At 62.6% G+C, this 113398-nt stretch carries 114 protein-coding genes and 3 pseudogenes (2 of these 117 running past the window's edge); 57 read left to right on the top strand and 60 right to left on the bottom strand.

The window, feature by feature from the left end; genetic code table 11:
* The 5 genes from EN824_RS09700 to EN824_RS35155 form a co-directional block, all read right to left on the bottom strand.
* A protein-coding gene (locus EN824_RS09700) for an ABC-F family ATP-binding cassette domain-containing protein (protein WP_135932187.1) crosses the window boundary here: on the bottom strand, positions 1 to 1219 show its 5' portion. 659 nt of this gene lie to the left of the window's left edge; only the first 1219 of its 1878 coding nucleotides appear in the window; its start codon is at positions 1217 to 1219; its stop codon lies off the left edge, out of view.
* Between the two features lie 136 nt (positions 1220 to 1355).
* A complete protein-coding gene (locus EN824_RS09695) occupies positions 1356 to 1808 on the bottom strand; it encodes a MucR family transcriptional regulator (RefSeq protein ID WP_127871458.1) in 453 nt (150 codons plus the stop codon).
* Between the two features lie 160 nt (positions 1809 to 1968).
* Positions 1969 to 2172 (bottom strand): hypothetical protein, encoded by a 204-nt coding sequence (locus EN824_RS09690; protein ID WP_127871457.1) that lies wholly within the window; start codon positions 2170 to 2172, stop codon positions 1969 to 1971.
* Positions 2165 to 3091: a DMT family transporter gene (locus EN824_RS09685; RefSeq protein WP_135915352.1), complete on the bottom strand. Its 927-nt coding sequence runs from the start codon at positions 3089 to 3091 to the stop codon at positions 2165 to 2167. The genes EN824_RS09690 and EN824_RS09685 overlap by 8 nt, the downstream gene beginning before the upstream one ends.
* A 45-nt stretch (positions 3092 to 3136) precedes the next feature.
* Positions 3137 to 3970 carry a hypothetical protein gene (locus EN824_RS35155; RefSeq protein WP_189522150.1) on the bottom strand — a complete coding sequence of 278 codons (834 nt, stop codon included), beginning with the start codon at positions 3968 to 3970 and terminating at the stop codon, positions 3137 to 3139.
* A 112-nt stretch (positions 3971 to 4082) separates the two neighbouring features.
* Between EN824_RS35155 and EN824_RS09670 the strand changes: the two genes are divergently transcribed.
* Both EN824_RS09670 and EN824_RS09665 read left to right on the top strand, forming a co-directional pair.
* Entirely contained in the window at positions 4083 to 5042 is a 960-nt protein-coding gene (locus tag EN824_RS09670) for a LysR substrate-binding domain-containing protein (RefSeq protein ID WP_127279521.1), read from the top strand.
* A 95-nt stretch (positions 5043 to 5137) separates the two neighbouring features.
* Entirely contained in the window at positions 5138 to 5701 is a 564-nt protein-coding gene (locus tag EN824_RS09665; RefSeq protein WP_245512023.1) for a GNAT family protein, read from the top strand.
* A gap of 46 nt (positions 5702 to 5747) precedes the next feature.
* On the opposite strand, the gene EN824_RS09660 is transcribed toward EN824_RS09665, so the two are convergent.
* Complete coding sequence (locus EN824_RS09660; RefSeq protein WP_127279523.1) at positions 5748 to 6260, bottom strand: DinB family protein; 513 nt, start codon at positions 6258 to 6260, stop codon at positions 5748 to 5750.
* A 66-nt stretch (positions 6261 to 6326) separates the two neighbouring features.
* Here EN824_RS09660 and EN824_RS09655 point away from each other — a divergent pair, with 66 nt between their 5' ends.
* On the top strand, positions 6327 to 7019 hold the full coding sequence (locus EN824_RS09655; RefSeq protein ID WP_127279524.1) for a glutathione S-transferase family protein: 693 nt from the start codon (positions 6327 to 6329) through the stop codon (positions 7017 to 7019).
* Positions 7020 to 7096: 77 nt separating this feature from the next.
* On the opposite strand, the gene EN824_RS09650 is transcribed toward EN824_RS09655, so the two are convergent.
* A complete protein-coding gene (locus EN824_RS09650) occupies positions 7097 to 7345 on the bottom strand; it encodes a DUF2934 domain-containing protein (protein ID WP_127871455.1) in 249 nt (82 codons plus the stop codon).
* Between the two features lie 280 nt (positions 7346 to 7625).
* On the opposite strand from EN824_RS09650, the gene ndk reads away from it, so the two are divergent.
* The gene (gene ndk, locus EN824_RS09645) at positions 7626 to 8048 is read left to right on the top strand and encodes a nucleoside-diphosphate kinase (protein ID WP_127279526.1); all 423 of its coding nucleotides are present in this window, start codon (positions 7626 to 7628) and stop codon (positions 8046 to 8048) included.
* 63 nt (positions 8049 to 8111) lie between these two features.
* Here ndk and EN824_RS09640 read toward each other — a convergent pair whose 3' ends face one another.
* The 5 genes from EN824_RS09640 to uvrC all read right to left on the bottom strand — a co-directional run bounded on the left by EN824_RS09640 (position 8112) and on the right by uvrC (position 12478).
* The gene (locus EN824_RS09640) at positions 8112 to 8876 is read right to left on the bottom strand and encodes a YbaY family lipoprotein (RefSeq protein WP_135932186.1); all 765 of its coding nucleotides are present in this window, start codon (positions 8874 to 8876) and stop codon (positions 8112 to 8114) included.
* Between the two features lie 77 nt (positions 8877 to 8953).
* Positions 8954 to 9436: a molybdenum cofactor biosynthesis protein MoaE gene (locus tag EN824_RS09635; protein WP_127281087.1), complete on the bottom strand. Its 483-nt coding sequence runs from the start codon at positions 9434 to 9436 to the stop codon at positions 8954 to 8956.
* Between the two features lie 4 nt (positions 9437 to 9440).
* Positions 9441 to 9698 (bottom strand): molybdopterin converting factor subunit 1, encoded by a 258-nt coding sequence (gene moaD, locus EN824_RS09630; protein ID WP_127281088.1) that lies wholly within the window; start codon positions 9696 to 9698, stop codon positions 9441 to 9443.
* A 1-nt stretch (position 9699) separates the two neighbouring features.
* On the bottom strand, positions 9700 to 10296 hold the full coding sequence (gene pgsA, locus EN824_RS09625; RefSeq protein WP_010915213.1) for a CDP-diacylglycerol--glycerol-3-phosphate 3-phosphatidyltransferase: 597 nt from the start codon (positions 10294 to 10296) through the stop codon (positions 9700 to 9702).
* A gap of 97 nt (positions 10297 to 10393) precedes the next feature.
* Positions 10394 to 12478 (bottom strand): excinuclease ABC subunit UvrC, encoded by a 2085-nt coding sequence (gene uvrC / locus EN824_RS09620; RefSeq protein ID WP_135932185.1) that lies wholly within the window; start codon positions 12476 to 12478, stop codon positions 10394 to 10396.
* Positions 12479 to 12895: 417 nt separating this feature from the next.
* Between uvrC and EN824_RS09615 the strand changes: the two genes are divergently transcribed.
* A complete protein-coding gene (locus EN824_RS09615; RefSeq protein ID WP_135932184.1) occupies positions 12896 to 13420 on the top strand; it encodes a hypothetical protein in 525 nt (174 codons plus the stop codon).
* 363 nt (positions 13421 to 13783) lie between these two features.
* Here EN824_RS09615 and EN824_RS09610 read toward each other — a convergent pair whose 3' ends face one another.
* Positions 13784 to 14548: an SDR family oxidoreductase gene (locus EN824_RS09610; protein WP_135863803.1), complete on the bottom strand. Its 765-nt coding sequence runs from the start codon at positions 14546 to 14548 to the stop codon at positions 13784 to 13786.
* Between the two features lie 412 nt (positions 14549 to 14960).
* On the opposite strand from EN824_RS09610, the gene EN824_RS09605 reads away from it, so the two are divergent.
* On the top strand, positions 14961 to 15617 hold the full coding sequence (locus EN824_RS09605; protein WP_127280635.1) for an outer membrane protein: 657 nt from the start codon (positions 14961 to 14963) through the stop codon (positions 15615 to 15617).
* A 65-nt stretch (positions 15618 to 15682) separates the two neighbouring features.
* Here the strand turns inward: EN824_RS09605 and EN824_RS09600 are convergent, their stop codons facing one another.
* On the bottom strand, positions 15683 to 16279 hold the full coding sequence (locus EN824_RS09600; RefSeq protein WP_127280634.1) for a glutathione S-transferase: 597 nt from the start codon (positions 16277 to 16279) through the stop codon (positions 15683 to 15685).
* A gap of 433 nt (positions 16280 to 16712) precedes the next feature.
* A complete protein-coding gene (locus EN824_RS09595) occupies positions 16713 to 17123 on the bottom strand; it encodes a hypothetical protein (RefSeq protein WP_189343621.1) in 411 nt (136 codons plus the stop codon).
* 640 nt (positions 17124 to 17763) lie between these two features.
* On the opposite strand from EN824_RS09595, the gene EN824_RS09590 reads away from it, so the two are divergent.
* Positions 17764 to 18072: a transcriptional regulator gene (locus EN824_RS09590; RefSeq protein ID WP_127280633.1), complete on the top strand. Its 309-nt coding sequence runs from the start codon at positions 17764 to 17766 to the stop codon at positions 18070 to 18072.
* Here the strand turns inward: EN824_RS09590 and EN824_RS36640 are convergent.
* From EN824_RS36640 to EN824_RS09560, 6 genes and pseudogenes are all read right to left on the bottom strand, one after another.
* A pseudogene (locus EN824_RS36640) lies at positions 18038 to 18424 on the bottom strand (LysE family transporter); the annotation flags it as partial. The gene EN824_RS09590 and the pseudogene EN824_RS36640 sit on opposite strands and share 35 nt — an antisense overlap.
* A 160-nt stretch (positions 18425 to 18584) precedes the next feature.
* Positions 18585 to 18986: pseudogene (locus tag EN824_RS09580) on the bottom strand (EamA family transporter); the annotation flags it as partial.
* Between the two features lie 34 nt (positions 18987 to 19020).
* Positions 19021 to 19473, bottom strand: coding sequence for a hypothetical protein (locus EN824_RS09575; RefSeq protein WP_127871448.1), 453 nt, complete (start codon positions 19471 to 19473; stop codon positions 19021 to 19023).
* 186 nt (positions 19474 to 19659) lie between these two features.
* Entirely contained in the window at positions 19660 to 20526 is an 867-nt protein-coding gene (locus tag EN824_RS09570; protein WP_127279838.1) for a 23S rRNA (adenine(2030)-N(6))-methyltransferase RlmJ, read from the bottom strand.
* Entirely contained in the window at positions 20523 to 21131 is a 609-nt protein-coding gene (locus tag EN824_RS09565) for a hypothetical protein (RefSeq protein WP_127279837.1), read from the bottom strand. Before EN824_RS09565 ends, EN824_RS09570 begins: the two co-directional genes overlap by 4 nt.
* Before the next feature lie 19 nt (positions 21132 to 21150).
* Complete coding sequence (locus EN824_RS09560; protein WP_127279836.1) at positions 21151 to 21828, bottom strand: TetR/AcrR family transcriptional regulator; 678 nt, start codon at positions 21826 to 21828, stop codon at positions 21151 to 21153.
* A gap of 86 nt (positions 21829 to 21914) precedes the next feature.
* Here EN824_RS09560 and EN824_RS09555 point away from each other — a divergent pair, with 86 nt between their 5' ends.
* A complete protein-coding gene (locus EN824_RS09555) occupies positions 21915 to 22382 on the top strand; it encodes a carboxymuconolactone decarboxylase family protein (RefSeq protein ID WP_127279835.1) in 468 nt (155 codons plus the stop codon).
* 769 nt (positions 22383 to 23151) lie between these two features.
* Here the strand turns inward: EN824_RS09555 and EN824_RS09550 are convergent.
* Positions 23152 to 23376 carry a hypothetical protein gene (locus EN824_RS09550; RefSeq protein WP_127279834.1) on the bottom strand — a complete coding sequence of 75 codons (225 nt, stop codon included), beginning with the start codon at positions 23374 to 23376 and terminating at the stop codon, positions 23152 to 23154.
* Positions 23377 to 23441: 65 nt separating this feature from the next.
* Between EN824_RS09550 and EN824_RS09545 the strand changes: the two genes are divergently transcribed.
* Both EN824_RS09545 and galE read left to right on the top strand, forming a co-directional pair.
* Positions 23442 to 24491 carry a UDP-glucuronic acid decarboxylase family protein gene (locus EN824_RS09545; RefSeq protein ID WP_127279833.1) on the top strand — a complete coding sequence of 350 codons (1050 nt, stop codon included), beginning with the start codon at positions 23442 to 23444 and terminating at the stop codon, positions 24489 to 24491.
* Positions 24488 to 25513: a UDP-glucose 4-epimerase GalE gene (galE, locus tag EN824_RS09540; RefSeq protein WP_127871446.1), complete on the top strand. Its 1026-nt coding sequence runs from the start codon at positions 24488 to 24490 to the stop codon at positions 25511 to 25513. The genes EN824_RS09545 and galE overlap by 4 nt, the downstream gene beginning before the upstream one ends.
* 808 nt (positions 25514 to 26321) lie before the next feature.
* Here galE and EN824_RS09530 read toward each other — a convergent pair.
* Positions 26322 to 26930 (bottom strand): DUF995 domain-containing protein, encoded by a 609-nt coding sequence (locus EN824_RS09530; protein ID WP_189343620.1) that lies wholly within the window; start codon positions 26928 to 26930, stop codon positions 26322 to 26324.
* Positions 26931 to 27124: 194 nt separating this feature from the next.
* Here EN824_RS09530 and EN824_RS09525 point away from each other — a divergent pair, with 194 nt between their 5' ends.
* The 3 genes from EN824_RS09525 (at position 27125) to EN824_RS09515 (ending at position 30910) form a co-directional block, all read left to right on the top strand.
* Positions 27125 to 28750, top strand: coding sequence for a glycosyltransferase family 39 protein (locus EN824_RS09525; RefSeq protein WP_127280528.1), 1626 nt, complete (start codon positions 27125 to 27127; stop codon positions 28748 to 28750).
* A gap of 184 nt (positions 28751 to 28934) precedes the next feature.
* The gene (locus EN824_RS09520) at positions 28935 to 29861 is read left to right on the top strand and encodes a lysylphosphatidylglycerol synthase domain-containing protein (protein ID WP_135863801.1); all 927 of its coding nucleotides are present in this window, start codon (positions 28935 to 28937) and stop codon (positions 29859 to 29861) included.
* Between the two features lie 44 nt (positions 29862 to 29905).
* Positions 29906 to 30910 (top strand): glycosyltransferase family 2 protein, encoded by a 1005-nt coding sequence (locus EN824_RS09515; RefSeq protein WP_210212407.1) that lies wholly within the window; start codon positions 29906 to 29908, stop codon positions 30908 to 30910.
* 350 nt (positions 30911 to 31260) lie between these two features.
* Here EN824_RS09515 and EN824_RS35895 read toward each other — a convergent pair whose 3' ends face one another.
* Complete coding sequence (locus tag EN824_RS35895) at positions 31261 to 31521, bottom strand: hypothetical protein (RefSeq protein WP_245464269.1); 261 nt, start codon at positions 31519 to 31521, stop codon at positions 31261 to 31263.
* A gap of 430 nt (positions 31522 to 31951) precedes the next feature.
* The gene (locus EN824_RS09505; protein ID WP_127276084.1) at positions 31952 to 33832 is read right to left on the bottom strand and encodes a cellulose synthase catalytic subunit; all 1881 of its coding nucleotides are present in this window, start codon (positions 33830 to 33832) and stop codon (positions 31952 to 31954) included.
* Positions 33833 to 34451: 619 nt separating this feature from the next.
* Between EN824_RS09505 and EN824_RS09500 the strand changes: the two genes are divergently transcribed.
* Both EN824_RS09500 and EN824_RS09495 read left to right on the top strand, forming a co-directional pair.
* A complete protein-coding gene (locus EN824_RS09500; protein WP_127276083.1) occupies positions 34452 to 35375 on the top strand; it encodes a glycoside hydrolase family 26 protein in 924 nt (307 codons plus the stop codon).
* A gap of 132 nt (positions 35376 to 35507) precedes the next feature.
* On the top strand, positions 35508 to 36026 hold the full coding sequence (locus EN824_RS09495; RefSeq protein WP_135863798.1) for a DUF995 domain-containing protein: 519 nt from the start codon (positions 35508 to 35510) through the stop codon (positions 36024 to 36026).
* Between the two features lie 149 nt (positions 36027 to 36175).
* Here EN824_RS09495 and EN824_RS09490 read toward each other — a convergent pair whose 3' ends face one another.
* Both EN824_RS09490 and EN824_RS09485 read right to left on the bottom strand, forming a co-directional pair.
* Positions 36176 to 36625, bottom strand: coding sequence for a DNA polymerase III subunit chi (locus EN824_RS09490; RefSeq protein WP_127276081.1), 450 nt, complete (start codon positions 36623 to 36625; stop codon positions 36176 to 36178).
* 9 nt (positions 36626 to 36634) lie between these two features.
* Positions 36635 to 38158, bottom strand: coding sequence for a leucyl aminopeptidase (locus EN824_RS09485; RefSeq protein ID WP_127276080.1), 1524 nt, complete (start codon positions 38156 to 38158; stop codon positions 36635 to 36637).
* A gap of 364 nt (positions 38159 to 38522) precedes the next feature.
* On the opposite strand from EN824_RS09485, the gene lptF reads away from it, so the two are divergent.
* The 6 genes from lptF to rsmA all read left to right on the top strand — a co-directional run bounded on the left by lptF (position 38523) and on the right by rsmA (position 46161).
* Positions 38523 to 39725: an LPS export ABC transporter permease LptF gene (gene lptF, locus EN824_RS09480; protein ID WP_135932183.1), complete on the top strand. Its 1203-nt coding sequence runs from the start codon at positions 38523 to 38525 to the stop codon at positions 39723 to 39725.
* Positions 39722 to 40807 (top strand): LPS export ABC transporter permease LptG, encoded by a 1086-nt coding sequence (gene lptG / locus EN824_RS09475; protein ID WP_189343640.1) that lies wholly within the window; start codon positions 39722 to 39724, stop codon positions 40805 to 40807. Before lptF ends, lptG begins: the two co-directional genes overlap by 4 nt.
* Entirely contained in the window at positions 40807 to 43251 is a 2445-nt protein-coding gene (locus tag EN824_RS09470) for an LPS-assembly protein LptD (RefSeq protein ID WP_189343619.1), read from the top strand. The genes lptG and EN824_RS09470 overlap by 1 nt, the downstream gene beginning before the upstream one ends.
* A gap of 88 nt (positions 43252 to 43339) precedes the next feature.
* Positions 43340 to 44272 carry a peptidylprolyl isomerase gene (locus EN824_RS09465; protein ID WP_167531199.1) on the top strand — a complete coding sequence of 311 codons (933 nt, stop codon included), beginning with the start codon at positions 43340 to 43342 and terminating at the stop codon, positions 44270 to 44272.
* A gap of 13 nt (positions 44273 to 44285) precedes the next feature.
* On the top strand, positions 44286 to 45302 hold the full coding sequence (gene pdxA / locus EN824_RS09460; RefSeq protein ID WP_189522149.1) for a 4-hydroxythreonine-4-phosphate dehydrogenase PdxA: 1017 nt from the start codon (positions 44286 to 44288) through the stop codon (positions 45300 to 45302).
* A gap of 25 nt (positions 45303 to 45327) precedes the next feature.
* Positions 45328 to 46161 (top strand): 16S rRNA (adenine(1518)-N(6)/adenine(1519)-N(6))-dimethyltransferase RsmA, encoded by an 834-nt coding sequence (gene rsmA, locus EN824_RS09455; protein WP_127276074.1) that lies wholly within the window; start codon positions 45328 to 45330, stop codon positions 46159 to 46161.
* 138 nt (positions 46162 to 46299) lie between these two features.
* On the opposite strand, the gene gmk is transcribed toward rsmA, so the two are convergent.
* The 7 genes from gmk to fabD all read right to left on the bottom strand — a co-directional run bounded on the left by gmk (position 46300) and on the right by fabD (position 52874).
* Positions 46300 to 46956 carry a guanylate kinase gene (gmk, locus tag EN824_RS09450; RefSeq protein WP_027053294.1) on the bottom strand — a complete coding sequence of 219 codons (657 nt, stop codon included), beginning with the start codon at positions 46954 to 46956 and terminating at the stop codon, positions 46300 to 46302.
* A 21-nt stretch (positions 46957 to 46977) separates the two neighbouring features.
* Complete coding sequence (locus EN824_RS09445) at positions 46978 to 47868, bottom strand: YicC/YloC family endoribonuclease (protein WP_127276073.1); 891 nt, start codon at positions 47866 to 47868, stop codon at positions 46978 to 46980.
* A 155-nt stretch (positions 47869 to 48023) separates the two neighbouring features.
* Complete coding sequence (gene mltG / locus EN824_RS09440; protein ID WP_127871435.1) at positions 48024 to 49292, bottom strand: endolytic transglycosylase MltG; 1269 nt, start codon at positions 49290 to 49292, stop codon at positions 48024 to 48026.
* Between the two features lie 99 nt (positions 49293 to 49391).
* Positions 49392 to 50654 (bottom strand): beta-ketoacyl-ACP synthase II, encoded by a 1263-nt coding sequence (fabF, locus tag EN824_RS09435; RefSeq protein WP_127871434.1) that lies wholly within the window; start codon positions 50652 to 50654, stop codon positions 49392 to 49394.
* A 34-nt stretch (positions 50655 to 50688) separates the two neighbouring features.
* Positions 50689 to 50925 carry an acyl carrier protein gene (locus EN824_RS09430; RefSeq protein ID WP_006203723.1) on the bottom strand — a complete coding sequence of 79 codons (237 nt, stop codon included), beginning with the start codon at positions 50923 to 50925 and terminating at the stop codon, positions 50689 to 50691.
* 212 nt (positions 50926 to 51137) lie between these two features.
* On the bottom strand, positions 51138 to 51875 hold the full coding sequence (gene fabG, locus EN824_RS09425) for a 3-oxoacyl-[acyl-carrier-protein] reductase (protein WP_127280775.1): 738 nt from the start codon (positions 51873 to 51875) through the stop codon (positions 51138 to 51140).
* Between the two features lie 57 nt (positions 51876 to 51932).
* Positions 51933 to 52874: an ACP S-malonyltransferase gene (gene fabD / locus EN824_RS09420; protein ID WP_127280774.1), complete on the bottom strand. Its 942-nt coding sequence runs from the start codon at positions 52872 to 52874 to the stop codon at positions 51933 to 51935.
* A gap of 244 nt (positions 52875 to 53118) precedes the next feature.
* Here fabD and EN824_RS09415 point away from each other — a divergent pair, with 244 nt between their 5' ends.
* The gene (locus EN824_RS09415) at positions 53119 to 55080 is read left to right on the top strand and encodes an LTA synthase family protein (RefSeq protein ID WP_127871431.1); all 1962 of its coding nucleotides are present in this window, start codon (positions 53119 to 53121) and stop codon (positions 55078 to 55080) included.
* A 45-nt stretch (positions 55081 to 55125) separates the two neighbouring features.
* On the opposite strand, the gene EN824_RS09410 is transcribed toward EN824_RS09415, so the two are convergent.
* The gene (locus EN824_RS09410) at positions 55126 to 56766 is read right to left on the bottom strand and encodes a pilus assembly protein (RefSeq protein WP_127280759.1); all 1641 of its coding nucleotides are present in this window, start codon (positions 56764 to 56766) and stop codon (positions 55126 to 55128) included.
* Between the two features lie 464 nt (positions 56767 to 57230).
* Here EN824_RS09410 and rpsF point away from each other — a divergent pair, with 464 nt between their 5' ends.
* From rpsF to EN824_RS09345, 13 genes are all read left to right on the top strand, one after another.
* On the top strand, positions 57231 to 57719 hold the full coding sequence (gene rpsF / locus EN824_RS09405) for a 30S ribosomal protein S6 (RefSeq protein WP_027144123.1): 489 nt from the start codon (positions 57231 to 57233) through the stop codon (positions 57717 to 57719).
* A complete protein-coding gene (gene rpsR, locus EN824_RS09400; RefSeq protein WP_006203718.1) occupies positions 57719 to 57967 on the top strand; it encodes a 30S ribosomal protein S18 in 249 nt (82 codons plus the stop codon). Before rpsF ends, rpsR begins: the two co-directional genes overlap by 1 nt.
* 215 nt (positions 57968 to 58182) lie before the next feature.
* A complete protein-coding gene (gene rplI / locus EN824_RS09395) occupies positions 58183 to 58767 on the top strand; it encodes a 50S ribosomal protein L9 (protein ID WP_127871428.1) in 585 nt (194 codons plus the stop codon).
* Positions 58768 to 58919: 152 nt separating this feature from the next.
* Positions 58920 to 60212 carry a cyclopropane-fatty-acyl-phospholipid synthase family protein gene (locus EN824_RS09390; RefSeq protein WP_127280225.1) on the top strand — a complete coding sequence of 431 codons (1293 nt, stop codon included), beginning with the start codon at positions 58920 to 58922 and terminating at the stop codon, positions 60210 to 60212.
* Between the two features lie 89 nt (positions 60213 to 60301).
* Positions 60302 to 60625 (top strand): YnfA family protein, encoded by a 324-nt coding sequence (locus tag EN824_RS09385; RefSeq protein WP_127280224.1) that lies wholly within the window; start codon positions 60302 to 60304, stop codon positions 60623 to 60625.
* Between the two features lies 1 nt (position 60626).
* The gene (locus tag EN824_RS09380; protein ID WP_127871427.1) at positions 60627 to 61598 is read left to right on the top strand and encodes a small ribosomal subunit Rsm22 family protein; all 972 of its coding nucleotides are present in this window, start codon (positions 60627 to 60629) and stop codon (positions 61596 to 61598) included.
* Positions 61599 to 61836: 238 nt separating this feature from the next.
* The gene (locus EN824_RS09375) at positions 61837 to 63327 is read left to right on the top strand and encodes a replicative DNA helicase (protein WP_127871426.1); all 1491 of its coding nucleotides are present in this window, start codon (positions 61837 to 61839) and stop codon (positions 63325 to 63327) included.
* Positions 63328 to 63419: 92 nt separating this feature from the next.
* A complete protein-coding gene (gene radA / locus EN824_RS09370; RefSeq protein WP_127871425.1) occupies positions 63420 to 64823 on the top strand; it encodes a DNA repair protein RadA in 1404 nt (467 codons plus the stop codon).
* Between the two features lie 44 nt (positions 64824 to 64867).
* Positions 64868 to 65527: a CvpA family protein gene (locus EN824_RS09365; RefSeq protein WP_127278760.1), complete on the top strand. Its 660-nt coding sequence runs from the start codon at positions 64868 to 64870 to the stop codon at positions 65525 to 65527.
* A 104-nt stretch (positions 65528 to 65631) separates the two neighbouring features.
* A complete protein-coding gene (gene purF / locus EN824_RS09360; protein WP_127278759.1) occupies positions 65632 to 67101 on the top strand; it encodes an amidophosphoribosyltransferase in 1470 nt (489 codons plus the stop codon).
* 148 nt (positions 67102 to 67249) lie between these two features.
* Positions 67250 to 67990: an SDR family NAD(P)-dependent oxidoreductase gene (locus tag EN824_RS09355; RefSeq protein WP_135932181.1), complete on the top strand. Its 741-nt coding sequence runs from the start codon at positions 67250 to 67252 to the stop codon at positions 67988 to 67990.
* 78 nt (positions 67991 to 68068) lie between these two features.
* Complete coding sequence (locus EN824_RS09350) at positions 68069 to 68707, top strand: hypothetical protein (protein WP_135883326.1); 639 nt, start codon at positions 68069 to 68071, stop codon at positions 68705 to 68707.
* Positions 68708 to 68876: 169 nt separating this feature from the next.
* Positions 68877 to 69095: a hypothetical protein gene (locus tag EN824_RS09345; protein WP_127278756.1), complete on the top strand. Its 219-nt coding sequence runs from the start codon at positions 68877 to 68879 to the stop codon at positions 69093 to 69095.
* 167 nt (positions 69096 to 69262) lie between these two features.
* On the opposite strand, the gene EN824_RS09340 is transcribed toward EN824_RS09345, so the two are convergent.
* On the bottom strand, positions 69263 to 69769 hold the full coding sequence (locus EN824_RS09340) for an OsmC family protein (RefSeq protein WP_127278755.1): 507 nt from the start codon (positions 69767 to 69769) through the stop codon (positions 69263 to 69265).
* Positions 69770 to 69958: 189 nt separating this feature from the next.
* Between EN824_RS09340 and EN824_RS09335 the strand changes: the two genes are divergently transcribed.
* From EN824_RS09335 to EN824_RS09325, 3 genes are all read left to right on the top strand, one after another.
* A complete protein-coding gene (locus tag EN824_RS09335; RefSeq protein ID WP_135932180.1) occupies positions 69959 to 71476 on the top strand; it encodes a peptidase S10 in 1518 nt (505 codons plus the stop codon).
* 183 nt (positions 71477 to 71659) lie between these two features.
* Complete coding sequence (gene aguA / locus EN824_RS09330; protein WP_135932179.1) at positions 71660 to 72766, top strand: agmatine deiminase; 1107 nt, start codon at positions 71660 to 71662, stop codon at positions 72764 to 72766.
* Between the two features lie 71 nt (positions 72767 to 72837).
* The gene (locus EN824_RS09325) at positions 72838 to 73938 is read left to right on the top strand and encodes a polyamine ABC transporter substrate-binding protein (protein WP_135932178.1); all 1101 of its coding nucleotides are present in this window, start codon (positions 72838 to 72840) and stop codon (positions 73936 to 73938) included.
* Positions 73939 to 73960: 22 nt separating this feature from the next.
* Here the strand turns inward: EN824_RS09325 and EN824_RS09320 are convergent, their stop codons facing one another.
* The 3 genes from EN824_RS09320 to EN824_RS09310 all read right to left on the bottom strand — a co-directional run bounded on the left by EN824_RS09320 (position 73961) and on the right by EN824_RS09310 (position 76314).
* Positions 73961 to 74668: a LuxR C-terminal-related transcriptional regulator gene (locus EN824_RS09320; protein ID WP_245520965.1), complete on the bottom strand. Its 708-nt coding sequence runs from the start codon at positions 74666 to 74668 to the stop codon at positions 73961 to 73963.
* A 165-nt stretch (positions 74669 to 74833) separates the two neighbouring features.
* Positions 74834 to 75694 (bottom strand): glutathione S-transferase family protein, encoded by an 861-nt coding sequence (locus tag EN824_RS09315; RefSeq protein ID WP_245511628.1) that lies wholly within the window; start codon positions 75692 to 75694, stop codon positions 74834 to 74836.
* Between the two features lie 38 nt (positions 75695 to 75732).
* Complete coding sequence (locus EN824_RS09310; protein WP_135863783.1) at positions 75733 to 76314, bottom strand: VOC family protein; 582 nt, start codon at positions 76312 to 76314, stop codon at positions 75733 to 75735.
* Positions 76315 to 76648: 334 nt separating this feature from the next.
* Here EN824_RS09310 and EN824_RS09305 point away from each other — a divergent pair, with 334 nt between their 5' ends.
* Together EN824_RS09305 and EN824_RS09300 are read left to right on the top strand one after the other, a co-directional pair.
* A complete protein-coding gene (locus EN824_RS09305; protein ID WP_135863781.1) occupies positions 76649 to 77536 on the top strand; it encodes a DMT family transporter in 888 nt (295 codons plus the stop codon).
* Between the two features lie 54 nt (positions 77537 to 77590).
* Positions 77591 to 78488: pseudogene (locus EN824_RS09300) on the top strand (DMT family transporter).
* Positions 78489 to 78655: 167 nt separating this feature from the next.
* Here the strand turns inward: EN824_RS09300 and EN824_RS09295 are convergent.
* A complete protein-coding gene (locus EN824_RS09295; protein ID WP_127278709.1) occupies positions 78656 to 79510 on the bottom strand; it encodes a LysR substrate-binding domain-containing protein in 855 nt (284 codons plus the stop codon).
* 113 nt (positions 79511 to 79623) lie between these two features.
* Here EN824_RS09295 and EN824_RS09290 point away from each other — a divergent pair, with 113 nt between their 5' ends.
* The 4 genes from EN824_RS09290 (at position 79624) to EN824_RS09275 (ending at position 84025) form a co-directional block, all read left to right on the top strand.
* Entirely contained in the window at positions 79624 to 80031 is a 408-nt protein-coding gene (locus EN824_RS09290) for a 4-oxalocrotonate tautomerase family protein (RefSeq protein WP_127278710.1), read from the top strand.
* A 98-nt stretch (positions 80032 to 80129) separates the two neighbouring features.
* Positions 80130 to 82352, top strand: a complete 2223-nt coding sequence (locus EN824_RS09285; RefSeq protein WP_135932176.1) for an AMP-binding protein — start codon at positions 80130 to 80132, stop codon at positions 82350 to 82352.
* A 187-nt stretch (positions 82353 to 82539) separates the two neighbouring features.
* Positions 82540 to 83352, top strand: coding sequence for an NAD(P)H-binding protein (locus EN824_RS09280; RefSeq protein ID WP_127278712.1), 813 nt, complete (start codon positions 82540 to 82542; stop codon positions 83350 to 83352).
* Between the two features lie 79 nt (positions 83353 to 83431).
* A complete protein-coding gene (locus tag EN824_RS09275; protein ID WP_127278713.1) occupies positions 83432 to 84025 on the top strand; it encodes a TetR/AcrR family transcriptional regulator in 594 nt (197 codons plus the stop codon).
* On the opposite strand, the gene pssA is transcribed toward EN824_RS09275, so the two are convergent.
* From pssA to EN824_RS09260, 3 genes are all read right to left on the bottom strand, one after another.
* Positions 84022 to 84768, bottom strand: coding sequence for a CDP-diacylglycerol--serine O-phosphatidyltransferase (gene pssA / locus EN824_RS09270; protein WP_245464392.1), 747 nt, complete (start codon positions 84766 to 84768; stop codon positions 84022 to 84024). The genes EN824_RS09275 and pssA overlap by 4 nt on opposite strands.
* A 75-nt stretch (positions 84769 to 84843) precedes the next feature.
* Entirely contained in the window at positions 84844 to 85542 is a 699-nt protein-coding gene (locus tag EN824_RS09265; RefSeq protein WP_127278715.1) for a phosphatidylserine decarboxylase, read from the bottom strand.
* 239 nt (positions 85543 to 85781) lie between these two features.
* Positions 85782 to 86948 (bottom strand): DUF4375 domain-containing protein, encoded by a 1167-nt coding sequence (locus tag EN824_RS09260; protein ID WP_245511633.1) that lies wholly within the window; start codon positions 86946 to 86948, stop codon positions 85782 to 85784.
* A 337-nt stretch (positions 86949 to 87285) separates the two neighbouring features.
* Between EN824_RS09260 and EN824_RS09255 the strand changes: the two genes are divergently transcribed.
* Positions 87286 to 88158, top strand: a complete 873-nt coding sequence (locus EN824_RS09255) for an SMP-30/gluconolactonase/LRE family protein (protein WP_127871410.1) — start codon at positions 87286 to 87288, stop codon at positions 88156 to 88158.
* Here the strand turns inward: EN824_RS09255 and EN824_RS09250 are convergent.
* The 4 genes from EN824_RS09250 to EN824_RS09235 all read right to left on the bottom strand — a co-directional run bounded on the left by EN824_RS09250 (position 88155) and on the right by EN824_RS09235 (position 92565).
* Positions 88155 to 88502, bottom strand: a complete 348-nt coding sequence (locus EN824_RS09250; protein WP_127280728.1) for an antibiotic biosynthesis monooxygenase — start codon at positions 88500 to 88502, stop codon at positions 88155 to 88157. The two genes, EN824_RS09255 and EN824_RS09250, sit on opposite strands and share 4 nt — an antisense overlap.
* Before the next feature lie 218 nt (positions 88503 to 88720).
* Complete coding sequence (locus tag EN824_RS09245) at positions 88721 to 90604, bottom strand: ABC transporter ATP-binding protein/permease (protein WP_135863772.1); 1884 nt, start codon at positions 90602 to 90604, stop codon at positions 88721 to 88723.
* Positions 90605 to 90629: 25 nt separating this feature from the next.
* Positions 90630 to 90923, bottom strand: coding sequence for a metalloregulator ArsR/SmtB family transcription factor (locus EN824_RS09240; protein ID WP_127280730.1), 294 nt, complete (start codon positions 90921 to 90923; stop codon positions 90630 to 90632).
* A gap of 133 nt (positions 90924 to 91056) precedes the next feature.
* Positions 91057 to 92565, bottom strand: coding sequence for a LysM peptidoglycan-binding domain-containing protein (locus tag EN824_RS09235; protein ID WP_135863770.1), 1509 nt, complete (start codon positions 92563 to 92565; stop codon positions 91057 to 91059).
* Positions 92566 to 92690: 125 nt separating this feature from the next.
* Here EN824_RS09235 and EN824_RS09230 point away from each other — a divergent pair, with 125 nt between their 5' ends.
* Complete coding sequence (locus EN824_RS09230) at positions 92691 to 93302, top strand: TIGR00730 family Rossman fold protein (protein WP_127281002.1); 612 nt, start codon at positions 92691 to 92693, stop codon at positions 93300 to 93302.
* Between the two features lie 46 nt (positions 93303 to 93348).
* On the opposite strand, the gene EN824_RS09225 is transcribed toward EN824_RS09230, so the two are convergent.
* Positions 93349 to 94248: a LysR substrate-binding domain-containing protein gene (locus EN824_RS09225; protein WP_135863768.1), complete on the bottom strand. Its 900-nt coding sequence runs from the start codon at positions 94246 to 94248 to the stop codon at positions 93349 to 93351.
* A gap of 118 nt (positions 94249 to 94366) precedes the next feature.
* Between EN824_RS09225 and EN824_RS09220 the strand changes: the two genes are divergently transcribed.
* From EN824_RS09220 to EN824_RS09210, 3 genes are all read left to right on the top strand, one after another.
* Positions 94367 to 94657 (top strand): muconolactone Delta-isomerase family protein, encoded by a 291-nt coding sequence (locus tag EN824_RS09220; protein WP_127281229.1) that lies wholly within the window; start codon positions 94367 to 94369, stop codon positions 94655 to 94657.
* A gap of 159 nt (positions 94658 to 94816) precedes the next feature.
* On the top strand, positions 94817 to 95599 hold the full coding sequence (locus EN824_RS09215; RefSeq protein WP_127871406.1) for a glucose 1-dehydrogenase: 783 nt from the start codon (positions 94817 to 94819) through the stop codon (positions 95597 to 95599).
* A gap of 109 nt (positions 95600 to 95708) precedes the next feature.
* Complete coding sequence (locus tag EN824_RS09210) at positions 95709 to 96707, top strand: transporter (protein WP_127281220.1); 999 nt, start codon at positions 95709 to 95711, stop codon at positions 96705 to 96707.
* On the opposite strand, the gene rarD is transcribed toward EN824_RS09210, so the two are convergent.
* The 8 genes from rarD to cysS all read right to left on the bottom strand — a co-directional run bounded on the left by rarD (position 96685) and on the right by cysS (position 103507).
* Positions 96685 to 97611: an EamA family transporter RarD gene (rarD, locus tag EN824_RS09205; protein ID WP_127871405.1), complete on the bottom strand. Its 927-nt coding sequence runs from the start codon at positions 97609 to 97611 to the stop codon at positions 96685 to 96687. The genes EN824_RS09210 and rarD overlap by 23 nt on opposite strands.
* A gap of 82 nt (positions 97612 to 97693) precedes the next feature.
* On the bottom strand, positions 97694 to 99310 hold the full coding sequence (cimA, locus tag EN824_RS09200) for a citramalate synthase (RefSeq protein WP_135932175.1): 1617 nt from the start codon (positions 99308 to 99310) through the stop codon (positions 97694 to 97696).
* A gap of 43 nt (positions 99311 to 99353) precedes the next feature.
* On the bottom strand, positions 99354 to 100304 hold the full coding sequence (gene pip, locus EN824_RS09195; protein ID WP_135932174.1) for a prolyl aminopeptidase: 951 nt from the start codon (positions 100302 to 100304) through the stop codon (positions 99354 to 99356).
* The gene (locus EN824_RS09190; RefSeq protein ID WP_127280640.1) at positions 100301 to 100777 is read right to left on the bottom strand and encodes a GFA family protein; all 477 of its coding nucleotides are present in this window, start codon (positions 100775 to 100777) and stop codon (positions 100301 to 100303) included. The genes pip and EN824_RS09190 overlap by 4 nt, the downstream gene beginning before the upstream one ends.
* Positions 100774 to 101265 (bottom strand): GFA family protein, encoded by a 492-nt coding sequence (locus EN824_RS09185; protein ID WP_135932173.1) that lies wholly within the window; start codon positions 101263 to 101265, stop codon positions 100774 to 100776. Before EN824_RS09185 ends, EN824_RS09190 begins: the two co-directional genes overlap by 4 nt.
* Before the next feature lie 6 nt (positions 101266 to 101271).
* Positions 101272 to 101676: a VOC family protein gene (locus tag EN824_RS09180; protein WP_135932172.1), complete on the bottom strand. Its 405-nt coding sequence runs from the start codon at positions 101674 to 101676 to the stop codon at positions 101272 to 101274.
* Positions 101673 to 102023 carry a hypothetical protein gene (locus EN824_RS35150; RefSeq protein ID WP_189522173.1) on the bottom strand — a complete coding sequence of 117 codons (351 nt, stop codon included), beginning with the start codon at positions 102021 to 102023 and terminating at the stop codon, positions 101673 to 101675. The genes EN824_RS09180 and EN824_RS35150 overlap by 4 nt, the downstream gene beginning before the upstream one ends.
* A 32-nt stretch (positions 102024 to 102055) precedes the next feature.
* Positions 102056 to 103507: a cysteine--tRNA ligase gene (gene cysS, locus EN824_RS09170; RefSeq protein WP_135932171.1), complete on the bottom strand. Its 1452-nt coding sequence runs from the start codon at positions 103505 to 103507 to the stop codon at positions 102056 to 102058.
* A gap of 418 nt (positions 103508 to 103925) precedes the next feature.
* On the opposite strand from cysS, the gene EN824_RS09165 reads away from it, so the two are divergent.
* The gene (locus EN824_RS09165; RefSeq protein WP_015318552.1) at positions 103926 to 104081 is read left to right on the top strand and encodes a hypothetical protein; all 156 of its coding nucleotides are present in this window, start codon (positions 103926 to 103928) and stop codon (positions 104079 to 104081) included.
* 68 nt (positions 104082 to 104149) lie between these two features.
* Here the strand turns inward: EN824_RS09165 and EN824_RS09160 are convergent, their stop codons facing one another.
* A complete protein-coding gene (locus EN824_RS09160; RefSeq protein WP_135932170.1) occupies positions 104150 to 104911 on the bottom strand; it encodes an SOS response-associated peptidase in 762 nt (253 codons plus the stop codon).
* Positions 104912 to 105030: 119 nt separating this feature from the next.
* Here EN824_RS09160 and EN824_RS09155 point away from each other — a divergent pair, with 119 nt between their 5' ends.
* From EN824_RS09155 to EN824_RS09140, 4 genes are all read left to right on the top strand, one after another.
* A complete protein-coding gene (locus EN824_RS09155) occupies positions 105031 to 105453 on the top strand; it encodes an NUDIX hydrolase (protein ID WP_127278314.1) in 423 nt (140 codons plus the stop codon).
* Between the two features lie 129 nt (positions 105454 to 105582).
* Entirely contained in the window at positions 105583 to 105960 is a 378-nt protein-coding gene (locus tag EN824_RS09150) for a TIGR02301 family protein (RefSeq protein ID WP_127278315.1), read from the top strand.
* 352 nt (positions 105961 to 106312) lie between these two features.
* Positions 106313 to 106570: a hypothetical protein gene (locus EN824_RS09145; RefSeq protein WP_015318556.1), complete on the top strand. Its 258-nt coding sequence runs from the start codon at positions 106313 to 106315 to the stop codon at positions 106568 to 106570.
* Between the two features lie 69 nt (positions 106571 to 106639).
* On the top strand, positions 106640 to 107428 hold the full coding sequence (locus EN824_RS09140) for a hypothetical protein (RefSeq protein WP_189522148.1): 789 nt from the start codon (positions 106640 to 106642) through the stop codon (positions 107426 to 107428).
* Between the two features lie 51 nt (positions 107429 to 107479).
* Here EN824_RS09140 and EN824_RS09135 read toward each other — a convergent pair whose 3' ends face one another.
* The 3 genes from EN824_RS09135 to EN824_RS09125 all read right to left on the bottom strand — a co-directional run bounded on the left by EN824_RS09135 (position 107480) and on the right by EN824_RS09125 (position 109902).
* Positions 107480 to 108217, bottom strand: coding sequence for a nucleotidyl transferase AbiEii/AbiGii toxin family protein (locus EN824_RS09135; protein ID WP_127278317.1), 738 nt, complete (start codon positions 108215 to 108217; stop codon positions 107480 to 107482).
* A gap of 70 nt (positions 108218 to 108287) precedes the next feature.
* Positions 108288 to 108494, bottom strand: coding sequence for a hypothetical protein (locus tag EN824_RS09130; protein WP_245464358.1), 207 nt, complete (start codon positions 108492 to 108494; stop codon positions 108288 to 108290).
* Between the two features lie 76 nt (positions 108495 to 108570).
* A complete protein-coding gene (locus tag EN824_RS09125) occupies positions 108571 to 109902 on the bottom strand; it encodes a dihydroorotase (protein ID WP_189522169.1) in 1332 nt (443 codons plus the stop codon).
* 75 nt (positions 109903 to 109977) lie between these two features.
* Between EN824_RS09125 and EN824_RS09120 the strand changes: the two genes are divergently transcribed.
* The 3 genes from EN824_RS09120 to EN824_RS09110 form a co-directional block, all read left to right on the top strand.
* On the top strand, positions 109978 to 110838 hold the full coding sequence (locus EN824_RS09120) for a folate-binding protein YgfZ (RefSeq protein WP_135932169.1): 861 nt from the start codon (positions 109978 to 109980) through the stop codon (positions 110836 to 110838).
* Positions 110838 to 111473, top strand: a complete 636-nt coding sequence (locus EN824_RS09115) for an HD family hydrolase (protein WP_127871392.1) — start codon at positions 110838 to 110840, stop codon at positions 111471 to 111473. Before EN824_RS09120 ends, EN824_RS09115 begins: the two co-directional genes overlap by 1 nt.
* Positions 111474 to 111539: 66 nt before the next feature.
* Positions 111540 to 113398, top strand: the 5' portion of a protein-coding gene (locus tag EN824_RS09110) for an EAL domain-containing protein (RefSeq protein WP_135932168.1). Its footprint extends 283 nt past the window's final position; 1859 of the gene's 2142 nt are visible here — the first part of the coding sequence; its start codon is at positions 111540 to 111542; its stop codon lies off the right edge, out of view.

Below are 113398 nucleotides of genomic sequence, written 5' to 3'. Positions count from 1 at the left end.
ATTCCGGCGCCTCCGGCATCAGCCGGCGGACATGCTCATAGGCATTCTCCTCGGGGCGCAGATCGTCGAGCTGGTGCTGGGCGAAGATCGCCACCTTCAGCCCGGGCGCCACCGTCATGGTGCCGGTTTCCTGCTTCAGGCGACCCGACAGCAATTTGGCGAAGGTCGACTTGCCGTTGCCGTTGGCGCCGAGCAGCGCGATGCGGTCGTCGGCGTCGATGCGCAGCGTCATCTTCTTCAGGATCGGCTGGCCCTCGGTATAACCGACATTGACGTTGTTCAGCGCAACGATCGGCGAGGCCACCGTCTTCACAGGTTCGGGGAAAGAGAACGGCCGCACCGTGTCGTTGACGATGGCCGAGATCGGCTTCATCTTTTCCAACGCCTTGATGCGCGACTGCGCCTGTCTTGCCTTGGAGGCCTTTGCGCGAAACCGCTCGACGAAGGATTCCATATGCTTGCGGGCGGCTTCCTGCTTGACCCGGCCCTTTTCCTGCAACTCCTTCTGCTCGGTGTACTGGCGCTCGAACTGGTCGTAACCGCCGCGCCAGAAGGTCAGCTTCTTCTGGTCGAGATGAACGATCGAGTTGACGGCGCGGTTGAGCAGATCGCGATCGTGCGAAATCAGGAGCACGGTGTGCGGATACTTTGAGACGTAGTTTTCCAGCCACAGCGTGCCTTCGAGGTCGAGATAATTGGTCGGCTCGTCGAGCAGCAGGAGATCCGGCTCGGAAAACAGTACGGCGGCCAACGCCACGCGCATACGCCAGCCGCCGGAGAAGGACGAGGCCGGACGCCGCTGCGCGGCGTCGTCGAAGCCGAGGCCGGCGAGGATGGTGGCCGCGCGCGACTCGGCCGAATGAGCATCGATGTCGGCCAGCCGCATGTGGATGTCGGCGATGCGGTGCGGATCGGTCGCCGTCTTCTCTTCTTCGAGCAGCGCCGTGCGCTCGAGATCGGCCTTGAGCACGATCTCGATCAGCGGGTCCTCGGTTCCAGGCGCTTCCTGCGCCACCTGGCCGATGCGCGTATTCTTCGGCAGGCTGATCGAGCCTGTCTCGGAGGGAAAATCGCCTGTTATGGCCTTGAACAGCGTCGTCTTGCCGGTGCCGTTGCGGCCGACGAGACCGGCCTTGGTGCCGGCCGGCAAGGTGAGCGAGGCGTGGTCGAGAAGCAAGCGCCCCGCCATGCGGAGTGAAAGGTCATTGATGATAAGCATGGCCGCGCTTTTGCACTGGACATCAACGCTTCGCAAGACCTTGCGGGCCAGTTGGCCGCACAAGGCCTGGAAACGGCGCGCACAATGCGCCGCCAGAGCAGGCGATCAGTGACCTGCGATACCGGCCAGAAAGGCCTCAGGCAGTGGCCTTGCCACGCTTTGTCGCCTTGGCCACGACCGCCGGCGCAGCGACCGGCTTGCGGCCAAGTCCCGTCGATTTCGCCAGCGCCGACCGGGTCGCCGAGTAATTCGGCGCGACCATCGGATAGTCCGGCGGCAAGCCCCATTTGGCCCGATAGTCATCCGGGCTCAAACCGTAGTCCGTCCTGAGGTGTCGCTTGAGCGACTTGAACTTCTTTCCGTCCTCCAGGCAGATGATGTAGTCGGGAAACACCGACTTTTTCGGATTTACGGCCGGAACAAGGCTCGGGCTTTCCACGACGGCCGCACCAGCCAGCTTTCGGACCGAGGCGCTGACGCTGGCAATCAGGTCAGGCAGGCCGGAAGCCGGAAGCGGGTTGTTGCCTACATAGGCGGAGACAATATCGGCGGTCAGCTCGATAACGGTCTTATCCTCGATATTTGACAATTCTTTCACCCTATCTGCGACAAAGTCATCTACCCCAGTAAAGACTTTTGTCGATGTATCTCTTTAACCGCGCCCCCAACGGGCCGCCAAATCCCAAAACGAATCAAGACTTGGCATCAACTACTTTTATGAGAAATCGACGTCGTGCAAATTAGAAAATCTAATACTTGGAGGTGGCAGACTTGGTTGGGCGGCTGTCGGCCAATATCTCAAGAATACGCTTCCAGCGGGCACAACGCCCGAAATCCTTCTGTTCAATCGCCTTTTCGGCCTTCATTGCGGCGTAAAGCGGTGCCTCGGCGCCAAATTCCTTGATCAGCCAATGCGCTTCCTGCCTGGCGAGACGTTCATTGTCATCAAACATAGTCTTGCGCCTCCGAACGCTCCAGACCGACCGCGACACAACTGCCGATCACGAGAATGGCTCCGGCAATGGCGGTGGTCGTCAGCCGTTCGCCGGACAACGTCAACAGCAGCGTCGAAGCAATCGGCGTGAGATAGGCGACGACAGCCACCTTGCCGCTGCCTCCGAGCTTCAAGGCGCGTGACCAGAAGTAATAACCCAGCCCCATCGGGCCAGCGCCGAGATAAAGCCCGAGGACCAGATCCACTCCGGTGGGCCAGGCGACGCCTTCGCGAGCGGACCATATAAGCGTCAAGGCGACGCCGACCAGCGACGAGGGCAGCAACAGGCGGTCCGGCGACGTGGCGAGCCGCCCCACCATCACCGAATAGAAAGCCATGCACAGCGCGGACCCGAATGCGGCCGAATAGCCGGCGAGATCACCCTGGAACCAGGTGCGGTCACGCCCTCCCGAAATCACCAGCGCGACGCCGACGAAGCCAAGGGCCGCGGCAATGCCCAGCAAGGCCGGACGCCGGGGATTGTCGAAAGCGATCACTGCCGCGGCAACCATCAAGGGCCAGGTGTAGGCCACGAGATTGGCTTCGATCACCGGCATCGAGGCAAAGGCGATATATTGCAGCACCATGGTGCCGACCAGACCGATAAAGCCGACCGCGAGCGGCACCAGCGCGGTGCTTGCCGTGGTCGTCGCGGCTTTCTCGCGGCTCATCGACCGGATGACCGCGAAGACCAGGGCGGCCCCTACAAATTGCAGGAACTGCACCTGCGACACCGGGTGACTGGCCAGCAGGGACTTGCCGACCAGCGCATTTGTCGACCACAACGCCACCGCCCCGGCAGCGAAGACCAGCGCGGATATCGAGCCCGATCCATGCAGAAGGAATCGGCATAGGCCCCTATCTCTGCGTTCGACCATGATCCCGTCCGAAAACCGGTCTCCACTTTTCGGGATCATGGGTCGCTACCATGACTCCCTGGCTCCACCCGGAACCGGCGCTTCGGCGGGGGCCGGCGTCGGATGTTCGGCCTCGAACCGGCGATAGGCCGGCAGCTGGTTTTGCCACACATCTTCGGCCAGCTCGTTGACCCACTCGCGGTCGTGATCGTTGTCGGCGGCAAGGTAGTACATCCTGTTGTCGTCGACATAGGGCTTGGCCACGGAGCGCTGGTTGAGCACCAGCGTGACGCGCTCGCCGAACTGGATCGGCGCCGTACGATGCAGGACGCCGAGGAACTGCCCGAGCGTCGCATAGTTCATCTTGTGATCGATGCGCATGATGCGGTTGCGCGGAATCTCGCGGCCGGATTCGAGGATGGCGCGGCCGGTCTCGGAATCGTCGCAATAGATTTCGAGATGGCCGCCGACCAGCGGATCGCTGATCGACAGCGGAATGAGCTCAGTGACCGGAACGCCGTCGCAATGCCATTCGACGGCGCCATCCCTGGGATTCATGAAGGTAACTGTCGAACCGACGATCGACAGCGGATAGGGCTCCAGCTTCGTGCCCATCATGTCGGACAGCCGTTCCAAGCGCAACTTGTCGTTCAGCAACTCCTTGATTTCGGGAATGAAACGGTCCGCGCCGGTGATGAAGGTCAGATCGAGGTGCTTGTGCACGGCATGGCTGGCCTTGAGCTTCAGGGCGGCCTCCTCGATCGCAGCAAGCAGAGCCGGATCATAGCCATGCCGATACTGCGCAACGCCGAAGCTCGACACTTTCCAGGCGGTTTCGTGGCCGATAATGGCCTCGCGGCTCATCGCATAGCGCAGTTCGGGTACGGTATGTGCGTTCATTGTACTTCTCCAAGTGGGGGGCAAACACTTGGTTAACAGTCGATTAAATTAGCCCCCCCTGTAAAATTAGGAATGCTAGTGCTACCCTAAGCCCAGCTTAAGGTCGAAAGCCGTGCGTCTGCTCAGTCAGGTCAACCTCAATTCGCTGAAAATCGTGGAGAGTGCTGCGAGGCACGGGAATTTCACGCGTGCCGGCGAAGAGCAGTTCATCACCGCTTCGGCGGTCAGCCAGCGCGTCAAGAGCCTGGAGGACCAGTTGCGCTTCAAGATTTTCCAGCGCGGCGGCAATGCGGTGTCGCTGACACCGGAGGGCGAAACCTATGTCTCGCGCGTTCGTGAGGCGCTGGAGCGGATTGTCGCCGCCAGCATGGAAGCGACCGGGCAATCACAGGAACATGTGCTGAAGATATCGGTGCTGCCGACATTTGCCGCGCGCTGGCTGTTTCCGCGCCTGCCGCTGTTCCAGCAGCAACACCCCGATATCGTGATGCGGGTTTCGACCTCGTACGCGACGCACGAGTTCACGACTTCCGAATTCGATCTCGAAATCCGCTACGGCGACGGCCACTTCAACGGGCTGCCATCCGACCTGTTGTTTCAGGAAGACCTGACACCGGTGTGCAGCCGCAAATTGTTCCACGAGGTTCTCGGCGACAAGCCGGTGTCAAAGGTGACACCGGACGACCTCAAGCACTTCACGCTGCTGCATTCCGACACCTGCACGCAGAACTGGCAATCCTGGCTTGGTTTCGCCGGCGCCAGTTTTGTGCTCAGCGAGACCAAGAGCATCTATTTCGACTCGTGCATGATGTCCTACGAGGCGGCCAATGCCGGAATGGGTTTTGCCGTTGCCAACCGCGCCTATATGGCCAGCGATATCCGCGCCGAGAGGCTGGTCGCTCCCTTTGCCGTACATCATCCGAATACGGCCGGTTGGTACTTCGTCTCGCCGCACAAGGGCCTTGCCGCACGCAAGATGCTGCTGTTCAAGCAATGGGTGATGGCGGAAGCGGCCATGACGCAACGCCAGCTGGACAACGAAATTGCGGGCTTGGCTTCAGAAGCTGTCTGAAAGTCGGATCGGTCCTCATTTGTCGCTCGATGACTGCAGGCAAGAGAAACAGGGACCATCGATTAATGGGCGGCGTCCAATCCAGGCAACCCGCCTTGGTCGGCGATATCGTTGAACTCAGCCCCCTGCAGCCAGAGCATTCCGCAGCGCTTTTGAGTGCAGCCGCAGATGGCGAGCTATGGAACTTGAAGGCCACCGTGGTTCCAGGGCCAGACGCGATCGATGATTATATTGCCAATGCCCTGGCTGGACGACAGGCCGGGACCGTCATGCCATACGCAATCGTCCTCCGCGCCACGGGCTTGATTTGCGGTAGTACGCGGTTCTGGAAAATCGATCGCGCGAACAGAAAATTGGAGATTGGGCACACGTGGCTCGGCAGTTCGGTCCAGCGATCGGGGGTTAATACCGAGGCTAAATATCTTCTCCTGATTCAGGCATTTGAGGTCATGAACTGTGTCCGCGTGCAATTCACCACCGACGAACTCAACGACGCGTCGAGAGCAGCCATTTTGAGAATAGGAGCAAAACAGGAAGGAATCGTTCGCAATGAACGGATCATGCCGGACGGCCGGAAACGCAATTCCGTCCGGTTCAGCATTATTGATTCCGAGTGGCCGGACGTAAAAGCCATGCTACGGCAAAAAATGCGGCGATAGTCCGCGCCAAACGCTCGCCCCGAATTCAAAACGAAAACCATGTGGATCAGGCGAAAGCCCTTCCCTCCTCGGTGCGCTGGAAATGCGCCAGATCGAGCGGCACGGAGGGGCGGCCCAGAACTGTCAGGATCATATGCGCCTGGCCGCGATGATGGGTCTGGTGGTTGAAGACATGAGCCAGCGCCGGCGCCAGGCGCTGCGAGACGGTGCGCATATCCGAAACGGTCATATAGGTGAAGCGACCCGACAGCGCTTTGTCGTCCAGGCCGCCGAGCCAGTCGATCATCCGCCGGTCCTCCGCCTCGCGCGCGGTCCTCAAGACGGGCAAGGCCCGGTGCAATATGGCGTCCAATGTCGTCGGCGCGATGCCTTCGCCGGTGAAGCGCTTCATCCAGATGCGATCGGCGGCGAGCAGGTGGTTGAGCGTGCCCATCAGCGAACCGAAGAAAGCGCCGACGTCGCGATTGAATTCCTCATCGTTCAGATCGTCGGCGGCATCATAGATGCGGCCATTGGCCCATTGATTGTAGGCCGCAAACATCATGAAGTGCTGTTTCATCTTTTCTCCCGCCGCGCCCGTTTCGGGTTTCGGGGCGATACCTAGACCGCGAAGGGGCCGACGCCAATGACCATTCTGCTTTACGACCTGGTCGGACATGACGAGAGCCGCCCGTTCAGTCCGCATTGCTGGAAGGCAACGATGGCGCTGGCCCACAAGGGACTTGATATCTCGACCGCGCCGACGCGTTTTCTCGAAGTGCCGGCCATCGAAGGCGGTGTCTCAAAAACCGTTCCGGTCATCCGCGATGGCGACAAGGTCGTCATCGATTCCTTCGCCATCGCGCTCTATCTCGATGAGACCTATCCGGATCGCCCGACGCTGTTTGGCGGCGAAGGCGGCAAGGCGATGGCGCGCTTCATCGAACGCTGGTCGCAATTGACCATCCACCCTTATGTTACCACCGCGGCGCTCGTTGACCTTCATGCCATGCAAGACGAAGAGAACGCCTCGTATTTCCGCCAGAGCCGGGAGCAGCGCTTCGGCAAGCGGCTGGAGGACGTCGCCGCCGCACGCGACGCCGGCCTGGCAACCTTCCGGGCAGCGCTGGAGCCGCTGCGCTCCATGTTGAGCTACCAGCCTTTCATCGGCGGCGCCTCGCCGCTGTTTGCCGACTATATCGTCTTCGGCGCGCTGCAATGGGCACGCATCGCCACGCCTTACAAATTGCTCGACGACAGCGACGTGGTGGCGCAATGGTTCACCCGCTGCCTCGATCTGCATGGCGGGCTCGGACGAACGGTTGCGGCGGCGGCGTGACGGCCGCAAGCGCGCGCCCTGCCCGCAAGGCAAGCGCCGTCAAACTGTCGCGAAAATCGGCGGCGGAACAGCTGGCCTTACTTGGCCGCCTTCTTTGGCTTGCTGGCTTTCGCGGCGGCCTTTTCCTTGGGAGCGGCTTTTGCCTTGCCGGCGCCAGATGCCTTCCTGGCTGGCTTCTTGTCCGCCGACCCCGCGTCCTCCCGATCGATGTCGGCGGCCGCCTGTTGCCAATGGCGTTCGTGGTGACCGGCCGGTTGCCCTTCTTCCTGCCAGATCTGATGGGCACGGTTGCGAATGCGCTCCTGACGATCGTCTGTCATGGTCATATTGTCTCCATGCGGGCCGACTTCAGCGCGGCGCCGACCGGACGACTATAGCAAGCAAACCGTTGCTTTACAGCCGTCTGATCCAGCCTGCCCGCAGCGACCAGCCACGGAAGCGCTGGCCGTTCGACGCTCGCTGTCGCTCCGGGCGTTCGTCGCTCGCAAAGCCAGGCAATTGCCTTTCCGCTCGCCGCGCGGACCCGCTCCTCACCCTCTTGGCAATAAGCCGGGCGGCTTGTATAGAGCCCGCCACTCTCAATTCAAATTCAGACAAGGACGACCCATGGCGCTCGAACGCACCTTCTCCATGATCAAGCCCGACGCAACGCGGCGCAACCTCACCGGCGCCATCACCAAGATGCTCGAAGACGCCGGTCTGCGCGTCATCGCCTCGCGCCGCGTTTGGATGAGCCGCCGCGAGGCGGAAGGCTTCTACGCCGTCCACAAGGAGCGGCCGTTCTTCGGCGAGCTGGTGGAATCCATGTCCTCGGGCCCGACCATCGTGCAGGTCCTTGAAGGCGAGAGCGCCATTACCAAGAACCGCGACGTAATGGGCGCCACCAACCCGGCCAACGCCGCCGAAGGTACCATCCGCAAGGTGCATGCGCTGTCGATCGGCGAGAACTCGGTGCACGGCTCCGACGCGCCGGAAACCGCCGCGCAGGAAATCAAGTACTGGTTCTCGGACACCGAAATCGTCGGCTGAGCCGACGGCATCAAATCCGATCTGGAAGGCCGGCGTTCAGCCGGCCTTTTTTCTGGAGTGCAATCAGCTCGCGGCGCTGAAGCGCAGGATTTCGCGCCCGTCCTTGTCTGAGATGGTGAGCTTGCCGGCATCGACCTTGTATGACGCCGCCTTGGCCAACGCATCGAACAGGGCTTTTTCCTCGGCCATCACATCGGGCGCGCAAGCTTTGTAAGTCGAACCGATATCCCCGATCGCGATCGCCTGGCCCTCGACCTTCGCCGTGGCAAAATAGGTGTTGCAGGGACCGCTGCCACCGGCCTTGCCGGCCTCGCTGACCCTGAAGGTCGCCTGCGGCGCGGTGATGGCGCCAATGCCATCGACATAATCGACCACCCAGAGCTGATCGAAGACGGAAGCCGCTGGCTCCTTGCCGGGCGTAACCATCTTCAGCATGATGGTCTGCGGCGCGTCGGTCAGCGGATCGAGCTGATGGCGCACATCGGAGACGAACATCAGCCTTCCGTCCACGGTGATCCGGGCCTGCAGCGCGTAGATCATTTGCGGCCGGATGACGGAGGGGTCGAATTTTATCTCGAAGCTGATCGGCACCTGGCCGGCGGGCTTGATCTTCTGTTGCCCGATGATCTTGGCCGGCGCGTCGGCCAACGAGACGTCGGCGAGCTCGACGGAGAGCACGGCGCTGGGCGGCAAGGCGATGCGCTCGCGATAGATCACCTCGCCCCTCACCGCCTTTTCCGCGGCAACGGACAGCTCCGGAACCGCCAGGATACCGACGACCAACGGCACCAAGCCGAAGACGAAGAATTCGGCGATCCTGTCCAGCATGACCGTCTCCCTTGCCCAATCAGTCACGTGACCAGTTGGCAGAAGGATTGCGGTCGTTCCGTGACGCCTGCACGGTATTATTCGGACGGCGGTCGCTTCCAGCGCCGGGCTGCCTGGGCGTCGGTTTCCTTAGCCTCGACCCAGCCCCCCTCGGAGCCGTCGGTGCGATGTTCCTTCTTCCAGAAGGGGGCACGCGACTTGAGGTAGTCCATGAGGAAGTCCGCCGCCTCGAATGCCGCCTGGCGGTGCGCCGAAGCGGCCACCACCAGGACGATGTTGTCCCCCGGCGCGATCTTGCCATGGCGATGTATGACGGTGAGGCCTTGCAGCGGCCAGCGCTCGGTGGCTTCGGCAGCGATACGCCCGATCTCGGCTTCAGCCATGCCGGGATAGTGCTCGAGTTCGAGTGCCGAGAGCGCGCCCTGCTCGTCGCGGCACAGGCCGGAGAAGGTGACCACCGCGCCAATGTCGGCGCGGCCTTGCGTCAGCCCGGCGATCTCGGCGGCAACGTCGAAATCCTGGCGCTGGATGCGCACGGTCGGCACCAGGACGGCCGACATGATGTCAGCCTCCGGTCATCGGCGGGAACAGCGCGATCTCGCGTGCACCCGATATCTTCTCGCGATGGTCGACATGTTCCTGGTTGATGGCGACGCGGATCACATCGGGATATTGCAGCGCGTGTTGGTAACCTTCGCCGCGCGATTGCAGCCAGCGCAAGAGGTCGGCGACCGTCTCGATGCCGGCGGGCAATTCGACATCTTCTTCCGATGTGCCGATACGTTCGCGAACCCAGGCGAAATAGATGAGACGGGTCGTCATCTCACTCGTCCATGATGTGCTTGAGGCCGGCGCGGAAATAGTCGTAGCCGGTGTAGAGCGTCACGAGGGCCGCGATCCACAGCAGCACCAGGCCGGTCTGGGTGGTCAGCGGAAAGATCTTGTCACCGGCCGGTCCCGCCAGGAGGAAGGCGATGGCGACCATCTGTATGGTGGTCTTCCACTTGGCAAGCTGCGTCACTGGCACCGAGACCTTGAGTGCCGCCAGATATTCGCGCAGGCCCGAGACCAGGATCTCGCGACACAGGATGATGATCGCCGCCCACAGCGACCAGCCGGCGATCCCGGCGTGACGGTCGGTGTCAGCCGCAAGCAGCAAGAGGCACGTGGCGACCAGCAGCTTGTCGGCGATCGGATCGAGCATCTTGCCGATGTTGGAGGTCTGCTGCCAGGCACGCGCAAAATAGCCGTCGAAATAATCGGTGACGGACGCCAGCAGGAAAATGACCAGCGCCGACCAGCGAGCGAAGTCGCTCGATTTCAGATGGCCCTCCAGAAAAAAGCACAGCACGACCAGCGGCACCGCGATGATGCGGGCGTAGGTCAACATGTTAGGCAGGTTAAACGCGCGCTGGGCCATGTCTGGTGGACTCTTTCTGCCTGCGTACTCAAATCAGAAGCGGATGTAGGGGGTCAACAGGCCAGATTCGACTGGCCAGATGAAAGTGGCGATTTTTTCAACTCTCGTGGAAGTGATTGTAGACCAGTTTCGCCACCTGTTCGGAGATGCCGTCGACCTTCCTCAGATCCTCCACCGCGGCCCGGCTGACCGCCTTGGCGGTGCCGAAATGCAAGAGAAGCGCGCGCTTGCGGCCGGGACCGATGCCGACGATTTCGTCGAGCGGGCTCTTGACCATTTCCTTCTTGCGGCGGGCCCGGTGCGAACCGATGGCGAAACGGTGGACCTCGTCGCGCAGGCGTTGGACGAAATAGAGCACGGGATCGCGCACGGGCAGCGAAAACGAGTCTCTGCCCTTGACGAAGAAGCGCTCGCGGCCTGCATCGCGGTCCTGCCCCTTGGCGATGCCGATGGCGACGACGCGGTCCTCGATGCCGAGATCGGAAAGGATCTTGCGCACCGCCGTCATCTGGCCCTGGCCACCGTCGATCAGGATGACGTCGGGCCAGGCAGGGAAGCTTCCGGAGATATCGTCTTCGATATCGTCGCCCGCCTCGACTGCCGCTGCCTCGCCCCCTGCCGCATCGTCGGCAAGGACAACATCGCCATGCTCCTTGAGCAATCGCGAAAATCGCCGCTCCATCACTTCGCGCATCATACCGAAATCGTCGCCCGGCGTGATCTCCGTCGAGCGTATGTTGAATTTCCGGTACTGGTTCTTCACAAAGCCTTCCGGCCCCGCGACGACCATGGCGCCGACGGCGTTGGTGCCCATGATGTGCGAGTTGTCGTAGACCTCGATGCGCACCGGCGGCTTTGCCAGGCCGAAGGTCTCGGCGAAACCGGCAAGCAGCCGCGCTTGCGTCGAGGTCTCGGCCAGCCGGCGACCAAGCGCCTCACGCGCATTCTGCAAGGCGTTGTCGGTCAGGTCCTTCTTCTCGCCGCGGTGCGGCACCGAGATCGTCACCTTGCGGCCGGCGCGGGTCGAGAGCGCCTCGGCCAGCAGTTCCTGGTCCTCGACGGTCTGCGACAAGAGGATGGCACGCGGTGTCGGCTTGTCGTCATAGAACTGCCCCAGGAACGAGCCCAGCACTTCCGATCCCTCCAGCGCCGGATCGGCCTTTGGGAAATAGGCGCGGTTGCCCCAGTTCTGGCCGGTGCGGAAGAAGAACACCTGGATGCAGACCTGGCCGCCTTCCTGGTGGATGGCGAACACATCGGCCTCGTCGACGGTCGCCGGGTTGATGCCCTGATGGCTCTGCACGTGCGACAAGGCCGCCAACCGGTCGCGATAGATGGCGGCTCGCTCGAAATCGAGGTCTTGCGAAGCCTGCTGCATGGCAGCCGAAATCTCGGTCTTCACCTTCTGGCTGCGGCCGGACAAAAAATCCTTCGCTTCGTCGACAAGCTCGGCATACCCCTCATGCGAGATTTCGCCGGTGCACGGACCGGCGCAGCGCTTGATCTGGTAGAGCAGGCATGGCCGCGTGCGGTTCTCATAGAAGGAATTGGTGCAGCTTCTGAGCAGAAAGGCGCGCTGCAGCGAATTGATGGTGCGGCCAACGGCACCGGCCGAGGCAAAGGGGCCGAAATAGTCGCCCTTGCGCGACCGCGCGCCGCGATGCTTGTAGATGCCGGGCGAGACATGGTCGCCGGTCAAAAGGATATACGGAAACGACTTGTCGTCCCGCATCAGCACATTGAATCGCGGCCGCAAACGCTTGATGAGATTGGCTTCGAGCAGCAGCGCCTCGATCTCGGTGCGGGTGACGACGAACTCCATGGTCGACGTCTCGCGCACCATGCGGCCGATGCGGTTGGTGTGGAATCTGCCTTGCGCGTAGTTGGTGACACGCTTCTTCAGGCTGCGCGCCTTGCCGACATAAAGCACGTCGCCGGCGGCGTTCATCATCCGGTAGACGCCGGGCGCATTGGGCAGCCGCTTGACCAGTGTCTGGATCACCTCGGCACCCACCATGCCTTCGGCATCGCCGGCATGCGGCGTCCAGTCGATTGCCGTGAACGCCACATCCGGGCCGACCGGTTCGACGATCTCCTCGATCGCCTCATCCTCGAGGTCGATTTCAGGAGGCAAATCATCGGCGCCGCCACGCGGCTTGCTCTTGTGGTCTAAGGGACTCATTCCTTCATGCCTGTCACATCCGGCGCCCAATAGGACACGCCCGAACTACTCGCCGTTTCAAATCTTTACAGCGACCGAACCGGTTTCTCCGGGACTAATTCCTGGGCTTTCCTTCACGGGTTTATCACAGCCTCCCTTCCGGGACACCGCCGCCAGATCGTCATGCGTGACCTGGGCATATTTCACCGTGGTGTCAATGCTGGAGTGGCGGGACAGTCCTTGGAACGACTGTAGGTTGCCTCTCCCGGCGACAGCAGCATTGACCCGATACCGCAAATTAATGACCGAGTTCAACCACCTCGGACGAACCGAGCGGTTGGCCAGCGCTCCTCCCCTAGGTCCAACTATCCAGGCTTGGGGCAGCCGACTACGATGCCCAAGTGATAGATACTTCAACTTACTCACGAGGGAAATGTTATGCGAAAGTTCATGACGCTCATCGCGGTCACGTCGGTAGCTCTTTCGTCTGCGATGGCTGCCTATGCCCAGACAGAGAATCCCCTCCCAAAGGCCAGCGATGTCCTGGTCAAATATGGAGACATCCAAGGCTGGACAGTTTACACCAATCAAACCCGCGGCGATTGCTTGCTCGTCCACTCGGACGGCCCAAGTTCGGTTCAAATGGGTGTTACCGCGAATCGGGAGGTCGGGTATCTCGGCGTGTTCACGACGGTGGATATCGGCCTCCAGAACGGGAAGCAGTCGGATATCTTCGTTTCTATCGACGGCCATCTCTACAAGGGAGTGGCCACCACCACGAACGGAATACTCAAGGGCGGATATTCTGGCGGCTACATCTTGACCGACGACCCGAAATTCAAGCGTGACGTGGCGAAGAGATATAAAATGATCGTGTTTCCTGAGACCAAGGGAGCCTTTGTCGTCGATCTGAAGGGGACTTACAAAGCAATGGCAATGGCGCGCAAGTGCCTCAAGCATTGACCGCTGGCCCAGCAATGTTCCACCCATCTCGGCCATTGGCTGCTACTGGCTGACTGGACTTTTGAAGCCGGAACCAGCGTATGACGCCTGAGAGCCGGATGTTGACGCGTCCGGTTCAGGGGCAGTCGGGCGTGGGGACACCTGTGACCCCTTCCGTCCAACCGCATATTACGCGGCACCGTGCTTGGGCAAGTGCCGACATTGGCGGCATGCCGGAGCCGCTCAGCGCTGCAGGTCGGGAGTGCTGCCGAACAGCCCCGGGGAGCGCCATCGTCAGAGACTTTTTCCAGAAGCCACAATCGTCGGGACAGCCCGGTTGTGCTTTTAGCCGATCAAATTAGACCCCAACAAGGATTTCGACTGCTATTCCGCCATGCCTGTCACATCGGGCGTCTGCCATGCAAGATGCTGGCCGCCATCGAGCGCGATCATCTGGCCGGTGACCGAGCGCGTCTCCCACAGATAGCGGATGGTGGCGCCGAATTCCGGCAATTCCGGGCCGCGCTTCAGAATCAGGCCGGCGACCTGCGCGTCAAAATCCGAATCGTCCTGGCGCGCGTTCTTCAGCGTCGGGCCCGGCCCGATCGCATTGACGCGGATGCGGGGCCCGAGCGCCTGTGCCAACATCTGCGTCTGGGTCCACAATGCCGATTTCGACAACGCATAGGAAAAATAGCGCGGCGTCGGTCGCCAGACGCGCTGGTCGATGATGTTGACGATCAGCCCCTCCCGCCCCTCCGGCAAGGAACGGGCGAAGGTCTGCGCCAACAGCGCCGGCGTCTTCACATGAATGGCGAAGTGGCGGTCCCAGGCGTGCCAGTCGAAATCTTCCACTGAATCGTCGACGAAGAGCGAAGCATTGTTGACCAGCAGCGAGATCGGGCCCAGCGCGGCTTCCGCCTGGCCGACGAGCTCGCTGACGGCGTCCATGTCGGTCAGATCAGCCGCAACCACGGCGGCGCGGCCGCCCGACCGGTTAATCCCCTCGGCCAGCGCATCCGCCTCATCGTGCGAGCGGTTGGAGTGGATGGCGACCGCAAAACCATGGCTGGCGAGGTCCTCGACGATCGCCTTGCCGATCCGTTTCGCTCCACCGGTCACCAGCGCCACGGCAGTGGCTTTGCTCATCTGTTGTCAATCCTCAATTTCGGCCCGAAAACGCGACGCCGGCGAAATATGGCCCGGCATGCGTTAAATGGTGTTCGCACCTGGGGCAGCATTGTGGCGAAGTGCCCGTTCGGCATGCCGAGCCCTCTTGGACTCGGAACCGCCGGACAGCAATATAGGACGCTGGACTCCTTGCACCAAGCGGTGTGCAGCGCAGCATAAACTGGCTGCTGACATTTCGCTGTTGCGAAGATGCAACGTCAAGGTTCTGCCTCATTCGTGCCGGGGAATGACCCAAGTTCAGGTTCGGTTCAGCCGCATTTTGACACGACATTTGGAACCGACGAACGCCAGACCCGTTTCACCCCCCGGACGGGTTGATGGCGATCGTGAGAAACAAGCCTGTGTCCTGTGGCTTAAGGAGTAAAGAACAATGCAAGCCAATCTCAAATTCGCACGGCCGCTGGCTGTCGCAATCGGGCTCTTCGCCCTCGGTGGTACCGCTTATGCAGCGGACGTCGTTCAGGAAGAGCCGCCGGCACCCGCTCCGGTTGCCGAACTTCCGGTCGCTTCGTGGGCCGGCCCTTATGCCGGTATCAACCTCGGCTACGGCTTCAGCGGCAAGACCAAGGAAAAGGATCTTGGGTTCTCGACCGACACCAAGGGTTTCGACGGCAGTGTCTTCGGCGGCTACCAATGGCAGCAGGAGAACTTCGTGTACGGCGGTGAAGCCGAACTCGGCTACAACGGCGTCAAGGGTGACGACAATGGTATCCACTCCAAGGGTGGCTTCGAAGGTTCGCTGCGTGCCCGTCTGGGCTATGCCGTGACCCCGGAAATCCTGCTCTACGGCACCGGCGGTCTCGCCGGCAGAAGCCTGAAAGTGGAAGACTCCGACCTCCTCGCCAGCGACACCGCTACGATGATCGGCTGGACCGCCGGCGTCGGCACCGACATCAAGCTGACCGACAACGTGTTCGGCCGCGTCGAGTATCGCTACACCGACTTCGGCTCGAAGAGCTTCGACGGTATCGGCAAGGTCAAGGCGACGGACAACCGCGTCACCTTCGGCCTCGGTATGAAGTTCTAAGTCCGTCCAAGCCACGACACGAAAAAGCCGGGCCTCGCGCCCGGCTTTTTTATTGCGGGTCGTTTTTAGGCGGGAACCGCCGACTTCAGCTCCGGGAATTTTTCGTCGAAGCGTGCGGCCCAGCGGGTCAACCGGCCGCGGCCCTTTTCCCATTTCCCGGCGAAGCGCAAAGAGAGATAGCCAAGGCAGGCACGCAACGCCATCTGACCGGCCGTGATCTTCTTCGGCAGTTTTGGCGGATTGGCATTGAGCAAATCGAGTGCGACGGTGATCTTCGCCCACTGGCGGTCAAGCCAGGGTTGATAAACCATTTCGTCGGGCCGGGTGCGGCGCTCATAGACCATCGACAGCGCGCAATCGCAGATACCGTCGGCCAGCGCCTCCAGCACTTCCGCTTCCAGACGCTTGTCGGGATTGCGTGGAAACAACGCGTTCTTCGAAATCCGGTTGAGGTGCTGGGTGATGGCTCGGCTGTCGTGAACAGAACGGCCATCATCGAGCACCAGCACCGGGATCTTGCCGAGCGGATTGGCGCCGATCAGTTCGGCCGGCCTGTCCTCGGTCTTGACCGGCACCTCATCGATGGCGATCCCGGCATAGGCCGCGGCCATCCTTACCTTGGAGCTGTAGGGAGAGGTGGACGCGTAGAGCAGCTTCGGCATGATCGGTTTCCTGTTTGCGGACATCCAGTGTCGACCGCCGGGCTGTTGCGATCAATTGCCAGAGTGCAAAAAAACAGCAGCCAGAAACCGGCCGCGGTTTCCGTCCTGGCATCACCACAAGCCTGAAAGCAGCAGCCTGGAAAGCATCAGCAGGCACGACGGCAAGCCGCTGGAATTCGAACCTGCATTCACACTTCACAGGCGCCCATACTTCAGAGGCGCCAGAAGCCGTGCCGTGACCTTCGCCAACCACGGCAGGAGCGAAAGAGTGGGGCGAGCGAGGCAGCCAACCGGCGCCTCGCTTTGCTTGCCCCTCGGCCCGTTACCGACGCTCAGCCCCGAAGGCTGAACCCGCTGCCGAATATGCTCCTACACAGAACGTCAGAGCGTCCTTGCCGTGTCCCGAAGGACACGTGACGCCCCAACGCTCCGTCTACTTCTTGGCCGGAGCCTTCGCTTTCGCAGGCGCTGCCTTTGCCTTCGGGGCGGCGGCTTTCTTCACCGCCGGCTTGGTTGCGGCTGCTGCTGCTTTCATGGCTGGCCTTGCCGCGGCCTTCGCGGCGGGCTTCGCCGCAGCCTTGGCGGGTGCTGCCTTCTTGGCCGCGGGCTTTGCCGCCGCCTTCGCCGCGGGCTTTGCAGCCGCTTTCGCCGCGGGCTTTGCCGCCGCCTTGGCCGCTGGCTTCTTCGCCGGTGCCGCCTTCGCTGCCGGCTTTGCCGCTGCCTTGGCGGGCGCTGCCTTCTTCACTGCCGGCTTCGCAGCAGCCTTGGCGGGCGCCGGCTTCTTGGCCGGTGCTGCTTTCGCTGCGGGCTTTGCCGCCGCCTTCGCAGGCGCTGCTTTCTTCACTGCCGTAGCGGCCTTCGCCGCGACTGCTTTTGCGGGTGCTTTCTTTGCCGGAGTCTTGGATGCCGGCGCTTTAGATGACTGCTTAGCCATGTCATGCCCCTTCACGTTATGCCGATGGCCGTGAATGACCCCGGCGCGCAATGCATATCTGACTCGCGTCTCGCTAGCCAGCGAAGCAATGGTATGATTTTCTCACCTTAAATTTTGGTTGCGATCGCCACACAATCACACTCATCACCGGAAAAATCCGCGGTTGATCTTCCGACATCGCCAGCAATTCGACATCGGCATTCGCGATGCGAGCTCGCCATCAAGCTCCGAAGATTAGCGAGCAACTTCACGCACGATCTTTGGTCGTGAAGATCATGACTTGCCGTTTCATCGAGGCGATCATCTTTTGCAAGAGAGCGGTCCGTGCGGATCACGAGCGCGATGCGACGCCCGATCTGAAGATCACCTTGTCAAGCATGTTTCGAGCAGCAGCTTTCTGATTGACAGAATACTCTGTATAACAGAGTATTCTGTCACGGAGTCCGATCGCGCCTTCGATTTCGGTCATACAAAGGCAAGTGACACCCGCTGGCAGGGATTGCCGAGTCACACGGCGACAGGCCAAGGCTTTGCCGCATTGGAGCCATTGATGAGCGCCGACGACATTATCCACCAGAGTACGCGTCTCAGGATCATGGCCGTCCTGAACACGCTGGAAAGGCGCGAGGCCTTGGAGTTCACCCAGTTGAAAGCCATGATCGAAGCCACCGACGGCAATCTCGGGGCACATCTCGACACACTGGCCAGAGCTGGCTATGTCGACATTGAAAAACTTTTTGTCGGGCGTCGGCCGCAGACACGGGTCAGCGCCACGACGGCAGGACGGCGGGCCTTTCGCGGTCACATCGCCTTTCTTCGCAAGATCATCGATCAGGCCGAGGCACAACGCAGGAAATAGCCCAGCGACGAAGCGAACATCGGCACGTGGCGACGACCGCGACGCCGGCGCCGCGCGGTTCACCCGTCGCACGATCCTGGGTGTTCGCAGCAGACTACGAGCGCGGCCGGCGAGAACGACGTGCCCGCCGATCACCACAATTTCGACAGCCAGGATCACCGCGATCAGGATGCCGAGATGCGCTGATGCGAGCGAGGTTCCGACGACGTTCGGCAGCAGCGCCACATAGAACAACGGCGTTTTCGGATTGCCGAGATTGAGTGCGACACCCGTGGCGAAGATCGACAACAGCCCCCCGCCCGGAGACAGGTTTCAGCTCCGGTACCACCGGCGCGGCGGTCCAGAGCCTGATGGTGGCAAGGTCCATGGAGGCTCCCGAAAGTGACTTGTTGCTCTCGGGTTTCCGGCCTAGCCGAACCGGCCGTTGCCGGCATCAGAATAATCAGGATCGTCTCGACAATTGTCGATGGCAGCGGCATCGCAGCGTTTGTCGGCGAGCGTGAGCGTCGTCATCACGGCTGGAAGCCGAGACAAATGGCGCCGAGCGCGACGAGGGCGCAGGCGCCGACCCGCCGGGGCGTCAGCGTCTCGCCGAGAAACAGCCGACCGATGAAGGCCGCGAAGACGACGCTGGTCTCGCGGATCGCGGTGATCGGACCGGCAGGACCGAGTGCGAAGGCCGCCACCACGACGCCATAGGCCAAAAGCGCGAACAGGCCGCCGCCCAGCGCCTTCCACGTTTCCGGTGCCCGAGCATCGACGGCGAGCCTGCCGCGAAAAGCTACGAAGGTCGACGGCAGCAACAGGCCATAGGCCAGCAGGACCCAGGCGGTGTAGGCGCCGACATTGCCCGCCGCACGAACGCCAATCGCGTCGACCATCGCATAGGCGGCGATAATCGCCCCCGTTGCCAGGCGCGAAAAAGGATCGGAAAAGGAAGAAACGCGTTCAGCGCAAGACGCGGCAACGGCCGTTATAGACCATCCATCGATCGAAGCCCGAGACGCAGAACTCGACATTGTCGCCGATCGAGGCAAAGCCCTGGCCTTCCTCGATCAGATAGAAGATCGACCGATCCCGGCCATCCGACAGGCTGACGGTTGCCCGGCAATAGTGACGGCCGATCGGCCATTCCTCGCTCGCTTGCTCGTAGCGGTGCTGGCGAATGTCGCGAAAATCGGTGATAGCGACGTCGGGCAGATGCGGCACGTGATGCACCTGATAAGAGAACCGATCCGTGATCTTGCTCAGCACCCATGATTCGCCGCAGACGCTGCCATCGTCTTCAGTATAGACGGCGAGGTCAGCCGCCTTGACCGCCTGGGTGATCCCGAGAGGCGCGGCAAGCGGCGTGCAGAGCGAAATCAGGGCAGCAAGTGCGGATTTGGCGAAGCGAGTCATGGCAGCCTCTCAAGGTCGAATGCACGCACTGTGCGGATTCGCTTGACGGCGGTCAAGCGGTTGCCGAAACAATGGTTTCCAGAAACCGGTGCCGGACAGTTGCTGCAAGCAGCAATGCACTGGCGGCGGCGAAGTTCCCCAGAAGGCGGATCGTGCGGTCGTAACGAGCGCGGCGGTCGAAGGCGGCTATCCCGGCGGCGGGACCTGCTCGCCGGCCAGCCATTCCATCGACCAGTGCGCCGGTTTTGCCAGCGCAAGCAATCTGTGCAACGCCGGCAATACGGTTCTCAACTCACCTTCCAGCGTGAAGGGCGGATTGACCACCACCATGCCGGTGCCATCGAGGCTGGGTTCCGACGAGGCCGGCCTGATCTCGAATTCTATGTCGAGGATTTTCGGGATGCCGGATTGCTTCAGCGCTTTCCTGAAGGCGATCACCGCCCTACGGTCCTTGATCGGATACCAGAGCGCGTAGATGCCGCTGGGCCAGCGCTTGTGCGCCTTCACCAGCCCGTCGACGAGGCGGCCGAACTCACCCTCTTCCTCGAAGGGCGGATCGATGAGCACCAGGCCGCGCTTTTCCTTCGGCGGCAGGTGCGCTCCGAGTGCAAGCCAGCCGTCAATCTCCATCACCCTTGTCTGGAAATCGCCGGCGAACTCCGTCTTCAGCTTCGCGGCGTCTTTCGGGTGCAGTTCGATCGCCGACAACCGGTCCTGCTTGCGCAGGAGATTGCGCGCGAGCAACGGCGAGCCTGGATATTTCTTCACGCCGCCCTCGGGATTGAGTGAGCGCACCGCCGCCAGATAGGGCGCCAGCAGCGCCGCCGCCTTCGCGTCGAACGAGGTATCGATCAGCCTGCCGATGCCGCCCTGCCACTCACCGGTCTTTTGCGCTTCGAGTGACGACAGGTCGTAGCGGCCAATGCCGGCATGGGTGTCAACGACACGAAACGCCTTGTCCTTCTGCTTCAGATATTCGAGCAGGCGCGTCAGCACGACATGCTTGACGACATCGGCAAAATTGCCGGCGTGGTAGGCGTGGCGGTAGTTCACGTGGGACCCCTGCCCCAGCGTGGAGGCGGCTGCGAGTTCGGATTTTCCGGTCGTCCGCCACCGGAACGCAAGGACAGCAGGAAGCCGATCAAGCCGACCGCCATCAGCGAGAAGCCTATCGGCCGCGAGCGGCCGTCGATTTCCCCGACGCCGGAGCGCAAGACAAGGTCGACCGCTCGCATCGGTATGTCGTCGGCGTCGCCCGGGCCGACGGTGAAGACGTAGGCGCCAGGGTTGACAGTGGCAATCAGGCCAGCTTCGTCGCGAAAGATCTTGTCGGGCAGTTGCGGGCTGGCCTGGCGCGGATTGTCCACGTGGTTGAACTGCAGCGTCGAGGCAAGCACCGTGCGGCCATTGGTGGCCGCGGTCAGCGTCAACACCGTGCGCTGCTGCGAAACGATGCGTTCGGCCCTTGCCGTCAGGTCCACCAGCACCCGCACCGGCGCATCTCGACCTTTGAGCGATACGGTCAACGGCCTGAACCGGCCTTGCTCATAGACCCGCCAGGTGCCGATTTCGCGACCGGAGAAATTCGTCATCGCCCAGGGGTAGATGAGACCGATGCCGGTGCCGGCCAACAGGATCAGGACAAACAGAAAGCGCATTCAGGCGGTCACCTTGCAATCAAACCTTGCCGGACGGCTGGCTTGCATTCGCACCGTCGCGCAGGCGCTCCATTTCGTCCAGCACCATGTCGAGGCCGAGTTCGAATGTCTTGTCGAATTCGGCGGCACCAAAAAAGCGCCCGGCTGCCATGACATTTGGATAGTCCCTGGCCAATTGCTCGTCGCTGACCGTGTTCACCGCGGACGGGCCTCTGGAATAGCCCGCATTCTCGTCCAGCACCGCGCCCATCAGATAGTATCCGACGGTGCGGAACAGCCGCGCGCTGAGTTCAGTGTCGAAGCCGCCGTCCTTGAACAAGCCGATAATGCCGTTCAACCAGGCAAGGCAAGTCGGCGAGTTCATCCGATAGGTAACGATGAAACTGGAATAGGCGGGATGGTCGCGGCCGATGCGGCGAAAATCCTCAATGGCGATGCGCATTCTTTGCCGCCAGGGAAGGCTGGCGTCGGGGATTTCGAGCGCACCGATCAGCCGGTCGACCAGCGCTTCGTGCAGATGCGCCACTGAGGGAAAGTGATGGTAGATGCTCATCGCCTCGCAGCCGAGCGCAGCGGCGAGCTTGCGCATCGAAAAGCCGGAAAGCCCCTCCCTCTCGATCACCTCGAAAGCCGCGTCCTCGATCATTTCGCGGGACAGACGCCCGCGTGCTCTCTTTTTCTTGATTGATTGATCCATTAGCGCTGGCCTGACAGCTTACAGTGTAAGGTTCATTTTCACGATCACCTTACATCGTAAGGCTAGCAAAGGCCAGAGGAGAAACCATGTCGTACCATCGCATCGTCAAATCCATACAGTCTTCGTCCCATCGTGCTTTCCTGTTCGCCGCCGCCTGCGTGCTGTCGCTCGGCACCGGGCTGGCCCGTGCCGACGACTATGATGCCACCCTCAAGGACATACAGTCGACCATGGGCGGTGTACCGAGCTTTGTGAAACAGTTTCCCAAAACCGGTCTGCCCGGTGCCTGGGCCGAGGTCAAGGCCATCGAACTCAGCGACAAGACGGCGCTGCCGCCCAAGGTCAAGTCGCTGATCTCCCTAGCCGTGGCGGCACAGATCCCTTGCACCTACTGCATCTGGTCGGACACGCAGGACGCCAAGCGCGCCGGCGCAACCGACGAGGAGATCCAGGAAGCCGTGGCGATGGCGGCGCTGACCCGCCACTGGAGCACAATCTTCAACGGCATGCAGGTCGATTTCGATACATTCAAGAAGGAAATGGGCGGGCAGTAAGCCCGCTGGCAAGCCTGGCCTGCTTCAAGAGAGATCCATCACACTCGACAAAAGGGCTGGGATGGCCCGCAGCGAAGCGGGCCATCGTCAGCCTCGGCCATTTTACGGCTCGCACACCAGTGCTGCGTTCAACCCGAATGCGTGATCGCGCAATAGACAAGAGCCTGCCTAAGCCCTCAAATGCCATTGCCGAGATAGCCGGCATTCCACTATAAATTCGACGCGCCTGAAAGGGGAATGTCGCCTCGCATCTTTACGGATGAGGGACCTCGAATGCACAGAGATCACGGGCGGCCCGACGAAAAGAAATCGGGATTAAACCTTATTCCCGCGGGCCGATTTTGCCTTCTAATTTTGACTGTTGGTCTGCCCTGCGCCACTGCCAGCTGCGATGCGGATTCCATTCACAAAGCGATACTGGCAAGGTTTTCACAACCGAATGTTTACGTCTGCAGCCCGAGCGGATTTGGGCAACAATCTCATTGCAACCTGAAGATTTGAATCGTTCTGAACCTTCTTCATTCGGGTAGTTCTCCGGGGCTGCGCATCCCAGTGCCTCACGAGGGCACTTCCCGGCATTCCTCGATATCAAGCTTTTTGATGGCGCGCCCGAGAACAGCTCGCCGTGGCATGTGGAATCTCTTCGCGGTCGAGCCAATATGCTGATTCAAAATGAGGAACCGCGCCCACGGCCACCTGCACGCGACTAGCGGGCGTGCCGCCTCATGATTAACCATTGGCAAACACAATTGGTTAAGAAATCGCTAATTTAGTTGACTGGAATTTCCACAGGTATATTTTCAATTCGTTGGGATGTGCAATTTGGGCGAGCAATCGGCGATGATGGCACCAAGCGCGTGATCGCGATCTCGGGGCGCATGGACTGCTGAACGGCAGCATAGAAGCCGCGCGGCAGTGGCTCCGCAAACTCAGAAAATGACAAGCGCGCATCAATGATGGCGATCCGCGGATGCGGAGGATTGCCGCGTTTCAAGAACGTGGCCGGGCAGTGCTTTGCCCCGGCCCGACGGGTAGTGTTGCGGTGCGTAGGAGGACTGAATGAGTAAGGTCGTAAAGGTTCTGAAACTTGGTTCCAGGAACGACCAAGAGGGCAACGGCAAGGGCCACAACCGAAGCCGGGCTCTGGTCGCCGGGGGCGCTGGCTTCCTGGGATCGCACCTGTGCGAACGTCTTTTGCAGGACGGATACGACGTCGTCGCGGTGGACAATTTCCATACCGGCAAAAGATACAATCTCAATGCGCTGCTGCACGATCCGAGATTCAGCTGCATCGAGCACGACATCGTCGATCCATTGACCTTGGACCTCCGGTTCGACGAGATCTACAATCTCGCCTGCCCCGCTTCTCCGCCACACTACCAGGCAGATCCGATCCATACCTTCAAGACGAGCGTGCTTGGCGCGCTGAACCTGTTGGAACTGGCGCGTCGCAACAACGCCAAGATATTCCAGGCCTCCACGTCCGAGGTCTACGGCGATCCCTTCGTGCACCCGCAACCCGAAAGCTATTTCGGCAATGTCAACACGCACGGACCGCGGTCCTGCTATGATGAAGGCAAACGCTCGGCCGAAACCCTGTTCTTCGACTATTCGAGGACATATGGCCTCGATATTCGCGTTGCCCGCATCTTCAACACCTACGGCCGCCGCATGCAGCCCGACGACGGGCGCGTCGTCTCGAACTTCATCGTCCAGGCGTTGCGCGGCGAAGACCTGACCGTCTATGGCAGCGGCTTGCAGACCCGTTCCTTCTGCTACGCCGACGACCTGATCGAGGGCTTCATGCGGCTGATGAACGCGCCGAGTGCCCCTACCCACCCGGTCAACCTCGGCAATCCCGGCGAATTCACCATCATGGAACTCGCGACGCTGGTCGTGGGCTACACCAATTCCAGATCAAAGATCGTGCATCGGCCACTGCCGATCGACGATCCCAGGCAGCGCAAGCCGGACATTTCCTTCGCCAGGAACAATCTCGGTTGGGAGCCGAGGATCAATTTGGCCCAGGGGCTCGCGCATACCGTCGACTATTTCGACACCCTGCTCTACGGAAGGCGGCTGGCCAAGGGCGCCGCGGCGGCTTCATGACCGGGAAAGCAATCCTGGTAACAGGGGGAGCCGGCTTTATTGGCAGCCACACCTGCAAACTGCTTGCCGCCGCCGGTTACCTGCCCGTGGCCTTCGACAATCTATCCCGCGGCAACGAGAAGTCCGTCGCCTGGGGGCCGCTTGTCGTCGGCGATATCCGGGACCGTGCCGCAATGCAGGCGGCTATCGCCACGTACCAGCCGACCGCTGTCATCCACTTCGCGGCGCTGGCCTATGTCGGCGAGTCCGTCCAGCAGCCGGCCGAATACTATTCGACCAATGTGGCGGGCACCATCGCCGTGCTCGATGCCGCACGCGCGCACGCCATTGAAAACATCATTTTCTCCAGCAGTTGCGCCACCTACGGCGTGCCGGAAGCATTGCCCGTTCGCGAGAGTTCGTCGCAAAATCCGATCAGCCCTTATGGCCGTACCAAGCTGATGGGCGAACAGATCATCGGCGACTATGCGTCCGCATACGGAATGAAGTTTGCCATCCTGCGCTACTTCAACGCCTGTGGGGCCGATCCCGACGGGGAACTCGGCGAGTGGCATACGCCGGAAACGCATCTGGTTCCCAGGGTTCTGATGGCGGCGTCAGGCATCATCGATGAAATCGAGGTCTTCGGCACCGACTATGAGACGCCGGACGGGACTTGCGTGCGCGACTACATCCATGTCAGCGACCTGGCTCGCGCCCACCTGAAAGCTCTCCAACACCTGGAAGGCGGAGGACAAAGCCTAGCGGTCAACCTCGGCACCGGACAAGGCGTATCCATCAGGGAGATTGTCCAGGCGGTCAGCCGGGTGACGTCAAGACCGGTCCCGGCCGTCTTCAGGGCCCGGCGCCCGGGGGACCCGGCCGAACTCTATGCCGATCCGAGCAAGGCGCGCGCGCATCTTGGCTTTGTGCCTGAGCTTTCCGACATCGACACGATCGTCAGGACGGCCGCCCCATTCTTCGGGCTGCGGACGAAACCGGAGACACTGCCGCCAAGCAAGGCGGCAGCATCTGCCCGATAGATCACAGAGAGCGGGCTCGGCAACTGGCGCGCTGGCCAAATCCGCTGGGACTGCAGACATAGGGCGAACCGCCCGAGAACGTAGCGCCATCGACGGGATCGAAAGCGACCTTCACAGGTCCCAACGTCGGGGTTGTAACCGGCGGCGGTGCAAAAGCGTAAGTTCTTTCAGTGGTCCGTGTGGTGCTTGTCATCAGGACCTGGGGCTCGGCCCTGAGCGACTGCACAACATATCCACCTTGGAATGGCTGGACTGGAGGCCTGCTCTGGACCGGGTGCACGGCTGGCGTGATGATGACGGAACCGGTATTGGTCGCATCCATGACCTGACACCCTGCAACCAGGGAGGTCACCGCCACCACAACAATAGAGAGGGCTTTCTTGCTTGGGCGAAATACGCCCGCTGCGGAATTGTTCGCCATGTGTCCCTTGCCTTTGAGTAAAGCCAGGACGCGTTGCGACGCCTGCGCCGCCTCACGTCGTTTCAGTGACCACTCGCACATCACACAAGAATATTAGACATCACTAATTATTAAATTTCATGAAAGCCGTATGGTGGTGTACCCATCGTCTCGTCGTTCTGTCAGAGAGGAATCGAATGCGACCATTTGGCGGTCGGTGCGACGGCAATTCCTGCCGGACTGCTCCGCGCTTTTATAAGCGATTCGCAAGCTTCTTCACAGGCCCGGCAAAAGCAGCCTGCCTGACTCCGACACGCCGCACACGCCGTCACCGATGCCATATGGGGACGCGCCAACGGAGCCAGGAACGGCGTTTCCCGTCATGCCGTGGGCCCAGCCTGGCCAGCCTTAATTCTTGGAATCGACCAACTTACGGGCCTCTTCAAACTGAGCGGCCTTGGTATCACCAGGTTCGAATTTTCGGTGTTCGTCGGAGGGATCCTCGGGAGTTCGTTTGAAACTGTACCATTCCCCGTCCGGATCCTTGCGCTGCTCGATGGTTCCATCCTTGATCTGATGGCTATAGCAGGTACGCTGCTGTTTGCCCTTGTAGCTCTTGGATCGCCAGGCGACATCCATGCACATCTTGCCGTCCTTGGTCACCAGCCACCTGCCCTCGGCGACAGAGGCTGAATCCTGCCCCGACGTCCAGGCCTCGAGGCGTCGATTGCCCCGTGCGAAATAGGCCGCTCCGTTTTTCCACACCCATGTGCGATCGGCATACAGAAGCTGCAACTCATAGGGGGTTGGCACAGTGGCACTGTCCGCTTTTGCAGGTGCGCCGTCTTTGGCGGCGGCCGCGTGGGTCGCTCCCGCGAGGGCCACCTGACCGCAGAAGGCGAAGAGAAACAGCAGCGGCGTGAAACTTGCAGTCCGACGAGGTTCGTTGTGTGGCCGATGGTCGACGCCAAGCGGCGGCAAGCTGGTCGGAGCTATCGGTACAATCGGCGTTGGCATGTCTGTATTGTGGCCCAAGGCAGCGCTGTCGGCGCGACAGGCCTGAGAACTATTTAACAGCCGCGGGAGCTGCGATGTCAACTTTCGCGACGCCCGCTTTCGCCAAAATTAAGGATTGCGTCGTATACTCCTTCACCTTTGACAATCGCGTGTAAAAGCAACATCCGCAGACGTCAGAGAGGATGCGGTTTCAAATGGGCGCCGACCCGGAACTAAATCAGGCCGAGGTTCAGCAATACCCGCGGCAGCCGACTGCTTGGGGCTCGGCTGCTCGCAATTACCTGAACCTCGACACGGCTATCTTGCTGGGGATCCTGTTCATCGCGATCGTGTTCAGGTTCCACAACATAACCTTGCCGCTGGTCGACGTCTTCAGCTGGCGCGAGACAAGCACAGCAATGATGGCCGACAATTTTCAACAGCGTAGCTGGAATATCTTCTTCCCTGAGGTCAGTTGGACCGGGCCCGGGCCGAGTTATCAGGGCCGCGAGTTCCAGATCGTCAGCTATCTGACCGCCCTGCTCTACCAACTCTTCGGCTGGCACGACTGGTTTGGCCGCATGGTTGCGGCCTTCTTCGGTCTGGTCACGGTGTTTTCTCTGCACAGGTTGACGGCGCTATGCTGGGGCGAAACGCATGCCCATGCGGCGGCGCTTGCCTATGCGCTGATGCCGGCGGCGATCATGATCGACAGCTCGTTTCTTCCAGATCCGTCGATGTTGGCCCTGGTGACAACAGGCGTCTGGCTTTTCGCGAGGTACTGGGCCGGCGGCAGCAGCTGGCTTTTGCCGGTTGCCACCGTCAGTTTCTCGCTCGGCGTGCTGGCGAAACCGCCGGGGCTCGCCGCCGGCGCCGTCATTTTCTACCTGATGGTTTGCTGGATTGTCGAGAAGAAGCGAAAGCAGGCGACCAGGGTGTTCCTGTCAGGGCTTTTGAGCCTGGCCATCATCGCCGCATATTTCAGCTGGGCGATCTATCTCGGCCGAACCTATCCGCCATTTCATGTCGCGGGCAGCGGTTATATCTGGGATTCCGGTTTCTGGACATTCTTCAAGGAGAGCTTCTACTTCAAATCGGTGTGGAACACCTCGGTTTGGTGGTTCTACGGCTATCCGTTCATGGTGCTGATCGCGGTGGGCTTCTGGATGCCGCCCCCCGCCGAAAACCAGAAACAACGTACACTTTCGGCCATTCCTTATGTTTGGCTGGTGGCGGCCATGGCCGTCTATCTGGCGGCGGCGCGCGAGATCACCAGCAATCCCTGGAATTACCACATCTTCCATGTCCCGTTGGCGATGTTCTGCGGCCGAGGAGCACTGGTCCTGGCAACTCTGCCATGGGGCAACGCTCCGTCGCCGGCCATGGTCCTGCGCTCGATCTGTATCGTGGCCGTGACGCTGGTGTGGTCGACCTTTCCCCTCGTCAAGACAATGAAGAAGCCGGTTGCCATCAATGGCAAGCTGCTCGGCGAGGAACTGGCGAGATTGGCACAACCGGGTGACCTCGTCGTCGCAATAGCGCCCGAGGTCGGCGATCCAGTGGCTGTCTACTACAGCAGGGCGCGCGGCTGGGTGTTCCCGCCCGGCGGCGGCGATGTCGAATGGTCGAAATTCGTCGCGGACGACGACACCGCGATCGCGCAGCTCGAGGAGTTGCGCGCGCAAGGCGCAGATCTGTTCGGCGCGGCCAAGAACGCCGCCGACAAGCAAGACCTGCTGTTCGTCGAGCATCATAACGGGGTCATCGACTATCTGGACAAGACCGGAACCAAGCTTGTGGATTCCGATGATTTGCTGGTCTATAGGATCACCCGCCCTTGAGAGCCGCGACGGTCGGGGGCCGTGGGTTTTGGACATGCTCCCAGCAGTCGACGGCTCCGCATTTCGTCCGCGGGAGTTCGGCAAGGCGGTGGGCCAGGCGCCGAGTCCGGTTGACGCCATGGGCATCCGGGCACCACGCATTGCCGCCGCCCGGACGAGGCGGCGAAAACCAGCGGAGAATTGGTTGAAAAGAGCAATCTCGATAGTCGCGACGCTGGCCCTGCTGGTCTGGCTCACCAGCGACTCGCGCTGGAGGACGGTCGGCGACGCCTTCGACCGCGTCACGCCCGGGACGCTCGCGGTGGCGACGCTCGCTTTTTTCGTCACCTATGTCTTGCGAACGCTGCGCGTCTGCGACGAGTTCCGCGACGAGGTGCAAGGCCGTTTCGGCGCCTGCCTGCGCGTTATCCTGATCCACAACGCGATGATCAACGTCGTCCCTTTCCGCGGCGGCGAGACGGCTTTTCCCCTGCTCCTGCGCCAGATCTTCGGCGTACCGCTCATGCGCGCCAGCGCCTCGCTGCTGTGGTTCCGGCTGCAGGATGCCTTCGTCGTCGGCGTGCTGGCGTTGGCGGTTTGGCCAGGCCTGCATCCGGCGATCAGGGTCGCGGGCGTGGCCGTCCTGGTCGCGGTGGCATGGTACCTGCCGCGCTGGGCGCGCGCGCCGCATGACTGGGCCGGGCGCGGCAAGATCGTGGCCAAGCTCGGCTTGCTTCGCGACATCTTCACCGAGGCGACGGGGCGCTCGCGCTACGGCTGGTGGTGGACGATCGCCAACTGGTCGCTGAAGCTCGCCGTGCAGGGATGGCTGCTGGCGCTGATACTTGGCACATCGTTCACCACCGCCTTTCCAGGCGTCGTCGGCGCCGAAGGCGCCGCGATATTGCCGGTGCAAGGCGTCGCCGGTTTCGGCACCTACGAAGCGGCGGCGGCGGCGGCGCTGCTGACTTCCGGAATTGCGATGAAGAGCGGCTTGCAGGCGGCGCTGGCATTGCACCTCTTCATCCTGTGCTCAGCTGTCGTCACGGGCGCGATTGCCTGGCTGTTTCCCTCGAAATCGACGCTGCCGGGGAACCCGGCCGCCGGATCTGCAAGGAAGCCATCCCTATGACCGTATTACCTATCCCTGCTTCGGGACTGCCCGACGGCGCGGTGATGCCGGACCATACGCTGTCCATCGTCGTGCCCATGTATAACGAGGCCGAAAACGTCGAGCCGCTGCTGGCGCGGATTCACCAGGCCATGGAACATTATGGCCAGCCATGGGAGGTCGTGCTGGTCGATGACGGCAGCACCGACGCGACCGTGAGCGAGATCAGGCGCCTGGCGGCGCAATACGGCCCGCATGTGCATTCGGTCGAGCTGGTGCGCAACTACAAGCAGACCGCCGCCATGCAGGCCGGCATAGACGCGGCACGCGGCGACGTCATCGCCACGATCGACGGCGACCTGCAGAACGATCCCTACGACATTCCGCGCATGGTCTACCGCTTGCTGAGCGAGGATCTCGACCTGGTGGTCGGCTGGCGCAAGGATCGCCAGGAAGGGTTTTTTATGCGCCGGCTCCCCTCGCGCATCGCCAACGCGTTGATCGCGCGTGTCACCGGCGTGCGCCTCAAGGATTATGGCTGCAGCCTCAAGGTCTATCGCGGCACCGTCATCCGCAGCGTCAAGCTCTATGGCGAGATGCACCGCTTCATCCCGGCATGGCTGGCCACGGTGACGACCCCACGACGCATCGCACAAGAGGTGGTGACGCATCACGCCCGCATTCACGGTCAGTCCAAATACGGGATTTCGCGCACCTTCAGGGTCGTGCTCGATCTGGTGTTCATGTATTTTTTCATGCGCTATCGCACCCGGCCCGGTCATTTCTTCGGTGGTATCGGCATCGTGCTCGGCGCGCTGGGTTCGCTGATCCTTGCCTATCTGCTTTGTCTGAAGGTGTTTTTCGAGGAAGCCATCGGAACACGGCCGATGCTGTTCACCGGCTTCTTCCTGCTGATCGCCGGGGTGCAGATGGTGACGTCGGGCGTGCTGGCGGAAATGCTGGCACGCGTCTATCACGAAGCGAACGGATCGTCGGCCTACGTCGCGCGGCCGCGGTCGGCGCCGGAAGACAATGATAGCGGCTGGCACCGCCCCGCCCGTTTGTCGTGACGTGATCGGAATACCGGACAGGGATTTCGGTTTCAGGCGGAAAGTGCCGATCGAGGGACAGAATGGCAGCGTCCGCCGATTGCCATCGCCAGGAATGGCGACCGCGGGCAAGAGATCAGGCGCAATCCCTCGCCAACCTCTTGCCCTCGGCTCGCGCCCCCCGCGAGGAACGGAGCGGCGGCTGCATAAGTCAAATCACGCCGCCACTTCCAGGTCTGACGCCCTAGAACGGTTCACAGTTTCAAAGAGGACGCCGAACCAATCCATCTCTTTGTTCCAGGCAGTTTCGCAAGGGCAAGCGCTACGCGCTTGTCCCGGGAAAACCGTTACACACTGTTCCCGTAATTGCTTCAGTACCGCGAACGGCAGCTGGCGCGCTGGCCAAAGCCGCTCGGGCCGCAAATCCAGGGAGAGTGACCGAGCAACGGCCCGCTATTGCCCAAACTGTAGGAAACCTTCACGGGCGCCGTCTTGCCGATCCGCTGCGGCCGGACGAAAGCCGCATAGGCCTCCTCTCTCGTGCGTGTCACGCTGGTGATCCGCGTGAGCGATTTGCGATCGACCAGATGCAACCGTTTCTTCTGGACGTAGTGAGCCTTCTGGCCAAGCATATGAGCCTCCGGCCTGGTGCTGATCGAGCCGGTCTTGGTCGCATCCATACTCTGACAACCGGACACCATCGAGATCAATGCAACAGCTGCGAATGCACAGGCATATTTCTTGCCGATCCTTGGCCAATTTCCAATATATGTTTTCATCGACGCCCCCTGCAAAAACATAAGCCACTGGAGCGCGGGGATATATTGTCGGTTATTTTGTGTTCCGCGCCACGCTAGCAGCCTCACGCCGCTCGCATCATGATCTTATATTAGGGGATACTTATTAAGAATCGCGCAAGCGACATGATGAGCGCGGTCTGTCCGCACTCGATCGGATATTATTAAAACTGAATCTATTGAGACTGCGCCGGGGTTGCGCGGACGGCCGCCGGCTCACAAGGCGAATGTTCCGGGAAGCGTTGTCGCGCGCGCCTCTTCAACGTCAGCGCGGCGTTTCCCAACCCGGATCGAAGTAGAAATTGCGGGCACCGATATTACCCTGGCCGGCGCCGGAAATCACATAGGCTATGCGCACGATGCGCAAGCCGCCGGCGCCCTGCTGCAATCCGTAGACGCCTTCCATGCCGCGATCGTAGAAGCCCACGGCCGGCACGGCGAGCGCCAGCACGGCGAGCGAGGCCTGCAAGGTCATCTTCGCGGCATTGGCGCGCAACGGGATCTTGTTCTCGATGACGTGTCTTGAAACGATCACCACCACCAAAAGCCCATAGAGGAATGCATTGAACGCCGCGAACCAGAAAAAGCCGGTCGCGTCGAAAGGGTGCTCAATTATCAACACGGGCAGTGCCGCGCCGATGGCCAGCGCCACATAGGGAACGAAGGCGCGGACCGGCAACAGGCTTTTGGGACCGCTGCCCTTGGGGGTGACACGGAAATCGACGAAGGATTTGGTCAGATAATCGCGCAGCGACGATAGCGTGCCGGCCAGTACCCAAGGCCAGCGTGCGAAGAAAAGAAACAGCGTGCCTTCCCAGCTTATCGTCTTGGCCGTCAGCGGCCGAGAGAGGCCGAATGCCTTCAGCATCATGACCAGGCCCACCAGAGCAACGGCGTTGGGCAGATAGTGAAGAAGGAAGTCGGCATACATGACGTTGGCGAAGTTGCGCCCGGTGAAGAGCGCATACATCGGCATGACGTACATCAGCAATGCGAAGATGGCGAACAGTGGATACCAGAGCTGGCAGAACAGGAACTGAAACTTCAGCCTCCAGGGCAATTTGGGAAAATATGTGGGCGAGTATTCGAGCAGGATCGTCATCAGGCTGCGCGACCACTGGAATTCCTGGGTGACGAGATCGGCAAAGGTCTGCGGGCCGTCGCCATGGGCGATGGCGTCGAGCGCATGCACGCCGCGCCACCCGGCGGCGTTGATCAGCATCGAGGTGGAGTGATCCTCGGCCAACTCCGGACCGAGACCGCCCGCCTGCCTCAGCGCCTTGGTTCGAACGGCATAGTGCGAGCCGATGCAAAGCGGCGCGCCGCCACCGGTATGGCCGGACTGCAAGGGCCCGTGAAACATCCCTTCTGGAAACAGCCGGCCACGCGCTGCCCAGCTTTCGGCGGCGTTGTTGTCGCAGATGCTCGGCGCCGAGACATAGCCGACCGCCGGATCGGCGAAAGGATAAAGGATTTCCCTGAGATAGGTTGGCGTCGGCCTGTGATCGGCATCCATCTGGGCGACGAAATCGTAGCGCTCATAACCGTAGTGGTCATAGAAGAACGCCAGGTTGCCCTCCTTGCAACGGGTGCGGCGCGGCCAAGTCTTGCGGTGGTAGTCTTCCCTTCCGCGCCGCGTCGAAATGAACACGCCGTGGGCATCGCACCAGCGAACCGTCTCCTCGGACGGGTCCTCGTCGGCCAGCCAGGTGTCATGCGGATAGTCCTGCGTAAGCATTGCTTCCAAGGTGCGCGCAACCACGGCGAACGGTTCGGACGGCGCCTTGGTCACCACCATGGCGACCCGCGAGCGCTTCGGGATGCTGGCAAGCTTGGATGGCTTCCTCGAAGCGTGCACGTTGAGCAGAAAATACATCGGCATCAAGGTCAGCCAGGCCAGCACCAGCGTCGCAAAGATGTATGACCCGAGGTATCCGATATGGTCCGGCTTCAGCCACCAGATCCAGAAAAAGCCGAGAGTGACGAACCAGGAAGCCAGGCCGAGCCGCAGGATCCACTGCCGGACCGGAGACAATATGGGCACCAGGAAAGGAACCTGCGCCGCGGCGTTGGCGTGCATCCTCCCACGCGGCCGGGTCGGCCTGGTCTTGGGACTGATGATCCCTGCGTCCGCGGAAACACTCATACAACTACCGCCGCCACTCCGAGCATCAGCCGAACGACGGCCGACACGCTTTTCAGGTCGGCTTCAGAATCCCTCCACATCTCATTAGAGTCAACTAAATTAACCGATCCTTAACTAGCTTTCTTGAGAACTGGTTAACCTAACGCCTTTGAATCGCAGCAAGTATTCCGCCGAAGAGTCGCCGTCGACCCATGCCGGAATGATGAACCGCACCTTTTTTGCGCTTTGGAGAATTCGCCGGGGTCAAGGCGATCTGGAGGCTGCACCGCCGGGCAGCGTTAACCATGTTGCGAGCGCCAAGGTTAACCGATCGTTAATTGTTCTTGACTCTTGGTCCGGTCCGGCTCTTAAATTAGTCAGGGATGATATATCGGAATATTGACGCGAATTTGTGAGTATCGCGGCGAACTTTCTCTCTGAAGCTCCTCAGTGTCGGCGCCTTGAGAGATAATTTGGGTGGCCCCTTGCACAGGTTGGCACACCCGCCAATGGTCGCTCCGAAATCCCGCAGATTCCGCCAATAGACCCGATCGGTGTTGGGTAGTCGTGTCGATCAGGCATCGATGCGGCGGGCGAAGCCTTGGCTTCCATGGGAAGCTAAGGCCATAGGAGGTCAACGATGAAACACTCCGCAGCAAATGTACTTGTAGTCGCGCTGGCTTTGGGCGGAAGTGCCGCGTTTCCTTCCGCGGGAGGCGCCGGTTCCGCCCCCGCGACAGACCCCGTCCAGACGAGCAGCGCCGCGTCGGCATTCGGCTCGTACGATCCGTATGGCGATTTCACCAATGACAAGACCGCCAGCATCGAGGAACTGTTCCTGCCTTGGGAAGATGTCGATCTATCGACGCTGCCTCTGGCAGACACCTATGCCCAGGAGCGCGGTCGCTCGCTGTTGATCACGATCGAGCCGTGGACCTGGTCGAAGGACTGGCGCATCACGCCGCCCGAACTGCGTGACGGCATATTGGGCGGCAGGTATGATGCCAATATGCAGGCGATCTGTGGCCTGGTGGGACAGATGAAAAGCCCGGTAACCATTCGCTGGGCGCAGGAAATGGAAGACAAGAACGGCCGCTTCACCTGGGCCAACTGGGCTCCCAAGGACTGGATCTCAGCTTACAAGCGCGAAGTCGATATCTGCCGCAAGGCGGCCCCCGCGGCCAAATACATGTGGTCGCCCAAAGGTGAAGAAGGCCTGGAAAAATACTACCCCGGTGACGACTATGTCGACGTGATCGGCCTGTCGGTGTTCGGCCTGCAGAAAAAGGACAATGACGAGGCCGGTCGCGACCGTACGTTCGCCGAGATGCTGAAACCCGGCTATGACCGCGTGGCGGGTTTCAACAAGCCGATCGTGGTGGCGGAACTCGGCTATGTCGGCAAGCAGGACTATGTTTCGAAGTGGCAGGACGATTCCCGCAAGTCCTATGCGGAGTTCCCGGCGCTCACGTCCGTTGTCTACTTCAACCAGAAAGAAGTGTGGCCGTGGCTGGGGGGCTATGGTCTGCCCGATTGGAGGGTGACCCAGCACGTCCTGCCGTAGACGCATCGTTCGATGCGTCCCGACACGATCGGGATGGATCTCCATCTTTCTTGTTTGATTGGCATCCATGCCGGACCAGTGTTTCGGCATGATGGTTGAGGCGTGGCGTGAATCAGTCTGTGGAGTAGTTCCGTGAAACGAGTGCTGGGTAATTGTGTCGGAGCGGCGTTCGCCTGCTCCGTTCTTGTTCTTGCCTTACAGGTCCCTGCGACAGCCGAGACAGCGACCAAAATCGCCGAGCAGGCGCAAAAGGGCGCCGTGGTGCCCGACGAAGGCGTCTACCAAATCTATCAGAACCATTCGTGGATGTGGGGCAATCACGGGGCCGCGTTCTTTGCCGTCAGGCAGCGGCAATTCAACGCCTGGTCGACCGAAAAGGGCCAGCCGGGCTATGGCGACGGGACATGGTTCATCCCCGGCGGCGGCAAGTTGTGCTACCGCGCGCAATGGCACGGCGCCTGGGGCGTGAAGGGCTCCATGACCTGCTTCGAGCATCGCCAGACCGGCAAGGCGATCTACAAGCGCAAATCGCCTGATGGCGAATGGTACGTTTTCAGGAGCCCGCATCGGAACCGCTCGGACGAGTTCATGAAATTGAAATACGGCGACTACGTCACCAGGAAACAGAACCGAATCAAGGCAAGACTCTAGAACTGTCATCCGCGACGCTGGGCTGGAGATGCTCATCGTTTCGGGGAAACGCCGAACGGCTCCAGCCCTTGGTTCTTACGCACCTCCCTATGGAGTGCGCTACGCGCTTTCCCTGGATAGGTGCACAGTTTTCCTGGAATTGCTCTAAACTAGGCCTTGCGTTCCCAGCGGCGGTCTGACGTCTGCTGCCAGTAGGTCACGGCGTGGCCCGCGTCCTTCATCGTCTTCCAATGCGCCCGGGCCATCTCGACCTGGGCCGCGTCATGGCCATCGAACAGGAAAACCGCACGCTCGTAACCGCCGAGGTCGGGCGGGGCGGCGCCGTCGACCAGGAACCTGATTTTGGCCTCGTTGGGGTTGCCGGCGCCGGTGGTCAGCAGGATTGGCTGTTCAGTTGGGTAGGCTTCGCGATCGGTCGCGTGCGCCAGGAAGGAATCATCGCGGAAAGTCCACAGATGCTGGTCGAGCGCGTCTCGCCGTTCCTCGGTGCCGGTCTGCACCACGGCGCGCCAGCCGCGATCGACGCTGCGCTCGAGCAGCCCCGGAAGCGCATCCTCCAGGGTCGATTCGGTCAGATGGTAGAACAGCACATCGGCCATGGATCGACGTCAGCTTTCGTAGTGATCACGCACCAGCCGGTCCAGCAGCCGTACGCCGAAACCCGAACCCCACGACTGGTTGATCTCGTTCAATGGCGAGCCCATCGCGGTACCGGCAATGTCGAGATGTGCCCAGGGCGTGTCCTTGACGAAGCGCTGCAGGAACTGCGCGGCGATGATCGCGCCGCCGTAGCGGCCACCGATGTTCTTCATGTCGGCATTCTTGGAATCGATCAGCTTGTCGTATTCGGCGCCGAGCGGCATGCGCCACAGCCGTTCCTGCGTTGACTGTCCGGCCGCGGTCAGCCTTTGCGCCAGTTCGTCGTTGTTGGAGAACAGGCCCGCATAATGCAGGCCGAGCGCAACCATGATGGCGCCGGTCAGCGTCGCCAGGTTGACCATGAATTTCGGCTGGAAGCGGTCGTTGCAGTACCACAGCGCGTCGGCCAGGACGAGGCGCCCCTCCGCGTCGGTGTTGAGCACCTCGATGGTCTGTCCCGACATCGAGGTGACGATGTCGCCCGGGCGCTGCGCATAACCGTCGACCGCGTTTTCGACAAGACCGATGATGCCGACGACATTGGCCTTGGCTTTGCGCGCGGCGAGCGCGTGCATCAACCCGGTCACGGCGGCAGCGCCACCCATGTCGCCCTTCATGTCCTCCATGCCGGACGCCGGCTTGATCGAATTGCCGCCGGTGTCGAACGTAACGCCCTTGCCGACGAAGGCGACCGGGCTGTCCTTGGGCTTGCCGCCGTTCCATTGCATGACCGCCATACGGGCGCCACGCGGCGAGCCCTGCGCGACACCGAGCAGCGAGCCCATGCCGAGCTTCTTCATCTCCTTTTCGGCCAGGATCTCGACCTTGACGCCAAGCGCCTCGAGTTCCTTGGCGCGGGCGGCGAATTCGACTGGTCCCAGCACGTTTGCCGGTTCGTTGACCAGATCGCGCGCCAGAAGCACACCGTCGATCACCGCCTCGGCATCGGCGAAGGCTTTCTTGGCGCCCACCGGATCGGCGGTATGGATGGTCACCTTGACCGGCTTTTTCGGATCGGCCTTGCCGCTGCCCTGGCCGTCGTCCTTATCCTTCCTGGTCTTGTACTTGTCGAAGGAATAGCCGCGCAAGAGAATGCCGGCCGCAAGGTTCGCGGCGTCCTTGCCATCGGGCGAGGCACCGGCCAGGTCGAGCACCACGGCCACGTCGGTTGCCTTGCGCAGCGATGCCGCAATGGTGCCGCCGAGCTTCAGCCAGGCATACTCGTCGAGCCCCGACACCCTGCCTGCGCCGACCGCGACCAACCTGTCGAGCGATGTTGCCTCCGGCGCCAGGATTTCGACAGCGCCGGCGAACTTGCCGGTAAATTCGGCGACCGGGAAAGCCCGATCCAGCGTCTTGCCCGGATCGTAAGCCCTGGCCATATCGCTCAGGCCACCGTCATCCGCCGACAGCACGAAGACCGTGCCCTTTCTGTTCGCCGCCGTCTGGGGCGCGGCGAATTTTGCAAAGGCGATCGACGGTCTCGGGTTCATCATGTCCTGCTTTCGGGGATTGCGCGATGATGCGCGAAGCGGTTTGAAGCGATCCGCGACATTTGGTCGTTTTCCGGCATTTGGCAAGACTTTGCCAAAATGGCTACCCATATGAGACATGGAATCGATGGCGATTCGTCGCGGAACGGCTCCGCTTCATGCCGCAACCTGTTGTTAACCATCGATGTTCGTCCTTTCTTATCCATTGCCGCCGACACTCCGGCCTACTGCGGCACGCGACGTGGGACGGGAACCGGATCGCCTGCCTAATGCAGCCCAACGGAGCCAGTTGTGCGGGCGTCGCCGGACAGCTACCCTTAGCGTGGTGGCATGATGCCGTTCGAGAAAATCGAGTAAAGCCTTCATGAAGGTCGTTGAACGCTACATCATGCGCCGCACTTTCGTGGTCTTCCTGGCAGCACTGGTCTGGACGCTGGCCATCGTGTGGACGACGCAGGTGTTGGCCAAGATCAACCTGGTCACCGACAGCGGTCAGTCAGCTTTGACCTTCTTCGAGGTCGCGTCCCTTATTCTCCCCTCCATCGTTCCGATCGTCGTGCCTTTCGCGCTCGTGGTGGCGGTCGCCCAGACGCTCAGTGTGATGAATTCGGATTCGGAACTCGCGGTGGTCAATGCATCGGGAGCCTCACGATGGACCATCGTGCGGCCGATCATGCTGCTGGCGCTGGCCGCCAGCGTCTTTTCGTTCGCCGTGGACAACGGCATCGACCCCTATGCACGACAGAAGAACCGCGCCCTGGTGGCGGAGTCGCGCGCCGACCTTTTGTCGCTGATCATCCAGGAAGGCACCTTCCGCAAGATCGAGGACGGACTGTTCCTGCAGATTGGCGAGCGGCTTCCCGACAACCGGCTGGGTGGCATCTTCGTCGCCGATTCGCGCGAGGAAGGCGTCAATCTCGTCTATTATGCCAAGACCGGCAGCATCATCGAACGCGGCGGCGAAAAGGTGCTGATGATGAATGATGGCGTCATCCATCGCAAAACGCTGACGGGCGACCTCAGTGTCATCCGGTTCACGTCCTATGCCTTCGACATGTCGGCCTTCATGTCGGCGGCCAACCAGGTGACGCTCCTGCCAAAGGACCAGACCACCCAATACCTGCTCAATCCAAGTCCTAACGACAAGAATTACCAGCAAAGTCCCCAGGAGTACCGGGCCGAGGTCGACCAGCGGTTTTCGGAATGGACCTACTCCATGGTTTTTGCGCTGATCGCGCTCGCGGTGGCGGGAGACGCGCGTTCGCATCGCGAGGCGCGCGTCAATCCGCTGATCACCGCCATCGCGATATCGCTGTTCGTGCGCTGGGTGGGTTTCTTCGCCGCCAGCAAGGCCGATGAGGTCCCGCAATATGCCTACATGGTCTATGGCGTGCCGATCGTGGCTTCCGCGGTGGCGATCTGGTTCATCGTATCGAACCGGACCATGGAACTGCCGGTTGCCTGGGCGGACTGGATGACAAACCTGGCCAGCCGAATCGGTGATGGCTGGAATGCCCTCAAATTGCGTCTCTCCAGGCGCGACACCTCAGGCCAGGGGGTCGGCTGATGGGCTGGACTCTGGGTCGATATTTCTTCTTCCGCTACGTGGCGATCACGATCTGGTTCTTCCTCGGCCTTCTGGCACTGGTATTCCTTATCGATTTCACCGAACTGTCCGGCCGCACCACCGGCCTGCCAGGGTTCACCTATGGCACGGCGATGGCCATTTCCGGCCTTCGAATGCCCATGATCATGCTGCAGACGGTGCCGTTTGTCGGCTTGTTCTCGGCGATGGCGACGCTGGTTTCGCTCAACCGGCGGTACGAACTTGTCATCGCGCGGTCCGCGGGCGTTTCCGCCTGGCAGTTCCTTTTGCCGTGCTGCATCGGCGCACTGCTGTTCGGCGCCGTCTCGGTCGGAATCATCAACCCGCTCGCCGCGCACGCCTTCTCCTTGTCCGAACAGATCGAGACGCAGCTGCGCTCCGGCAAATCCAACACGGTTTCGGCCGACGCCGCTCCCTGGATTCGCCAGAAAACCAGTTCCGGCGATACTATCATCGGCGCGCGGGCCATCCTCGACCAGGGTCTGGAGATGGCCGACGCGGTCTTTTTCATCCTCGACCAGCAAGGCAATATCGTCGAGCGCAAGGATGCGGCGCGTGCTTACCTGCGCGACGGTTATTGGGAATTGCAGGATGTGAAGATCTTCAGGAACGGCACCATCCAGCCCGTCGCGAACGATCGTGTGCCGACCAATCTGAAGCCGGAATTCGTGCAGGAGCGGCTGGCACGCCCGGAGACAATTCCCTTCTATGACCTGCCCGGAAAAATCGAGGTTGCCCGTTCCTTCGGCCTCAAGGCAAATGCCTTTGCCATGCAGTTTGATTCGCTGGTGGCGTTGCCGTTTCTCCTCGTCGCCATGACGCTGATTGCGGCAACAGTTTCAATGCGATTTGCGCGAATGGGGCAGTCGGCAACGATGATTCTGGGTGGCGTCGTTGCCGGGTTTCTGCTTTATGTCGTTTCGGTGCTGGTGAAGGCGTTCGGCGTGGCGGGGTTCGTGCCGACTGCCATAGCCGCCTGGGTGCCGGTCGTGGTAGCTATGTTCTTCGGGGTGACTTTCCTGCTATACAAGGAAGACGGCTAGTGAGGGAGGCGTTTTTGCCCAGCGACAGGCAGGCCCGTTTGGCGCGCCTCTATGCGGCGAGCGCCTTGGCGTGCCTGGTCGCCTGCGGCGTCCCGCTGCCGGCGTTCGCGCAGGATGTCGGCAACATGGCGACCACGGTTCCGTCCGGCTCGCAGATGCTGCTCGCCGCCGACACGCTGGAATACAACAACGACAACCAGACGGTGACCGCCATCGGCGGCGTGCAGATCGACTATGGCGGCAACCGCCTCGTCGCCCAGAAGGTCGTGTACAACCGCAACACCAAGCGAATGGTTGCCAGCGGCAATGTCGAGATCGTCAACAGCGACGGCACCAAGATCAATTCGCAGCACATCGACATCACCGACGATTTCGCAGACGGCTTCGTCAACGCGCTGCGCGTTGAAACCGTCGACAAGGCCTATTTCGCCGCCGAAAGCGCCGAACGCATGGGCGGCGTGCTGACCACCTTCCACAATGGTGTCTACACTGCCTGCGAACCATGCGAAGACAAGCCCGACAAGGCGCCGACATGGCGCGTCAAAGCCAGAAAGATCATCTGGAACGGCGAGAAGAAGACGGTTCGCTTCGAGAACGCGAATTTCGAGTTCTTCGGGTTTCCGCTGGCCTACTTGCCGGCGTTCGAGATCGCCGACCCGACGGTGAAGCGCAAGAGCGGCTTCCTGATCCCCAGTATCGGCTACAACAGTCACTTGGGGTACAGCGTCAAGATCCCCTACTATTTCGCCCTTTCGCCGACATATGACCTGACGGTGACCGGAAGCGGCTACACCAAGCAGGGCTTCCTCGGCGAAGCCGAATGGCGCCAGCGCTTCAACAATGGCGAATACACTTTCAAGATCGCCGGCATTCAGCAGCAGGATCCGGACGCCTTCATCGACGGCGCGGCATTCCCCTCGACCGCTGGTCACAATATCGATTCCGGCGCGGTGGGCGATCCGAACAAGTTCCGCGGCATGATGGGCACGCAGGGGCAGTTCGCGATCAACGAACGCTGGAATTTCGGCTGGGACGTGTTGCTGCAGACCGACAAGAACTTCTCCAACACCTACAACATCGCCAAGTACAATGCCTACGTTCACCAGTCGTCCGTCTACCTGACCGGCCTTAATGACCGTAATTATTTCGACGTGCGCGCCATGCATTTCGAGGTCCAGGAAGATACGCCCAACGAAAATGCCGCGGCGCGAAGCGGCCAGCAGCCTTGGGTGCTGCCCTCGCTCGACTATGCCTATATCCCCGACACATCGGTCGCCGGCGGCCAGTTGTCGTTCAACGTAAATACGCGAGTCATTCGCCGCGAAGATCTTGACGAAGCTTTCAACACGCCATACGATTCTGCCACGCCGGCACAGCGTGTCCGTGGCATAGAGGGCGAGTCTGGCAGACTCACCACCGAAGCCGAATGGAAGCGGACATTCGTTACCGATGATGGGCTGGTATTGACACCACTGCTGGCATTCCAGGGCGATGTTGACTACGTCCGCGCGTCATCGGCTTCGCTCGCGGCCATTCAGGAGATGGCCGCCAACCCTGACATACATACCAGCGAAGACATGCGCTCGTCCTTCGCACGCTACATGGCGACCGCCGGGCTCGAGATGAGCTGGCCGCTGTTGTTCTCGCTGGCCAGCGGGTCGAGCCACGTTGTCGAGCCGATGGCTCAGGTGTTCCTGCGCCCGAACGAACAGTATGTCGGCGGCCTCTCCATTCCGAACGAAGACGCTCAAAGCATGGTTTTCGATGCAACCACGCTGTTCGAACGCGACAAGTTCTCCGGTTACGACCGCATCGAGGGCGGCTCGCGTGCCAATGTCGGCCTGCGCTATTCCGGCTCCTACATCAACGGCTGGGGCACCAATGCGATCTTCGGCCAGTCCTATCAGATTGGCGGCGAAAACTCCTTTGCGGCACCCGATCTGGTCAATGTCGGCGCAAATTCAGGGCTTGAGACGACCAAGTCCGACTATGTCGGCCTGTTTGGCATAACCAGCCCCAATGGCTTCGCGGCCTCCGTCAGCGGCCGTTTCGACGAACAGAGCTTCGAGATCCGCCGCGCCGAGCTGAAAGCTGCTTATTCCGGCCTGCCGGTGTCGTTGAGCGCCAAGTATGCCTTCATCCAGGCCCAGCCGCTCTATGGGTTCACGACCGACCGTCACGAGGTCACGCTCGGCGCATCGACACATCTTGCCGAGAACTGGCGCGTGTTCGGAACAGGAACCTACGATTTGCAGGAGGGCCTGCTGGTCAAGGACGGGGTGGGCTTCGCCTACAACGATTCCTGCTTCACCTATCTGATGACGTACGCGCAGTCGCGTGACCTGAACACCAGGGAAGTGACGCAGAGCATCGGATTCAACCTGTCGTTCCGCACCCTCGGCGACTTCGGCTCGTCGACCAACGCAATCGACACCATCCAATAAGCGGCGACATCGTTTCGCCGCATAGGGCTGGCACGGATTCGCGTATCCGGAAGGGGACGGAATTGGGCGGAGCCGGAATAGAATTGGGATGCCAACGATGAGGAAATACCTCTTTTCAGCAGGGTTCGCGTTGCTTGTGGCGGCGACATCCCTGTCGATGACCGTGATGACGCCGCCGGCTTTCGCCAGCGAGATCAAATACGTCGTCAACGACATAGCAATCACCAGTGGTGACATCGCCCATCGTGCCGCCTTCCTGAAGCTGCAACACAAGAAGGGCGACGCTGCCCAGGAAATGATCGACCAGACGCTGCGCCTCGCCGAGGCCAGACGGCTTGGCATCCGTATCAGCGATGCCCAGGTTGAGGCCGCCTATCAGCGCTTTGCCACCAACAACAAGATGCAGCTCGGCCAGCTCGACGGCGTCATGGAAAAATCCGGCGTCAGCAAGGACCATTTCAAGGAGTTCATTCGTGCCCAGATGGCATGGAACCAAGCCTTGAGCGCGCGTTACCGCTCCGGTGAAGGTGGCAGCGTGACCGAACAGGACGCGGTGCGGCGCATGCTTGACAAGGGCGGCGCCAAGCCGAGCGCCATGGAATACATGCTGCAGCAGGTCATCTTCGTCGTGCCAGCGGCCGAACGCAGCGCGACACTGGCCAAGCGCAAGCGCGAGGCCGATGCCATGCGTGCCCGCTTCAACGGCTGCAACACGACACGCGAGTTCGCCAAGGGCCTGATCGACGTCACCGTTCGCGACCTCGGCCGGATTCTGGCGCCGCAACTACCGCCGGACTGGGCCGAGCAGATCAAGGCGACCAAGGTCGGTGGCGCCACCGTCACGCGCGAGACCGAACGCGGCGTCGAATTCATCGGCATCTGCTCGTCGCGCGAAGTGTCCGACGACAAGACGGCACAGATGGTATTCCAGAGCGAAGGCTCCAACGACAAGGCCGCCGACGATCTCAGCAAGAAATATGTTGACGAGCTGAAGGCTAAAGCCCGCATCGTCAAGCGCTGACGTGGGCCGCGCGATGACCGCGCTGGCGTTGAGCGTCGGCGATCCGTCCGGTATCGGCCCTGAAATCGCCATCGCCGCCTTCCTTGCGCGGGACGCCGTCGGCTTGCCCCCCTTCTACCTTCTGGCCGACCCGGCCGTGGTCGCGGCGCGCGCGCGCCACCTTGGCGTTTCGCTGCCTGTCCAGGAAGTGACGCCGGTGCAGGCGATCGAGGTCTTTGGCCGCGCCTTGCCGATCGTTCCCCTGACGGAGCGCTTCATCGACAGCCCCGGCCGGCCAGACCCCGCCAACGCAGCCGGCACCATCGAAGCGATCGACCGCGCGGTCGAGGCCTGCCTTGCCGGCGAGGCGGCCGCCGTGGTGACTTGCCCGATCGCCAAGAAGCCGCTCTATGATGCCGGCTTCCGTTTTCCCGGCCACACCGAATATCTGGCGCATCTGGCGGCTCGGCACAGCGGCGTCGAGGCGATGCCGGTGATGATGCTGGCAGGCCCGGACTTACGCACGGTTCCCGTAACCATCCACATCGCCCTGGCCGACGTGCCGAAGGCCCTGAGCACCGAATTGATCGTCGCGACCGCACGCATCACCGCGGCCGACCTTGCCGGCCGCTTCGGCATCGCCAGGCCTCGGCTCGCCATTGCCGGCCTCAATCCGCATGCCGGCGAAGGCGGCTCCATGGGCATGGAAGACGAGCATATCGTGCGCCCAGCGGTCGACACCCTGTGCGCTGAAGGCATCGATGCTTTCGGGCCCTTGCCCGCCGACACGCTGTTCCATGCCCGGGCGCGGGCAGGCTACGACGCCGCACTGTGCATGTATCACGACCAGGCGTTGATCCCGGCCAAGACGCTGGCCTTCGACGAAGCTGTCAACGTCACGCTGGGCCTGCCCTTCATCCGCACCTCCCCCGACCACGGCACCGCCTTCGACATCGCCGGCAAGGGCGTGGCGCGGCCGGACAGCCTGATAGCGGCGCTGAAGCTCGCCAGGAAGCTCGCCGACATCGACGCGAAGGCCGTCGCCGCATGAGTGCTTCCGCTTCCGGTCTTCGCGCATGAGCATCGATGGGCTGCCACCACTGCGCGACGTCATCGAGCGCCATGGGCTGCAGGCGAAAAAGGCTCTCGGCCAGAACTTCCTGCTCGATCTCAATCTGACCGGCAAGATCGCACGCAGCGCCGGCGACCTGGCAAATGCCACGGTGATCGAGGTCGGGCCCGGGCCTGGAGGGCTGACAAGGGCGCTGCTATCGAACGGCGCCCGCCGGGTCGTTGCCATCGAGCGCGACGAACGCTGCCTGGCTGCGCTTGCCGAAGTCTCCGCTCATTACCCCGGTCGGCTGGAGGTGATTTCGGGCGACGCGCTGAAGACCGACTTCGCGGCACTCGCCTCGGAGGCCGACCACGGTCCGGTCCGGATCGTGGCCAACCTGCCTTACAATATCGGCACGGAACTGCTGGTCCGATGGCTGACGGTCCCAAACTGGCCGCCCTACTACGCCTCGATGACGCTGATGTTCCAGCGTGAGGTCGCCCAGCGCATCGTGGCGGCACCCGACAGCGATGCCTATGGCAGGCTGGGCGTGCTCGCCGGCTGGCGCACGCAGGCCAGGATCGCCTTCGACGTCCCGCCTCAGGCCTTCACGCCGCCACCCAAGGTCACCTCTTCGGTGGTGCACCTGGAGCCGCGCACGACACCCCTGCCCGCCGATGTGAAGAAACTCGGCCGAGTCACGGAAGCCGCCTTCGGCCAACGCCGGAAGATGCTGCGCCAGAGCGTGAAAAGCCTCGGCGGCGAGGCCTTGCTCGAACGAGCGGGGATCGACCCGACGCGCAGGGCGGAAACACTCAGCGTCGAGGAGTTCGTGCGGCTGACCAATGCGGTCTAACTCCGCTCTCTCCGTTCACGGGGAGACGATGCCGGCAGGCAGATGAAGGGCAGTGCGAAGTTGCGAAGGTATGGTGCTGCCCCTCGTCCGGTCCTTCGGGCCACCTTCTCCCCGTTGACGGGAAGAAGGAAAGGGCGATCACACCGTTTTCTCGTCCAGCAATCCCGACACGAAATCGAAGAGACCCGGCCGGCGGTCGCGCCGCAGCCGCTCGGCAACGACGATGCCGCGCACTTCGGCGAAGGCACGGTCGAGATCGTCGTTGACGATGACGAAGTCATATTCCTTCCAGTGCTCGATCTCGTTGCGGGCGTTCTTCAGCCGCGTCTCGATCACCGCTTCCTGGTCCTCGGCGCGGCGCTTCAGCCGCGCCTTCAATTCTTTCATCGACGGAGGCAGGATGAAGATCGAGACGATGTCAGCGCGCATCTTCTCCTTGAGCTGCTGAGCGCCCTGCCAGTCAATGTCGAACAGCATGTCGCGGCCCTGCGCCAGCGCCAGTTCGGCCGGCTCGCGCGGTGTCGCGTAGCAATTGCCGTGCACCTCCGCCCATTCGAGGAGCGCGTCGGAATCGCGCAACCGCTCGAATTCGCGCATCGTGCGGAAGTGGTAGTGAACGCCCTCGATTTCCGAACCCCGGCGCGGCCTTGTGGTAACCGAGACCGACAGTTCAAGGCTTGAATCGCTCTCCAGAAGGTTGCGCGCGATCGTCGACTTGCCGGCCCCCGATGGAGACGACAGGACGAGCATCAACCCCCGGCGGCGGATGCGGGACCCCAAATCCCTGGGAACCATCGGTTCCTTGGCAACCATCGGCTACTCCAGATTCTGGACCTGTTCACGAAACTGGTCGACCACGGCCTTCAACTCCAGCCCAATCGCTGTGACTGTCGCGGCGTTCGACTTGGAGCACAGCGTATTTGATTCGCGGTTAAATTCCTGTGCCAGAAAATCGAGCTTGCGGCCGACCGCGCCGCCGCCCTCAAGCAAGGCCCGGCCAGACGCGACATGCGTTTTCAGCCGGTCGATCTCTTCGCGAATATCGGCCTTGGTGGCAAGGAACGCCGCCTCCATGTGCAGCCGGCTTGCATCCAGATTGGCGGATGCGTCCATCAGCAGCCTGACCTGCTCGGCGATGCGTTCGCGGATCACCGCCGCATCGCGTGACGGGTCAGCTTCCGCGCGCAGGGTCAGCGTCTCGATAGTATCGACATGGCCGGACAAAAGCACGGCCAGTGCTGCGCCCTCACCGTGCCTGGCCTGTTCCAGGCCGTTCAGCGCCACGTCGAGCGCGGCCATGATGGCGGCGTCGAGTGCGGTCCGCGCCTCTTCGGTCTCGATGGTTTCAGGTACGTCGAGCACACCACGCAGCGACAGCAATCCGTCAGCCGTCGCGGGCGCGACGCCGAACTGCTCCTGCAGCCGCTTGGCCAGGCCGGCAAGATCCTTCAGAAACGCCTCGTTGACGATAGGTTGCGCCTGCGTGCCGGCGGCGCGGCCGATGGTCAGCGTCGCCTGGAAATTGCCGCGGGCGAAACGCTTCTGCAGCGTTTGCCTGACCACAGGTTCCAGCCGCTCGAATCCTTGGGGCAGCCGCAGTCGCACCTCGACGCTCTTGCCATTGACGGATTTGACTTCCCAGGCAATGGAGGTGCCGTCGTGCTCGGCGACGGCCCGCGCGAAACCGGTCATACTCTGCAAATTCATGTCGCCCGCACATCCCTGGCGCCTCACCCTGAAACCGGTTTTCCGGTAGGGCAAGCGCGGCTTAAAATGACTACGCCGCGAACGCGTCGAAATCGGACGCCTGGCGTTCTCTCAAATGTCAGGCCGCCGCCTTCCAGGCAACGCCTTTCTTCACATTACTGGGCCGCGCCCGCATCACCGCCGGCATCGCCATTGTCGCCGCCGCTGGCATCGCTGTCGTCGGCTGGCTTGTCTGCTGCAGGCTTGTCGGCACTGCCGCTGGTACCGGCGGCAGCGGCGGCCTTGGCTGCGTCATCGGCCTGCTTCTTCTGCAGCGCGCGATAGCGGGCGACGTTTTCATTGTGCTCGTCCAGGGTCGCGGCAAAGACGTGGCCGCCCGTGCCGTCGGCGACGAAATAGAGATCGTCGGTCTTCGACGGATTGGCCACGGCTTCGAGGGCCGCGCGGCCGGGATTGGCGATGGGTGTCGGCGGCAAGCCGCTGATCACATAGGTGTTGTAAGGCGTCTGCTTCTGGATGTCGGACTGGTAGATCGGACGGTCCGCCGGCTTGCCCTTGCCGCCAAACAGACCGTAGATGATGGTCGGATCGGACTGCAGGCGCATGCCCTTGGCCAACCGGTTCAGGAAGACGGCGGCCACGCGTGAGCGTTCATCGCCCTTGCCGGTTTCCTTCTCGACGATCGAGGCCAGGGTGACAAAGTCCTCGACGCTGGCCAGGGGCAGATCCGGCGCGCGCCGCTGCCACACCTCATCGACCAGTTTCTTCTGATCGGCGAGCAGCTTGTCGACCATCTGCTGGCGCGTTGCGCCACGCGTGAAGCGCAGCGTGTCGGTGGCAAGACTACCCTCGGGGGGCGTCTTCGACGGCATATCGCCGCTCAGGGCGGGTTCGTCGGCGATGCGCTGCAAAGCCTGCTCGACCGTCAGCCCTTCGGGAATAGTCAGCGAGTACATCACCGACTTGCCACTCTTGAGGAGTTCCATGATGTCGCGCATGGACGCCCTGGGCTTGATCTCGTATTCACCGGCCTTGAGCGCGGAATCGTTGCCGAAGGCACGCACGCCGAGGCGGAACACGCGGGCGTCGCTGATTAGTCCGCGGCGCTCAAGCTGGTCGGCGATATCCTGGACGCCGGTGTTGGGCTTGACGAGGAAGGTGTCGCCATTGGCGGAAGGGCCGGGTTCGGTAAACTCCTGCTTGCCGAAATAGAGGGCCACGCCTGCCGCCAGAACCATCAGCATCACCGAGGAGATGACGAAGTTCATGAACACGACGATCTGGCTGCGCGAAGCGCGCGACCGTTTCGGCGGCGGCGTTCCAGCCTCCGGCCGCAGCGCCTCGCTTGCCGTCTTCGGCACGATCGGCCCGGTATTCGCCGGCCTTTGCCCGAATTCTCCGTTGCCTGACGGATTTGTGTTCATTTCGCCCTACCGTTCGATCTCTCAACGAATCCCCTGCGGCAGAGTAGGGGCGAATATGGCAAAATTGACGGCACGCCAAAGCACCGCCCGGCAGCTCGGTCAGCCATTATAACGCTGGAAGACCAGCGAGGCGTTGGTGCCGCCGAAGCCGAAGGAATTGGACAGTGCCACGTCGATCTGGCGCGGGCGCGGCTTGTTCGGCACCAGGTCGATCGCGGTTTCGCGCTCGGGATTGTCGAGGTTGATGGTCGCCGGTGCGATATTGTCACGGATGGCGAGGATCGAAAAGATCGCTTCGGCGGCACCGGCCGCGCCCAGCAAATGGCCGATCGACGACTTGGTCGACGACATCGAAATCTTGGAAGCCGCATTGCCGACCAGCCGCTCGACAGCGCCGAGTTCGATCGTATCGGCCATGGTCGAGGTGCCGTGCGCATTGATGTAGTCGACATCGGCCGGCGTAAGCTTTGCCCGCTTCAGCGCCGCGGTCATGCAACGGAAAGCTCCGTCGCCATCTTCGGCCGGCGCGGTGATGTGATAGGCGTCGCCGGTCAGACCGTAGCCGGTCACCTCGGCATAGATCTTGGCGCCGCGCGCCTTGGCATGCTCGAGCTCTTCCAGAACCACGACACCGGCCCCCTCGCCCATGACGAAGCCGTCGCGGTCGCGGTCGTAGGGCCGCGAGGCGGTTTGCGGGGTGTCGTTGCGCTCGGTCGAGAGTGCCCGGCAGGCCGCGAAGCCGGCGAGCGAAAGTCGGGTCACCGGCGATTCGGCGCCGCCGGCCAGCATGATGTCGGCATCGCCGAAGATGATCAGCCGGGCGGCGTCGCCAATGGCGTGCGCGCCGGTCGAGCAAGCGGTGACGACAGCGTGGTTGGGGCCTTTCAATCCGTGCCGGATCGAAACCTGGCCCGACACGAGATTGATGATGTTTCCGGGAATGAAGAATGGGCTGATGCGGCGCGGGCCGCGTTCCTTCAGGATGATCGCGTTCTCGGCGATGCCCTCGAGACCGCCGATGCCGGAGCCGATCAGCACACCGGTGGCGCAACGCTCTTCTTCGGTGGAAGGCTGCCAGCCGGAATCCTTCAGCGCTTCATCGGCGGCCGCGATCCCGTACAGGATGAAGTCGCCGATCTTGCGAAGTTCCTTCGGCTCGAGAATGGCTTCGGGATTGAGCGTACCGTTGGAGCCGTCGCCACGCGGAATGACGTGGGCGATCTTGCAGGCAAGATCGTCCACTTCGAACTCGGTGACGCGCTTGGCAGCGCTGCGGCCGGTCAGCAGTTGCTTCCAGCCGTGCTCGAAGCCCATGCCGAACGGCGAAACCAGGCCAAGGCCCGTGACGACGACACGCCTCATCGCAGGTCCTCCCCGGTGACGACTGCGGAAAGCGTCAGGCCGAAGCCTTGTCGATGTACTTCACCGCATCGCCAACGGTCAGAATGGTCTCTGCTGCGTCGTCGGGGATCTCGACGCCGAATTCTTCTTCGAACGCCATGACGAGTTCAACCGTGTCGAGGCTGTCAGCGCCCAGATCATCGATGAAGCTCGCCTGCTCCGTCACTTTGTCGGCATCGACGCCAAGGTGCTCGATGACGATCTTCTTGACGCGCTCTGCGGTGTCACTCATTTGGGGCATCCTCGTCTTTTGTTTGTCTGTCTTCGTTAGCGGGCGGAATGCCGCTAATCAAGCTGAAAGATGGTCCTGCCGGAAACGCAACGGCCACGGACCGGTTTTTGCCCGAACCGCCGGGTTGCGGGCCGCATTACACGAAAAATTGCCGAGGTCCAAGCCGAAATGGTGGGTTTTCACAGCGCGGCGATGTTGCTGCCGGAGCTCGCTCAGATCATCGCCATGCCGCCATTCACGTGGATGGTTTGCCCGGTTACGTAGGCGGCCTCGTTCGAAGCCAGATAAGCAACGGCGGACGCCACTTCGGCACTGGTGCCCATGCGCTTCGTCGGGATCGCCGTCATGATCGCCTCTTTCTGCTTCTCGTTGAGCTTGTCGGTCATCGCCGATTCGATGAAGCCCGGAGCGACGCAGTTGACGGTGATGTTGCGGGTGGCGATTTCCTGCGCCAGCGATTTGGACAAGCCGATCATGCCGGCCTTGGAGGCGCAGTAGTTCGCCTGGCCGGGATTGCCGGTCACGCCGACCACCGATGTGATGTTGATGATGCGGCCATGGCGGCGGCGCATCATCGGGTGGGTCAGTTCACGGGTCAGCCGGAAAACGGCGGTGAGATTGACCTCCAGCACCGTATCCCAGTCGGCGTCCGACATGCGCACGAACAGGCCGTCCTTGGTGATGCCGGCATTGTTGACCAGGATATCGACGCCCTCGAGATCGGCCTCCGCCTTCTGGCCGAGTGTCTTGACCTCGTCACGGTTCGACAGGTTGGCCGGGAACAGCTTGACCCGATCGCCCAGTTCGGAGGCCAGCGTTTCCAGTTTCTCGACGCGCGTGCCGTGCAGGCCGACGATCGCGCCCTGCGCATGCAGCACCCTGGCGATCGCCTCGCCGATGCCCCCCGATGCGCCGGTGACAAGCGCCTTGCGGCCGGTCAATTCGAACATTTTTGTCTCCAGGTTGAGAAGAGGGCGCCCCTTATAGGGATGGTCTCAAATGGCGCTTTATGCAAGCGCCGCAAGTGCCGCCTCGACCTCGGCCGAGGAACCGACGGACGCGGTGGCGATATCGCGGTTGATGCGGCGAGCCAGTCCCGAAAGCACCTTGCCGGCACCGATCTCGTAAAGCGTGGTGATGCCGTTGGCGCCGAACCATTCCACCGTTTCGCGCCAGCGCACGCGACCGGTCACCTGCTCGACCAAGCGCCCGGCGATCTCGTCGGGATCGGTCGACGGCTGCACCGATACGTTGGACACGACGGGAACGACTGGCGCGGTCTTTGCCACGCCGGCAAGCGCCTCGCGCATGACGTTGCCCGCCGGCGCCATCAGCGCCGAATGGAAGGGCGCCGACACCTGCAGCATCAGCGCACGCTTGGCGCCCTTATCGGTGCACAGTTTCGCTGCCAGCTCGACCGCGACCTTTGCACCTGAGATGACCAGCTGGCCGCCGCCATTGTCGTTGGCGATCTGGCAAATCGAGCCCTTAGCGGCCTCGGCGCAGGCATCTTCGACATCGGCCTGCTCCAACCCGATGATCGCCGCCATGGCGCCCTCGCCGGCCGGCACCGCCACCTGCATGGCGTTACCGCGAATGCGCAGCAGACGAGCGGCATCGGCGACGGAAACGAAGCCGGCGGCGGCGAGTGCCGAATATTCGCCCAGCGAATGGCCGGCGACATAGGCGACCTGGTCCTTCAGCGAGAAACCGCGCGCTTCCAGCGCCCTGATCGCCGCCAGCGATACCGCCATCAGGGCCGGCTGCGCGTTGGCCGTCAGCGTCAAGGTCTCTTCGGGACCTTCCCAGATCAGCTTCGACAGGTTTTCGCCGAGCGCATCATCGACTTCCTGGAAGACCCTGCGCGCTTCGGGAAAGGCATCGGCGAGGTCCTTGCCCATGCCGACAGCCTGGCTGCCCTGTCCTGGAAAGGTAAATGCGACGGCCATGCGAGGGCTCCCCAGACTGGTTCTGCTTGCGTGATACTACGAATTTTCCCTGCCTGTGACGCAAGGCAGGCCGCCAAGTCAAGCCACTTCAGCCCATGCCGAGGGCCGTATCCTTGAGCGAGTGCCTGTTCCGAAAGGGCTTTTTGGCGATCACACCTGATGAAAACCGCTCACGAATCGTTTGCTGGCTCTTCTTATTTCCGTCACAGGCGCTAGCTTTGCGTGACAATTATATGACAATCGAATGACGTGGGTTGTCTTTGGGTGGGAAGTTAAAGTGGCAAAGAGTTCGAAACGTGCCGGCAACGCCGCGCCGCAATTCCTGGAAGACGATCCGTCCACCGGCTATCTGCCGGGCCGGAGATGGCCGGTCGTCCGCTACGGGCTGATCAGCCTGGCGATCTCGGCCGTCATGGTGTTCGCCATCGAACTGATCGTGCGCGGTGATGTCGCCGGCACCGTTTCCTTCTTCCTGCAGCCGTTCAAGCCGGGCTGGACCACCATCGTCGTGTTCGCGCTGGTCCTGATCGGCCTCGATGCCGTGCTCGGCCGCAGTCATCAAAGCCTGATGATCGTCGCGCCGCTGACCCTATCGCTGGCCTTTGTCGGCCACCAGAAGTCGCATTATCTCGGCGACCCGCTCTATCCGACGGACTTCCTTTACGCCCGACAGATCTTCGCGCTGTTGCCGCTGCTGGTGCGCGAGCGGCCAATGACCGCGCTCGCCATGGTCGCGGGCATCGTGGTCGGCCTGTCCCTGCTCGTCTACGGCTGGCGTCTTTGGCGCCGCAAGGTTCCAGCCCTCAGCCACAAGGGCCGCCTCGCCCGGCTGACGCTGGCGGTGCCGCTGCTCGCCTTCTTCGTCTCAATCATGGACTACGCCACCTTCTCGTGGACCAGGGACCGGCTGCAGATCATCCCGATCATGTGGGACCAGAAGGAAAACTACGCCTCCAACGGCTTTGCGCTCGCCTTCGCGCTCAACGTGCCGATGGCGCACGTCTCTGCCCCGCCGGGCTATTCCGACAAGGCAATCGCGGCGATCGACAGGCCCGATGTGAGCGCCTCGGTGCCGGCCCAGAAGCCAGACATCATCATCGTCATGAGCGAATCCTTCTGGGATTCGACCAAGCTGCCCGGCGTCACCATCACGCCCGATCCGATCCCCAATGTGCGGTCGCTCCGCTCGGGCTCGATGTTCTCGCCCGAATTCGGCGGCATGACCGCCAATATCGAATTCGAAGCGCTGACCGGGTTCTCGAACGCCTTCCTGCCGGCCGGCAGCATCCCCTACCAGCAATATGTACGCACCCCGACGCCGTCGATGGCGACCTTCCTGAAGAGCGAAGGCTATAGGGCACGCGCCATCCATCCAGGCACCAACTGGTTCTGGAATCGCGGCGCCGTCTATGCCGATTTCGGCTTCAACGACTTCAAATCGGAAGAAACGCTGCCGCCCATGGAAAAGCGCGGACCGCTGGCATCCGACGCCGCGATGACCGACGAGATCATCCGCGAAGCCGACGCCAGCGACGACCCCGTCTTCTTCTTCGCGGTCAGCCTGCAGAACCATGGCCCGTATGAGCCGAACCGTTATTCGAACCCGACCCACTCGGTGCAGGCGCCGATCAGCCAGTGGGCGCGTGACTCGCTGCTCTCCTACGCCGAGGGTTCAGCCGACGCGGACCGCGGCCTCGAGCGGCTGATCGAATGGGCCAAGACGCGCGAGCGGCCAACGATTGTCGCCTTTTTCGGTGACCACCTGCCGCCGCTCGGGCCGGTCTATGTCGAGACCGGCTTCCTGAAGGACAACGTCGCGCCCCGCAAGGAACCGACGCCGGAGGCCGCTCTCGAACATCACGCGACTCCGCTGATCATCTGGTCGAACCGTTCGGGCCCGGTCGAGAATCTGGGGACGGTGAGTCCTGCGTTCCTGCCCTATCATATCCTCACCGCCGCGGGCATCACCCACCCCTACTACACCGGCTTCCTGGGCGAGATGCGGGAGCGCTATCGCGTTGTCGACCGCAACCTGCTGCTCACGCCGGCCGGCGCGGCCACGGCCGACTGGTCGCGTCAGAAAGAGATCGACCCGGCGATCCGCGACTTCCGGCTGATCCAGTACGACATGATGTTCGGCAAGCGCCATGCCGCGCCCGACTTCTTCCCCGAGACGGTCGACAAGGTTGTCGCCCACACGAGTTGAGGTCTGGACCCCCCGGATGTATCGCGCGCTCTCGGCATCGGGCGCTCAATTCGTCAGTTGCAGCTTCGAGAACTTGTTGGCGATCTGCTGAAAAACATTCGGCAGCTTGGCCGGATCGTTGACGGCATAATAATCGCTCGGATCGGAAGCGCAGGCGCTGTAAAGCGTGCGGTTGGCAGCGGTGTCGGACTGCAGCACCATCGTGTAGATCTGCACGCCCTGGTTCTTCAACTGCGTGCAGACGCTCTTCGTCCAGCCGTCGACATTGCGGGCCGCCGTCGTCTGATTGTCCGACCCGAAGCGGCCACCCGCCAGATAGCCGTAGGATGTGTAGTCGGACTTCGTCGATTGCTGGCTGGCGCCGTAGACGACGTTCTCACCGTCGGTGAGCAGGAGTACGATCTTGCTGACGCCAGGCGTCTTGAATGGCGCGCCGCCGGTATAGGGCGCGCCGGGCGAGAGCACCCGCATGCCCCAGGACAGCCCCTCCGAGACGTTGGTGCCGGAGCCGTTCCATTCCGTCATCTGGCTCGCCGCCTTACGCAATTTGTCGAAATCGTCGGTCAGGGGAACGACGGGGGTCGGGCAGGAACGGTTGGGACCAACGGTGACGGGAGTTCCTGTCTCGGTGATAAGTTCCTTGGCCGGCGCCACATATTTGGCAACCTGTTCCTTGGTGGCTTTGTCGGGATCGCTGTCGAGGCCGCTGAAGTCGATGCCGAGCCGGTTGTCGCCTTTCTGTTTGTCTAGCTTGACCGTGTCGCTGGCGTCGCTGAGATAGGAATTGTTGTAGTACTTTGCCTCATTGCCATAGGAACTGGACGGCATCTGCGCATCTCCCGGATCATCCGGCGCAAAATAGGGAACGAACAGCGTGTCGGGCTTAGCCGGGTCGGGCGGCGTGTCGGAAATGTTGTAGGCGCCGGCCCGCGCCTCCACGCAGCCCTTCCATCCCGTGTCGTTCCATCCGGGCTCGGCCCATCCGGTGTCCTTGAGCTGCCTGAACAGGGCCATGTGGTTCGGGCGCTTGCCGTCGATGACGGGGAAATTGATACCGTTGGTCGAGGATTTGCCGTCCATGTCGATCCAGGACGGATCGAACCCGTCGCCATTGACGTTCACGGCCGTGACGAAGGGAACCAGCGAGGCACGGACCTGGCGCGTCGGCGACTTTGTCGATTCGAGCGTATCCAGCAACGACTTCGTCGCCGTCCTCAGAGCCGTCATGCGGGCGCCAGCCATCGAGCCGGTATTGTCCAGAACCAGCACGACTTCGAGCTGGTTATTGGACTCGGCCGCCGAGGCATCGACCACGATGTGCTTGCTCTGGCCAAACAGGAAAGCGAAGTTCAGATTGACGTCGGCCGAGGCGACCGCCTTGGTCTTGATGAAATTGACGCCCCTGTCGACGGTCAGGGTCGCCTGCGCGTTGACGAGTTCGCCATGGCCAGCGATGTTGGCCTGGAAATAGCGGTCGAAAGCATCGGTGCGGGTCATGTCGAGATCGCCAAGATGCGAGGAGGCAAGGTTTGCCGCATCGATCGCGTTCTGCAGGTTGCTCTTCGCCCGCATCATGGTCGAGACATCGGTCGCGAAGGCCACTGCCGACAGAATGGCGGGTAGCCCCAATCCCATGAGAAGCGCGAAATTGCCGCTCTTCGAGCGCCAGAACCTGTTGAGAAGCATCCTTACCCCCGAAAATGCTTGCCGCTTGTCATGCACGGCTGTCCGGGCTTTTGCACCTTTCATAATGAATCGACCGTTGACGGCGGAGGGCAACCCTGCGCAACCTGACATTGTGGTTAAGGTCCGGTTGCCGGGGAAAATCGCCGGGCCTTGCTGGCGCCGCGGCTTGATTTTCTGGTGGTTGCGACATCGGGGACGCCGCTTGCCCTTGCCTTATCGGTGGATTGCTATATAGACGCCGCCAATCTGCCGGTCCCAGCTGGGGGCTGAACGGAGGGCCGGAGGTTTTTTCGAGAACCTTCGTGTGAAGCCAGAAGCGCTTCCGCCTCCCGTGTCTCCGCTCTCGACCGTCTCGTCATGCTCCTTTCTTCCCGCGCCTTTCGAGGCACATGCGGGTCAGAGAAGTTGCAGAGGCTTTTGCCGCCGGGAACCGGGAGAGAAACGAAGAAAGGCACTGAACCATAATGGCTCTTTACGAACATGTGTTTCTTGCCCGGCAGGACCTCTCGCAGCAGCAGGTCGATGCGCTTGTCGAACAGTACAAGGGCGTCATCGCAGCAAATGGCGGGTCCGTCGGCCGGGTCGAGAACTGGGGACTGAAGTCCCTCACCTACCGGGTCAACAAGAACCGGAAGGCATACTACACGCTGATGGACCTCACCTGCCCGCCGGCAGCGCTCAACGAGATGGAGCGCCAGATGGGTCTGTCCGAGGACGTGCTGCGTTTCCTGACCATCAAGGTCGAGGCGCATGAGGAAGGCCCATCGGCCATGATGCAGAAGCGCGAAGAGCGCTCCGAGCGCGGTGGCTTCGGCGATCGCGACCGTGGCGATCGTCCGGCGCGCAGCTTCGGCGACCGCGGCGATCGTGGCCCGCGTTCGTTCGGCGATCGCGAAGGCGGCGACCGTGGTCCGCGCCGTCCGCGCGAAGGTTTTGAAGGGGGTGCAGAATAATGGTCGACATCAATCAGATCCCGACCCGGCGCCCTTTCCATCGCCGCCGCAAGACCTGCCCGTTCTCCGGCGCCAACGCACCGAAGATCGACTACAAGGACGTGCGCCTGCTGCAGCGCTACATTTCCGAGCGCGGCAAGATCGTGCCGTCGCGCATCACCGCCGTCAGCCAGAAGAAGCAGCGCGAGCTCGCCAAGGCGATCAAGCGTGCCCGTTTCCTCGGCCTGCTGCCCTACGTGGTTCGCTAATTCTTCCGAACGGGCGGTTCGCCGCCCGTTCCTGTCGCCGGCCATGACGGGCATGACCGGATAGCCATCAAATCCCGAGTTGAGGTCAATAACCTCTAACTGCCGCGACAGGCAGGACAGCGACACCGGCGGCAACGCCCTTTTGCTTCCTGACCTGTTCCAGAGAATTCGGCGTCGGCCTCGTGGACGGACGCCCAACCAAAAGGAACATAGCCATGGACGTCATTCTTCTCGAACGCGTTTCCCGCCTCGGCCAGATGGGCGATACCGTCAAGGTCAAGGACGGTTTTGCCCGCAATTTCCTGCTGCCGCAGGGCAAGGCGCTGCGCGCCAACGAAGCCAACAAGAAGAAGTTCGAGGGCCAGCGCGCCCAACTCGAAGCCCGCAACCTTGAACGCAAGTCGGAAGCGGCCCAGGTCGCCGAAAAGCTTGACGGCAAGAGCTTCATCGCGGTGCGTTCGGCCGGCGAGACCGGCCAGCTCTACGGTTCGGTGTCGACCCGCGACATCGCCGACCTGCTGACCGCGGAGGGCTTCACGGTCAACCGCAACCAGATCCAGCTCAACCAGCCGATCAAGACCATCGGCCTCACCAATGTGGCGATCGCGCTGCATCCGGAAGTCGAAGTCACCATCACGCTCAACATCGCCCGCACGGCCGACGAGGCCGAACGCCAGGCCAAGGGCGAGACGCTGACCACCGCCGAAGCCATTTACGGCGACGACATCAACGACAATGCGCGGCCGGAAAACTTCTTCGATCCGAATGCCGAGTTCGAAGGCGGCGAAGACAACGCCTGATCGCACAGGTCCTCGGACCACCGCTCTCCAGCCATTCTGGACCAATGCCCGGGCCTCTCGCCCGGGCATTTTTGTGCCAAAAGGAACTTTTCGAAACCCTATATATTGATGCAGAGTAGGACAGCCTGTCTGACCGTGAGGGGACATTGGACATGAATATTCTGTTGAAGCGCGTTCTCGACCGCCTGGTGCGCACGGGCAATCTGAAGGTAACCGGGCCGAAGGGTTCGACATTCATCTTCGGCGACGGCAGCGGCGAGCCGGTGCATATGCACATCAAGACCCGCCATGCCGAGCGCGCCATCTCCTTCGATCCGATGCTGGCGGTGCCTGAATCCTATATGGACGGCGAGTTGGACATTCTTGAAGGCGGCGTGCTTGGGCTGATGCGCATTGCCTTCCAGAACATGGGCAGCGGCGGCATCGACGCGACCTGGTCGAAAGCCATCGAGGGCCTGCGCCACGCCTTCCGCCGCCTGCAACAGATCAACACCGCCTCGCGCTCGCGCCGCAACGTGCAGCGGCACTACGACCTGTCAGGTGAACTCTACCGGCTCTTCCTCGATGAGGACATGCAGTATTCCTGCGCCTATTTCGAGCAACCGGACATGACGCTGGAAGAGGCGCAGGCAGCCAAGAAGCGCCATATCGCCGCCAAGCTCCGGCTGAAGGCGGGGCAGACGGTGCTCGACATCGGCTCCGGCTGGGGCGGGCTCGGCCTCTATCTCGCCAAGGCTTTCGACGTCGACGTGCAGGGTGTGACGCTGTCGACCGAACAGCATGGCGTCGCCACGGACCGGGCGCATGCGCAAGGGCTGGAAAACCACGTCCATTTCGAACTGAAGGATTATCGCGAGCTCAACGAACGCTTCGACCGCATCGTCTCGGTCGGCATGTTCGAGCATGTCGGCGTCAACCATTACCGAACCTTCTTCGACAAGGCGGCAACATTGCTGAAGCCTGATGGTGTCATGCTTCTGCACACGATCGGCCGCTCCGGCGTGCCGTGGGCGACCAGCGCCTTCATCCGCAAGTATATTTTCCCGGGTGGCTATATTCCGGCGATGTCCGAGGTGCTGCCGGCGATCGAAAAGTCCGGCCTCGTGGTCACCGACGTCGAAATCCTGCGGCTCCACTATGCCGACACGCTGAAGCACTGGGGCCAGCGCTTCGCCGCCAACCGCGACAAGGCCAAGGCGATCTATGACGAACGCTTCTGCCGCATGTGGGAGTTCTATCTGGCCGCCTCGGAGGCTGCCTTCCGTTGGCAGGACCTGGTGATTTTCCAGTTCCAGATCACCAAGAAGAACGACACGTTGCCGATGACGCGCGACTACATGGCCAAATGCGAAAAGGCACTGGAAATGCGCGACATGGGTCGCCGCGAGGCGGCTCCAGTCGAGAAGCCCGTCAAGCCGGCCCGGCGCCGCAAGGTGGCGGAATAGGAACGGCGCTGCAGAACGCATTATTGGCGCTTGCCATTGCAGGCTCCTGCCCCGAAAAAGGCCTCGTGAATCGTCGCGAGGCCTTTTTCATGACCTATCTCCTCTATGCCGCCGCAGCGCTGGCCGAGATCGCCGGCTGTTTTTCGGTATGGGCCTGGTGGCGGCTGGAAAAATCGCCTTTGTGGCTGGCGCCGGGCTTTGTCTCGCTGCTTGTCTTCGCCTGGCTCCTGGCACTGGTCGACACCAATGCAGCAGGGCGAGCCTATGCCGCTTACGGCGGCATCTACATCGTAGCCTCGCTGGCCTGGCTCTGGCTGGTGGAAGGCGTGCGGCCCGACCGCTGGGATCTTGGCGGTGCGGCACTCTGCGTGGCAGGTGCCTCGATCATCCTGCTCGTGCCGCGAGGAGCATAGCGTGGAGTTGCCGGCCCCTCTTCGACAGGCTGTCGATCGCATTTTGGAAAAAGTACCGCTGCCGGACCTGAAGCAGGCGGCAAAGACGCTCTCCGACCGTTACCGCGCCGAACTGCGCGACGGCCGCCTGCACATGGCGCAGGACATGGCGGTCAGGGCCTATCTGGCGACGCGGCTGCCGGCGACCTATGCCGCGGTCCGCGCCAGCCTCGATGCGCTCGCCGAAGCCCGGCCGGATTTCACGCCGAAAACCTTGCTCGATGTCGGCGCCGGCCCTGGTACGGTGCTTTGGGCCACCAGCGACCTCTGGCCTGAACTGGAACTGGCCACGTTGCTGGAGGCGAGTGCCGCGGTGCGCAAAATCGGCGAGACACTTGCCGCCGATGCGATCGCGGCCCGGACCATCTGGCAGGCCGGCGATGTCACGACAGACCTTGCCGACCTCCAGCCCGCGGACCTCGTCACATGCGCCTATGTGCTGGACGAGATCGTGCCGGCATCCCTGGCCAAAATGATCGACCGGCTATGGCACCTCACGACCGACACGGTGCTGATTATCGAGCCGGGCACGCCGGCGGGCTGGCAGCGAATTCTGGCGGTGCGCCAGCAATTGATCGCCGCCGGCGCGCATGTGCTGGCGCCTTGTCCGCACGAAGCGCCCTGCCCGCTCAACCCGCCCGACTGGTGCCATTTTTCCCGCCGCGTCGCCCGCTCGCGCCTGCACCGGCTGGCCAAGGACGCCGATGTGCCATGGGAGGACGAGAAATTCATCTATGTCGCCGCTTCGCGCCAGCCGGCTGTCTCCCGCGCCGCACGGGTGATCGCGCCGCCGAAGTCAGGGTCCGGCAAGGTGTCGCTGAAACTCTGTGAAGCAGACGGCAGCGCCGGCGAAAAGCTCTTCACCAAACGCGACGGCGACGCCTTCAAGGTGGCGCGGCGGCTGGACTGGGGCGATGCGCTGGCACGAGGATGAAACGAACGCGACGGCTCCGCAATCCCGTGCCAATCGCTCCACTTTCCTGTTTTGTTCTCCTTCGAGAAACACTAAACTCGCAACTCTCGATTCGAGTCAATTGCGATTCTTTCCACGGAAAAATTTTGGCTGTGAATCGCGAGTATCAAAGCCGCTTCGACACGGGCTGTTGCAGATAAGTCAGCACCGACTTGTCCAGTTCTGATATCGAAAGGGCGGGATCGAAATTGGGGACATCATGGCAGAGGCAGCGCGAAAATTCGGCGTGGCGGAGCAACCGCTTTATCGCGAATCGCCCAACAACATCGAGGCCGAGCAGGCGCTGCTTGGCGCCATCCTGGTCAACAACGATGCCTTCTACCGGGTGTCCGATTTCCTGAAGTCCGGTCATTTCCATGAACCCCTGCACCGCAAGATCTTCGACGTCGCGGCCGAATTGATCCGCATGGGCAAGGCGGCGACGCCGATCACGCTGAAGACCTTCCTGCCGGCCGACGAAAAGGTCGGCGACATGACGGTGGCGCAATATGTCGTGCGGCTGGCGGTGGAAGCCGTCACCGTCGTCAACGCCACCGATTACGGCCGCGCCATCTATGACCTGGCGACGCGCCGGGCGCTGATCACGGTCGGCGAGGACATGGTCAACATCGCCTATGACGCACCTGTCGACATGTCGCCTTCCGAACAGATCGAGGACGCCGAGCGCCGCCTGTTCGAACTGGCTGAAACCGGGCGCTATGACGGCGGCTTCGAGAGCTTCACCGACGCGGTCAAGACCGCGGTCGACATGGCCAACGCCGCCTATATGCGCGACGGCGGTCTGTCGGGCCTCGCCACCGGCATGCGCGATCTCGACCGCCGCATGGGCGGCCTGCAGCCCTCCGACCTGATCGTGCTTGCCGGCCGTCCGGGCATGGGCAAGACATCGCTCGCCACCAACATCGCCTTCAACGTCGCCGAGGCCTATGTGCCGGCACAACAGGCCGACGGCTCGTTCAAGGCGGCCAATGGCGGTGTCGTCGGGTTCTTCTCGCTCGAAATGTCGTCCGAACAGCTCGCGACCCGTATCATTTCCGAACAGACGGAAATCTCTTCCTCGAAGATCCGCCGCGGCGAAATCAGCGAAATGGATTTCGAAAAGCTGGTCGCCTGTTCGCAGACCATGCAGAAGATCCCGCTGTTCATCGACCAGACCGGTGGTATTTCCATTGCTCAGTTGTCTGCCCGCGCGCGCCGCCTGAAGCGCCAGCGTGGCCTCGACCTGATCGTCATCGACTATATCCAGCTGATGCAGGGCTCATCCGCCAAGTCCTCGCAGAACCGCGTGCAGGAAATCACCGAGATCACCACGGGCCTGAAAGCGCTGGCCAAGGAACTGACCGTGCCGATCATCGCGCTGTCGCAGCTCTCGCGTCAGGTCGAAAGCCGCGACGACAAGCGCCCGCAGCTCTCCGATCTGCGCGAATCCGGTTCGATCGAGCAGGACGCCGACGTCGTCATCTTCGTCTACCGCGAGGAGTATTACCTCAAGAACCGCGAGCCGAAGCTCGGCACCGAGGAATACGTCAAGTGGGAAAACGAGATGAACGAGATGCGCGGCAAGGCCGAGGTGATCGTGGCCAAGCAGCGCCATGGACCGACCGGCACGGTCACGCTCGCCTTCCACGGCGAATTCACCCGCTTCTCTGATTTGGCCGAAGAGCACCACATCGCGGAGAGGTTCGAGTAGCCGTTTGACCGCGACCTCAACAACAACGGGTCTCGGCGCTCTACGACGCCCCCCCCTGTCCGGAACCCGCAATCGGGCGGGAAGGTAAAAGCGTGGCCAAATCCCGCGTCCAGTTCATCTGCCAGAATTGCGGTTCGGTGCATCAGCGCTGGGCCGGCAAATGCGATGCCTGCGGCGAGTGGAACACGCTGGTCGAGGAAGGCACGTCGGGCGGCATCGGCTCGGGGCCTGCCAACACGCGCAATGCCCGCAAGGGCCGCGCGGTGGTGCTGACCACGCTTTCCGGTGACATCGAGGACGCGCCGCGCATCATATCAGGCATCGGCGAACTCGACCGCGCCACCGGCGGCGGTTTCGTCCGGGGCTCTGCACTGCTGGTCGGCGGCGATCCCGGTATCGGCAAATCGACGCTGCTCACCCAGGCCGCGGCCGCTCTTGCCTCCAAAGGCCACCGCATCGTCTATGTTTCGGGCGAAGAGGCGGTTGCCCAGATCAGGCTGCGCGCGCAGAGGCTCGGCGTCGCGTCGGCGCCCGTGGAACTGGCGGCCGAGACCAATGTCGAGGATATCCTCGCCACGATCGCCGACGGCAAGCGGCCGGATCTGGTCATCCTCGATTCGATCCAGACGCTGTGGACCGACCTAGCCGACTCGGCGCCGGGCACGGTCACCCAGGTGCGCGCCGCCGCCCAGGCAATGATCCGCTACGCCAAATCCACGGGTGCCGCGATCGTGCTGGTCGGCCATGTCACCAAGGAAGGCCAGATCGCCGGTCCGCGCGTGGTCGAGCACATGGTCGACGGCGTGCTCTATTTCGAGGGCGAAGGCGGCCACCACTTCCGCATCCTGCGCACGGTGAAGAACCGCTTCGGACCGACCGATGAGATCGGCGTCTTCGAAATGTCGGACAAGGGTCTGCGCGAGGTCTCCAACCCGTCCGAACTTTTCCTTGGCGAACGGCACGCGAAATCGCCGGGAGCAGCGGTTTTCGCCGGCATGGAAGGCACCAGGCCCGTCCTGGTCGAGATCCAGGCGCTGGTCGCGCCCTCCTCGCTCGGCACGCCGCGCCGGGCGGTGGTCGGCTGGGACGGGGCTCGGTTGTCGATGGTGCTGGCGGTGCTGGAGGCGCATTGCGGTGTCCGTTTCGGCCAGCATGACGTCTATCTCAACGTCGCCGGCGGCTACCGCATCAGCGAGCCGGCGGCCGATCTTGCGGTCGCCGCGGCACTGGTTTCCTCGCTCACCGGTCTTGCCCTTCCCGCCGATTGCGTCTATTTCGGCGAAATCAGCCTTTCGGGCGCGGTGAGGCCGGTTGCGCATGCGCAGCAGCGCCTCAAGGAAGCCGAAAAACTGGGTTTTGGTAGCGCGGTTCTGCCCTTGGGCAGCGAGGAACTTGCTGGAGGGATCGGGGCCGGCGCTTTCCAACCCACCGAGCTTGCCGACCTCGTGGCGCGTATAGCCGGCTCACGGCGAAGCCGTGCCGACGATGAAGAGTGACGCGGCTCATCCGGTGGTGAGCAAGACAGAGTGGGGCGAAAGACATGCCGATTACGCTGCTTGACGGAATTCTCGTCGGCTTCACCCTGGTCTCGGCGATGCTCGCCATGGTTCGCGGTTTTTCGCGCGAAGTGCTCTCGGTGGTGTCCTGGGCGGCGGCGGCGGCGGCCGCCTTCTTCTTCTACAAGCCGGTCCTGCCCTACCTGAAGCCCTATATCGACAATGAGAAGATCGCCATGGCCGCTGCCGCCGGCGTCGTCTTCATCATCGCGCTGATCGTGGTCTCGGTCATCACCATGAAGCTCGCCGACTGGATCATCGATTCGCGCATCGGCGCGCTCGACCGCACGCTCGGCTTCCTCTACGGCGCCGCGCGCGGCGTCCTGGTCGTCGCGGTGGCGCTGCTGTTCTTCAACTGGCTGGCCGGCGCCAAGGCCCCGGCCTGGGTCACGGAAGCCAAGTCGCGGCCGCTGCTGGAACAGATCGGCGCCAAGCTGGAAAGCCTGCTGCCGGAGGATCCGGAAAACGCCATCCTCAAGAAGCTCAATCCGAATCAGCCGGCCGCCGAGACGCCCGCCGCGCCCGACGCACCGGCGGCGGATGCCCCAGCCGGCGGCGACGACGCCAATGCGCCAGCGCCCGACGACAACGACGCCGGTCCCGCCGACAACACGGCCAAGCCGGCGCCAGCGCCGGCGAACTGAGGTCCGAACGGGACGTCTGGCGATCGATCCATGTGAACGATCGCATGCAGTGCGTTGCTTTCGACGCGCGACCGCCTTATATGGCGATTTTAGCGGAGCTTAAGATGGCAGACGCAGACGACGTGCTTTCCGCCGAGGCTGACGATCATTTCCATGACGAATGCGGCGTCTTCGGCATCTTTGGCCGGCAGGATGCGGCGGCCATCGTCACGCTCGGCCTGCATGCGCTGCAGCATCGTGGCCAGGAAGCGGCCGGCATCGTTTCCTACGACGGCACCCAGTTCCATGTCGAACGCCATGTCGGACTGATCGGCGACACCTTCACCAAGCAGCGCGTCATCGACAGCCTGCAGGGCAACCGCGCCATTGGCCACACGCGCTACGCCACGACAGGCGGCGCCGGCATGCGCAACATCCAGCCCTTCTTCGCCGAGTTGGCCGATGGCGGCTTCGCCGTCGCCCATAACGGCAACCTCACCAACGCCATGACCGTGCAGCGCGCGCTGCAGAAGCAGGGCGCGATCTTCTCCTCCACCTCCGACACCGAGACGCTTTTGCATCTGGTCGCGACCAGCAAGGAGCGCGATCTCAACTCGCGCTTCATCGACGCGGTGCGCCAGGTAGAGGGCGCCTTCTCGCTGGTGGCGATGACGGCCAAGAAGATGATCGGTTGCCGCGATCCGCTCGGCATCCGCCCGCTGGTGCTCGGCGATCTCGACGGCGCCTGGATCCTGGCCTCCGAGACCTGCGCGCTCGACATCATCGGCGCCCGTTTCGTGCGTGATCTGAAGCCCGGCGAGATGGTCGTCGTCACCTCGAAGGGCATCGAGAGCCTGTTCCCGTTCGAACCGCAGAAGACCCGCTTCTGCATTTTCGAATATGTCTATTTCGCCCGGCCCGACTCTTCGGTCGAGGGCCGCAATGTCTATGAGGTGCGCAAGCGCATCGGCGCCGAACTGGCGCAGGAAAACCCGGTCGAGGCCGACATCGTCGTGCCGGTGCCGGACTCGGGCACGCCGGCGGCGATCGGCTTCAGCCAGGCGGCCGGCATTCCCTTTGAGCTTGGCATCATCCGCAACCATTATGTCGGCCGCACCTTCATTCAGCCCGGCGATTCGATCCGCCACATGGGCGTCAAGCTCAAGCACAACGCCAACCGCCGCATGATCGAGGGCAAGCGCGTGGTGCTGGTCGACGATTCCATCGTGCGCGGCACCACCAGCCAGAAGATCGTGCAGATGGTGCGTGACGCCGGCGCCAGGGAAGTGCACATGCGCATTGCATCGCCGCCGACCAGCGCATCGTGCTTCTACGGTGTCGACACGCCGGAGAAGTCGAAGCTGCTCGCTTCGCGCATGTCGGTGGAAGAGATGGCCGAGTTCATCCGCGTCGATTCACTCGGCTTCCTCTCGATCAACGGGCTCTACCGCGCCGTCGGCGAGGCCAGCCGCAACGACGAACAGCCGCAGTTCTGCGATGCGTGCTTCACCGGCCAGTACCCGACCCGCCTGCTCGACTTCGAAGGCCACGACAATGTGCGCACGCTGTCGCTGCTGGCGACAAGCGGGGCGTAGGATTGCCGGTCCGTCACCAGCTTAGAGCGGTTCAGCGTTTGATAGAATCGCCGAACCGCTCTAACTCTTTGTTTTTACGCAATTCCGGACGGAAAACCGTTACACACTTTTCCTGGAATTGCTCTAGCCAGAGTTCCGGAAGCATCGCATGACCCTCGACCTTACCGGCCGCGTTGCGGTCGTCACCGGCGCCTCGCGCGGCATCGGCTATTTCATCGCCAGGGAATTGGCGGCGGCCGGTGCGCATGTCATCGCGGTTGCCCGCACCGTCGGAGGGCTGGAAGAACTCGACGACCAGATCAAGGCGGCTGGCGGCCAGGCGACGCTGGTCCCGCTCGATCTCGCCGACATGGCCGGCATCGACCGGCTGGGCGGCGCCATCCATGAGCGCTGGGGCAAGCTTGACATTCTCGTAGCCAATGCCGGCGTGCTCGGCGTCATCTCGCCGATTGGCCATGTCGAGGCCAAGACCTTCGAAAAGGTGATGACCATCAACGTCACCTCGACCTGGCGGCTGATCCGCTCCGTCGACCCGCTGCTGCGGCTTTCGGACGCCGGCCGGGCGATTATCCTGTCTTCCAATGCCGCGCATTCCGCGCGCGCGTTCTGGGCGCCTTACGCGGGATCGAAGGCGGCGGTCGAAACGATGATGCGTTCCTGGGCGCATGAGACGCAAAGCCTGCCGCTGCGCGTCAACGCCGCCGACCCCGGCGCCACGCGCACCGCGATGCGCGCGCAAGCCGTACCCGGTGAGGATCCCGAGACGCTGCCGCACCCCTCCGAGATCGCCAAACGCATCGTGCCGCTGGCCAGCCCGGACCTCAAAGAGACCGGCCTGATCTTCCAGGCCAAGCACAACCGCTTCGTCACCTATCGGCAACCGGAATAAAACTCGGGTTCGAAACGGATTAAAAGAGCCTTCGGCTACGTTCTCCTGACGTAGGACATTCGAAACCGGAGGACCGACATGCGCAGATTCGTTATCGTTGCCGCCGCTCTCACCGCCGCCCTTGGGGCTACAGTCGGTGTGGCTGTTTCCCAAGATACCAAAATGAGCTTCTTCGTCACCAGTGTCGGCTCCGGCAAGGGCGCCGATCTCGGTGGCCTGAAGGGCGCGGACGCCCATTGCGCATCGCTTGCCGAAGCCGCCGGCGTCACCGGCAAGAGCTGGCACGCTTATCTCTCGACCAGCGCCGAGGATGCGCGCGACCGCATCGGCAAGGGGCCTTGGTTCAACGCCAAGGGCGCCAAGATCGCGGATAATGTCGCCTCCCTGCACAGCGACGCCAACGGCATCACCAAGCAGACCGCGCTGAATGAGAAGGGCGAGACGGTCAACGGTCGCGGCGATACTCCCAACCGGCACGATATGCTGACGGGATCCAAGCCTGACGGCACCCGGATCGCCGACCAGACCTGCGGCGACTGGACGATGAGCGGCGCCGAAGGGGCGGCCATGATGGGCCATCACGACCGCACCGGTCTCGACGATTCGGCGGCGGCAAAGTCATGGAATTCCTCGCACGCCTCTCGTGGCGGCTGCAGCCAGGAGGCGCTGAAAGGCACAGGTGGCGACGGCCTGTTCTATTGTTTTGCGACCGACTGAACCGTGGCGTCGGCAACAGGCCAGTCCGAAAATCCGCCGGATGATCACGCGGCTGTGATCTAAGGGAGAAGGGCGCGCGGCGGTCATGCTTTCGTCATTTCGGAGGAGTTGTTAGGATCGGAAGACTCCCACACCAAGCGCCCTGCTGGGGCAGAACAAGGAAAACTCCATGGCTACGACCGCAGCATTGGTCTGGTATCTGGTAATCGCCGGCCCACAGGGCGGCATGGTTGTGCTGCCCAGCACCTTCGACAAACGCGAACAGTGCGCCGCCGCCATCACCGAGTATCAGAAGCAGCCGACACCCGCGGGCTGGTCCGTGCAGTGCGTGCCGAGCGCCTCGCCCTTCACCGACGAAGGCGACGCCGAAGAGCCGGCAGCTCAGTAAGCATCAGGTATCACTAGAGCAATTCCAGGAAAAGTGTGCAGCGGTTTTCCCGGAAGAAGCGCGTAGCGCTTCCCCTTGGGAATTGCGTAAAAACAAGAAGTTAGAGCGGGTCAGAGATTCTATCAAACTCTGAACCGCTCTAGGCCCGCTGCCGCGGGCCTTGTGATTCATCTCCGCGCGCTCACCGTCAGCTCCGGCTTCTGGTTGATGGTCTGGAACACCACGCAATAGCGCTCGGTCAGCTTCAGCAGCGAATCGATCCGCTCCTGCGGCTCGTCCGTGTCGAGATCGAAACTGAGCCGGATGGCGCGAAAACCGACCGGCGCATCCTTGGCGACACCGAGTGTGCCACGAAAATCAAGGTCGCCTTCGGCTTCAACGGTCGCGGCGCCGAGCTTGAACTCGAGCGCCGTCGCCACCGCCTTCAGCGTCACCCCGGCGCAGGCCACCAGCGCCTCGAGGAGCATGTCGCCGGAGCACAGCTCGAGCCCCGAGCCGCCTGTCGCCGGATGAAGGCCAGCGACGGCAATCGCCCTGCCGGTGTCGACCTTGCAGGCGACCGACTGTTCGTCGATCGAACCCTTCGCTCTCAGCGTGATCAGTGCTTGCGCGGCGTCGTTACGGTAGGCCTGCTTCAGCGGCGCCTGCATGGCCTTGAGTTCGGTCGCGTCCATTTTCGTTCCTTTCGAACGGCTTTCTGTCTTGATAGCACGGTCGTACGGAAGTGTGAGCCAATCCGAGCGACGATCCAAGCTGTCAGGAACCGGTGTCGAGGGGATAGCAGTGGGCTCGCCTTCGTCTATTCCCTTTGACTTCATTCGCCTCGGCCATACCTATGCGGGAGTCGTTCCCGCGGAGGCCTCATGCGTTCCAAGCTGAAACTCGTCTCCCTTGTCCTCGTCATGCTTGCCGGCTTCGCGCGGCCCCTCTTGGCTGAAACGCCAGAGCGGCCAGCGCCCGAGGGTGGTGTGCTGTCGCTGCTGCCCTCACCCGAGATCAGCGACCATTCGATCACCATTGCCGGGCACAGTCTGCGGTACCAGGCAAAGGCCGGCACGCTTCCGCTGCTCTCCGGCAAGGGCGAGGTCACGGCGGAGATTTTCTATGTTGCCTATACGCTGAAACCGCGTGAGGGCACGGCGACGGAAGCACCGCGGCCAATCACCTTCGCGTTCAATGGCGGCCCCGGCGCCGCTTCAGCCTATCTGCATCTCGGCGCGCTTGGACCGCGCATCGTGGCGACCGGAGCCGACGGGGAATTCCTCCCCTCGCCGCAGAAGCTCATCGACAATCCCGACAGCTGGCTCGACATGACCGACCTCGTCTTCGTTGATCCGGTGGGAACCGGCTACAGTCGCGAGGCGCCTGGCCAGGATACGCACGACTTCTGGGGCGTCAGGCAGGACGCCAGTTCTATCGGTGCGTTTATCCGGCTCTATCTTGCCCAAAACAGCCGCATGGGATCCCCGCTGTTCCTCGCCGGTGAGAGCTATGGCGGGTTCCGGGCGGCACTGCTTGCCAGGACGCTGCAGGAAGATATCGGCATCAGCCCAAGCGGCATCGTGCTGATCTCGCCGGCGCTGGAATTCACCCTGGTTCAGCCCGACGAATTCGAGCCGCTGCATTGGGCTCTCGAACTACCCTCCCTCGCCGCGGTTCGCCTGCGTAGTGAAGGTTTCAACGGCGATGCACTGCGGGAAAAGCTCGCCGATATCGAGCATTATGCACTTGGCGAGTACCTCACCGCGCTCGCCAGTGGGCTGGAGCAAGGCGGGCGGCTGGCCAGCGATCGCGTAGCGGAGATCACCGGTCTGCCACTCGACCTCGTTCACCGCAACTTCGCCCGCGTCCCGACCTCGCTCTTCGCAAGGGAGTTTGGCCGTGCCACGGGCAAGGTGCTCAGCCCCTATGACGGTATGATCGCGACGGCGGACATAGCGCCTCAGAGCGCCCGGATCGCCGGTCCCGATCCGGTGCTGGACCGCAGTGTGCCGGCGCTGACCTCGGCCTTTGTCGGCTACGCTCGCGACGAGCTGAACTTTCGCACCGATGTTAGCTACCGCTTACTGAACGACGATATCAGCCACAACTGGGACTATGGGACGAGCGCCTCGCGCCAAGGCTATGCTGGCGTGATGGACGATTTGCAGCGGGCACGCTCCTTGAATCCCGCGCTGGGCGTCGTCATCGTCAACGGCTACACCGATCTCGTCACTCCCTACCTGGCGTCGCGTTATCTGGTCAGCCAGATTCCGTCGCTCGCCGGCGCCAGGCCGATCCGCCTCGACGTCGTTGAAGGTGGACACATGATGTTTTTCAAGCCGGACGGCCGACGCGCGCTGAAAGAGGCCGCTTCGGAACTTTACCAGGCGACGCACTAAACAATAGAGACCCCGCAATTTCGGGCAACCTAGGCCCGGGGCCAATGGTGCTGGCCCCAGCCGAACGCAGGCCAGGGGACTGGCGCAGTGATCAAGCTATCCCAAATGGGACATTGACGAACAAGGCCCCAAAACCTTCTGATCCGGGAAAGTTTCGTCGTTCCATTTTCCGGCAGTCCCACAATGTCACATACGCTCTCGACCACACCGAGACAGGATGGGTTTCGCGCTCCTGGCGAATTCGAACCCAAATCAGGCTGCTGGCTGATCTGGCCGGAGCGGCCGGACACCTGGCGCCAGGGCGCCAAGCCCGCCCAGAAGCTGTTCGCCGACGTCGCCGCCGCGATCGCGCAAAGCGAACCCGTGACCGTGGCGGCATCCAGCCGCCAATGGCGGAACGCCAGAGCGCGCTTGCCCGCCGAGGTGCGCGTCGTGGAGATGTCCACCAACGATTCCTGGCTGCGCGACAGCGGCCCCAATTTCGTCGTCAACGACCAAGGCGGCGTGCGCGGCGTCGATTGGATCTTCAACGCCTATGGCGGGTTTGACGGCGGCCTCTACTCGCCTTGGGATCTCGATGACCTTGCCGCACAAAAAGTGCTCGAGATCGAGAGGATGGACCGCTACCGCGCGCCGCTGATCGCGGAGGGCGGCGGCCTGCAATGCGATGGCCAGGGAACGCTGATGACGACCGAGCAATGCCTGCTCAATCGAAATCGCAACGCCCAACTCGGCAAAGCCGAGGTGGAGAGCCGGCTTGGCGACTATCTCCGCGTCGACGACATCATCTGGCTGCCGCGTGGCTTTGCTTTCGACGAGACGGATGGTCATGTCGACGATCTCTGTTGCTTCGTTCGTCCGGGCGTCGTGGCGCTGAGCTGGACCGACGAGCGGAGCGACCCGCAATATGAGATCGTGCGCGAAGCCGAAGAGGTGCTGCGTTCGGCCCGTGACGCGCGTGGCCGCAGCCTGGAGGTTCATCGGCTGCACCATCCCCTGCCGATCGAAATGACGGCCGAGGAAAGCGAGGGCTTGGACCGGGTCGATTCGACCTGGGCGCGGCCAACGGGCAACCGGATCGCGGCGAGTTACATCAACTACTATCCGGGCAACAGCGTCGTGGTGGTGCCGGAGTTCGGCTGCGATCTCGACCGGAAGGCAAAGCAACAGCTGGCCACGCTGTTCCCCGACCACAAGATCGTCGGCATCGAGAACTCCCGCGAAATTCTGCTCGGCGGCGGCAATGTCGCCTGTATCACCTTACCCGTTTATGCGCCGCAGCGGCGTTGAGCGGCAAGCGTGCCGAAAGTGAAATTGGAACGGTGCGCCGCATCGGCCGCACCCGCGAAAGGAGGACACCCATGCGCTCCCTGCTCATCCCAATCCTGAGCGCCGCGCTTGCCTGCGGCATCTGCTTCGGCGGCGCCCGGGCGGACGACGAGAAGGTCGTCAACGTCTACAACTGGTCCGACTATATCGCGCCGGACACGGCTGAGAAGTTCGAGAAGGAGACAGGTATCAAGGTCCGCTACGATGTCTATGACGGCAACGAGGTCCTTGAGACGAAACTGCTCACCGGCGGCTCGGGGTATGACGTGGTGTATCCCTCGGCCTTTCCGTTTCTGAAGAACCAGGTGAAGGCGGGCGCTTTCCTGCCACTCGACGGATCGAAGCTTTCAAACCACTCGAAAATCGATCCGCAAGCCTTGTCGCTGATCGCGGGCGCGGATCCGCAGAACCTGCACGCAGTGCCTTACATGGCCGTCACGGACGGCATCGGCTACAATGTCGCTGCCATCAAGCAACGGATGCCGGACGCGCCGACAGATTCGTTCGCCATGGTCTTCGACGTCGACGTCGTCAAGAAATTCTCCGATTGCGGCGTCGCCATGATCGATGCCCCGGCGGAGATCATTCCGATGGCCATGAACTATCTCCATATCGACCCCAGGTCGACCAGTCCGGACGACCTCGCCAAGGTTGAAGAACTGATGGGCAAGGTGCGGCCTTATATCCGTTACTTCCACTCGTCGAAATACATCAACGACCTGGCGAATGGCGACATCTGTGTCGTGCTGGGCTGGTCGGGCGACATATTGCAGGCGAAGACCCGCGCGGCGGAATCCGCGAAGAAGCTGGAGATTGCCTATTCCATTCCCAGGGAAGGCACGCTGATAAACTTCGATACGATGGCGGTGCCGAAGGATGCGCCGCATCCGGAGAATGCCCAGGCCTGGATCGATTTCAACTTGCGGCCCGACATAGCGGCGGCCAATTCCAGCTATGTTTCCTATGCCAATGCGATCCCGGAATCCCTGCCGCTGATGGATCAGGCCGTCGCCAAGGATCCCGGCGTTTTCCCACCCGATGACGTAAAGGCCAAGCTGTTCGTGGTCGAGAACAACGATGCAAAGCTGCTGCGCCTGCAGAACCGCATGTGGACACGCGTCGTGACGGGATAGTGAAGCTGGCAAAACGACACCGTCAGGTGCGCGGAGCCTCCCAGCAGGCGGCCAGCAGCTCGACCTGGGAGTGCACACCGAGCTTGCGGTAGACCTGCTTGATGTGGTTGCGCACCGTGCCGGGTGAAATCGACAGGTTTCGCGCAATCGTCTTGGCGCTGCCGCCCTCGATCAGCAGCCGCGCGATCTGCCTTTCCCGGGCGCTGAGTTGCGACCCCGCGGCTTCGAGTGCGGACCCCTTGTCCCGAAGGCGGCACAAATGAAGCAGCCTTTGCAGAATGAGCTTCGTCGCGCTGCTCGCCGCGCCGGCCACGGCCAGATCACGCTCGCCAAAACGCGGCGCGCCGTTGCGGCGCAGAAAGGTCACATAGCCGGCGGTCAGTCCGTCGAGGTTGAAGACCCCCGTTATTTCATCGAAGCTGCCGGAGGGCCCGTAGAATTCGCGATAATAGGGTGCGTGCTGGAAATCGCCGTGGCTGAGTGCCGACAAGGGCAGCAGGAAATCCTGTCTGGTGCTGGCGAACCTCTGAAAGAAGGGATCCTGGCGATAGATGCGCGCATCATAGTCGCGGTTCCAGCGATCGGGTCCGGCATCGTCGATGGTCAGGGACGTTATATCGCGACGATAGAAGCCAACATAGACACGATCCGAGCCAAGCAGCACGCCTGCCGCGGCGCTGAAGCGGGCCGACAAGTCTTCGGGCGTTGCCGCCAGGGCCGCGGCGGCCACGCCACCGCTCCAGCGTTCAAGCCGGTCGAGAGAAAAATTCGACTGCATCCGCGCCCAGACTAACGCAAGCCCCGCCAACTTCAAGCTGGCGGGGAACCGTGACGCCACCGGTGAAATCAGTCGGTGGCTGCTTCCGCAGCTCACCGCCCCATCGACGGCTTGGAATCACGCCTTGGCCTGCGACCTCACATGGGCGATGTAGCCGCGCACGTCGCCGGCAGGGCCGGCATAGGCCTTGCCGAGCTTCTTCTCCATCGCCGCCATGTATTCCTTCGCCCATTTGGGCAGGGCGTAGTCGATGACGGCGAGGAATTCGAGGGTCGCCGCCAGGCGGATGTCGGCGATCGACGGGTTCTTGCCACCGATGAACGGCTTGCCGTCGCGGAAGAAGGAATGGAAGACCTCGAGCGGTTCGGCAATGGCGGCGACCGCCGCCTTCTGTGCCTCCGATTTCCTGTCCGGATGGGCGTCGCTGTGACCGACCTCGCCGGCATATTGCGGGAAGCCGAGCGCGGGATAGGTGGCGCGCGCCACATAGGGATAGAGCGTGCCGATCAGATAGAACATGGCGCTGTCTATCATTGCCCGCTTGGCTGGCGCCTTGGGGTAGAATTTCTCCAACCCATGCTTGTTGGAAAGATATTGCATGATGGCACAGCTCTCCCAAAGCACGCCGCGCGGCAGGCCCTTGTCCTCGATCATCGGCGTCAGATGGGCCGGATTGCGCGCCATGTATTCCGGCGAGCGCGTGAGCCCCCACGCATCGGTCTCCGCATGGTCGAGCCCGGCGGCGCGGGCAAAGACGCGAACGGTCATGTTGTTGACGCTCGGCTTCAGCATGCTGATGGTCAGCGCCGGTTTCTTTGCCGGTTTCGCCTTGGCCTTGGCCACCGTCTTGCCGGCGGCTGCCCTTGACGCCGTCTTGGCCGCTGGTTTGGCGGCTGCTTTTGCCGCTGGTTTGGCGGCGGCTTTTGCCGCCGGTTTTGACGCTGGTTTGCCCACCGGCTTGCTTGCGCTCTTCGTCATTGCCTTTGCCACATATTCCTCCCTTGCCTGTTCAGCGCTCAATATGGATTTTTGGGTGCCCGGTCGGCCGACAATGTCGCGCGCGCGCGTTCCACCAGAGCCTGGATGGCGTCAGCCAGATGCACTTCGGCGATGTTGTAGTCGCCACGCGCGACGCGAAGCCTGTGCGCCTCCATCAGCACGTCGGCATGGGTGAAGCCCGCAGGCGGCTCGAAACGATAGGAGGCAAGCTCGATCAGCAGGCCGAGCGGGTCCTCGAAATAGATCGAATCCATGAAGCCGCGATCCTTGACGCCGCTGTGCTTGATGGCGCGCTCGTCGAGCCGGGCGACCGCCTGCAGGAAGGTGACCCGCGACACCGAAAAGGCGATGTGATGAACGCAGCCCGGGTCGGTTGGGGTGCGGCGCTTCACGGCCGCGCGGGTCTCGTCGGTGAAGATGGTGATCAGCCGGCCGTCGCCCGGATCGAAATACAGATGGCTTTCGGTCGGCTTGTCGAGGTTGGGCTGCTCGAAGATGAAAGGCATGCCCAGCACACCTTCCCAGAAATCGATCGAGGTCTGACGGCCGGCACCGACCAGCGTGATGTGATGGACGCCTTGCGACTGCAGTTTCCGCATCGGCCTTCTCCCCCGAAATATCCGCTCTGACATAGGCGGCCCGTCAGGCCGCGCCTGCGCATGCTACATCTGGCATGAGCTGAGCGCCAATTCGCTGTTCGTTCCCCGGCGTTCCGCGCGCCGCCCTTCTCAGGCTTTATGCGACGATGCTAAACCAATCAGCCGGGCCGCGCCAGAAGCCGCATCCGGGAGAGGCTGTATTTCGCGCCGCCGCCCCCTGCCCCAAAGGCAAGCGCGGTGCTGGAGCAGCGTCGTGCCGGATTTCGCCCGTATAGCTGGCAGAGCGGAGCCGACAGGGGCCGGAGCCGCCCTCACACAAGCAGGCGCATGCCTTATGGCCGATATCGCCATTCTCGATACACGCGAAAGAGTTCTCGCCGGCATCTTTTTGACCGGCGCCGCCTACTTGCTGTTTTCGACGCAGGATGCCTCGATCAAGCTGCTGGTTGCCGGCATGAGCGTCTGGCAGATCATGTTCTTTCGCAGCATCACAATTCTTGGTGCCTGCGCGGCCATCGGCGGGCGGCGGCTGTTTACCGATACCGTGCGCTCGCCGATTGTGTTGCCAATGCTGGTGCGCAGCGCCTTCACGCTTGCCGCCTGGCTTTGCTATTACAATGCCGCCCGCAGCCTGCAACTCGCCGAACTGACCACCGTCTATTACGCGGCCCCGATCATCGTGACCGTGCTTTCGGTGGTCCTGCTCGGCGAAAAGGTGCCTATTTTGCGCTGGCTGGCGGTTCTGATCGGCTTTGCCGGTGTCTTTGTCGCCTGCGATCCCGGCCATCTCGGCCTTTCGGTACCCGTGTTGCTGGTGCTGACGGCGGCCTTCCTGTGGGGCATCGCCATCGTGCTGCTGCGCAAGACGGCCCTTGCCGAGCGCTCGATGATCCAGCTCCTCCTCAACAATTTCAACTTCCTGGTGTTTTCGGCGGTGCCGGCTTTGTTGTGGTGGCATACGCCGGACCCGACACAATTGCTGCTTCTTGCCAGCGTCGGCGCACTCGGCGGCCTGGCGCAATATCTTCTCTTCGAAGGCATGAAGCGGACGCCGGCATCGATCCTGGCGCCCCTCGAATACACCTCCCTGATGTGGGCGTTCGCGCTCGGCTTCGCGATCTGGGGCGACGTGCCACGCCGCGAGGTTTTTCTGGGTGCTGCCCTTATCGTCGCCGCCGGCCTGCTGATCGTCGGCGGCGAGCATTTTCGCAAGAGGCTCTGATGGTCAATGTTGCTGACGCTACGATGTCAGGATGGAGTGGCGTAGTCTCGCGGCATGACTGATGTGACAGCCACCACCGACACTATCGCCGAGCGCACGCTGGGCATCATCCTCGTGTCATCCTCGGCGGCTGTATTCGGGCTGACCGGTGTGCTGACCAAGTCGATCCATGCCGATCCGCTGACGATCACCTGCTGGCGCGGCTTTGTCGGCGCGATCCTGATCAGCCTTTACGTGCTGTGGCGCCGCCACCGTGCCGGCAACCGCGAACCGCTGCGGCTTGGCTGGCGCGGCTGGCTGCTGGCGGTGGAAGGCGCGCTGGCCAGCATCGCCTTCATTTCGGCGTTCAAGTTCACTTTCGTCGCCAATGTCGCGGTGATCTACGCGACCTCGCCCTTCATTGCCGCCGTGCTGGCCTGGATGCTGGTGCGCGAGCCGTTCCGCCTGCAGACCATGGTGGCGGCGGCCGTGTCGCTGTGCGGGGTTGCCATCATGGTGTGGTCGGGTTTCGGTACCGGCAATCTGTTCGGCGACGGACTGGCGCTGCTGATGACGGCCGGCAGCGCGCTCTACATGATCATGGTGCGCGCGTTCCGCGACACGCCGGCGGTGTGGGCCGGCGCGGTCTCCGCCTTCCTGTTGTTCATACTCGGCTGGTTCGTCACCGATCCCCTGGCGGTCTCGGCAAGGGACGCGGTTCTGCTTGCCACGTTCGGCGCATCCTTCGCGCTGGCTTCGATCCTGTGGACAGCTCATCCCGGCGCCTGAATCCGGCCTGCTCGGCTCGGCGGAAGTGCCGTTCGCGATCCTGTTTGCATTTCTGTTCCTGGCCGAAATACCCCCGGTGGCGAGCTTGGTCGGCGGCGCGATCGTGCTCTGTGCCGTCTTTGCCCACGCCGGCCGCGACTGGCTGATGGCACGTTCGCAACGCCCGGTCTCAAATATTTCCTAAAAAAAAATTTCAAAGTCACGGAACCATCGCCGTGCTCAGACATTATTGGTGCGACGGGCCACCCCCCAAGTCCCCCCAAACCCCTCGGCCCGTCCCACTCCCAAGCCGACCGCAAGGTCGGCTTTTTCTTTGCCAAAAGGCTGTGACGGAATGCGGCCTTTTGGAAATCAACCGGAGAGAGCCAGGTTGTCACCCAGCAGCGCCGCCAGATCGCCCGCGGACGCATCGGCGCCGGCGCGCAGCCGGATCGCGAACTCAGCCATCGGCACCTGCGGCAGGCCAAGCTCGCGCGGTGCTTCGACAATGCCGGAATGGGCAAAGCGGGGGGTTCGCAAGGTCAGCGCCACGCCGGCATTCACCGCAGTGCGCAGTCCGGCAAGGCTGGCGCTGCCGGCGGCGATGCGATAGCGGCGGCCTGCGGCATCGAGCGCGGCGAGTGCCGCTTCGCGGAACCCGCAATAGGGATCAAGTAGCGCCAACGGCAATTCTTCCTGCCGCGAGGCCAGCCCCTTGCTCGAACACAGCCATATCATCGGCTCGCGCAGCACGCCGACCTCATCCGGCACCGCGGTCTGGCGCATGACGATCGCCAGATCGAGGCTGCCGGCCTGCAGCGCCTGCGCCAGTTCGGCGGAGCGGCCGACCCGCAGTTCGATCCTGACGCGCGGATGGCTGGAAGCGAAGGCTCGCAGCAGGTCCGGCAGGCCGCTATCGGCGAAATCCTGTGTCGTGCCTATGGCGACGCGCCCGGCAGCGCGTGCGCCTTTCAGCGCCAGCCACGCCTCGCGATGCACGGCAAGAATGCGCCTGGCATGGTCGACGAGGTCCTCGCCTGCCGGCGTCAGGCCGCGCCCCCTGCCCTGAGGCGCCAGAAGCGGCTCGCCGACGATCTCCTCCAGCCGCTGCATCTGGGCCGTCACCGCCGACGGCGACCGGCCGACATTAGCGGCTGCCTGCGCCAGCGAACCGCTGTCGACGAACGCAAGGAAGGTTCTGAGCAGGTCGGGATCGAGCGTTTCCATAATTCGATATTATCGAATCTTTGATTGAAAACAATTCGATTTTTTTGATTCCAAGATGATGGCATGGTCTCTCTAACGGCGACCGACGCCGCTAGAAACCAAGGAGAAGAAAAATGCCCATCATCAATGTCAGCGTCACCGGCAAGCCAGATGCCACCCTGTCCGCCAGCATCGCCAGGGAAGTAACCGAGATCACCGCCACGCATCTGCGCAAGGATCCGACTATCACCGCGGTGGCCGTGTCCTATCTCGATCCGCAGCACTGGTTCGCCGGCGGCAAGTCGCTCGCCGAGCACGGCACCAACACGTTCTGGCTCGACATCAAGGTGGTCGACGGCACCAACACCAAGCTCGAACTGGAAGCCTATCTCAAGGCGATCTTCGAAGCCTTTGGTCGCCTGCTTGGCGGCGTGCACCAGGAAAGCTATGCTTTCGTGCACGAGGTCCCGGCAGCCGCCTATGGCTATGGCGGCAAGACGCAGGAGTTCCGTTTCATCAGCGGGCGGCTGAAGGCGGCGTGAGGCCTTCCGCATTGACCTTGCGTCGACTTCCGCTAGGCTCTGCCCTCGAAGCGGCCTCACAAGAGCCGCGATGACAGAACCGTTGGGAGAGACGCGGCATGATCCTGACACTGGCGCTGCTTGCGGGCCTGGTCGTGGCATGGCTGCTGATCGGGGCGGTGGAGAAATTCCGCCTCGACCTGCGTTTCACGCAGGCGCTGCTCTACGTGCCGTTCAAACTCGCCTACCGGATCAGCGACAATCGCATCAGGGTCGCCCGCAAGGCGCAGGTGCCGGTCATCTATGTCATCTCGCACCAGTCGCGCTTCGAGCCGGCACTGATGCTTTCGCTGCTGCCGGACGACACGCTGCATATACTCGACGAGGTCTCGGCGCGCTCGCCATGGCTCGAGCCCTGGCGCGAACTCGGCCGCACCATTGCTTTCAACGCCGAACATGTCTTCGTCAGCCGCCGGCTGGTGCGCGTGCTGAAGGGCAAGGGCCGGCTGGCCGTCTATCTGCCCGATGCGGTCGAGCCCGACGTCAAGACGTTTCGGCTGTTTCGCGCCGTCACCCGCATCGCCATGCAGGCCGATGCCCGCATCGTGCCGATCTTTGTCGCCGGTGCACGCAGCTTGCCGGTCTCGCTGACGCCGGCGGACAAGGCACCGCGTCGCTGGTTTCCACGGCTGGCGATCAGTGTCCTGGAGCCAATGACGGTCGCCGAACTGGTGGCGCGCAACCCGGACCAGGCCTCGAACACCAATGCGCTGTTCGACCGTGTCGCCGAGGCCCGGCTTTTCGGCACCGACCTCGACCGCGGCCTGTTCCTGGCCATGCGCGACGCCGCCGACCGCGTCGGCGCCTCGCACACCATCATCGAAGATGTCATCTCGGGGGCCTTGAGCTACCGCAAGATGTTCATCGGCGCACGGGTGCTGGGCAGGCGCTTCGAGGCGGTGACGGCGCCGGGCGAAGCGGTGGGGGTGATGCTGCCCAACGCCAATGGCGTCGTGCTGTCGCTCGTCGGCCTTCTCTCGGCGGGCCGGGTGGCGGCGATGATCAACTACACGGCCGGGCCGGCAAGCGTCACCGCGGCGATCCGCACGGCCGTCATCCGCACCGTTGTCTCTTCGCGTGCCTTTGTCGAGAAGGCCGATCTCGCCGATATCGTCGCCGCGGCCGAAACGGGCGGCGCCCGGCTGCTGTGGCTGGAAGATTTGCGGACCAGCGTCACCACGCTGGACAAGCTTGCCGCCGCCTTGCTGTGGCGCCTGCCACTGCAACGGCAGGACGCGGCCAGGCCGGGCGTAACCCTCTTCACCTCGGGTTCGGAAGGCACGCCGAAGGCGGTCGTTCTGTCGCAAAAGAACCTTCTCGCCAATGCCATGCAGGCCGAGGCGCGGATCACCATTTCGCCGGCGGACATCCTGCTCAACGTGCTGCCGGTGTTCCATTCCTTCGGCCTGACGGGTGGCACCATCCTGCCGCTGGTCACCGGGGTAAAACTGTTCCTCTATCCCTCGCCCCTCCACTACAAGATCATCCCCGAGATCGCACGCAAGGTGAAACCGACCATCATGTTCGGCACCGACACGTTTCTCGCCAACTATGCGCGCACTGCCAAGGACGGGGATTTTTCCAGCCTGCGCTTCGTCGTTGCCGGCGCCGAGGCGGTGAAGCCAGACACCCGCCGCACCTATCGTGAACGCTTCCAGGCCGAGATCATCGAGGGCTTCGGGCTGACCGAGGCAGCGCCCGTGGTTGCCGTCAACACCGAGATCCACGGCCGAGACGGCACGGTCGGGCGGTTGCTGCCGGCCATCCGCATGAAGCTGGAGCCGGTCGAAGGCATCAATGATGCCGGCCAGTTGTGGCTCGACGGGCCGAACATGATGATGGGCTACATGACCGCGGACCGCCCCGGCGAACTGCAGCCGCTGACCGGCTGGCACGACACGGGCGACATCGTCGCCGTTGACCGCGAAGGCTTCATCACCATTCGTGGCCGCGCCAAGCGCTTCGCCAAGATTGCGGGCGAGATGGTGTCGCTGGGCGCGGTGGAGATGCTGGTGCAGTCGCTGTGGCCGGAAGAACACCATGCGGCGGTGGCGGTGCCGGACAAGAGGCGGGGCGAGCGCATCGTGCTGGTCACCACCGCAGACGAAGCAAGCGCCGAGGAGCTGCGGCAGTTCGGCAAAAAGGCCGGTGCGGCCGAACTGATGGTGCCCAACGACATCGTCAAGGTCGAGGAAATCCCGGTGCTCGGTTCGGGCAAGACCGACTATGTATCGACCAGGAAACTGGCGATCGACCGGCTGGGGCTTGGCGTGGCGGCTTAGTTGCCACCTACGCCCCCTTTCGAGGCCCGCTGTCGTCTTCGCATGACCAAGGACCGCGCCATCCTGCCGCAGCGATTCAGATGGACAAATCTAAGGTGAGAGAGTATTCACTCACTAAGGCAGGCTGAGCATGCATATTTCTGCCAGCGCGACATGACACCTCCTTTGCACGGCGAGGAGATCCAGCATGGCAAAGATCCTCGTCACCGGCGGCACCGGGCATCTCGGACACGATCTCGTGCCGGCACTGACCGCGTCCGGGCACACTGTCAGGTTGCTGGCCAGGGAAGCGAGGCTGGACCGCGCCGTCGAATGGGCGGTCGAATGGGCGCTTGGCGACCTCGCAACGGGCGAAGGCATTGATGAAGCCCTTGGCGGCGTCGATACGGTCATCCATGCCGCAACGTTGTCGCCGATCGCCAGGCGCGGTATGCGGCCGATCGATTTCTTCTCCAGTCCGTCGGATGTCGACGTCGAAGGCACGCGGCGGCTGCTTGCCGCATCGCAGCGCGCCAATGTCTCGCATTTCATCTTCGTGTCGATCGTCGGCCTCGACTTCAGCACCCTGCCCTATAGCCGCGTGAAGCTGGCGGGCGAGCAGCTTGTGCGAGAGTCGCCACTTTCGTGGTCGGTCATCCGCGCGACGCCATTCTTTTACCTTCTGGCGCAGATGCTGGCCGGGCTGAGATGGCTGCCGGTCTGGCTGCTGCCGACTTCGCCCTCAAATCCTGTCGATACACGCGATGTCGCCAGATATCTGGCCCAGGCTGTCAGCGACGGGGAACGCGGTGTCCGCCCGCAGATCGGCGGACCCGAGGTGATGCCGTTCTCGACATTCGCTCGACAATACCGGGATGTGCTCGGGCTCCGGCGCCTCATTCTGCCGTTTCCGGTGAGTCGAAAGATAAGCCTTGCCTTGGGCCTGGTCGAAACCAGCGAACGGCTGGGAGAAAGAACATGGAAGGCATGGCTTTCCGAGCAGGGTGGATGCGCGCCGTGAGCGATCCTACGATTTCGCGCGAGAATGGTACTGTCGGGCGCCGAATCTCCACCACCAGGATCGAGTGACAGGAATAGCCATGAAGCCGCCATCCGCCGGACGCGAGCGCATTTTACGCGAAGCCATTCGCCTGTTCGCCGAGCGCGGATATGACCGGACCAGCGTTCCCGAAATTCAGGAAGCCGCCGGCCTGTCGCGTGGCTCGGGTGCGCTCTACAAGCACTTTCCCTCAAAGGAGGCGCTGCTTGCCGCGGCAATCGACCGGTTTGTTGGAACGGCGCGGGAAGGACGCGCCGAGCTTGGCGAACAGGTGCTTCCTGTCGATCAGGGGGCGCGGCGGATCGTGGAGAGCATGCTGGAAAAACTCGGCGCGAATCGCGACGTGCTCAGAATCCTGTGGCGCGATCTTGAGCCCTTTCCGGAATTGAAAGCCTCGGCGCGTGGCGAGATCATGCAGAGCACGTACCACGCAGTCGCCGAATGGTTGCGGGAGCGCCAGCGCCAGGGCGAACTGCGTCCCCATGACAGCGACGCGGTCTCCGCCGTCATCGTCGGCAGCGTCGCCATGTTCCGCGTCTTCGAAGCGATCTGGGCCGAGCGCTCGATCGAGGTCAGCGACGAACGCTTCGCGTCCGCCTGGACCGATTTGTTGGTCCGTGGTCTGCGACCCTAACCTATATCCGAAGGCGGCACCTTCTCGCCTTCCAGCCTGGCGCGCTTGGAGTAGGCACGCACGGAAAACGGCAGGAAGATCAGATAGCCCGCGACCGATGCCGTCAGCGTGTACCAGGGATAGGTCATCAGCAGGAGGATATAGAGCACGACGGCGAGGATGACCGGCAGCACCCTGTCGCCAGGGATCTTGACGCTCTTGCCGGAATAGACCGGCAACCGGCTGACCAGCAGGAAGGCGACCAGGATGGTGAAGCCGGTGGCGACGAAGGCGGCCGGCCGGCTGGGCTCCGCCCCAAGGCGCAGGAAATAGAGATAGAGCGGCAGCATCACCAGCACGGCGCCAGCAGGCGCCGGCACACCGACGAAATATTCACTCTGCCATATCGGGCGCTCGGCCTTCTCGTCGTCGAGCACGTTGAAGCGCGCCAGCCGCAAACCACAGGCGATCGCGAACAAAAGTGCCGCGATCCAGCCCGGCGAGCCGGCACGGTCGAGCAGGAAGGCATAAAGCACCAGCGCTGGCGCGACACCGAAATTGACGATGTCGGCCAGCGAATCCATCTGCGCGCCGAATTTGGAGGTGGCTTTCAGCATTCGTGCCAGGCGACCGTCGATGCCGTCGAGGAAGGCGGCAAGCAGCACCATGACAACGGCGGTTTCAAAGCGGTTTTCGAAGGCAAAGCGGATGCCGGACAGGCCGGCGCAGATGGCAAGCACGGTGACGAGGTTGGGCAGCACCATGCGCATCGGGATCTCGCGGATGCGGGGACCGCCGCTGGCATGGGCCTCGAATTTTTTATACTGCGTGCCCACCGGTCAGGAAATCCGTACGAGGGGCGTGCCGGCGATGCCGCCGAATTCGGCCAGCACCGTTTCGCCGCCGACGGCCGTCTGGCCGACGGCAACGCGCGGCGTGGCGGTCAAAGGCAGGAACACGTCGACACGCGAGCCGAAACGGATCAGGCCGAAACGCTCGCCGGTGCCGATCGAAGCGCCGGCCTCGGTCCAGCAGACAATGCGGCGCGCCACCAGGCCGGCGATCTGGACTGCCGCCACCGTACCGTTGGGGCTCTCGATGACCAGCCCATTGCGCTCGTTTTCGGTGCTCGCTTTATCCAGTTCGGCATTGAGGAACTTTCCAGGGCGATGCTCGATCTTGGCGATGCGGCCGCGCACCGGAGAGCGGTTCACGTGGCAGGAAAAGACGTTCATGAACACGGAGATGCGGGTCATCTCGACATTGCCGAGGCCAAGCTCGCGCGGTGGCACGGCAGGCCCCACCGCCGAAATGATGCCGTCGGCGGGGCTTACCACCAGGCGATCGTCGACAGGCGTGACGCGCTCGGGATCGCGGAAGAAATAGACGCACCAGGCGGTCAGGATCAGGCCGACCCAGAACAGGATCGAGGAGAAATAGCCGAGGAACAGCGTCGCCGCGCCAAAGGCCGCGATGAAGGGATAGCCTTCGCGATGGATCGGTACGAACGCGTTCTTGACCGTGTCGACAAGGCTCATGGGCTGGGGGCGGTCCCTGTTTCAGGTCCGGCCTCAATAGCGGAAACACCCCCTGCCCGCAACGCGACAATCGGCGGCGCGAGTTTGTCGCCAGCTTTCGCCGCGATGGCGACCCGTGCTGGTCGTCGAGCAGAGCGGCACCGGCAAGTGGCATCGCTCAGCGCCGCCACGCCGATGAAGTGTTCTTCTCGAGTAAGCAATGGCAGCTGAAGGGCCTGCTCGGATCCACCACGAACAATTTATTCGCCAGCTGCCGCGGTGAGGTCAAAATACTCCTGAAGCTCATTTCGATGAACCTCCGCAAGACTTTCTTCGTGGTCGCCGCGGAGCAGCACGCCACGATCCGGGTACGACTGGAAGAGAAAAGCGTGACCACCAGCCATCACCACCCAATTCACAACCGGCCCCTCCGCACGCTGAACGACCGAATTCGCCGAAACGATAGCCTTGGTCGGATCGACCCCAATCTTTCGCAACAGAAGATCGACGGCAACCGGCGCATGATACTCCTCCGCTAGCTCAATCACTTTTGCTACCATTTGCCCGTCCGCGTACCCGAGCCTGCGGCCAACGCGCGGCGCGCCGGCTGTGAATAGGTTTTCACCGGGGCGAATAATCGCTGGTGCCTCTGGAGGTATGCACTCATAAAATGCTGCGTGGCTGCCCGTTGCAACGCACAGGCGAGGCTCATTCGAATTGGTCCGGAGTTGAAAAACCAATTGCTTCTCGCCATCGACATCCAGCATCCTGGCCATGCCCAGCAACAATCTGACCTCCGGCGGCGTTGCATTGGCGCAAGCGAGACTGACTCCCACGTTCCGAGCGCTGATCATCTGACCGACCAGCTCGGCGATCGATTGATGGAGGAGCCGAGGTTCACGACGAGGATTGGCCATTGCCAACTGAAGTATGGCCTCATCGAAGGTCTCGTCTTCGACAACTCGCAGGTCAGGCCAGGACACGATCCAGCGCGCCAACAGCTCGATCATTGGTGAAGCTTCGTCGGCGTCGTAGAACGCATGGTCAAGTGTATCGAGAAAATCGTCGCGGCCGCCCTCGAAGCCAGTCTGTTCTTCGGCCTCGTCAGGGTGATCGGCGACCCAGGTGGACATCTTTTCGAGAGCCGCCAATTGCCCTTTTGCGCCAATGGCCGTCAGAGCCGCGCGGGCGTTTGCAACCATAGCGTCGAACTCCTCGCCGGCATTATGGATGAATTGACTATGGCCACCGTTCTTTACCTCCGCCGAATACAAATCAGCATGGGAGACCTGCATCGCCTTCGGGTTAATCTCCCATTTACGGTAAAGCCCCTCGGAAACCATGCTTTGGATGAACTTCTCAACAGCGAAGACGACTTCGAAAGGTTCTTCGTTCGCCTCATCTACGATCGACCGGGGCACGATCACCGGCAACAAGAACCGGGGTCTCGATGCATGCCTCGCTGCTGGAGACTGGACACCAGACGAAGCCTGGGCGATTCTCTTGGATATTCTGGAGAAAAAGCCAAACATTCAAAAATCCCTAAGTGCTAGGAAAAACTTCCCACGGGTTATTGTGACGAAACAATATCGGCAGCACAATGGGATATAGGAATTCAAACCTGAGCTATCGGGACCTCAAAGTGAGGGGCAGCGTTCCGGCCAACGAAAATGCTGACGCTGAAGTCGGGACACCCATCCCCCGCCCGTCCTTGATGAGACGACGCCGTCTTGCAAGCCGTCGTCCAACAAGGAGTTCCTCGCTATGCAGAACCACGCTCTTCACCCGCTTCCCCAGCGTCTCATTGCCACCGGTCTCGCCTTCGGCGAATCGCCGCGCTGGCATGACGGACGCCTGTGGGTCTGCAACTGGGGCACCGGCGAGATCATCGCTGTGGACGAAGGCGGCAAGAGCGAGGTCATGCTCACCATCCCGGCCGTGCTGCCCTACTCCATCGACTGGCTGCCGGATGGCCGGCTGCTGGTGATCGCGGGCCGCGAAGGCCTGCTGTTGCGGCAGGAAGCCGATGGCTCGCTCGTCACCCATGCCGATCTGCGAGCCCTCTCCAAAAGCCCATGGAACGAGATCGTCGTCGATGGACGCGGCAACATCTATGTCAATGGCGGCGGGCCGGCGCCGGCTGCCGGCGAGCATTTCGGCCCCGGCACCATCGTGCTGATCACGCCGGAGGGCACGATCGGCCAAGTGGCTGACAGCATCGCCTTCGCCAATGGCATGGCGGTGACGCCCGACAACAAGACGCTGATCATCGCCGAATCCCATGCCAGCCGGCTCACCGGTTTCGACATCGCCGCCGACGGCACTATGTCCAATCGGCGCGTCTGGGCCGCGCTAGACGGATATCCCGATGGCATCTGCCTCGATGCCGAAGGGGCGGCCTGGTACGCCGACGTGCCCAACAAACACTGCGTGCGGGTGCGCGAAGGCGGCGACGTCTTGCAGACCGTCACCGCCGATCGCGGCTGCTTTGCCTGCATGCTGGGCGGTGCGGACAGGAAAACGCTGTTCATCACCGCCGCCGAATGGCGCGGCTTCGAGCACATGGTCAGCGATGCCCGCACCGGCCAAGTGCTCGGCATTAAAGCGCCGGCACCCGGTGTCGGCTGGCCGGGCTAGAGCCCAGGAACCCGCTGATAGTTGGCGATGTCGGCCCTGACGCCGAGCCGGGCGAGCGTCTCCTGCGGGTTGAAGGCAACGCGTTCTTGCGCCGCCTTGACGATCGGCACGACCTTGTCGACGGCCGCCTGGCTTTCCCATTCGACGATCGTCACCAGATTGAATTCACCTGGCCCCGAAAATTGCTCTAGCAGGAAATCCTGCACGAAACCCTGCTGCTGGCGCAGCAATTCGTGTGTCGTCCTGACCTTGCTAAGGATCTCCTCGCGCGCGGCGGCGGGTACGACGAACTTGTCGACCCTGAACACGCTGCTGCCGTTAACGTTCTGATTCGTAACGCTCATATCCATTTGTCTCGTCCTCGAGGATGCTGTTTCGCGGCTCTCGAGCGACGGTCTACAATCTCAACTTAAGTTGAGGTCAAGCAGGATTCTCGATTGATTTGTGGAAAGGCCCAGACAGCGGCGCCTGCTCCGAAAGAAACCGGAGATGACCGCGGGACAGCCCCCCTCTGCCTTGCCGGGCATCTCCCCCACAAGGGGGGAGATTGGCACTCCACCGACTACGACACTTCCGACGTGCGCCTGCGCACGACGACACCCAGTTCGTCGCTTTCGCGGGCAATGCGCAGCCGCTCCTCGGCCTCGGTCGCCTCGCGCTGGCGGTCCCACATCGAGGCGTAGAGGCCGTGCTTTCGCATCAGCTCGACATGGGTGCCGCGCTCGGCGATCTGGCCATCCTTGAGCACGATGATCTCGTCGGCCGAAATCACCGTCGACAGGCGGTGGGCGATGACGATGGTGGTGCGGCCTTTGCTGACCAGGTCGAGCGCGGCCTGGATCTCCTGTTCGGTGTGGCTGTCGAGCGCCGAAGTGGCTTCGTCGAGCATCAGGATGGGCGGCGCCTTCAGGATGGTGCGCGCGATCGCCACGCGTTGCTTCTCGCCACCGGAAAGTTTCAGCCCGCGCTCGCCGACCATCGACTTGTAGCCGTCCGGCAGCTTCTCGATGAACGGTCCGATCTGGGCGAGTTCGGCGGCCTTGCGCACCTCCTCCTCGCCGGCGCTGACACGGCCGTAGCGGATGTTGTAGGCGATGGTGTCGTTGAACAGCACCGTGTCCTGCGGCACCATGCCGAGCACCGCGCGCAGGCTGTCCTGCGTCACATCCCTCACATCCTGGCCATCGATCAGCACCTGGCCACCCTGCACGTCGTAGAAGCGGAACAGCAGCCGCGAGATGGTCGACTTGCCCGCCCCCGACGGCCCGACAATGGCAACGGTCTTGCCGGCCGGCACCTCGAAGGAGACGCCCTTCAGGATCTTGCGGTTCGGATCGTAGGAGAAGTGGACGTCGCGGAACTCGACCTTGCCGGCGCTCACGGCCAGCGGCTTGGCGTTGGGCTTGTCGACGATCTCCTGCGGCACGTCGAGCAGATCGAACATGTGCTCGATGTCGGTCAACCCTTGCCGGATCTCGCGATAGATGAAGCCGATGAAGTTGAGCGGCACGGAAAGCTGCACCAGCATGGCATTGATGAAAACGAAATCGCCGACGCTCTGGGTGCCGGCCTGCACCTCCAGCGCCGACATGCACATGACGACGACCGTGCCGACGCCGAAGATGAAGCCCTGGCCGAAGTTCAGCCAGCCGAGCGAGGTCCAGGTCTTGGTGGCGGCGATCTCGTAACGCGCCATCGAGCGGTCGAAGCGCTCGGCCTCCATGCGCTCATTGGTGAAATACTTGACCGTCTCGAAATTGAGCAGCGAGTCGATCGCCTTGGTGTTGGCGTCGGTGTCGCTGTCGTTCATGTCGCGGCGGATCGAGATGCGCCAGTCGCTCGCCTTGACCGTGAACCAGACGTAGAGGCAGACGGTGATCGCCACCACGGCCACGTATTTCCAGCCATAGGTGAAACCGAATATGCCGGCGGTCAGCGCGAATTCGAGGATCGTCGGCGCCGTGTTCAGCATGATGAAGCGCACGATCGTCTCGATGCCCTTGGTGCCCCGCTCGATGATGCGCGACAGGCCGCCGGTGCGGCGCTCCAGGTGAAAACGCAGCGACAGCTGATGCATGTGCACGAAGGTGCGGAAGGCGAGCTGACGCACCGCATGCTGGCCGACCCGGGCAAAGAGAGCGTCGCGCAGCTGGTTGAAGCCGAGCTGGACAAGCCTCAGCACATTATAGGCAATGACCAGCATCACCGGGGCGAGCATGAACGACGGCAGCGGCGGGGGCGATTTGAAGCCTCCCGCCAGCGCATCGGTTGCCCATTTGAAGAAATAGGGACCGGCGACCAGCGTCACCTTGGCCACGACCAGCAACAGCGTCGCCCAGGTCACCCGCGCCCTAAGGTCGGCGCGGTCGGCCGGCCACATATAGGGCCAGAGGTTACGCAATGTCGTGAGTGTCGAGGTGTCGGCGGAGACGGTTTTTTCGGCCACTTTTCTTGCCTTTTGGGTGAGAGGATCAGCGGCCGGAGCAGCAGGAATTGATGAGCGCGCCGAGCGACGCCGATACGTCGGCAAGTGCCGCGCGATCGACGGCATAGCGCGATCGTTGACGATCGGGCTCGAAGCGGACAAGGCCGGCCTCGACCAATATTTTCAGATGCTGGGAGATGGTCGACTGCGCCAGATCGAAATGGTCGACAACCTCACGGCAGCAGCAGGAATTGCTGGCGGACAGATGCCTCAGTATCTCGATCCGCGCCGGATGCGCAAGCGCTGCGAACCGCGCCGCGACAAGGCGGCTGTCCGGCATGCAGCCAGGCGCCGCCGAGGCGGCGTGGTCTGATACGGGGATGTATTCTGTCATCGTTCATCGGCGATAGACGATGAGCGATGACAGGGCAAGCTAGGCCGATGGGTAGATCGCCGGAATTGCCGATCTCTCGCTATTGCGTCTTCGCCGGTGCAGTGGTCGCCTGCTCGCCCATCGCCTTGAGGTCGGCGGCTTCACCTTCCTTCGACTTTTCCGGGACTTTGAATACCTGCCCCGGCCAGATGCGGTTCGGATTCCTGATCTGGTCCTGGTTGGCGAGGTATATGGTGGAGTAGCGCACGCCGTGACCATAGACGCGCCTTGAAATCCGCCACAGCGTATCGTTACGCCGAATGACGACCGCGCCGTCGGCATGTTCGAGCTTGGGCGACACGACTTCGGGCACGTCGCTTGGCGGCGTGGCTGCCGCGACAACGGCCGGTGCCGGGGCCTCTGCGGCTGGTGCGGACTCCGCCGGAGCAGCAGCGGCAACAGCAGGCGCCGCAGCGGCTGGTGCCTCCGCGGCAGCAGGCGCAGCGGGCTTGGTCTCTGCCGGCTTGGTCTCGGCCGGCTTGGTCCCGGCTGGGGCAACGGCGGCGACCGCCTCGCCCGGCTCGCGCTCGAAGGGTACGGCGGCGCGAGCCACCACCTTCACGCCGTCGGCATCGAGGCCGTCGACATGGATGGTATAGCTGCCGACCGGAATGTCGCGCGTCGCCTCGACCAGAAAATGGCCGTCCGGCGACGTCTGTGCGTCGCCGAGCAGAATGTCGTTGGCATAGGCGCGCACCTTGCGGCCCGGATCGGCGAGGCCGGCGACAAAAATCTTGTTGCCGTCGATTTCGACCGCCTCGACGACGATCTTGGGTTCAGCCACAGCCGGCGCGGCCGGTGCCGCCGGAGCGGGTTGTGCCTCAACCACGGCTGGCGCGGTCGGCGCCGGCGCGGCGGGCGCTGGAGCGACCGTCGCGGGCGCTTCAGCAGCTTGGTCGCCGGTTGCCGGCGCCGGCTTTGTCTCGGGTGTCGGAACCGTCAACAGTTCGGCCGGCTTGCCCGGCTCCTCGACCATGGCCAGCACCTGGCCAGCCGCATTCGCGGGCACCGAGACCACGGCAGTCTGCGCCGAGGCGGTCACGACCGTGCCGACGGTCGAACGCAGCGCGATCGTATAGTCGCCGGGCTTCAGCGGATCGTCGAGCACGATGACAAAGGCGCCATCGGGACCAGCCACCGTCGAGCCGATCACCGTTGAGCCGTTGAGGATTTCGACCTTCGAGTTGGGCACCGCCTTGCCGGCAACGACGATCGAGCCGTTGCTCTCGACGCGCACGACGTCGAAAGTCGGCGCGATCGGACCCGCCGTCGCGGGCGCCGCAGGCGCCGCCGCATCGGTTGCGGGTGCTGCCGGGGCTGTCGCCTGGGGTGCCGCGGCCGGAGCGGCCGGCACCGCCGGAGCCGGCAGCCGCCCTTCCGTGCCGGGGTCGGCGGGTTTCGGCGCCGCGGGCGGCGTCAAGGCCGCCACTTGCGCCGGCGGCGCGGGATGAAGATACGGGTCGAGCGCGCCCGATACATAGGCGGTTCCCGCCGCCGCGACGGTCCCACCCGCCGCGAACAGGAACGCCTTCAATGGATTAATTGCCATATTTCCCTACCCCTTAGCCACCTAACGCCGGTCTAGCGTGTTTTGCCAAAGCCGACAAGAAAAAGCCCGCCCTTGTCAGCCTTTGGGCTTGACCAGGCTTCCAGACCCAATCACCAATCATCCGTATGAACACGATTCGATCCGTCTGCGTCTATTGCGGCTCGTCTCCGGGCCGCGATGAAATCTATGTCAAGGCCGGCCATCTGCTTGGACGCTCAATTGCCAAGGCAGGGCTGCGGCTGGTCTATGGCGGCGGCACCAAAGGCATCATGGGCGCTGTCGCCGAAGGCGCGCTCAAGGCCGGCGGCAAGGTGACCGGCATCATTCCGCGCTTCCTCATCAACAGGGAAGCCACCGAAACCGCGCTTGACCGGCTCGACGAGTTGTTGATCACCGACAACATGCACGAGCGCAAACATAAGATGTTCGAGAAATCCGACGCCTTTGTGGCGCTGCCCGGCGGCATAGGCACAGTCGAGGAAATCGTCGAGATCATGACCTGGGCGCAGCTCGGCCATCACCGCAAGCCGATCGTCTTCGGCAATGTCAACGGATTCTGGGACCCGATGACGGCGTTGCTTGATCACATGGCTGGGGAAGGCTTCATTCACACCGCTCAGCGTGTGAAGCCGCTGGTCGTCAACGACCCCGAGGCCATCGTCGCCGCCATCATGGTGGCCGGGTCGTCGGTCGACGCGCCGACGGAAGGCGTCCAGTCGGTGATCGACAAGATGTAGAGCTAGGGGGCAGTACGTTTGCATTGCCCGAGCGCACGCTTTTCCCCTACTCCCTACTCCCCTCCCTCCGAGCAGCCTCCCGCAGATCGGCGATAACCGCGCGCCGGTCCTGCCGTCGCCAGGCGAGATGAATGGAAACCATGCGCCCGAACCACGGCATGTCGCGGAACAGGATCGAGGGCGGCGCGGCAGTGCGCAGGCTTGCCTGCACGGTGGCGAGACCAAGGCCAGCGCTGACAAGGCCGAGCGAGGTCAGCGGGTCGGCCGTTTCATAAGCGATATCGGGTACGAAGCCAGCCTCGGCGCAAGCGGCGAGGAACTGGCCACGATTGGTGTCGTCGGGCTGGCGCACCACGGTGATCCAGACGCGGCCGTCGAGATGGTGCGGCTGGATATCAGCCACATCGGCCAGCGGATCGTCTTCGGGAATGGCCAGCACCAGCGGCTCGTGGCGCAGCGGCGTGCTGGCGATATCGGGATCGTCGGCAGCCGCGGGAGAATACACCAGACCAAGATCGAGCGAGCGCTGCCGAAGCCCCTCCATCTGCGCCGCCGAGCGCAGGCTTCTCAGCTGCAGGTGAAAATCCGGCCGGTCGCGGCGGAACTGGCGCAGCATGCCGGCGACAAGCCCGGCATGAACCGCACCCTCGACATAGCCGATGGCAAGGCGCCCGGTGGAACCGCTGGCCAGGTTGCGGCCAAGCTCCTCCAACCGGCTCGCATTCGACAACAAGGCACGGGCCTCGGTCAGGAAGGCGCGGCCCTCGGCATTGAGATGAACGCGCTGCTTTGCCCGCTCGAACAGGGCGACGCCAAGCTGTTGCTCCAGCTGCATGATCTGCCGGCTGAGCGGCGATTGCGAGATATGCAGCAATTCGGCGGCTCGACCGACATTGCCGGTTTCGGCGACGGTGACGAAATATCTGATCTGGCGCAGGTCGAACATTTTTGCTCCTCGAAACCCAAGTCCTCTCAGGTCTCAACTTTAGCCTAATCAGTCTTGGACAGTCTGACCATGCGGCGCGATATCTCCTGCCATCAACCACTGACAACAGGAGATCGAAATGCAATTCCTTGCCCTTCTCACCCGCAACACGGAAAAGTTCACCGACGCGGATTTCGCACCCGTTCTGCCTGACGAGGCCGAACAGCGCCGCACCCTCTATGCGGAAGGCTCCGTGCGCCAGATCTGGAATCGCGGCGACATTCCCGGCAGCGGCATGATGTTCGAAGCCGGCAGCGACGCCGATGTGCGCGGCCATCTCGCCACTCTGCCGCTGGTCAAGGCCGGCATGATGGATATTGCCGCGATCGTGCCGCTCAACCCCTATCCGGGGTTCGGGCCGAAGCGCTGAGGCTGACGGCCGCGACAACCGAGGCCGCCAGCCGGGCGCCAAGGCGACAAAGCGCCTTGCATGTCATCAAGTCACGCGGCACGCTGGTGCTGCCGCTTGCCGAGGCCAGACGGGCCTTCGCGCTGGCGGGCGACAGATCGCGACCGATAAAGGTGCAAATTGCATTCGACTGACTATCTCGGCCGCCTGTTCGGCCTCGAAGGCAAGCATGCCTTCATAACCGGCGCCAGCCGCGGCCTGGGCCTGGCCTTCGCGGAAGCGCTTGCGAGCGCCGGCGCTCGCGTCACGATCGGCGGCCGCAAGGCCGACGATCTGAAAGTGGCCGCAGACAGGCTGCGCGCCGCGGGCCATTCGATCGCGGAAGCGGTCATCGACGTGACCGACACACAGTCGGTCGACAAGGCGGTCGCGGCAGCGGAAACGGGCACCGGACCGATCGACATCCTGGTCAACAATGCGGGCATCCAGCGCCGGGCGCCGCTGGAAAGCTTTAGCGACGCCGACTGGGACGCGCTGATGGCCACCAACCTGGACGGCGTGTTCAAGGTGAGCCGGGCCGTCGTAAAGGGCATGATCGCTCGCCAAAGGGGAGCGATCATCAACGTCTCCTCGGTGCAGAGCGTGCTCGCGCGCCCTTCGATCGCGCCTTACGCGGCGAGCAAGGGCGCCATCACCATGCTGACCAGGTCGATGGCCGGCGAATGGGGCCAGCACGGCGTGCGCGTCAACGCAATCGCGCCGGGCTATTTCAGGACCGAGCTCAACGCCGCGCTGGTCGCCGACGAGAAATTCTCCGCCTGGCTGACGGGCCGCACGCCGATGCGGCGCTGGGGCGAGGTGCAGGAGCTTGCTGGAGCCGCCGTGTTCCTGGCTTCCGACGCCGCCAGTTTCGTGAGCGGACAGACACTGCTGGTGGATGGCGGGATCACCAGCGTCCTGTAGGAACGCGCGCCGTCACGAAACAGTCACACTAAATCGGGGATGCCATGCTAGAAATCGGACCTGGCCGCCCCCCGCGACCCCGACCGCATCAGAGACCGGCGAAGCCGCCATGAATATCGCCCTCCCCGCCGAAGGCACCGACCTGTCGCCTTACCTGCCAGATGAGCACGGGCTGTTCTTCATCTACCACTTTACCGCCGAGGGCGCGCGCACCAGGGATGCCGCCGCCGCGCACTGGACATGGCGCAGCTACCAGCTTTCCGACATGCGCGCCCGCCACGAGATCGGCGCCGATAAGGCCTTGCCGGCGCCGGTGCGCGAAGCCTTCCTGGGCGCCAGCCATGGCTGCCATATCGACCTCGAGGATGACTGGCTCTACGGCGATCTGCCGGACCTGCGCCATGATTATTCGGCGGAAGCCGGCGGGCTTGGTCATTTCCGCTTCGCCCTCAACGACACGATGCTGGTCGGCGCCCGCAAGCAACCGCTGCAATCGGTCGACAACATCCGCAAGGCGATCGAGAACGGATCGCGCAAGTTCCGCTCGCCGGCCGAGCTGATCGAGGCTGTCGTCGGGCAGTCGTTCGACGGCATGGCGACGGAACTGGCGTCACTCAGCGACAGTCTCGACGGCATCGAGGACCGTATCGTCTGCGACGCATGGCACAATGAGCGGCAGGCGCTGGTCGATGCGCGCCGGCACCTGGTGGTCATCCACCGGCAGATGGCGACGCTGACAAATCTGTTTCGCCACCTCGACCATTCGCACCGCAACGACCTGCCGGATTCGATCAACGACATGGCAGCGCGGCTTTCGCACCGCGCCCAGACGCTGCACTATGACGGCGAGCAATTGCAGGCGCGCACGCGGTTGCTGCAGGACGAGCTGATGGCCAAGCTGACGACGCAGTCGAACCGGCTGCTCTATGTGCTCTCGGTGATGACGGCGGTGCTGTTGCCGATGACCATCATCTCGGGCCTGTTTGGCATGAATGTCGGCGGCCTGCCGCTGGTCAACACCCCATTGGGCTTCTGGGTGGTCACCGCCGTATCGCTGCTGATCGCGGGCGCGACCTATCTTTTCGTCAGACGGCTCGGACAGATGTAGCCCGGCGCGCCGTCGCCAGCATGGACCAGGAATAGATCGCAAGCGCCGCCCAGATCAGGGCAAAGGCGATAGCCTGCGTTGTGCCGAACGGCTCGTCGAAGATCAGCACGGCAATCAGAAACACCATGGTCGGCGCTATGTACTGCATGATGCCGATGGTCGAGAGGCGCAGCAGCTTGGCGCCGAAGGCGAACAGCAGCAGCGGCACGGCGGTCACCGGCCCGCAGCCGATGAGCAGCGCGGTGTCGGTGCCATTGCTGGAGACGAAATGGTCCTGTCCGGTGGCGATCAGGAAGACGATGTAGCCCAGCGCCGGCACCGACAGCAAAAGCACTTCGAGCAGGAAACCCTGGCTGGGGCCGATCGGCAGCGTCTTGCGGAAGAAGCCGTAGGCGGCGAAGGAAAACGCCAACGCCAGCGACACCCAGGGCAGCTTGCCGCCATCGATCGTCAGTACGGCGACGGCAACCGCGGCAAGCGCCACCGCCGCGATCTGCAGCCGGTCGAGCCGTTCGCCAAGCAGCAGCGCGCCGACCACGACGTTGACCAGCGGGTTGATGTAATAGCCGAGGGCTGTCTCGACGGTGCGGTCGACGGCGATCGCCCAGACGTAAATGCCCCAGTTTACCGAAATCAACGCCGCCGTCAGCGCCGCCATGGCGATGGTACGGGGCGAGCGGATCGCCGCCTTGAAATCGGCCGTGCGGCCGGCCCAGACCAGGACCGCCGCGGCAATCGGCAGCGACCAGACGATGCGATGTGCAATGACCTCGGCAAGCGGCAGATGCGCCACCGCCTTCATGTAGAAGGGCAGCAACCCCCACAAGAGATAAGCGCCCAGCGCCAGCAAGAAGCCGCGGCGGGCTTTTGAATCTGTATCGGAGGCAATTGCTTCAGCGGCCATGGCCCAACGCTATGGCCCAGTAACCTTGGCAAGACCATCGCAAAGTTCTGATGGATCAATGGACTTTCGCTGATGGTTCAACTTACTCCGCAGCCACCAGCCCCGCCATCTCGCGGTTCTTCATCAGCTTGTAGATGATTGAATCCATCAGCGCCTGGAACGATGCGTCAATAATGTTTTCGGAGACACCGACCGTCCACCAGCGGGCGCCGGTGCCGTCATGCGATTCGATGAGCACGCGGGTGATGGCCTCGGTGCCGCCATTGAGGATACGCACCTTGAAGTCGGCGAGTTCGAGATCGGCGATCTCGTTCTGGTATCTGCCGAGATCCTTGCGGAGCGCGATGTCGAGCGCGTTGACCGGGCCATGGCCCTCGGCCACCGACATCTTCTCCTCGCCCTCGACCAGCACCTTGACCACCGCTTCCGATACCGTCTTCAACTGTCCGTTGGCATCGAAGCGGCGCTCGATCATGCAGCGGAACGAGGTGACGTGGAAGAACTCGGGCAGGCCATGCAGCATCTTGCGCGCCAGGAGTTCGAAGGAGGCGTCGGCGCCCTCATAGGCATAGCCCGACGCCTCACGCTCCTTGACCACGGATATCAGGGCGTCGAGCCGGTGATCGTCCTTCGGCACATCGATGCCGCGCCGCTTCAACTCGGCGAGGAAATTGGCCTTGCCGCCCTGGTCAGAGACCATGACGCGGCGACGGTTGCCCACGGATTCCGGCGGCACGTGCTCATAAGTCGCCGGCTCCTTGGCAAGCGCGGAAGCATGAATGCCGGCCTTGGTGGCAAAGGCGGACGAGCCGACATAGGGGGCCTGCGCTTCCGGGGCACGGTTCAACAATTCGTCGAAGGCGCGGGACAGCCTTGAGATGCCGGTCAGCGATTCGGCTGAAATTCCAGTCTCGAAGCGGTCGGCGAAAGCCGGCTTCAGCGCCAGCGTCGGCACGATGGAGATCAGATTGGCGTTGCCGCAGCGCTCGCCAATGCCGTTCAGCGTGCCCTGGATCTGACGCACGCCGGCTTCGACGGCGGCAAGGGAATTGGCCACCGCCTGGCCGGTGTCGTCATGGGCGTGGACGCCGAGATGCTGGCCCGGGATGCCCGCGGCGATGACCTTTTCAACGATTGCCCGCACTTCGGAGGGCTGCGTGCCGCCATTGGTGTCGCAAAGCACCACCCAGCGCGCGCCGGCATCATAAGCTGTCTTCGCGCAGGCAAGCGCATAGTCCGGGTTGGCCTTGAAGCCGTCGAAGAAATGCTCGCAATCGACCATTGCTTCCTTGTCCGAAGCGACTGATGTCTCGACGGACACCTTTATGCACTCGAGGTTCTCCTCGTTGGTGCAACCGAGCGCGACGCGAACATGGTAATCCCAGCTCTTGGCGACGAAGCAGATGGCGTCCGATTTCGACTGGACGAGTGCCGCCAGTCCCGGATCGTTGGAGGCGGAGACCCCAGCCCGCTTGGTCATGCCGAAAGCGACGAATTTGGCGCGTGCCGTGCGCTTTTGCTGAAAGAAGGCGGTATCGGTCGGGTTGGCGCCGGGATAACCACCTTCGACATAGTCGAAGCCGAACTCGTCGAGCAGTTTGGCAATCGCGATCTTGTCCTCGACCGAAAAGTCGATGCCCGGCGTCTGCTGGCCATCGCGCAGTGTGGTGTCGAAGAGATAGAGGCGTTGTTTTGTCATGGCCTTAGCTCGAAAAGTCGTAGCAGAGCGCAGTCAGGCACTGTCATTTACCTGCATATTTGTCCGTCGCGCGGATCAGCTGATCGAGGATGCCCGGCTCCGAATAGGCATGGCCAGCGCCCTCGATCAGATGAAAGTCCGCCTTGGGCCAGGCCTTGTGCAGCGCCCAGGCGTAGCGCGCCGGGCACGGCATGTCGTAGCGGCCATGGACGATGGTGCCCGGAATGTCCTTGAGCTTTCCGGCATCGCGCAGCAACTGCCCCTCCTCCAGCCACCCGGCGTGGACGAAATAGTGGTTCTCGATGCGGGCAAAGGCGACGGCGTAGTCGCCCTCGCCAAAGGGACCGCTGGTTTCAGGCTCCGGCAGCAGGGTGATCGTCTCGCCTTCCCATAGGCTCCAGGCACGGGCGGCCTCGATCTGCGCCTTGCGGTCGGAGCCGACCAGCCGCTTGCGGTAGGCGCCCATCATGTCGCCGCGCTCGACCTCGGGAATCGGCGCCAGGAAACGTTCCCACTTGTCGGGGAACATCTCTGAGACGCCGAACTGATAATACCATTCAAGCTCAGCGCGGGTCAGCGTGTAGATGCCACGCACCACCAGTTCGCTGACGCGATCAGGGTGTGTCTCGGCGTAGGTGAGCGCCAGTGTCGAGCCCCAGGAACCGCCGAACACGAGCCATCTATCGAAGCCGGCCATTTCGCGCAGGCGTTCGATGTCGGCAACGAGATGCCAGGTCGTGTTGGCCTCCAGCGAGGCATTCGGCGTCGACTTGCCGCAGCCGCGCTGATCGAACAGGATGACATCGTAAAGCCTGGGGTCGAACAGCCGCCGGTGTTTTGGCGAGATGGTGCCGCCCGGCCCGCCATGCAGGAACACCGCCGGCTTGGCGCCCTTGGTGCCCGACCGCTCCCAATAGGGCTGATGGCCATCACCGACGTCGAGCATGCCCGAGTCGAACGGTTCGATTTCCGGATAGAGGGTGCGCAAGCTCATAGTTTCAGGCCCTGTTGCGGCCAATTGGCCGTTTCGTGATCGGGATGTTGGAAGGAGATGATCTGCTCCTGCCGCGCGTAATAGTCGGGATCCTGGTGGACGGGTTGCTCGAAGATCGTCTCCACCCAAGGCAGCCGTGCCGCATAGTTGACCTGGATCCGCGGCGCCAGATCGGAGCGGTCATCGAAGGCGCCGATGGCGATCTCGAGCCCGCCGGGCTGCCGGTAGGTCAGCGGCGTGCCGCACCGGGCGCAGAAGCCGCGATCGATGTTGACCGACGACTGGAAATAGCTGGGCTCCTCACGGGTCCATTCGACACCATCCTTGGGCACCGTCACCAGCGCGCCGAAGAAGGAACCGAACTGTTTCTGGCACATCCGGCAATGGCAGATGGATGGGCGTCCCAGCGCGCCCTTGATGCGGAAGCGCACGGCGCCGCATTGGCAGCCGCCGGTTCGGACTGTCTCGGTCATGATCTTTCCTCCGGCGGCCATTGGTCGGTGTCGTGGTCGGGATGCTGATAGGAGACGAGCTCGGCGAGATAGGGGGCCGAGCCCATATCCGCCATCGTGTCCTCGCCCGGCAATCGCGGAATGGAATCCACGTAGGGCAGTTTCGCCTCCGTGCCCCATTGGATGGTCGGCGCGATACCAGCCGGATCGTCGAAGGCGGCGATCGCCAGCGCCATGCCGTCGGGCGCCTCGAAGGTCAGCGGCGTGCCGCATTCGGCGCAGAAGCCACGCCAGGCCGCATTGGAGGACCGGAACCGCTTGGGCTCGCCGCGCGTCCAATCGACCTTGGCGCCGCGCACCGAGACCAGCGGCAGGTAGAAATTGCCGCTCGCCTTCTGGCACATGCGGCAGTGGCAGACCGAGGCGTCGCCAAGCGCGCCTTCGACGCGAAAGCGCACCGCGCCGCACTGGCAGCCGCCCGTATAGACCGGCCGATTGTCGAGGCTCATCGACTTTCACTCCGATCCATGGGCTCCCTCCGGATCATGGCAGACCGCCTCGACATTGTTGCCGTCGGGATCGAAGACGAAGGCGCCGTAGTAGTTGGGGTGATAGTGCGGGCGCAGGCCCGGTCCGCCATTGTCCTTGCCGCCGGCTGCAAGGGCGGCGGCATGGAAGGCGTCGACCTCGGCGCGGCTGCGCGCGGTGAAGGCGACGTGCTGGTGATCTCGGGGCTTTTCGCTGGCCGCGCTTAGCCAGAACACAGGCCGGTCGCGGCCATAACCGCCGACCCTGGCGCCACCGGTGTATTCCTGCGGCACCATGTAAAGCAGCGAAGCACCCAGCGGCGCCATCGCCTTGTCGTAGAAGGCTTTTGAATTGTCGAAATCAGACACGGTGATGCCGAGATGGTCGATCATGGAACGAGTTCCTCCGTTGCCGGTTCGCTCGCCGGCATTTCAGCATCGGCCAGGCCGGCCTCGATGAGGATGTGCTGGCAGACATTGTCGATATCGCGAATGCCGTCGTCGTTCCAGAGGCGCAGCAGCCGTGGACGGCTGCCGACACCTTGGACTGTCGGGATCAGCTCTCTACGGCGCCCCCCTCTGTCCTGCCGGACATCTCCCCCACGAGGGGGGAGATTGGCAGCCTTCGTGCCGCGCTCAATCTTGCGATGTTTGAGATTGGCGAAATCGGCGACGACGTCCGATCTCCCCCCTTGTGGGGGAGATGTCCGGCAGGACAGAAAGGGGCGCTGTCCCGCCAACCTCTCCACTCCGGCCATAACAGCAACCACCCTCACCGCTTGATCTCCCACGTCGTCATGCGCTCGCCGGTGACCGGGTCCTTGCCGTCCTTCAGCTGCACTCCCTTGGCCAGCAGTTCATCGCGGATGCGGTCGGCCTCGGCCCAGTTCTTCGCGGCGATGAACTGCAGGCGCCTGGCGATGGCCTGAGCGATCGCGACCTCGTCGACTTTAGCCGCGCCGACGTCGAAACCGAGGAATGCGAGCGAGGTTTTCAAGGAAGCCGCAGCGCCATTTTCGCCAACGCCGCTGAATTCGGTCGCCTCGCCTGCAAGCTGGGTCAGTTGCTGGAAGGCCGCGTAGGTCGCGAGGTCATCCGACAGCGCCTCCACCACCTCCACCGGCAACCGACTTCCCGCGGCCGGCGCCAGATCCGCCGCGCGTTTCCATTTGCGCAGCGTGTTTTCCGCCTCCTCCAGCTTGCGCACGGAAAAGTCGATCGGTTCGCGATAATGCGTCATCAGCATCGCCAGCCGGAGCACGTCGCCCGGCCATTTGCGGCCACCAAAAGTGTCGGTCTCCAGCAATTCGTGGATCGAGTAGAAATTGCCGAGGCTCTTCGACATCTTCTGGCCCTCGACCTGCAGGAAGCCGTTGTGCATCCACACATTGGCCATGACCGACGTGCCGTGGGCGCAGCGCGACTGGGCGATCTCGTTCTCATGGTGCGGGAAGATCAGATCGAGGCCGCCGCCATGGATGTCGAAGACCTCGCCGAGATAGGCAGCCGACATGGCCGAGCATTCGATATGCCAGCCGGGCCGGCCCCTGCCCCACGGACTTTGCCAGCCCGGCTCTTCGGCCGAAGACAGTTTCCACAGCACGAAATCGCCGGGGTTTTTCTTGTGGGCGTCGACGGCGATGCGGGCGCCGGCCTGCTGCTCGTCGAGATTGCGTTTCGACAATTGCCCATAGTCCGGCATCGATGCAGTATCGAACAGAACTTCGCCCGCCGCGACATAGGCGTGGCCGCGCCCGATCAGGCTTAGAATCAAGGTGATCATGTCAGCCTTGCCGTCGGCGCGGGGCTCGACGAATTCGGTGGCGCGCGGCTCGACCGTCGGCTCCAGGCAGCCAAGCGTGGCGACGTCCCTGTGGAACTGGTCGGCGGTTTTTTCGGTAACCCGCCGGATCGCTTCGTTAAGCGACAGTGTGCCGGCTGATATCTCGCCGCCGAAATCACGCAGCGCGCGCGCGTTGATCTTGTCGTCGACGTCGGTGACGTTGCGCACATAGGTGACGTGCGTCTCGCCATAGAGATGGCGCAGCAGACGGAACAGCACGTCGAAGACGATGACCGGCCTGGCGTTGCCGATATGGGCGAAGTCGTAGACGGTCGGGCCGCAGACATACATGCGCACATTTCGCGGATCGATCGGCACGAAGTCCTCTTTCGCGCGCGTCAGCGTGTTGTAGAGGCGCAGGCCCTGCGATGCGTCAGACATTCCAAGCCTTCCCGGTTTCAGAACTTCTTGTCTGGATGGAGCCAGCCCCGCGCCGAGGCGCAAATCAGACTCCAGCCTGCTGGCCGGGGCGTTTGTCCAATCTGGGGAAGATGAGGCGAAAACGTCCGGACCAGCGCGAGGCTAGCCAATAATGCATATGCCACAAATGGCGAAAGACGTTTTCATGGGCGGCTTTATCGCCCCGACCAGTGTTGCCGTCAAGTCGCTGATCCCGGGAAAAACATCGCGAGGGCTGGCAAACGCATCGCCCGATTACACGGAATCAGCCAATGAAACATTTTATTAAACATGTCGGCACAGTCATGAAACATTCGCCGGCTAGATCAGCAAGCGTCACGATTTGGTCGGATTCGGCGACCAAGTCGCATACACGAAAACGTTATCTGGGAAGAGAAACATGCCTCGAAGCAAGCAGGAAGCCAATCGCGCCAAGCAACCGGCGCTGGCCAACCACTATCGTGCGATCGGTCCGGCAGCCATCGTCGCCGCCCTTCTTCACACCGCCAAGAAGAAGAAGCCGGCGCAGAAGATCGTATCGCCCCGCGCCGCCTGAAGCGGCGCCCCGGCCGACACCGAGGGCGCGAACAAGCGCCCTGAACATAAAGACCCCGACTGGCTTCGCTAGAACAGCGTCATCTGACTGTCGTCCGCGCCGGGTTTCTGGCGCCTGACTTTCTCGGGTTCCGGCCCAACCTCGCCCCTCTCTTGAATCTCCGGTCCGGTGTTGGCGACCTTGTTGACAAGGCCGGAGACAGAGATCGCCTCGAAGAAACCGGGCTGTGCCGGCCGCAGCAGATGGGCGACATCGCGCGGTTCGAGCGTGCGGCAATCCAGCCAGCGGGCAAAGTCGGAGACATCGATCACGACCGGCATGCGGTCATGGATATGGGCGATGTCGGCGTTGGCGTTGACGGTCAGGATGGCGCCGGTGTCCATCTCCGAGCCGCCCGGCTCGGCATAGGTTTCGATCAGGCCGGCAAAGGCGACCAATCCGCCATGCCGCGGCCGGATCCAATAGGGTTGCCCCTTCCTGCCTCCGGTCTGCCGCCACTCGTAAAAGCCGGATGCCGGCACCAGCGCACGGCGATGGCGCATGGCGGCCTTGAACGAGGCCTTTTCGACTGCGCCTTCCGAGCGCGCGTTGAACAGCAGCGGAAACTCCCTGGTGTCCTTGACCCAGGCAGGAAGGAGCCCCCAGCGCACCAGCATCGGCTGCCGATCCGGCAGGTTGGAGCCTGCAGCCCGCGGCACGCCAGCAGTCGCCATCAGGACCGGCTGCGTCGGCGCGATGTTGTAGCGGGCCGGGAAATCCTCGAGCTCGGCAAGGCCCAGGAAGGCGGCGGTCCGGTCCGGCGTGGCGGTCAAGGCAAAACGTCCGCACATGATGGAGCCTTTCGAATGGTTCGGCTCCGAAAGTGGCTATGGAACCGGTGTTGCGCAACCGGTAATGCTTCCTCTTACCGGGCGGTCCACAACAGACCGGCCCGCGAATGAGCCTGATCATGAACGAAGCACGAAAGACACTTCCCGCCGTCTCGGTCGCCGTCGTGCGGGGGGACAGCATACTCCTCGTGAAACGGGCAAGGCCGCCTTCGCAAGGGCTCTACGCCTTTCCCGGCGGCAAGGTCGAAGGCGACGAGACGCTGGAGGATGCGGCACGGCGTGAACTGGTGGAAGAGACCGGCTTGCGCGCCACCGGCTTGCGGCCTCTTCGGGAAATCCACATCGACGGCAGGGACGACAGCCACCCAGTCGACTATCTGCTCACGGTCTTCGGCGCCGCCTATGCCGGTGGCGAGGCCGTGGCCAGTGACGACGCCGAGACAGCGGCCTTCTATACACTCAAGGAGATGACCCTGCTGCCGCTTGTCGGCTCGGTATTCGCGGTCGCAGAGGAACTCCTCGGTCCCCTTCAGACCCACTGAGGCGGCACTGAAAATCGCCTTGCAGGCGACAAATTGTTTCGTCACAAGGCTTATGTTGTCTCGCCAGCCATGACGGCCTAAGCCGTTCGACAGACGATAACGGCCTAAGCCGTCGGTCAGAGAAGATCTATGAACCGTCCGTCAATACTCCTCGCCATTTGCCTTGCTGTCAGCGCGGCTGTCCCGGCGCGGCCTGCCTTCAGTGCCGAGTCGCCGTTCGAGCCGGGGCTGATGCGGCTGGCGGAAGTTCTGGGGTCACTGCATTTCCTGCGCAATCTGTGCGGGGAGAAAGGCGACCAGTGGCGGGACGAGATGGAAAAACTGCTCGATTCGGAAAACCCTGACCCGGAACGCCGCGCCCGCTTCATCGCCAGCTTCAACCGCGGCTATCGTTCCTTCGGCGGCACCTACACCCAGTGCACCGCTTCGGCCACTGAAGCCATCAGCCGTTATATGAAGGAAGGTGAGACGCTGTCGCGCGACATCGCCTCGCGTTATGGCAACTGAGCATCCATCAACAGATATCAGGCCCGTCGCGACCGATGATCGCCATATCCGGCTTGTGCCTGTCCAAGTCTTGGTGCAATCCTGATGTTGCACTTCTGCAACAGCGTTAATCAAACGTTACCACGCGAATGCGGAATTAACTCAAACTGAAGGTTTTCGCCCCGCAGGCCGGCCTAATCGGCTAAGTTTGATCCGGGTTGAAACGCAGCTTCGCCAAACACAGTCGGCCCCTGTAACAGACGATCTAAAAAATGTCGTATTTACAGATACTTACTTGGAGCTGCCTATGAATGGAACAGATCAAGCCTGATCCACACTGATGGGTTGCCGCTTGAAAGGGTGGACATCGCTTATGGAACATGCTGCCAACGACATCGACGCGCTGGTCAGGGAAGAGAAGCGCCTGACGGCGGTTGAGAGCCACAGCGAAGCCTGGGCGGAAGGTCTTTCGGCCGGCATCGAGCCCGAGATCATTGCCGAGGCGGCACTCGAAACGGCATTCGGCGAAATGCTGCGCGCCAATGGCGAGACCTCGGCCCTTGCCCTGCTGGACCGTATGCGTGAAAAAGTGATTGCTGGCGCCTTCGAACCCGAGCGGCTGCGGCACTGAACCGATATCAGGTTCTTTGACGATTGGATGCCGATCGGGCACCATGCCCGGAGCAGGGAGATACGGGCAGTGAATTTTCCGATGTCAGGCAGGCCGAAGGGCCTTGTCCTCTACATCCGCCTCGCTGCTTGCTGTGGCGCGATTGCCTTGGCGACGTGCCTGGCCAGCAGCCCTGCCTATGCACTGAGCGAGATCAAAAACGAAGAACTCCCCTCGCCGGTCACACCGTCGACGGATGGCGATAGTTCAACGCCCGGAAGCACAGTTCCCATGCCTGACCCGGTGGGGACATCGCCTTCGAGCAGCCAACCGGCCGCTCCCGACGCCGCGGAGCCTGACACTCCATCGGATGGCGGCAGCAACAGGCCGCGTGTCGATCCCGAGGCGCCCCTGCCGGAAGTCGTCTACGACCTCGGCAAGCTGCCCGAGCCGGTGCGGCGCATGCATGACCTGATCATCGAAGCCTGCAAGAGCGGCGACATCGAGAAGCTCAGGCCCTTGATCGGCAAGGGCGACAGCATGACCCAACTGTCGCTTGCCGATATCGATGGCGACGCCATCGCCTTCCTCAAAGGGCTGTCGGGCGACCCTGACGGCCAGGAGATCCTGGCTATTCTGGAGGAGGTGCTCTCCGCCGGCTACGTCCGTGTCGATGCGGGCACGCCACAGGAACTCTATGTCTGGCCGTATTTCTTCGCGCTGCCGCTCGACAAACTCGACGCCAAGCAGCGGGTCGAGCTGTTCAAGATCGTCACGGCCGGCGATTTCGACGACATGAAACAGTTCGGCGCCTACATCTTCTATCGCGTCGGCATCACACCCGCCGGACAATGGACCTTCTTCGTGGCCGGCGATTGAAGCCATCGCCTGCCTGGTTGCGCCAGGATGCAAGCATCGTAGACGATGTTGCTATTTGAGCGGGCTGGCAGGTTCTTCGCTGATGTCAGCATCAGGCCAAATGCGAATGCTCTCATTTCGAAGAGCCGAAATGGCGCCGCAAGCCATGTCAGCCTCCATCTGTAGGATCTCGGCTGCGTAATTCAATTCTTCCGCATCCCGAAGCTTGTTAACCACCCAAACAACCTTGCGCTGGATATCCTGTCCATATGCAGCCTGGGCCTTGGCTACAGCGTCGCTCGGGATCTCCCGGTAGGCGCTGATCAACATCCCCAGATCAATAGCATCGCGATAGCCGACAGCACGGTCTTGGCATCGATCGGCATTCGCCAATAACTTCTCGGCGAACATGTCCGAGGGGGTCAAAGAAGGTACATTTAGATCGTCGTCGAAACGACCTTGCAATGGGATGCGGGCTTCACGAACGATTTCAAACTTGATCAATTGCCCCCTCAACTTTACCACGGTCCTCAGGCCATACTGATCAATCCGAAAATCCCGTACAGCTTCGACTGGTTCAGGAAAGAATGCCCTTACACCGCGTTCGACTGCTGACATTCGCAATTGGCGATAGCCGTCGACGTCCGCGCACAGAAAATCGACGTCCAACGACCGCCTATACTCGCCCAATTTCAACACAATCGCCGTCCCGCCACCGAACCAGCATTGGGCTGCGGTCAGGAAATCGCGGTCCATAAGCGCGAGGGCTTCAGCGATAATCCTGTGTTCCGGCTTTCTGAATTCCTTCATGGCTTCCGCTCGCGAAATGTCCGGTTTTGAGGTTGCAAATGCGAGGCGAAAACCAGCACAGGAGGACAATTCAGCCGGCAGTCAGAAGGATACCGTGACCGAATTCGCTGGCGAGATTCTGGATAAGCAATTTCTCGCGCGTCGTAAGCCGTGTCTGATCGACAAAGCGCCAATTGCGCTCGTACAACGCAAATGCTTCGTCGGCCGGGATCAGTCGCGCGGCATCGCGATTCCACAAGAGCGCTTGCAGCTCTGGAAACTCGGCGGGGTCAATCATAGGCGCGATATGTGCCTGCATAATGCCTTGAACATAATGCGGAACGCTTAAAAATCAACGCACAGCCACTGGTTGCCTAACCAGGCAATGCCTCGGAGAACTCCACCGCCCTGCCCTGGCCTGGCACGGCGATTTCGCCTTCCCACATGACGCGCTGACCGCGGATGACGGTGCCGACCGGCCAGCCGGTCACCTGCTTGCCGTCATAGGGTGTCCAACCGGCTTTCGAGCCGGCCTGCGCGTTGGTGATGGTCTCGCGCCGCTTCATGTCGACAATGGTGAAATCGGCGTCGTAGCCGGCGGCGATGCGGCCCTTCCGGGCCATGCCGAAGATGCGCTGCGGGCCATGACTGGAGAGATCGACAAAGCGCTGCAGGGTCAGCCGGCCGGCATTGATGTGGTCGAGCATGATCGGCACCAGCGTCTGCACGCCGGTCATGCCCGAGGGTGAAGCCGGATAGGATTTTGCCTTCTCGGCCAATGTGTGCGGCGCGTGGTCGGAGCCGAGCACGTCGACAATGCCCTGCGCAATGCCATGCCAGACGCCGTCGCGATGGCGCTTGTCGCGCACCGGCGGGTTCATCTGGATCAGCGTGCCGAGGCGCGCATAGTCGTCGGCGCTCAGCGTCAGATGGTGCGGTGTGGCCTCGCAGGTCGCGACATCCTTGTGTTGTTCGAGGAACAGTATTTCCTCGGCGGTCGAGATGTGCAGGACGTGGATGCGGGCGCGGACGTCGCGCGCGATGCGGACCAGCCTTTCGGTGCAGCGCAAGGCGGCGATCTCGTCACGCCAGACCGGATGCGATGACGGGTCGCCCTCGATGCGCTCGCCCAGGCGCTCGCGCAGGCGGAACTCGTCCTCCGAATGAAAAGCGGCGCGGCGGCGGGTGTTTCGCAGGATCGAGGCGACACCTTCATCGTCCTCGACCAGCAGGTCGCCGGTGGACGAGCCCATGAAGACCTTTATTCCAGCGGCCCCCGGCAAACGTTCGAGGTCGCCGACGTCCCTGGCGTTGTCGCGGGTACCGCCAACCCAGAAAGCAAAATCGCAATGCATGCGGCCACTGCCGCGCCGGACCTTGTCGGCAAGCGTTGCCTCGCTGGTGGTCAGCGGGTTGGTGTTGGGCATTTCGAACACGGCGGTGACACCGCCCAGCACCGCCGCGCGCGAACCCGTTTCCAGGTCTTCCTTGTGCTCCAGTCCCGGCTCGCGGAAATGCACCTGGCTGTCGACGACGCCCGGCAGGATATGCAGGCCCCGGCAGTCGATCGTCTCGCCAGCCGAGGCCTGGCGCAGATCGCCGATCGCGGCGATGCGCCCGCCCGTCACGCCGACGTCGCGCAGCCCCTCGCCGTCATGATTGGCCACTGTGCCGCCTGTCAGGATGAGGTCGTAGGTCATGGTGATGCTCTCTTGCGGGGGGAGTGTCAGCGGCTTACGTAATGGCCAACCGTTTTGCAAGATCAGGCTTTTATCCGCCCCATGCCCTTTGCCCAGCTGAAAGACCGCGCGCTCATCATCGTCTCCGGCCCGGATGCCGAACACTTTCTGCAAAACATCCTGACCACCGATCTCGATGCGCTTGGCAATGGTGAGGCCAAGCCGGGCGCGCTGTTGACGCCGCAGGGCAAGATCCTGTTCGACTTCCTGATCTCGCGGGCCGGCGAAAACGCCTTCCGCATCGAATGCCGTGCCGACGTTTCAGACGATTTCATTCGCCGGCTGATGCTCTACAAGCTTCGCGCCAAGGTCGAGATTGCCAAGTCGGAACAAACGCTTGTCACCGTCGCGTGGGGAAAGGAATCAATCGCCTCAGAAAGTGATTCAACCGCGGTCGCCGACAGGCGCTTTGGCGACGAAGGCGTCACGCGCTTCTATGCCGGCACCGCGGATACCGGCGACATCGCCGCGTGGCAGGCCTTTCGCATCGCCCACGGCATTGCCGAGAGCGGACCCGACTATGCACTCGGCGATGCGTTCCCGCATGACGTGCTGCTCGACGAGATGGGCGGTGTCGGCTTCAAGAAGGGCTGCTATGTCGGCCAGGAGGTGGTCTCGCGCATGCAGCATCGGGGCACGGCCAGGCGGCGCGTGCTGATTGTCGAGGCCGGGCTTCCCCTGCCCCCCGTCGGCACCGAACTGACTGTCGAGGGGCGGTCGGTTGGCACGCTCGGCTCAAGTGCCGGCACATCAGGGCTCGCCATTGCCCGCATAGACAGGGTCAAGGCGGCGTTGGACGTTGGCCAACCGATTCTGGCGGCCGATGCTCCGGTGACGCTCACCATTCCTGCCTGGGCCAAATTCAGTTTCCCGCAGGAAGCCGCCGGCACGGAGGAAACCTGATGGCGGCGGACCGCGCCGGCGCGCCACCACGCGCCTGGCAGCGCATGCTGTCAGGCCGCAGGCTCGACCTGCTCGACCCCTCGCCGCTCGACATCGAGATCTCGGACATTGCGCATGGGCTTGCCCGCGTTGCCCGCTGGAACGGCCAGACCCGCGGCGAGCACGCCTTTTCCGTCGCCCAGCATTCGCTGCTGGTCGAGGCGCTGTTTAACGAACTGGTGCCCCAGGCTTCGGCCGACGACCAGTTGGCGGCGCTGCTGCACGACGCCCCCGAATATGTCATCGGCGACATGATCTCGCCATTCAAGTCGGTGATGGGCGGCAGCTACAAGGATTGCGAATTGCGCCTGCAGCGCGCCATCCATCTGCGTTTCTCGCTGCCTCCCGAACCGGCCGCCGTCCTGCGCAAGGAGATCAAGCGCGCCGACCAGATCGCCGCCTATTTCGAGGCAACGCTGCTCGCCGGCTTTTCGAGCGCCGAGGCGACGGAGTTCTTCGGCCGCCCGCGCGGTTTTTCCGCGGAGCGCTTCGACTTCGCGCCACGCTCGGTGACCTCGGCGCAGAATGCCTTCCTGAAGCGGTTTTCGGCGATCGAGACGTCAAGACATCACGTTGCGACATCCGCGCTAGGGTAGAAAACGCTAAATTAACCGGAAGCGTCAACAGTGTGGTGTTCGATCAAAGCACCGCAGGGGCGCCTCATGCCCATCGTGGATGTCAAGGATGGTTCGGTCGGCCCGGAACGGGCGGCCGGAGGCGTGGAACGCCCTCGCCGCATGCAAGATGAGCTGCGCGAGCAGAACGAACGCTTTTCAGCCGCTGTCGAAAACATGTCGCATGGCCTATGCATGTTCGACGCCGATGAACGCATGATCATCTGCAACCGCAACTACATCGACATCTTCCACCTCGATGCCAAGGTGATGCGGCCAGGCATCCGCTTCATCGACATCCTGCGCCATAGCGTCGACCTCGGCGTCGCCTCGCAGAGCGCCGATGAGCTCTACGCCATCCGCAAGCCCTATATCGACCAGGCGAAACCTTCGGCCTACGAAGAAGTCCTGTCGGACGGCCGCATCATCCTTATCTCGCACCGGCCGCTGGCTTCGGGCGGCTGGGTCTCGATCTACGAGGACATCACCGAACAGCGGCGCGCCGAGCAGGATCTCAAGGAGCAGCATCGCCGCTTCGACGCCGCGCTCGCCAACATGTCGCAAGGCCTGCTGATGTACGACGCCGACGGCAAGATGATCGTGCGCAACGGGCGTTTTCTGGAACTGTACAATGTCACGGCGGCCGACTTCCCGCTTGGAACGACGCACCGCGACGCCCTCGAACGATTGCTGGAACTCGGCATCTACACGAAGATCGACGTCGACAGCGAAGTCGCCAAGACCGAAGCCTGCCGGCGGGCGGGAAAAATGCATTCGACGTATCGCCATCTCGCCGACGGCAGGACGATTCTGGTCGTGCGCCAGCCGATGAGTGGCGGCGGTTGGGTGGCGACGTTCGACGACGTCACGGAACGCCGTTTGGCCGAAGAGCGCATGATCCATCTTGCGCATCACGACACGCTGACTGGGCTGCCCAACCGATCGATGTTTCGCGAACGGCTCGACCATGCGCTGGAGGATGTGGCCGCTACGCCGCTCGCGATCTTCTCGCTCGACCTCGACCGTTTCAAGGCTGTGAACGACACCTGGGGACACCCTGCCGGTGACTGGCTGTTGAAGAGAGTGGCCGAAAGACTGCAGCGTTGCCTGCGCGACGATGCGGACATGATCGCCCGTTTCGGCGGCGATGAGTTCGTCGTCATCCAATCCAACTCCGTGGGCATTGCCGATGCCGAGAAATTGGCGAAGCACATCGTCGAGGCAATCGCAAAACCATTTCGCGACAAGAGCCGCGAGATGCATGTCGGCGTCAGCCTGGGCATCGCCGTTTTCCCCGCCGATGGCCGTGACGCCGACACGCTGCTGAAGAACGCCGACACGGCGCTCTATCGGGCGAAGAGCGAAGGGCGAAACCTCTATCGCTTCTTCGAACCTGGAATGGACGCCGCCGTGCAGGCCCGGCGGGCGCTTGAAGTCGACCTGGAGACCGCGCTGCCGCGCCAGGAGTTCGATCTCGATTTCCAACCCATCATGAACATCGCCTCGGGCGAGATCATCGGCGCGGAGGCCCTGATGCGCTGGCATTCGCCGGCGCGCGGCAAGGTGGCGCCGGACGACTTCATTCCCGTCGCCGAAGAGACAGGGCTGATCGTGCCGCTTGGCGAGTGGGCGCTGAGGAAAGCCTGCGCGACGGCGGCTAGCTGGCCGCCGGGTTTGCGCATTGCGGTCAATGTCTCGGCGGTGCAGCTCAAAAGCAGCGGGTTTGCCCGCGCCGTCATCTCGGCGCTGGCTTTTTCCGGCGTCCCGGCCGGACAGTTGGAACTGGAAATCACCGAAACCGTACTGATGGACGAGAGCAAGGCCGTGCTGAAAACGCTGCGCCAGTTGCGTGAGCTCGGTATCCGCATCGCGCTGGACGATTTCGGGACCGGCTATTCCTCGCTCGG

The organism is Mesorhizobium sp. M8A.F.Ca.ET.181.01.1.1, assembly GCF_004792025.1.
Taxonomy (GTDB): Bacteria; Pseudomonadota; Alphaproteobacteria; order Rhizobiales; family Rhizobiaceae; genus Mesorhizobium.
This window is presented reverse-complemented; position numbering and strand designations above follow the sequence as displayed.

Coding starts and splice junctions, on each gene's coding strand:
- EN824_RS09690 (WP_127871457.1), bottom strand. CDS start 2,172: ATGTTTGATGACAATGAACGTCTCGCCAGGCAGGAAGCGCATTGGCTG.
- EN824_RS09685 (WP_135915352.1), bottom strand. CDS start 3,091: ATGGTCGAACGCAGAGATAGGGGCCTATGCCGATTCCTTCTGCATGGA.
- EN824_RS35155 (WP_189522150.1), bottom strand. CDS start 3,970: ATGAACGCACATACCGTACCCGAACTGCGCTATGCGATGAGCCGCGAG.
- EN824_RS09660 (WP_127279523.1), bottom strand. CDS start 6,260: ATGAAACAGCACTTCATGATGTTTGCGGCCTACAATCAATGGGCCAAT.
- EN824_RS09655 (WP_127279524.1), top strand. CDS start 6,327: ATGACCATTCTGCTTTACGACCTGGTCGGACATGACGAGAGCCGCCCG.
- EN824_RS09650 (WP_127871455.1), bottom strand. CDS start 7,345: ATGACCATGACAGACGATCGTCAGGAGCGCATTCGCAACCGTGCCCAT.
- ndk (WP_127279526.1), top strand. CDS start 7,626: ATGGCGCTCGAACGCACCTTCTCCATGATCAAGCCCGACGCAACGCGG.
- EN824_RS09640 (WP_135932186.1), bottom strand. CDS start 8,876: ATGCTGGACAGGATCGCCGAATTCTTCGTCTTCGGCTTGGTGCCGTTG.
- EN824_RS09635 (WP_127281087.1), bottom strand. CDS start 9,436: ATGTCGGCCGTCCTGGTGCCGACCGTGCGCATCCAGCGCCAGGATTTC.
- moaD (WP_127281088.1), bottom strand. CDS start 9,698: ATGACGACCCGTCTCATCTATTTCGCCTGGGTTCGCGAACGTATCGGC.
- pgsA (WP_010915213.1), bottom strand. CDS start 10,296: ATGGCCCAGCGCGCGTTTAACCTGCCTAACATGTTGACCTACGCCCGC.
- uvrC (WP_135932185.1), bottom strand. CDS start 12,478: ATGAGTCCCTTAGACCACAAGAGCAAGCCGCGTGGCGGCGCCGATGAT.
- EN824_RS09615 (WP_135932184.1), top strand. CDS start 12,896: ATGCGAAAGTTCATGACGCTCATCGCGGTCACGTCGGTAGCTCTTTCG.
- EN824_RS09610 (WP_135863803.1), bottom strand. CDS start 14,548: ATGAGCAAAGCCACTGCCGTGGCGCTGGTGACCGGTGGAGCGAAACGG.
- EN824_RS09605 (WP_127280635.1), top strand. CDS start 14,961: ATGCAAGCCAATCTCAAATTCGCACGGCCGCTGGCTGTCGCAATCGGG.
- EN824_RS09600 (WP_127280634.1), bottom strand. CDS start 16,279: ATGCCGAAGCTGCTCTACGCGTCCACCTCTCCCTACAGCTCCAAGGTA.
- EN824_RS09590 (WP_127280633.1), top strand. CDS start 17,764: ATGAGCGCCGACGACATTATCCACCAGAGTACGCGTCTCAGGATCATG.
- EN824_RS09575 (WP_127871448.1), bottom strand. CDS start 19,473: ATGACTCGCTTCGCCAAATCCGCACTTGCTGCCCTGATTTCGCTCTGC.
- EN824_RS09565 (WP_127279837.1), bottom strand. CDS start 21,131: ATGCGCTTTCTGTTTGTCCTGATCCTGTTGGCCGGCACCGGCATCGGT.
- EN824_RS09560 (WP_127279836.1), bottom strand. CDS start 21,828: ATGGATCAATCAATCAAGAAAAAGAGAGCACGCGGGCGTCTGTCCCGC.
- EN824_RS09555 (WP_127279835.1), top strand. CDS start 21,915: ATGTCGTACCATCGCATCGTCAAATCCATACAGTCTTCGTCCCATCGT.
- EN824_RS09545 (WP_127279833.1), top strand. CDS start 23,442: ATGAGTAAGGTCGTAAAGGTTCTGAAACTTGGTTCCAGGAACGACCAA.
- galE (WP_127871446.1), top strand. CDS start 24,488: ATGACCGGGAAAGCAATCCTGGTAACAGGGGGAGCCGGCTTTATTGGC.
- EN824_RS09530 (WP_189343620.1), bottom strand. CDS start 26,930: ATGCCAACGCCGATTGTACCGATAGCTCCGACCAGCTTGCCGCCGCTT.
- EN824_RS09525 (WP_127280528.1), top strand. CDS start 27,125: ATGGGCGCCGACCCGGAACTAAATCAGGCCGAGGTTCAGCAATACCCG.
- EN824_RS09515 (WP_210212407.1), top strand. CDS start 29,906: ATGCCGGACCATACGCTGTCCATCGTCGTGCCCATGTATAACGAGGCC.
- EN824_RS35895 (WP_245464269.1), bottom strand. CDS start 31,521: ATGCTTGGCCAGAAGGCTCACTACGTCCAGAAGAAACGGTTGCATCTG.
- EN824_RS09505 (WP_127276084.1), bottom strand. CDS start 33,832: ATGAGTGTTTCCGCGGACGCAGGGATCATCAGTCCCAAGACCAGGCCG.
- EN824_RS09500 (WP_127276083.1), top strand. CDS start 34,452: ATGAAACACTCCGCAGCAAATGTACTTGTAGTCGCGCTGGCTTTGGGC.
- EN824_RS09490 (WP_127276081.1), bottom strand. CDS start 36,625: ATGGCCGATGTGCTGTTCTACCATCTGACCGAATCGACCCTGGAGGAT.
- EN824_RS09485 (WP_127276080.1), bottom strand. CDS start 38,158: ATGAACCCGAGACCGTCGATCGCCTTTGCAAAATTCGCCGCGCCCCAG.
- lptF (WP_135932183.1), top strand. CDS start 38,523: ATGAAGGTCGTTGAACGCTACATCATGCGCCGCACTTTCGTGGTCTTC.
- EN824_RS09465 (WP_167531199.1), top strand. CDS start 43,340: ATGCCAACGATGAGGAAATACCTCTTTTCAGCAGGGTTCGCGTTGCTT.
- pdxA (WP_189522149.1), top strand. CDS start 44,286: ATGACCGCGCTGGCGTTGAGCGTCGGCGATCCGTCCGGTATCGGCCCT.
- rsmA (WP_127276074.1), top strand. CDS start 45,328: ATGAGCATCGATGGGCTGCCACCACTGCGCGACGTCATCGAGCGCCAT.
- gmk (WP_027053294.1), bottom strand. CDS start 46,956: ATGGTTCCCAGGGATTTGGGGTCCCGCATCCGCCGCCGGGGGTTGATG.
- EN824_RS09445 (WP_127276073.1), bottom strand. CDS start 47,868: ATGAATTTGCAGAGTATGACCGGTTTCGCGCGGGCCGTCGCCGAGCAC.
- mltG (WP_127871435.1), bottom strand. CDS start 49,292: ATGAACACAAATCCGTCAGGCAACGGAGAATTCGGGCAAAGGCCGGCG.
- fabF (WP_127871434.1), bottom strand. CDS start 50,654: ATGAGGCGTGTCGTCGTCACGGGCCTTGGCCTGGTTTCGCCGTTCGGC.
- EN824_RS09430 (WP_006203723.1), bottom strand. CDS start 50,925: ATGAGTGACACCGCAGAGCGCGTCAAGAAGATCGTCATCGAGCACCTT.
- fabG (WP_127280775.1), bottom strand. CDS start 51,875: ATGTTCGAATTGACCGGCCGCAAGGCGCTTGTCACCGGCGCATCGGGG.
- fabD (WP_127280774.1), bottom strand. CDS start 52,874: ATGGCCGTCGCATTTACCTTTCCAGGACAGGGCAGCCAGGCTGTCGGC.
- EN824_RS09415 (WP_127871431.1), top strand. CDS start 53,119: ATGACGTGGGTTGTCTTTGGGTGGGAAGTTAAAGTGGCAAAGAGTTCG.
- EN824_RS09410 (WP_127280759.1), bottom strand. CDS start 56,766: ATGCTTCTCAACAGGTTCTGGCGCTCGAAGAGCGGCAATTTCGCGCTT.
- rpsF (WP_027144123.1), top strand. CDS start 57,231: ATGGCTCTTTACGAACATGTGTTTCTTGCCCGGCAGGACCTCTCGCAG.
- rpsR (WP_006203718.1), top strand. CDS start 57,719: ATGGTCGACATCAATCAGATCCCGACCCGGCGCCCTTTCCATCGCCGC.
- rplI (WP_127871428.1), top strand. CDS start 58,183: ATGGACGTCATTCTTCTCGAACGCGTTTCCCGCCTCGGCCAGATGGGC.
- EN824_RS09390 (WP_127280225.1), top strand. CDS start 58,920: ATGAATATTCTGTTGAAGCGCGTTCTCGACCGCCTGGTGCGCACGGGC.
- EN824_RS09385 (WP_127280224.1), top strand. CDS start 60,302: ATGACCTATCTCCTCTATGCCGCCGCAGCGCTGGCCGAGATCGCCGGC.
- EN824_RS09375 (WP_127871426.1), top strand. CDS start 61,837: ATGGCAGAGGCAGCGCGAAAATTCGGCGTGGCGGAGCAACCGCTTTAT.
- EN824_RS09365 (WP_127278760.1), top strand. CDS start 64,868: ATGCCGATTACGCTGCTTGACGGAATTCTCGTCGGCTTCACCCTGGTC.
- purF (WP_127278759.1), top strand. CDS start 65,632: ATGGCAGACGCAGACGACGTGCTTTCCGCCGAGGCTGACGATCATTTC.
- EN824_RS09355 (WP_135932181.1), top strand. CDS start 67,250: ATGACCCTCGACCTTACCGGCCGCGTTGCGGTCGTCACCGGCGCCTCG.
- EN824_RS09350 (WP_135883326.1), top strand. CDS start 68,069: ATGCGCAGATTCGTTATCGTTGCCGCCGCTCTCACCGCCGCCCTTGGG.
- EN824_RS09345 (WP_127278756.1), top strand. CDS start 68,877: ATGGCTACGACCGCAGCATTGGTCTGGTATCTGGTAATCGCCGGCCCA.
- EN824_RS09340 (WP_127278755.1), bottom strand. CDS start 69,769: ATGGACGCGACCGAACTCAAGGCCATGCAGGCGCCGCTGAAGCAGGCC.
- EN824_RS09335 (WP_135932180.1), top strand. CDS start 69,959: ATGCGTTCCAAGCTGAAACTCGTCTCCCTTGTCCTCGTCATGCTTGCC.
- aguA (WP_135932179.1), top strand. CDS start 71,660: ATGTCACATACGCTCTCGACCACACCGAGACAGGATGGGTTTCGCGCT.
- EN824_RS09325 (WP_135932178.1), top strand. CDS start 72,838: ATGCGCTCCCTGCTCATCCCAATCCTGAGCGCCGCGCTTGCCTGCGGC.
- EN824_RS09315 (WP_245511628.1), bottom strand. CDS start 75,694: ATGACGAAGAGCGCAAGCAAGCCGGTGGGCAAACCAGCGTCAAAACCG.
- EN824_RS09310 (WP_135863783.1), bottom strand. CDS start 76,314: ATGCGGAAACTGCAGTCGCAAGGCGTCCATCACATCACGCTGGTCGGT.
- EN824_RS09305 (WP_135863781.1), top strand. CDS start 76,649: ATGGCCGATATCGCCATTCTCGATACACGCGAAAGAGTTCTCGCCGGC.
- EN824_RS09295 (WP_127278709.1), bottom strand. CDS start 79,510: ATGGAAACGCTCGATCCCGACCTGCTCAGAACCTTCCTTGCGTTCGTC.
- EN824_RS09290 (WP_127278710.1), top strand. CDS start 79,624: ATGCCCATCATCAATGTCAGCGTCACCGGCAAGCCAGATGCCACCCTG.
- EN824_RS09285 (WP_135932176.1), top strand. CDS start 80,130: ATGATCCTGACACTGGCGCTGCTTGCGGGCCTGGTCGTGGCATGGCTG.
- EN824_RS09280 (WP_127278712.1), top strand. CDS start 82,540: ATGGCAAAGATCCTCGTCACCGGCGGCACCGGGCATCTCGGACACGAT.
- EN824_RS09275 (WP_127278713.1), top strand. CDS start 83,432: ATGAAGCCGCCATCCGCCGGACGCGAGCGCATTTTACGCGAAGCCATT.
- pssA (WP_245464392.1), bottom strand. CDS start 84,768: ATGGTGCTGCCCAACCTCGTCACCGTGCTTGCCATCTGCGCCGGCCTG.
- EN824_RS09265 (WP_127278715.1), bottom strand. CDS start 85,542: ATGAGCCTTGTCGACACGGTCAAGAACGCGTTCGTACCGATCCATCGC.
- EN824_RS09255 (WP_127871410.1), top strand. CDS start 87,286: ATGCAGAACCACGCTCTTCACCCGCTTCCCCAGCGTCTCATTGCCACC.
- EN824_RS09250 (WP_127280728.1), bottom strand. CDS start 88,502: ATGAGCGTTACGAATCAGAACGTTAACGGCAGCAGCGTGTTCAGGGTC.
- EN824_RS09240 (WP_127280730.1), bottom strand. CDS start 90,923: ATGCCGGACAGCCGCCTTGTCGCGGCGCGGTTCGCAGCGCTTGCGCAT.
- EN824_RS09235 (WP_135863770.1), bottom strand. CDS start 92,565: ATGGCAATTAATCCATTGAAGGCGTTCCTGTTCGCGGCGGGTGGGACC.
- EN824_RS09230 (WP_127281002.1), top strand. CDS start 92,691: ATGAACACGATTCGATCCGTCTGCGTCTATTGCGGCTCGTCTCCGGGC.
- EN824_RS09225 (WP_135863768.1), bottom strand. CDS start 94,248: ATGTTCGACCTGCGCCAGATCAGATATTTCGTCACCGTCGCCGAAACC.
- EN824_RS09220 (WP_127281229.1), top strand. CDS start 94,367: ATGCAATTCCTTGCCCTTCTCACCCGCAACACGGAAAAGTTCACCGAC.
- EN824_RS09210 (WP_127281220.1), top strand. CDS start 95,709: ATGAATATCGCCCTCCCCGCCGAAGGCACCGACCTGTCGCCTTACCTG.
- rarD (WP_127871405.1), bottom strand. CDS start 97,611: ATGGCCGCTGAAGCAATTGCCTCCGATACAGATTCAAAAGCCCGCCGC.
- cimA (WP_135932175.1), bottom strand. CDS start 99,310: ATGACAAAACAACGCCTCTATCTCTTCGACACCACACTGCGCGATGGC.
- pip (WP_135932174.1), bottom strand. CDS start 100,304: ATGAGCTTGCGCACCCTCTATCCGGAAATCGAACCGTTCGACTCGGGC.
- EN824_RS09190 (WP_127280640.1), bottom strand. CDS start 100,777: ATGACCGAGACAGTCCGAACCGGCGGCTGCCAATGCGGCGCCGTGCGC.
- EN824_RS09185 (WP_135932173.1), bottom strand. CDS start 101,265: ATGAGCCTCGACAATCGGCCGGTCTATACGGGCGGCTGCCAGTGCGGC.
- EN824_RS09180 (WP_135932172.1), bottom strand. CDS start 101,676: ATGATCGACCATCTCGGCATCACCGTGTCTGATTTCGACAATTCAAAA.
- cysS (WP_135932171.1), bottom strand. CDS start 103,507: ATGTCTGACGCATCGCAGGGCCTGCGCCTCTACAACACGCTGACGCGC.
- EN824_RS09165 (WP_015318552.1), top strand. CDS start 103,926: ATGCCTCGAAGCAAGCAGGAAGCCAATCGCGCCAAGCAACCGGCGCTG.
- EN824_RS09160 (WP_135932170.1), bottom strand. CDS start 104,911: ATGTGCGGACGTTTTGCCTTGACCGCCACGCCGGACCGGACCGCCGCC.
- EN824_RS09155 (WP_127278314.1), top strand. CDS start 105,031: ATGAACGAAGCACGAAAGACACTTCCCGCCGTCTCGGTCGCCGTCGTG.
- EN824_RS09150 (WP_127278315.1), top strand. CDS start 105,583: ATGAACCGTCCGTCAATACTCCTCGCCATTTGCCTTGCTGTCAGCGCG.
- EN824_RS09145 (WP_015318556.1), top strand. CDS start 106,313: ATGGAACATGCTGCCAACGACATCGACGCGCTGGTCAGGGAAGAGAAG.
- EN824_RS09135 (WP_127278317.1), bottom strand. CDS start 108,217: ATGAAGGAATTCAGAAAGCCGGAACACAGGATTATCGCTGAAGCCCTC.
- EN824_RS09130 (WP_245464358.1), bottom strand. CDS start 108,494: ATGATTGACCCCGCCGAGTTTCCAGAGCTGCAAGCGCTCTTGTGGAAT.
- EN824_RS09120 (WP_135932169.1), top strand. CDS start 109,978: ATGCCCTTTGCCCAGCTGAAAGACCGCGCGCTCATCATCGTCTCCGGC.
- EN824_RS09115 (WP_127871392.1), top strand. CDS start 110,838: ATGGCGGCGGACCGCGCCGGCGCGCCACCACGCGCCTGGCAGCGCATG.